Genomic DNA, 115343 nt, shown 5'->3' with positions numbered 1-115343 from the left:
GAACAATCGGGTAGCTGAAGCGTTGGGTTGTCCCCAGGGTTGCACTACATTTTCACCACCTAAATTAGCGTCAGCTAAACCAGCGATAAATGTTTCCTCAGAATAACCCGATAATGTGGTGTCGACACCGGTTAAAAAATTAACATCATTGACATCCATACACGCCCAACTTTCACAATACTGTTCTGAACGAGACGTTGAGGCTGAATCTGAAATTTCACCTGACAGGCTAAAGAAGCCTTTATCACCAAGGGCAAAACCAATGTTACCGGTAACTGTGAATTGCTCACCGTCTCCCTCATAATATTGGCCCAAATCTACTGACAATGACCCCCCTTCATCGTTGTCTTTCAACTGAAAGTTTATTACACCTGCGATAGCATCTGAACCATACTGAGCGGCAGCACCGTCACGAAGCACTTCCACGCCTTTTAATGCAGATGATGGAATAGTCGCGATATCTGGCCCTTGAGTACCCGACCCACCAATTTGAACCAATGCAGAACGGTGACGCCTTTTTGAATTAATCAAAACCAAAGTTTTATCTGTTGGCATACCACGTAAACTTGCGGGTCGTATAAAAGATCCACCATCAGAAATAGGCTGACGGGACAAAGAATAGGACGGCACCAAAGTTTTTAAAATGTCATTAGTATCAGTAAAAGAAACAGACACTAGGTCATCTTCACTAAATACGTCCACAGGCACAGCAGAGTCAGCTACCGACCTTGGTACCCCCCTTGAACCTGTGATAACAATTTGTTCAAAATTGACTTCATCTGTTTGTTCTGAGTCTTGTGCATAAATGCTCGGTGACATCATGACTAATCCAGACGTGGCAGCTAAAACTGGCAGCGTCCTACGAATGGATAGACTAAGTTTATGTAGTTTGAGCATATTTAACCTCTTATAGTGAACAATAGTTTTATTCCTAAACCTGAGTGCTTCAACGCTCTAAATCGGCGATTCATACACAATTTGGAAACGATGTGGACTACGCAAGTGCAATGCACCTTTTTAGGTAACAAGCACAGCAATAAACCCCGCTTCTTACTGATAAAAAGCAACACAAATGCCAATCAATAATGCGAATTTTGTATAGCCCCCCCCTAATTTGCTTATACCCACTGAAGTCCGCCGTACCACTGGCTTATGATCGGCTTAATGGCACGGTACTTGAATTACTTAAATTAAATGTATTACCAATACCGGCTAAATGGATGGGGAAAAATATTTAAATGCGCATTAATGGCTCGATTGCACAATTATGTTGCAAAGTTCGATTGGCAGGTATGAAGTCCATATGAATAGCAAACAATTAAAGTACTTTCTCAAAACGGCTGATAAAGGCAGTATTACAGGTGCAGCAAAAGAACTGGATATCGCTCAACCGGCTATTAGTCAGCAAATTTCTAGTTTGGAGCACGAATTATCAGTGCAATTATTTGAACGGGATTTTAGGGGCGTTAGACTCACAACAAGTGGAGAAAAATTCTATCTAAGAGCTAAATCTATTGTCCATCAAATGGGGATAGCTAAAAGCGAAATTGTCGATGCTGAATCAAATCCCACTGGTCGAATATCCATTGGCATGGCTCAGGCAGTATGTAATGTGTTAGCGATACCACTCACGCAAGCCATTCAGAAAAACTACCCAAATGTTGAACTCACATTACATTACGGCACCACTGATTTTCTAAACCAATGTCTTAGCAATGGGCAAATTGATTTAGCCATTACCTATGAAAACACCATCTTGGATAAGAATTTTTCCAGCACACCTCTGATTAAAGAGAATATTTATCTGGTTGTTGGTACTGAACCAAATACAAAATCATATGAGAAACTTGCCAAACAAGACATTATTGAGTTTAAACAGCTCGCTGAATTTGAAATCATCTTGCCCAACCAAAATGATCCCTTAGTTCAAATGCTCAATCGTTATGAAACGCAGACAGGGGTTAGAATTTGGAATAAACAAAATTTTGGATTACTGATGACCAATTTACGTTATGTGACCGATGGACTAGGCCTGATGATCCTGCCGTCTTCTGCAGTATTTCATTTAGAGAAATCTAGACAAGTCAAAACGATTACTATTACTCAACCTGAGCTTAGCCGAGATGTACTGTTAGTGAATAATTCAAAACGAGTGGCCAGTATTGCCATGCAAGTTGTCAGTAAAACAATATTAGGACTAACAAAAGAAGCCCATTCCTTGGGCAATTGGAGAGGAAAAATACTCTTTTGAGGTATGAGCCTTAAGACAAGGCTAAGGTTTGTTCTAGAGCCCTGGGCAATGCATTTACATACTTTTGCACGTCAGGGATCATGCCCATACTCACACGAGACCAATGATTATAATCTTGATAAATACCTCGAATTAACACATTTTGTTCCGCCATTTTTTGTCGAAAGATTTCTGCATTGCCTTGGGCCAAATCAACAAATACAAAATTAGTCGAAGAAGGCAGTGCCGTTAATTCATTTGCCTTAACGGCATCCAACACCATTTCCCGTCCCTCAACAATTTTTGACTTGGACATGTTTAAAAAGGCTTCATCGTTATAACTCGCAATAGCCGCAGCTAATCCAGCTTGGTTCATGGCATACCCACCTAAACTAAAACGATTAATACTGGCGGTATTTTCTTCAGATGCCATCATATAACCGACACGCATACCTGCTAAGCCATATATTTTAGAGAAAGTTTTAGCCACTATGACGTTATGCCCTTCTCTGACCAAGGACACCATTGAGTTTTTTTCAGGCATATCGGTTACTTCATTATAAGCTTCATCTACTAAGACTAAAGTTTTCTTAGAAGCCTTAATACAAAAATCTCTTAACTTTCCAGCATCCAATAAACGCCCAGTAGGATTATTTGGATTGGTGATATGTACCATAGCGACATCAGCATCAATGGCGGCATACATGGCGTCTAGATCAATACTTAGATCAGTGGTTTTAGCTATGCGTTTGATTTTTGCACCACCGGTTTTTTGTGGCGCCTTAGCAGTGGTATCCCAAAATAAATCGGGTCCAAGTATTAAACCTTTTGTAGAGGCTGCGTTAGCAGCATAAGACAATACGCCACTGGAACCCGCACTCAATGAAATTTGGCTGTTACTTAAGCCATTTTTCTCGGCTATCATATCAACCAGTACTTTGTAGGGCTCAGAAGCATAGTATGCTCCCTTAGTACTAGCTTGCATGATCGCTTTCATTGCACCTGGGCTTGGCCCATAAGGATTTTCATTAGCGTTAAGTTTGGCAATGCCCGCACCTGGACCATAGTTAATAACTGGTGCGAGATGTTGGCCCGCTAGTGCATTACCCGACAAAGAAACCAATCCACCTGCGGCAACTGCAGAAGCTGTTGCTATAGTCCCTCGTAAAAATAATCGTCTACTTAAATTGTCTGTCATGTGGTCACCCTTTAGTTGTCTCTCATTAATTTTAAAATGCTTTGTAATACATAGAAATGGACACCACGACTAAGTAAAGTCCAAACATTCTCTTCAGACTGACCTCGTCCAAACTATGCGCCCATTTAGCACCTATAGGTGCTGTTAAGATTGACCCCGCACTAATGGCAACAAGTGCAGGTAGATTGATGTAGCCAAAGGTACCGTATGGAAGATTATTGACGTTGTGCCCCATCAGCAAGAATCCAATTGCTCCTGGTAAACCAATAATAAAACCGACACCTGCAGCCGTTGCTACTGCTTGGTGAACACTGCGATTACAGATCACCATTGTCATAACAGTAATCGTTCCGCCGCCTATACCAAGTAACGCTGAAAACCCTCCTAAAAAAGAGGCTAACCCGACTTTAAATGGTCCTTGGGGCATACTTAAGGTGCTTGATGAACTTTTAAAAAGCCCAGGAAACAAAAAGTATATTGAATAAAATAAAACCCCCGTTGCAAACACCAGGATCAAACTTTCTGGACTTGTCTTCGAGGCGATATATAAGCCAATCAACACCCCAATAACCAACCAGACTGACCAGTCTTTCAATATTGCAAAATCAACAGCGTTCATTTTTTTATGTGCTTGCACAGAACGCGCACTAGACACAACAATTGATGCTAATGAGGTACCGATAGCGACCTTAATGAGTTCCCCCGATGATTCACTAAAAAAAGGAAAAACCGCCAACAACGCAGGTACCACCACAAATCCACCGCCATTTCCAAACAATCCAGCCGTAATTCCCGCAATTGCACCCGCTACACATAACGTGCCTACAAACAACAACAGTTCAACTTCCATGACGCCCCTTAGCAATATCGTAATAATTGGGAATACAGAAGAAAGTGCTGTACACAAAGCATATAGCAGAATTAATGCCAGCCTTGTTAAGCCTTTATTTATAAGGATCTAGGTTGAAGTCTCAGATAAAGATGCACTAATCTGGAGGTTTATTGCGCAAATATGATGCAAAAGGAAATATGTTATATCTTTAGTAACAAACGACAAATTGATTAAATATATCAATTATGACCAAGGTAAGAGCAGCTTAGAAAAAGAAGTATTAAGTTAGGATAAGGTCACGTAACTCACAGCCGTAATGATAAATGCCAAAAATATATTCAACATCAAACCTTCTCTGGCCATAGTTTTAATACTGAATTTATCCATACCGTAGACGATGGCATTAGGTGCAGTGGCTACAGGTAACATAAAAGCACAACTAGCACTGATGGCCGCTGGCATCATCATTAACGCGGGATCAATCCCAGCGGCAACACCTGCGGCGGCGAGTATTGGCATCAATAAGGTGGCGGTAGCAGTATTTGAAGTGATTTCAGTTAAAAAAGTCACAAACAAACAGATAGATAGAATAAGCAAGGGAACTGGCAAGGCTGATAAGCCTTCTCCCATTAAGGCACTTAACCCTGAGGCAGAAAAGGCCTTTGCAATCATGGAGCATAAATAACCCTAAGGAGTCCATATTGACCTTAAATAGCATACAAAGCGACATCCCTCATCAATATATAGCTTTTGCAAATTTCTCTATGAGTTGGTCAAAACAGTGGCTTTTTCAATTACATATTTAGCTGAATGGTAAATAAAGTTTGCGTAAAATAATTTACCCAGTACTGTTTTAAATTGGATACTAGACTTCAATTCATTTGCGGCTTAATAAATTTTACATGCTTCTCCACTTTGCTCAGGCATGAACTAAACTGTATATGAAAATAAACAGTTTAAGGGAGTTCGAACATGAACACGCCAGAAGCCAGTTTTTTAACGTGGCAACAGCAATTCAGAACGAATAAAGATTGTCTCCAGTATCTGAAGGAAATGAAGTGGCCTAATGGGTTTATGTGTCCTCAATGTGGTCACGACAATGGGATTGACCTTCACTGCCGAGAATTAACCGAATGCAGCCATTGTCATAAGCAAACATCGGTGATGTCAGGTACTTTATTTCATGGTAGTCATCTACCGTTACTCAAATGGTTTTGGGCACTGTATTTTATAGGCTCAGACAAAGGCAGTATTTCAGCGTTAAGGCTAAGCAAGCTTATTGAAGTGAATTGGAAGACTGCTCGGCTTATGTTAACGAAAGTGAGAGCGGCTATGGGACACAGGGATAGCCTCTACCGATTGTCGGGCACAATAGAGTTAGATGATGCCTTTGTTGGCGGTAAGCACAAAGGCAAGCGTGGTCGTGGAGCAGAAGGGAAAACCCCCATTATCATAGCATGTGAAAACAAGCATAAAAAGGCAGGGTTTATCGCAATGAAAGCGGTTAAAAATGTGAATTTTAAAACAGTAAAAGAATTTGTATCACATCACCTTTTAGCTAATCAGCATGTCAGAACGGATGCTTATCCTGCGTTAAATATTATAGATAAAACACAGCAACATGAGCCAAGAGTCACGCCAAGTGAAAAGGTAGACGAATGGTTGCCTTGGGTTCATATCGCGATAGGTAATTTGAAAACGTTTTTGTTGGGCACGTTTCATGGCGTTACGGGTAATTACTTACAAGAATACTTGAATGAGTTTTGTTATCGGTATAATCGCCGTTTTGTGGAAAAACAAATACCTAATCGATTGTTAAACTTGGCAATTATTCATACTCCTTTAAAATCAACCTGAGTTAAATGGAGAAGCATGTAAATTTTAAATGCCTATAACTTAGTTTTAAGTTCAGGTCTAAAATCAGATGGTTTTGAAGCTGTAGATTAAACTTTCAAAATTTAGTTATTTAAGGAAATAATCATGTTGTATAAGTTCAAGTTAATCACCCTATCCGCGTTACTCTATATTATTTCCGCCGTATATTCCCATAGTGCTTACGCCACCCAAGAAATAACAATTGAATGCAATTCCTGCAGCACTCAAACGGATTTTGAAAATACGGCAATATCCTATATGTCGACAGCCCCAGAAGGCCATTGGAATACAATTGTTATAAACACCTCAATAAATACCAAAATCTGGTATATAGAATTGGACGTTGTTCAAGATGCCAATAACTTCGGTGCCGGAACCGCATATTTAATAAGCTCAGTGAGAGAAACGGCTGTAATGGAATCGAATGTTTCTGAGCTTATTCAATCCTTGAAGAAACCCATTAGTGTGCATATACCTGAAAACCATGTTTTGCTAGAAGAATGTGGTTCTGCAACATATGGATTATGTGGGATATTATCAACCTTTTTAAGAGGAACTCCAGAAGGACAAGCTTTCTTTGCGACAAACACTACCTCAATCTTGTTTTATAAAATATTTGGTATTACCAAAACCATAAGGTTTTTGGTTCACTTTCCTGATGGTACTTCAATCCTTTACGAATCCTTGCTAGAAGGGGCTTTTACGCCACCAAAGTCTTTTACCCCTGTTCCTGACTCGATTGTAGGCGCTGATGGAGCTATCAGTAATAATAGCGTTTATGCTTCTGCTCCAACGGGTGGGTCATATTATGCAACCTCAAGTACTGTTAGTGGGGGTACATCTTGCGAAATGTGGATGTGGGTCACAAGAGTTAACGGAGAAATTTCTAGTATCACTTTTTCCTATATTTAGTGACAATTTGACTTAGATGAGGAACAGTAAGTTATGATAAAAGTTAAGTATTTTTTGCTTGGTGTATTGGTAACAGGGTTACTTTCATTTTACCTGTTAGCTTATCAACAGTTCATATTTTACCAAGGGCAAACGAAAGTTAATATTGGGGTTCTTCAAATGATGCAAGTTGGTCAAATGCCCACAGTTGAAGGACAGAAATTGAGCGTATATTATTTATTTGAAATAATGAAAATCTTGGTGGATAAACCATATTTGTTTTGTGACAGTGAAACAGTTGAGCTTGTTAAAATTGGCAAAGAGCTAAAAATTGATAATAAAGTTTTACCTGACTGTGAGTAGCTACATAAAATTCTGAATATCAGTATCTGTATTAAAATAACTATGGTGTTAAAGGTTGGATTTATTTAAATAAGTCCAACCTTTTTTGTTCCCTAACGCCATATTTACCGTTCACGCGGTACTGTTTTACATCAGCAGCACGAATCTGCCATTCGACATCATGAGATTGTAGTTTGGTATTAGATAGCTAATTCAACCACAAGATAATATTGGTTCAAAACTAGCAGTATTACATTAAGACAAAGTCAGGTAACTCACCCCAGTAATAATAAACGCCAAGAAAATATTAAGCATTAAGCCTTCTCTGGCCATGGTTTTAATACTGAATTTATCCATCCCATATACTATGGCATTAGGTGCAGTGGCCACCGGCAACATAAAAGCGCAACTAGCACTGATGGCGGCTGGCATCATCATTAACGCGGGATCAATCCCAGCGGCAACACCTGCGGCGGCGAGAATCGGCATCAATAAGGTGGCAGTCGCCGTATTTGAAGTGATTTCAGTTAAGAAAGTCACAAACAAACAAATACATAAAATTAACAAAGGTACGGGTAAGTCAGATAAACCTGTCAAACCATCCCCCATTAAGGCACTTAACCCTGAAGCAGAAAATGCTTTTGCGATACAAATGCCACCTGCGAATAATAACAACATGCCCCATGGAATGGCGACGGCCGTCTCCCAGTCGAGTAATTTGTCTGATTTGGCTTTTTCGGCCACTTCACCAAATTGACTATCCTTTACTGCAGTGGCTGATTCTTCAATCTTATTCCCATTAGGAATCAAAAACATCAAAACAACGCCGGCCAGAGCAATACTACTGTCGCCAATACTCGGCATATTTAACCATACTGTCCAATAAGGTCTAAACATCCAAGCCAGTGCTACCATCACAAAGGTGATCAACACCCGCTTTTCAGCCGGTTGCCAAGCCCCTGATTTGGGTAAAACATACTCTTGAGTATCTGTTAAGTTGCGAGTTAACCACCAAGCAATAACGGGTATACCAATAACAACTATAGGTACACCCGTTTTCATCCACTCTAGAAAGCTGATTTCTTTGCCTTGGGTTTCAAGGTAAACACTCATAAAAATAATGTTCGGTGGAGTACCTACAGGCGTGCCTACGCCCCCTAGGCTTGCCGCATAGGCGATGCCTAGGAGCATAGCAATAGTTAGCTTAGGATCTTTTACATGTTGTAGTACTGCCAGGGTGATAGGTAATAACATTAAGGTAGTGGCTGAATTAGAAATCCACATACTTAAAATGGCGGCGGTCAACATAAAGCCGAACACCAAACGTTTAGCACTTTTACCGCCCGTGAGATTAACTAAGTAAAAAGCCAATCGACTATGCACATTGGACTTTTCCAATGCCTTTGAAAGCATAAACGCGCCCATCAACAATAAAATAACGTGGCTGCCCAGCGCCGATGCAGACTCTTTATGGGTCAACACCCCCGCCATAGGAAAACCAAAAAAGGGGATAAGCGAGGTCACAGGAATAGGTAACGCTTCAGTGACCCATAACATGGCAGTAAACAGCGTGATAGACGCTGTAGAGGCAATCAGGTGTGGCTGACCAACAGCTATTAGTCCAAAATACAGCACAGATGAACTAATAGCCGAGAGTAAAATTAGCTTGTTATTAGTTTGCATAAAATTGGTCTAATACTTTGCTAGCGACTTGATGCTCAGTAGTCTTTTTCAGATTAGAAAAATCAACACTAGTCTTTTTCCTGAGGCGTTTAATTCTTTCTAGACTATTTTTATGCAGGCTCATACCTGAGGGTAAACCATCAATCACCTTAACTGCCCCCTTTGGATCATTGCATACCAACACCATGTCACAACCGGCTTCTATAGCCAACTCGGCACGCTCTACAATATTCCCCATTTGTACCGCACCTTGCATTGACAAGTCATCAGAAAATACTACCCCATTAAAATCCAGTTCTTGGCGCAAGATCTGTTTAATCCACTGTTGTGAAAAACCTGCGGGTAAATCGTCTACATCTGGATAAATAACATGGGCTGGCATCACCGCATCCAATAACCCTTGTTGATGAATAGACTTAAATATTGCCATATCGAGGGCAAATATTTCCTCACGACTGCGTTTATCAACTGGCATAGCAACATGGGAATCCTCAAGAACATTACCGTGTCCAGGGAAATGTTTACCGGTGGCAGACATGCCAGCTCGGTGCATACCTTTAATAAAATCGCTGGCTAATTGCACAATCACATCGGGTTGCTGGTGAAAACTACGATCACCAATCACTGCTGACACACCATGAATATCCAGTACTGGAGCAAAACTTATATCGATATCAAAAGCCAATAATTCAGCTGCCATCAGCCAACCGAATTGCTCACATAGATAGCCTGATTGTTGAATATTCTCATTCGTTTTAAGGTTAATACTCCCCATTGCAGGAATATCACTAAATCCTTGACGAAAGCGCTGTACCCTACCCCCTTCGTGGTCTGTAGCAATGACAATATCATTACGCGTAACGCTTCTTATATGCCGAACCAAGTCAGATAGTTGTTTTTGGTCGTGGTAGTTACGGCTGAATAAAATAAGCCCGCCAACTAAAGGATGATCGAGGATATCTATCTCTTCGTGTGTCAGTTCAAAGCCTGACACATCTAACATCAATGGCCCCATTTATTAGTGCTCTTCTTATATGTTGTATACTAATTTATTAAGCATACTATATGGAGGATCAAATCTCCCAGTCAATCATTTATACTGATTAGTATTATTCCAAACTAAAAATATGACTTTCAAACTCTCTCATGGTTATACTCTGGCAAATCGTTATTTATGTTGTTTTCAATGAAGTTTAAAACTGTAGGTTTAATTGGCAAACAAGCACATCAAGGTGCAAATTTAAGTCTCAAGGCATTAATAGTCTATTTGACTAAACGTGGTTGTCGGGTACTAGTCGAAACAAACACTGCACAAAAATTAGATACTAATGGTTTTGAATCTGCAGATATAACTGAAATTGGTAAACAAGCTGACTTAGCCATAGTGGTCGGTGGCGATGGTAATATGCTTGGCGCAGCTAGAGTACTGGCGGAATTCAATGTAGCTGTAGTAGGTGTTAACCGTGGTAACTTAGGTTTTTTAACCGACATCAACCCCGATGACTTTGAACCGCAACTTGATAGTATTTTTGACGGCGATTGCCAAATAGAGCAACGTTTTTTGTTAGAAGTGGAAGTCTATCGAGATGGTAAAGTACAAAGCAAAGACTCCGCGGTAAACGAAGTGGTAATTCACCATGGCAAAGTAGCACATATGATGGAATTTGAAGTGTATCTGGATGATAACTTTGTGTTCAGTCAGCGCTCTGATGGCTTAATTGTGGCGACACCAACTGGCTCTACGGCTTATTCGTTATCCGGTGGAGGTCCAATTCTTACTCCTAACTTGGATGCGTTAACCTTAGTACCCATGTTTCCACACACATTAAGTAGTCGCCCCATAGTAGTCGATGCCAAAAGCACAGTAAAATTAAAAGTGTCCCCTGAAAACACAGATAATATGCAAGTCAGTTGTGATAGCCATATTGTGCTAACAGTCTTACCCGGTGACGAAATTGTTATATGTAAAAACCCTGCGAAGTTGTCTCTGATACACCCAAAAGACTATAACTATTTCAATGTGTTACGCACAAAACTTGGCTGGGGCAGTAAACTTTATTAGTCACTTCGAGTATTTTTTTTAAGAGATAACTAGACACTGAGCAAAAGCATGTTTATATTTACAGTTACTGTATATTTAAACATGCTTTTGTATGTCTTTTTTATTGAGAATTAAAAATGCTTACCCATTTATCCATTCGTAATTTCGCCATTGTTAAAACACTCGACGTTGATTTTAGCCAAGGCATGACTGCCATTACCGGTGAAACTGGTGCGGGTAAGTCGATTTCGGTTGACGCATTAGGCTTATGTTTGGGAGACAGAGCAGACAGTAGCATGGTGCGTACCGGCGCCGATAAAGCAGAAGTATGTGCTGGTTTTAATGTCAAGCAGCTACCTGGCGCTCTGAAATGGCTTGAAGAGCATGAATTGACAGACGATGATGAAGTATTGATAAGGCGTGTTATATCCTCTGAGGGGCGTTCTAAAGCCTTTGTGAATGGCACACCAGTACCCTTGCAACAATTAAAACATCTTGGTCAATTTTTATTGAGTATTCATGGGCAACATGCCCATCAACAGATTTTAAAAAGTGACAATCAACGCAACTTACTTGATCAGTACGCAGAGCATGACACCTTATTGAATAAAGTTGCAGATGCTTATCACACACTGCGAACCCAACGACAAGACTATCAAAATTTAGTGGAAGGTCAGCAGCAACGCGAAGATCGCAGTCAGTTATTGTCGTATCAAATCCAGGAACTTGACGAATATGCCTTAGCAGAAAACGAATTTGTTGCACTAGAAACAGAACATAAAAAACTCAGCCATAGCCAAACATTGCTAGAACAAAGTCAAATTAGCTTTCACCAACTTTACGAAGCAGAAGAGTTTAATGCCTTGTCGGCGGTGCAAAACAGTGTTGACCGCTTAACTGAGTTACAACAGCATGATCCTAGCCTTGCACCTATTGTGACTATGTTAGCTGAGGCCTGCATTCAAATAGACGAAGCGGCTAACGAATTAAGAGCTTATAGCGAACAGCTTGAAATCGACCCTATGCGTATGCAAAATGTCGAAGCTCGTTACTCTCAAGCATTAGATTTATCCAGAAAGCATAATGTTCAACCGGAGGCGTTATATGAGTTTCATCAACAACTCACCACTGAATTTAGTGAATTAGTTAAAGACGACTCATTGTTAGAAGAATTAAAAACTCAACTATTCGAGCTAGAACAACAATATTATCAGATCGCCAACAAACTCAGCCTATCCAGACAAAAATCCGCCAAATCATTTGCTAAGCAAGTCGAACAACATATTCACCAAATGAACATGGCTGAAACAGTGTTTAAAATAAATGTTGAACATCAGACTCAAGGCACACCTAACAAACTTGGCTTAGATACGGTGCAGTTTGTCGTCTCAACTAACAGAGGCCAAGCCTTGGACAACCTTGAGAAAGTAGTGTCGGGCGGAGAATTGTCACGGATTGGATTGGCGATTCAAGTGATTAGCTCTAGAAATAACGATATTGCCACCATGATTTTTGATGAAGTTGACAGCGGCATCAGTGGTTCAACCGCATCAGTGGTAGGCCAGTTATTACGTAAGTTAGGTGAAAGTGCACAAGTGATTTGTGTGACTCATCTACCTCAAGTAGCTGCTCGAGCGCACAATCAAATGTTTGTTACAAAGTTCAGTGACAAAAAAACCACAGAAACGCATATGATTTGTTTACAAGAAAATGAACGAATTGAAGAGTTGGCACGTCTACTAGCAGGAGATACTCTTACCGAATCAGCGATAGCGAATGCCAGAGAATTGCTACAAATCAGTAATTCATAGCAATTAAGCATTGATTGCGCTAACGCGGCTGGGTTAGGATGCTTCGCCAAATAAGTGTGAGTTACTCTCACATTTACCGTTTTCGCTTTTTCACATGCTGAGATATTGAGTAACAATGAAGTTTAAGAATTTACTGGTTATATTAACCGCCACTATGATGTTATCAGCCTGTGCTGATTGGATTTTCCGAATTGATGTACCCCAGGGTAACTTTTTGGATGAAAAAGACGTTAAAAAGCTTAGAATTGATATGACCAAAGAACAGGTTGTATTTGTACTGGGTAAACCTGTTTTAGAAGATGCATTCGATCACGATACTTGGTACTACCTTTATCAAATGAAACGCGGCATGAAACAGCGTGGTGAAGACTTTCGCAAAGATCTCACCATTACGTTTGTTGGTGATAAGGTGACTGAAGTCACAGGCGATTTTGAATTGTCAGAAGAATTTAATATCCCCTTAGATCAATAGGTCGTTTCCTAGCTAACCTGAACTCTGGATAAGATGTGCCGCGACCCTAAAAGTAATTATAACTAAAACAGTATGTTAGGTATTTATAATTGTTTTACAAGGCCAATAAATATATCCAGTGCTGCTATTATTGCGTTTATCGAGGCGAGCTTGTGAAGGAATAGCGAGCTATTGAGAGCAAGTTCAACAAAGATAGGCGTGATAATAGCGGTGCTGGACGGTATGGCTTATCCAGAGCTCAGGTTATCTACTATCTTCCGATGAGTTTCATCGGAAGATGTCTCTTATACACTTTTTGATTTTAGCCTCAAATGCACTGTCACTTCCTCTCGGTTGTGATACAGGTGCTTGGCTTGTAATAAATATTTTCCTACTTGGTTAGCTTGCATGACCTCTTCAATAATCCCTAACGCGCCCTGAACCGACTCATAACGTTTCTTCATGGGCAATTTAAGATTAAACATAGCCTCTTTACAACGGCCATCTGCCACCCAATTAGCCATGAGTTTTGCTACCTTTTGCGGTTGCTCAATCATGTCACAGACTAACCAGTAAACATTTTTCTTCTTAGGCTGAAATTTAAACCCATCTTCAGGGCAATAGGTCACCTGCCCAGTTTCCATTAGCGCTGCATCCATAGCACCATTATCAACAGCTTGCACAAACATACCTCGCTGCACAAGTTGATAGGTCCAGCCTCCAGGGCAAGCACCCAAGTCAACGGCATAGAGTCCACCCTGCAGGCGAACGTCATGTTCTTCTTTAGGAATAAAAGTCTGAAAGGCTTCATCAAGTTTTAAGGTGGAACGACTTGGCGCATCATGGGGGAACTTCAAACGTAAAATACCTAACGGCAAAGATGAATTATTGTGTGTAAATGAATAACCAATATAGGCCTTATCAGTTTTTGTGAAAAACACATGTAATACAGGTTTTTTAATATTGTCTTTAGTCGTTAGCTTGTTCTTTTTCCGCAATGCTTGCCTAAAGGGCACACTTATCTTTCTACAAAACTTCGATAGCTCTCTGCCAACGGTTGTGTCGGCATATTCAACCCGTAACTCACCACATAACGGAAATCCTTCACATGCAGCTAAAAGTGGCCCAATACGATCCGCCACGTCCATATCCTCAATCACTTGTTTACAAGCAAACTGTTGGCGGGCAAAAATCAGTTTATTAAACGCTAATTTGTTAGCTAATAGCTCCGCATGCTCTTCTTGATAACAAGTAAATAAAACAAAACCACTGTTAGCTTGGCTTTTTGAATAACCAAACACATCCAATTGACTGGCTTTCTCCTGAACTTCATTCGCCACATCGTTCTCAAATCCACTACGGCAATACAATAATAATCCGGCCATTGTTTAATTCGCTCCTTTTAAGGTCGCTGCTATCAGCAGTGCCCAACCAATAATGAAACAGACGCCTCCTAGGGGGGTCACAGGGCCAAACCATTTTATTTGGGTGAGCGCCAACATATACAAACTGCCGCTAAACAAAAGAATACCCGCGAACATAAAACCTGCGCTGTATACCAGCAATGCTTGAGGCATTTGACGATACAAAATTACTAATAAAATGAGGGCAAGGCTATGATACATCTGATACTGCACACCAGTTTGAAAGGTGTTTAACAATGTTTCAGATAACTTGCTTTTAAGACCATGGGCCGCAAATGCGCCCAATACCACCGACAACATGGCACTGAATGCCGCGCAACTTAATACAATTTTAATCACAATTTTTCTCTCGGTAGAACGAACAGGTTAGCTACTGTCAATAATTCATCTGACAGCAATAGTAACAAAAACCAGCGAGCTAAGTTGGATTAGTCAGCCCTCAATCTTACCTATCCCGAGCACTAATCGCGACCAATTCTAACTGTTACTTTAGTGCAATCCGCTGCCCCCCTCTTCTTCCATTTATACCGCGCTACCTGTTAAACCTGACGAGCGGCAATGAGCGATGGCTGTGTGAAAAGTCGAATTCTTGATGAGCGGTGGGTAATTACATTTATTAAGTTGTCGATTTAGCGGTGCATGTGGGCTTTAGGATAAAATTTTACTTCAAAATATTAGGCTTTTTGGAGAATTAATTCATCAAGTTCTAACTTCTAATAGTTTTAACACAGCCTGGGAACATTTGAGCTGTTTAATATGACACTTTATTACTTGAGTTCTGTTCCAGCTATTGAATTCAGTTCAAACCAGTATGAAACATTATTACTCTCTTACAGTTTACGAACCCTTTTGCCCCATTGACGCCGAATTTTGGAGCGACCATCTGATTATCCTTTTTAATGGATAAAAATGAATATGGATATTTTAATCACTAAAATAACGCCAACTATTGAGGTAATAATCTAATACAACAGGTTTATCAATTTGATTAATTTCAACGTCGATTTCTTGTATATCTTTTTCAAAGACAAACAGAGACGGCATAGTTTCGTGGGTTAAAAACAGGCTGTTTTCTACGGGGCGTTTAGGTATGAAATTTATGGGTTGTAAGGCGCTGAGTACAAACCCCCAATCGCCAAAAGAGGGCACATTTGTGTGATAAGGATAGGTGTAATCAAAACCTGCGGCTTCTATGGTTTTTGCAATACTCCAAAATGCAGGTTTAACAAAAAATGGGCTGGTAGCCTGGGTCACCATTAGTCCATCAGACGTTAAGTTTGCTCTGGCTAATCGGTAATATTGCTTACTGTACAATCGAGAAAGTGCAATGGTATTGGGATCGGGTAAATCGTTAATGATAAGGTCAAAAGCTTGCTTGTTTTGCTCAAGAAAAACAAAAGCATCCGCAATCACAACCTGTACTTTTGGGTTCCCTAAACTTCCTAAATTAATGTCTAGTAAATGGGGATTATTCTTGGCTAATGCCGTCATTCGGGCATCTAAATCGACTAAAACAATTTGTGCGATTTCTGGATACTTGAGAAGTTCTCTTACCGCTAATCCGTCGCCTGCGCCTAACACCAATACCCGTTTAATTGGTTTATCGGCGTAGGTCATAGGCATCATTACTAATGACTCATGGTATCGGTACTCATCCACAGATGAAAACTGTAAAACACCATTTAAGTACAGTCGTAGATCATCTTTGCTTTTGGTCAGGGTTATTTTTTGGTACGGGGTTTGTTCACTATGCACGATACGCCCGTTATAGAGCATTTGATCCCATTCCTTTAGAGTCTGACTGGAAAACACTAACATAACCACAATAACGACACTCATAGCCGCGGCTAAGAATTGAAGTTTTTTGCCGGTTTTGCCGAGTGTTTTTCTGTAAGCATACAAAACGACTGCTGCAATGGACATATTGATAAGCCCAAACAACAAAGATGATTGGTAAATACCCATAACAGGTAAAAGAAAGAACGGAAATGCAATGGTAGCAATTAATGCACCCAAATAATCTAAGGATAAAATATTAGCAATATTGGATTTAAGTACCTGATAATTCTCCATTAACCTGGTTAGAAAAGGGATTTCCAACCCAATGAGGAAACCAATACATAAGGTGAGTACAACATACGTTGGGTAAAATAATGCGGTGGTAGTATAGGTAAAATATAACAGTGGGATACTGATACCACCGATGAGCCCGAGCAGGATCTCGGCGATGACAAATCGTTGTAATAGTTTATCCGTAATGAATTTGGATATATAAGAACCAAAACCCATTGCGGCCATATATAACCCTATGGTGAGTGAGAAAAATTTCACACTGTCGCCCATAAAATAAGACACAGTGGTGGCAATCAGTAGTTCATAAATAATCGAACATAAGCCGGCGATAAATGCGGCATAGATCAAAGTAGCGTATTGTCTCTGTTTAGATTGTTGTTGTGGCAAAGCAGTTTGCGCATCCGACATCTCAAATAACCCCATCTGTTGAGGATAATTGGTTTAATGAAGTGCCTCTGTCAAACTCACGCACGTCAACACTTTTGGGACATAAATATTTCTTAATGGGCGCTATGGCTAGAGCCGGATCGCAGTTGCCACACATAAATATATCTATGGCGGCAAAGTGGCTTTCAGGCCAGGTATGAATGCTTATGTGGGATTCGGCCAGTAACAACATGCCGGTAATGCCTTGTTCTCCTCCAAAACTGTGAAAGTGCTTTTGCAATACTTTAGCGTTACAAGCGTCTGCGGCTTCCAGTAACGCTTTTTCAATGACACGCTTATCACTTAAGTGGTTTGCTTGGTATAGATCGACAAGCAGATGTGTTCCGGGTGTATAACTATTTTCCATAAAAACGTTTGGTTAATTCTGACATTATTTTAGGGTACGTTGTTTTGTTATTCCCCTATTGTCTAATTTCGTTGCCACAGTAGCAAATTTAAAGGGCAAATTAATCAATACCTTTTTAACGCTAGACTGATGTGCACATCACTCTAGCGTTAATTTGAATAACTAACCTGAACTCTGAATAACTAGTAGAAAAAAAAATGAGAAGAAAAACGGTACCTTAACCTACTTTAACATTTGATTATTTCGATTAGACTATTTACGGCCTCGCCTTCCGCGACCTTGTGATTGGCCTCGACGTTGGGGCTTAGTATCTGCCTCAAAGTTACCATACTCGTCATCATCATCCGATGAAACTACAGGCGCTTTTTTACTGGGGGCAAATCCTGGAATGATCTCAAGTTTAAACTTATGGCCGATGAGACGTTCAATAGATTGTAACTGCTTAGACTCATCCTCACTGAACAATGAAATAGCGAGACCAGAGTGGCCAGCACGACCAGTACGACCAATGCGATGCACATAGTCTTCTGGTACATAAGGGAGATCAAAGTTAACCACACAGGGCAATTGACTGACATCGATGCCCCTGGAGGCAATATCAGTGGCAACCAAAACCACAACCTTCCCATTCCTAAAACCATCTAAGGCAAGTGTGCGTGCATGCTGGCTTCTGTTGGCATGGATTGATGCGGCATTAATACCTGCTTTTTCCAGCTGCAATACCAAACTATCCGCACCATGTTTGGTGCGACTAAAAACCAAAACTTGATGCCATTTATTCTTTTTAATCAGGTGAATTAACACCTCACCCTTACGCTCTTTGTCTATTGGGTGTATTTTTTGTTGCACCTTATCGACAGTGCTGTTCGCAGTAGCCACGTCAATCAAAAGTGGATTATTTAACATTCCTTTAGCAAGCAACTTGATTTCGCTAGAAAAGGTCGCAGAAAACATCAAGGTTTGACGTTTGGGCGGCAACAACATTTGGATGTGACGGATATCGTCGATAAATCCCAAATCCAACATCCGATCAGCCTCATCCAATACCAAGATCTCAAGCTCATCAAAGTTAATGGCCTGTTGATTATAGAGATCAATCAAACGACCAGGCGTTGCAACCAGCATATGTAAACCACCTTGCAGTTCGGATATCTGCGGCTCAATCCTCACCCCACCAAACACGACCCCAGAGCGAATATTCAGATGGCGGCTATAGTTTTTAACACTCGAAGCAACCTGAGCCGCAAGCTCACGGGTTGGTGTAATAACTAAGGCACGCACATGTTTAGCTTGGAGACTTGGGCCTCTCTGCATAGCCCCACTGGGAATAGCGTCACCAGACAATAGCTGCAGCATAGGCAATGTAAAACTAGCTGTTTTTCCGGTACCCGTTTGCGCCACTGCCATAACATCACGCTGACTAAGCACCGCTGGGATAGCTTTAATTTGTATTGGTGATGGCGTTGAATAACCTTGTTCTTCAACGGTTTTCAACAGTTCATCACTTAAGCCTAATGAGCCAAATGACATAGATAAACGTTCCTTGGATTGATTAATATGTTCGATATGATGTCTGTTGGGGTGCAGTTTGAAGCTGCCGTAATCTAACGGACACTATTAATAAGCGACAATTTACTGACAATATTCCCTTAATTGTCGTTTAGGAGTATCCAATATGACAGCTAATAGACAACTTATAAAACCTACACCAAAGAATGTAAACGCGACGTGGTCTAGGTTCCGCTATTCTAACAACTTTTCCGGAACTGCTGCTTAGTATTCAAGAAAAGTCATCAAGACGTAGCCGTCTTTTGTTAATTTTTATGGCCTGTTAATTTTTCTGGTTTATAAGGTCCGTTGTATTATGCCCCAAGGAATCGATATCCACCCCCTGCTCTACAAGTAGCTTTTCAAAAAGGGGTAACAAAGGGCCTAAACTTTCTTGCAGAGTATCTCGCACCGTATCCACAATCACTTGAGTACCACGCTCAATTTCAACATTAATGCGATCGCCTACAACCTTAGCTTCAAATACTGTCATTCTTCGCGTCTCTGGGATCAGCCAAACTTCAAACCACTCCTCTTGTTTGTTTACCTCTGAAATAGTCAAACTTGCGCCATTTAAAGCGATATAACCTTTAGGAAAAACATAACGTTTCCATTCTTTTGATAACCCTAAACGAATACAATAATTGTCTTCAATGTGATTAATATTGATAATTGAAACTTTAAAGTCAACGTGGCCAGATAAAGGGTGACCACCAATTTCAGCACCATCTTTGGCTGCTCTTTCTACATTGACTAGAGTACCTTTTTCATACTCACTTAATGTAGTAATCAGAAGACTTTGCAGCATTACATCAAATTTCACTCTAATATCAGACACTAACTGTGTCACAGTCAAGCACACTCCATCCACAGCCACACTGGCCCCGATGTCTAAATCAGTGCAAAACCCTGCTTTGAAATCCATAACAAATGTTCTAATACCATTTTTATCCGTGACATCAGCTATCTTAGCTATAGATTGAACTATTCCTGTAAACATAAATTCTCTTTTTCGATGGGTAAACAAATAAATTTTGTCAACACTCTTTTAAACTGGCACCCAATGTAATTCAATCAAATATTTAGAGTCATTTGAGCATATTTACAATGAGTGTTTGGTTAATATTGGTGACGCAGTAGCTTGTAATATATAGATGATGCAGATGCTATACCTTCTAATCAACCAATTCGTATGAAATTACATACAAGTTTTCTACATTTGGGTAAATATTTTGGATCACCGCTTTGAGCTCTGAAAGTGGCATATTTTCTTGTTTTGCATGAAAATCTATAAGCTGACTAAATGCGATGGCTTGTACATCTTTTATTTTTAAGGCACAAAACCAACGATCATTTTCATAAGTAGAGACTTGCACAAGACTATTTGGATAATAGTCTTTTTCCGATTCATCTCGAATTGTAATCGTCTTTTTACCAGAAAGAATATTTGCTTCAAAGCGTTCAAAAAAAGTTATTTTAGATAGACTCACCATTCTCTCCTTAATATTTAGTGGACGCTCTAACGCCATAATACAAGGGTCTGCACCTGACTAAAAGCTTAACGAAACAGCGAGACATGTATTTTCACTGAAGTCATAAAATAATGTTTTTGAATTTTGTATATCTTTAGCGCTTCGCAACAATGGAGAAAAATCAAGAGAGCCTATAAGTTGAGCATCAATTTTATAAGCATTTTGAACAATAGTAAAAATGTGATGTGCTGCTTCTTCATTCGAGTTATCAAGTTTTTTATCATGCTACGCCTAGTCTTAAAATTTATATTGCTTCCTAACCCTTAACATATGAAGATTTTTGAGCGCGTTTTACCCAAAGAACCTAGACCCCATTACCATTCAATCAAATATGTAGAGTCCTTTTATAACAGTTTCTTGTTAATTGCTTCTTATTAAATATTCTAAACTAAGACCCCCCGCCAATTCTTTTGTCACTGGTTTTTTCAGCCATAAGTGTGACCATATCTAAAGGTAGGCGTCGCTCTTTCTCAGATGCAAATATGGGAGCCTGATCGTCATAGTGCTTTGATGTTGCATCAAGGGTTGCGCTGCCAAAATTATGTATAGTGTGTGATGAAAGGTCACCATCCGGTGCCCATTCAACAAACATAATGTAGCTGTCTCCGGCCGTTGCCTGTTGCTGACCCGCTTCTTCATCAAATACACCATATACGGCTCGCAACACATCGGGTGCACCTGACAGAGCCCAACTCTTGTCACCGCGAACCAGCCGGTTCACATCGCCCCATTTGGGGTCGATTCGACCAAAATGGTTTTGCAGCACAGTCAGCGCATTTTGGAAAACCTCAGTTAAGTCAGGCATTGGCTCTTCTCGCATCGCCGCCATGACAAAGGGACTGCTCGTCATCACACCCAGTGCCGCTATTCTATTTTCAGCGTCGGTGCCTAAATTCCAACGTTGAAGTAGTTGTTGCCCTGCTTGCAGCTCACTATCGGGTTCAAAAGACATGGCTAACAAATCATTTATCACATGGTCGACCACTGACCCTTTAGCATAACGATTATCATACTTGTAGCGGTGCAAATCTTCACGACTGATAGCCTTATCTGACCCGAACAATGCTTCGATACGCAGGGCACGATTAGTCATATTAGTCTGTATGCCCATCGACGACTCATAGTCTTTGGGCTTAGGTTGGCCCTCACCGACCGAAGAGCGGTAAGGGGTGTTGTTGGCATTGTAGACAAAGCCGGATGGAGGATTGACCGTGCGCGGCATGCGTTCAAAGGGGTAGTATCCCTGCCAAATAAGGTCAGATTGGTCTCCGGGTATTAAACCAAGCCAATCTATGGCCGAAAACCTATTGCCTTCTGGTCGCTTGGGCATCATGGCATTATAGTAGTGGGCAATATTACCGTCTTTGTCAGCGTACACATAATTGATGCTCGGCGAGGCGGTCATCGACAGTGCCGCTTCAAACTCAGCTTGGGTGCGCGCTTTGTTCATCGCTAACATCTCTTCAAGGGTGCGCATTTCATCCATACCAGCCCAACGTAGCGCAAAAGCGCCTTTTTCTGTTTTGAAAACAGGGCCGTGAGCAGAGCGATAAATCGCTTCGTGAAACGTCCAGCGGATTGGGCCCCAAAACGTCACGTCAATTGCAGCGTCTTTTACCTCAAAATCCCGCCATACACCGTCTAATAAATATTGGTCCTCGTTGTTGGGGTTAATCGTTAATTGATACACATCCACCAGATCAGGCTTATTTACTGTGCTCGCCCATCCGAGTGTGGGGCCGTGGCCATGGAGAATAACCGGTGAACCTGGAAAAGTACTGCCAGCCATATCCCAACCTTCGTCTGTTTTTATCCGCGCCTCATACCAGGCAACTGGCCCAGTAAGGGGTTGATGAGAATTCACCAGCAGGCGGGTATAACCATCGTCAGAACGAGACGGCGCAACGGCAATGCCTTGACTACCGAGATCAGGCTGAGGTGAATCAGTGACTTGCAAATATGCAAGTTTGTCGAGTCCTGTTCCGTATCGCCCCTCGACGACTGCCGCAACCGCCTGATCAAAACCATAAAATAGAGGTGTTTTAAAAGTGAAACCCGCGATAATATCTTTACCTGTGACGGGGAGTAAACCCGCTGCGATATTGCCTGGGTTTTCAGAGGCATAAAAGTTAACACCATCAGCATAGGCCTGAGCATGATCACGAGTTTGCTGGTCAATGCGGCTCTCATAACCAGCGTCTACCACATCCCACACGCCCATAAACTGAACCAGATAATCGGTTTTAGCGGCGTCAACGCCATGTAGGGTCGCCAATTTGCCCCGTGTGACAAGTAATACATCCTGCATTGTCACAAAATCATCTTCCGCATGAGCATAAGCAAGCCCAAAGGCAGCATCTACATCCCGAGATCCAAAGATATGCGGCACACCATATTTGTCGCGTATAATATGCACCGCATATTTATCAGCAAGAGTGTGATATTGAGTGGGATCAACATAGCTAGGAGCCGTTGCCCAAAAGCCAACATAAATTGACGCTGATAATGCTATGCCAGCAATCAGTATTTTTTTACTCATAATGCCTCTCATAAATCGCGTAAACACCTATCGAAATTCAATCAAATATTTAGAGTCATCTAACGCTATTTACAATGGGAATCTTGTTAAAACATCAGGTATTATTTAACAACATAATGCTGACTATTACTTTACAGGTGAGGCTCTACTTGACTTAAGCAACGGACTATTTCTGTTGCATTTAACGACAACATCACTGAACCACTGCCATTTCTGGATCTAAAGTATCCCTTTAGTATTCCTTTGTGGCTATTTAAGGATAACCTTCCAAAATGTGACTGGAACGCCCCTAAATTCAAATTATCTAGCATCACATTGTTTTTTGCTCTTGCATCCGCATTCAGCAGCAGCTTTCGTAGTTCTTTTAGTTTGTTTTTGTTTAAATTCATCATGACGCTATTCACCATATATTCATCGGCAACATAAAAAGAAGCGAACTTGCCTGCCTCATTTGAATAACCTATCTTTATCACGCCATTTACAGGGCTAAGCTCACACACTTTTACACGGCCTGTACCAGCTTTTTCCAATGCTCTTATTTGCATTTCTATTATTCTTATTTTTTCAGAAATACTATCTGGTGAATTGGCTATAGCCAATTGGTCACACTTTTGTTGGCTAAAAAGCACGGAATGAAATGGTTCAGCGTTCTTATCAAAGTACCTATACTCTACGCTTAATCCAATAGTTCTGGCGGCACTTTCACTTGTTCCGTCCTGACAGAAGTTAACTCCTAAAGTGCCGATTAATTGGTCTTCTATTTGCAATACCTGTTCTTTACTTATTTCTTCTTTAGAGCGGTGATGGACTTGGATCTCTATCACATGAGTATTGCCGTCAATAAATGACTTACGAAGGATATTATTCTCATCTATCTTTATTGGATAATTCTTTGCTTGCTTTGCAATTCGATCTTTGTATTCTTTTTGCAGCATCATATTGTCTTGAGCACCAACATAAAAAGTAAAGGCGATGAGGGTGTAAATTATCAATGATTTTGACACTAATTATTCCTTAGTTAATTTTTCATTTTAGGTTACGAATGTTTTTTTGACTGCGAAAAGTTACTTGGTGATGATGCTAATTCAAGTAAAAACTCTAAAGATAAAAATCACATACTCACCATTATAATTCAATCAGGAATAAAAGGGGCAGAATATAAGAGTCAGCATGACCCGCAGGTTTTGTTAACGTTCGAGGATAAGTGCTGAATAAGCTGGTAACTTATCTTTAATTCCAATTTTCGTCAATCCGACATAGAGCAACTCATGACTTTTGCAAAGGTTAAACCCGTATATAATCAACTAGAATTACATCCTTATCTGACCCAAAAATCTTTGTGAGCGGTGTGTGACAAACACGAAATTTATGTGTATTGCTGGTCCCCTCTTGGCTCCGGCACCTGGAGTGGTGTGCCAACCAGTGCAAAGCCCGTCGCTGATCCTATGATTATTAACATTGCTGAAAAATATGGAGTGAGTGCTGGGCAAGTGATTTTGAAATGGGATCTACAACAAGGTCGTATCGCCATTCCTAAAGCAGAGAGCGAAAAAAACATGAAAGCCAATCTCGACCTAAATTCTTTTGATCTCAGAGCTGAGGACATAATAGCAATCAACCAACTCAATCGTAACCATAGATACGGAGGCGATCCTGATACCGCATATCAAGGCAACATGAAAATGCATGTTTCTGAATAACGAGTATGGAGCAACGTAAGCAGGCAAAAAGCCTGTCTGTCTTTGGAATTTTATAATTGATTAACTAGGGCATTGAATGCATCCAGTGCTGAGATTATTGCGTTTATCGAGGCGAGCTTGTGAAGCAATAGCGCGCTATTGTGAGCAAGTTCAACGAATATAGGCGCGATAATAGCGGTGCTGGACGGAACGGCTTATCCATACATCGAGCTCAGGTTAGTTAGCAAGCACCTTGACATGTGCTACTACACTGCGCGCAAGGGCACTTAAGGCATAGCCGCCTTCTAACACAGAGATTATTTTTCCTTCGCAGTGTTTTTCAGCTAGCGCCTTAATTTGCTCTGTTATCCATGCGTAGTCCTTTTCTACTAAACGCAGTTGGCCGAGTTCATCTTCAGCGTGGGCGTCAAAACCAGCAGATATAAAAATAAGTTGAGGTTTAAATTCGTCTACCGATTTAAACCAATGCTTTACCATTTCACGATACTCGCTGCCCGTTGTGCCAGCAGGAATGGGTACGTTAACAATGCCTTGTCTACAAGGTTCATCGCCTGTGAAGGGGTAAAACGGGTGTTGGAAGGATGAACAAAACAGCACGCGATCATCGTCTTTGACAATGTCTTGGGTACCGTTACCGTGATGAACATCAAAATCGATAATAGCAATACGCTCTAAACCATGCACTTCGAGAGCATGCATGGCACCTACAGCAATATTATTAAAAATGCAAAAGCCAGATGAGCTTGCACGCCCAGCGTGATGACCGGGTGGTCGCACTGAACAAAACGCACTTGTTGATTTATCTGCAATGACCAAATCCACAGCATCAGTGACGGCACCTGCTGCGTGCAAGGCAGCGTTTAAGCTTTTGTCCATCATAATGGTATCATCGTCTAACCAGACCCTGTCCTCACCTTTTTTAGGTGCTCGATCAAATACACTTTGTACAAAAGCTTTGTCATGAGCGCGCGTTAATGACGACAATTTAGCAGGTTTAGCGTCGGCAAAGTGCAGTACATATTCAAGGCCAGAGGCTATAATTTGGTCATTGATTTTGTGCATGCGCGCAGGTTGTTCAGGGTGCTCGTCGCCCATGTTGTGTAAGTTGCAATAAGGGCTACCTATAATAGTCACTGTCATTTCGATTCTCCTTGAGTGGTGTCGGTTTTAATCGATTTTCCATCAGTATTTAAGTATTTTGTTAGTTCAATTTCTTGAAAGTCAGAATGACAAGAACGCACAAAACCGAACTGTTCAAACACTGAAATCATCGCTTTATTATTGCTTTTTACTAACGCGAACATGGTTTCAAGGCCTCGCTTTTCGGCAATATCTATCATGGTTTGCAATAGCCGTGTAGCCATGCCTTGGCCCTGATTAGTTTCTCGTGTAACAAACGCCACTTCACAGGAATTTTGTTGTGAAATGAAATAATAACGTCCTACCGCCTCGATACGCACTTTCGACCCTTCTTGTCGCACAATAGTTAACGCCACATCCTTAGTTTGATCAACGCTAACCAAATCACAGGATTTTTCCCGCGTCATTGGACCAGGTGTATAGTTATAGCGCATTGCAAGCGTTTCTTTGGTATGTGAATAAAAAAACTCTTGCAAACGTCGCTCGTCAGAAGGATTGAGTGGCCGTAAATAAAACAGCTTATTCATGTCTAAACGTAAAAGCTGCATATCACCTAATTCAGGAATATCGGTTGGAGTGTTTTTTTGATAATCGGGAACCCAATATTTCTTTCTAATTTGCTCGAGTAATTCATCTCTGAATTTGGGATGGGCAACACGAATTAATTCAAGAGCTCGCTCGCGCACACTTTTGCCCTGAAGACTTGCTATACCAAACTCGGTTACAACATAGTGCACATTACCCCGGGATGTCACTACGCCAGAACCTTCAGTTAGCGTCGCCACTATCCGCGATACTTCGCCGTTTCTTGCAGTTGAAGGCAGTGCAATAATAGGTTTTCCGTTTTTACTTTTCGAGGCCCCGGTTACAAAATCTACTTGGCCTCCGATCCCACTATAAAAATGATCCCCAATTGAGTCAGATACCACTTGTCCGCTCAAGTCGACTTCTAGTGCGCTATTAATTGCCACCATATTGTCATTTTTCGCAATATTAGCGGGTTTATTGACATAAGAAGAAGGATAAAACTCGATATGCGGATTCATATCAACAAAATCATATAGCTTTTGAGTACCGAAGCAAAAACTGACCACTGTTTTACCTGGGTGAAAGGTTTTGTACCTATTATTCACAATGCCACGCTGAATTAAATCAACCACTCCGTCACTAATCATTTCCGAATGAACACCTAGATTTTTATGATTATGCAGATACCGTGTCACTGCATCGGGAATTTTACCAATGCCTAATTGTAAGGTAGCGCCGTCTTCAACTAACATGGCGACATATTGACCAATTCGGTCGATTATTTTTGTCGCTTCAGGTATAGCGACTTCAGGCAAGATTTGTTGATGTTCAATACACGCACTAAACTCACTTATATGCAGAAATGAATGTCCACACGTTCGCGGCATATGTGGATTCACTTGTGCAATAATATGTTTTGCTGCTCGCGCTGCCGACATCACCACATCTACAGATACCCCTAATGAACAAAATCCTAATTCGTCAGGTGGCGAGACCATAATTAAGGCGGCATCGAGGGGTAATATATCGTCAGTGAACAAACCAGAGACTTCTGATAAGAAACAAGGCGTGTAGTCTGCGCGTCCTTCTTCCACAGCTTTTCGAATAAGCTTGCCGTGAATAAAGAAAGTATTAACTTTGAACCTTGAAGCGTACTCAGGCAAAGCCCATTTGTCGTCTGATAATGTGCTTATATGGGTCACTTCGATATCGTTTAAGCCTTTCCCATCTTCAATAAGGCTATCGATTAGCGCATTAGGTACCGCTGCATTTGAGCCAATAAAAACCCGATTACCTGAATCTAAAAGACTATGCCAATCAATTTTATTACCGAATTGAGACTTTACGAGTTGCATACAAAACAGTCTACTAAGAAAAGGAATTTCCTTTACCTTATCACCATTTCTCATTTATGAACTTGATCTAGATCCTTAGAGTTACCATTTAGCATCGCTTTTATACCATTCCATCTTAATTACTGCCCACCTTTACCCAATCCCTTGGATCTGTATTTAGTATCCTTAGTGGGTCGTTAATATAATCTTTCCAGGCAGATGTACGAACTACAAAGATCTTGTCATTTAATATTTCTTTCCTCTGTGTAGCGCAGCGCTCGGCGCCCGACGCTCTTTGTTCTCTGTGGTGAAAATTTTTGTAGTTGAAAGGCCAAAGAACAAGATATTTGAACCACCGAGAACACCGGGTGCCGCGCACAGAGAGCACAGAGAAAAGCAAAGTCTCCCAGACAACACATATGTCACTCTGTTAGCTGTTTAGCTACCTGTAAACTTCGGCGCTCTTCGCTCTGAAAATGCCTTTATCCCCTCTTGCAAATCATTAGACTGCAAACTGGTCATCATAGTAAACATACCATTCAACAATAAGCTCTGCTCGTCGGTCATGTCTTCAGACTTACGCAAAATAAACTTGGTGCCACGCACTGCCATCGGCGAGTTAGCGGCGATTTCATTGGCGAGGGCCATACCTGCTGCCATGGTAGCTTCGGCCGATTCGTAAACATCGTTAACCAAACCAATTTTTTCGGCGCGATCGGCCTTGATATCTTTACCGGTGTAGGCTAGCTCTGCAACATGACCCGCATTAAGTATTTTAGGTAGGCGCTGCAAGGTGCCCACATCGGCAACCAGCCCCAGTCGTGTTTCACGTACGCTAAATACTGAACATGCACTGGCTATGCGAATATCGCAGGCGGTAATCAGATCAACCCCCGCCCCCAGGCAAAAGCCCTGCACAACCGCTACAACTGGCACCGCACAGTCGGCTATGGCCGTAATCGCACCCTGAAACTTTTGAGTATTGGCTAGCTGTTGAATATTGGCTTCGGCTTTGGAGCGGGCCTTGGCATTTTTATGTGCGCTTAGGCCGTCTTCTACTAGGTCGATACCGGCGCAGAAGTGTTTGCCACGACCGGCGAGGATTATTGCTCCTATCTCGCCGTCTTCGCACAGTGCGTCAAGTGCGTGAGGAATAGCGGACCACAATTCGGTTGAAAGTGCATTGTATTTGGCTTCACGGTCTAACCAAACTATACCGACCTGCCCCTGTTTTTCGATGCTTAATACCTTGGATGAAAAACTCATATTAATTCCTATATTCTTTAACTGACTTTAATTTACTGATCGAATGCATAAATAGATAAACTCGTACATAACACCTTTAAACCATCGTTAATGTCTTCAGTTCTAGCACTCACTACAAAACTCATTTCAAACAATTTTATTTGCTGATCCCCATAATGTGACGCATGAGTTTATTCATGCCGCCAATCCAACGATCGTAGTTAGTTGTTTTGTTGCCCATATATTCCTGCACAATGGCGTGAGGTAGTATCAAAAAACTCTCTTTGCGTAGTTCTTCGACAACACAATTGGCAAGCTCTTCTGGCTCTATCATGCCATTGCTCGCAGCGGCGGCGATGGCATCGTTATCCACTGCGGTCATGGGTGTGCGCACCGCTTGGGGGCACAGCATAGAAACGTTAATTCCCTCATGCTTATGATGAATAGCCAACCACTCACCAAAACCGACTGCAGCGTGTTTGCTGACACCATAAGCAGCGCCACCAATCTGGTTGAGCAAGCCTGCAGCCGATGAGGTATTTAAAAAATAGCCACCGCCCCTAGCGACCATGAGCGGCACTAAGTGACGCGCAGCATAAACATGAGACATGACATTGATATCCCAGCTTGCCTGCCATTCACTATTTGGGGAATCGATGCTTTCACCTATAGCCACACCCGCATTGGAGCAAAACAGGTCGATGGCGCCAACCTTGGCTTCCGTTTCTTCGATCACGCGACAGATATCATCTTCCTTAGCAACATCGGCCATCATGGCAACACCATTCACCATGTCAGCCGTAACTTGGGCGTTACCTAGATTGATATCCACAGCCACAATCTTCTTAGCGCCTGCTGCGTGAAAGCGTACGGCTAAAGCTCGACCAATACCGCTGCCGGCACCAGTGATTACAACAATTTTATCCTGTAGTTCCAAAAGGTCTCTCCCTTATTTTAATTATTTATCTCGGACCTTTATTGAGTACCCATTTAAATCAATACCCACATGTTCTTTGGGAATCAATTTTAGATAGTCCAAAGGTTTGGTTTATAAAAGATTACCCCATTCAGGACGGGATAGCAGTGCGCTGCCTACTGCCACCCAAGCAAATTCAGACTGACCAAAGCGATGTCACAACACATCAAATCTAGCTAAGACATCACGTAACTTAGATATTTATTCAAATATAATCAATTACTTAGAGTTATTTTATAATATTGACAATAGGTGGTTTGTGCATTGTTTTTATCAACCAAGTGCATACCTCATATTTATTGATCATCACTCTAAAAAATATTCTTCAAAGGGATTTCTTTGGTAAATTGAGCAAATACTTTAAAAGGAGAACTAAATGTTTGAAAATCTATTTTCTATGCAAGAAAAAATCTGTGTTATTACCGGTGGTTATCGTGGTTTAGGTGCCTTTATGGCCCAAGGCTTTCTTGAAGCTGGGGCAAAACGTGTTTACATCACAGGTCGTAAAGCACAAGCCTGCATTGCTGCAGCCGAAGAGCTAAGTAAATTTGGTGAGTGTATTCCACTGCCTGGCGATGCGTCGACTAGTGAAGGGTTAAGCCAATTAGTCCAAGAAATTAATAAACGTGAAGATCATATTGATGTCTTGGTAAACAACGCTGGAACAGCTTGGGGAGCACCTTTTGGTCAGTTTCCTGAGAGTGGCTGGGACAAAGTCATGGATATCAATGTTAAGAGCCCATTTTTCTTAACTCAAGCATTAACCCCCCTTCTAGCTAAAAATGCCGATGCAAAAAACACTTCTACTGTGATAAATATAGGTTCCATTGCTGGGATCTTGGGCAATGGCTTGGATACCTTTAGTTACGCCGTATCAAAATCAGCCATTCATCAGGTAACAAGAATATTAGCCACTGAATTGGCAGCGTCCCACATTCGAGTCAATGCCATTGCGCCAGGGCGTTTTTACTCAAAGATGACCGAATTTCTAAGCACAGACCAAGCCGCTTTTGATGAAGAACTACAAACGATTCCCATGAGACGCTGGGGAGAACCAAGCGATATCGCTGGTGTTGCTATTATGTTGGCCAGTCAAGCTGGCGCGTTTATCACTGGACAAATTATTCCAGTAGATGGTGGCACTACGCTGATTAATTAACGACGAGATTAATGAGCCCGTCGTAATCCATTGTAAAATGTTGCGTCATTTGATCATTGTTACAATGGGCGTTTTAATAAAGTTATGGACACCAGTGGTGAACTGGTCAACATCCTCAGCAAATTAAAAAGTTAAGCGCCTTAATACTACAAACACTAACTTTGTCTGGCAGCACTGTATTCGCAATCGCGACTACATGTGACTGCCAGTACTTGCACAATATAGCTATTCGGTTCTACATAAACTCAGGCTTTTTGAACCCGAGGTTTTCTATGACGATCAAGCCCCCATATTTGCATCTGAGAACGAACAGCACCTGCCCTTGGATATGGAGGCGCTGATGGCGGAAAAAACCGCTGGTAAACGAATTGGCGGAGGGGATTGAGTTTTAGGTCCGTGCAAGGGGATGGTCTTCGACCACAGGCATCCAGCTTATTTTTGTCCTGCTTCTGTGGAAACCAGATAGTAATGGAAGAGAGCTCAAAGTATCCACAAAGTTCTTTACTCCGAGCAATTTTTTCTCCATCAGCCTATTCGGCTTTGATGGGATAACAGAAGTCATTCTGGTATTCTTCTGCCTGAGGGCAAAATCAAATGGCTTCAATGACTAAGGGCTCCCCCGCTCTCAATATCCGAAAAAATATAAACCAGGATCAATTTGCTGGGCCATCAGTGAGCACGTGAGTGTTATTGGTGGCACACTTACTGCGGTGTTATCATTAGGGTATTTCCATCATGTAAAGTTGATTATGAGCTCAAAAACCACTCTCTGTGCCCCTACTGCCCCAAAAAAACCACATATCCATGACGTTCATGATCATCAACGAAGTGATGATTATTTTTGGTTGCGGGATGACACACGGGGATCCCCTGAGGTATTGGAATACCTGGAGCAGGAAAATGCTTACACCGAACAGCAAATGGCGCCATTGGCAACACTGCAAAGAGATTTGTATGCTGAGATGGTTGCCCGGCAGGAGCCGCAACTAGAGTCGGTGCCGTATTTTAAAAAGGGTTTTTGGTACCTGTCCCGTTTTGAAGAAGACAAAGATTTTCCTATTTTTACCCGCAGCCCGGATTCAATGGCTGCACCACAGGAACTGCTATTAGATTGCAATGATCGCGCCAGTGGCCAGGCCTATTACCAGTTGGGTGGACTGGCCCTTTCCAGTGACTCCATGTTAATGGCCTATGCGGAAGATATCGTCGGACGTCGGCAATACACTTTGCGGATCAAAAACCTTAGCACCGGTGAAGACTGTGTCGATGTGATTGAAGATGTAGCCAGTGTTGAGTGGGCCAATGACAATCAAACCCTTTTTTACGTCAAGATACATCCGGAAACATTATTACCTTATCGCGTTTATCGGCACACCTTGGGCGATCTGGTTGCCAATGACGTGCTGGTATATGAAGAATTGGACGATACCTTTTATCTCAGCATTTACAAAACACGCTCTGAACAGTACCTGGTTATTGGCATCGAAAGTACGCTTACCTGTGAGAGTTTAGTCTTAGCCGCAGACTCCCCTACTGACAATTTTGTGTCATTTTTACCTCGCCAGCGTGCCCATGAATACAGTATTGAGCACTTTGATGGGCAGTTTTACGTCAACAGTAACAAAAATGCTAAAAACTTCGCCTTGCTGACCACCACAGAGCCAATGAATAAAGATTGTACCGGGTGGACAACCCTAATTCCAGAGCGGCCCGATGTGTTATTGGAAAGCTTTGAGCTGATGCAAGGCTGGTTGATGGTTGAGGAACGCCAGGCCGGTTTGCCCCTGCTGCGGCAAATTAGCCTGACGACCGGGGAGTCCAAAACACTGACCTTTAATGACCCGACTTATTCCGTATTTAGTCATCATAACCCTGAGCCCAATAGCAGCAAGTTTCGTTATCAATACACCTCGTTTACCACACCATCCTCGGTGTATGAGTTAGATCTAAATACCGGGGAAACCGTCTTACTGAAACAAAGCAAAGTGATGGGCACATTTTCCAGTGACGACTACCAAAGCGAACGCCTATGGATAGCAGCAAGAGACGGAGAGCAAGTACCGGTTTCGCTGGTGTATCGAAAGAGCCTATTTAATCACCACAACCCCATTCTTATTTACGCCTACGGCTCTTATGGCCATAGTATGGATATCGGCTTTAGCTCGGCAAATTTGAGCTTATTGGATCGGGGTTTTGTCTATGCAGTGGCCCATGTACGTGGGGGTGAAGACTTAGGTCGGCACTGGTATGAACAAGGCAAATTACTCAACAAAAAAAATACCTTCAATGATTTTATTGATGTGAGCAAGGCCTTAGTGGAAAAGGGCTACGGCGCGAAGGACAAGGTATTTGCCATGGGCGGCAGTGCCGGGGGCTTATTAATGGGCGCGATCATTAACCAGGCACCGCAACTTTATAAGGGCGTCGTGGCTGCTGTGCCGTTTGTTGACATCGTTTCCACCATGTTAGATGAGTCTATTCCCTTAACTACCGGTGAGTATGATGAATGGGGCAATCCCAATGCCGAACAATACTACCGCTATATGCTGTCTTACAGTCCCTATGATCAAGTCCGCGTTCAGGATTATCCCAACATGCTGGTGGTGACGGGCTTGCATGACTCCCAGGTACAATATTGGGAGCCAGCCAAATGGGTGGCGAAATTACGGGCCCTCAAAACCGATGATAATCAATTACTGTTGCATACGGATATGGAAGCCGGACACGGCGGCAAGTCAGGTCGTTTTAAACACCTCGAAGACACCGCCAGAGAGTTCGCATTTTTGCTTGATTTAGCTGATGGCCAAAGGGCGCAGGGCATGGATAGCCCAAAGTAAAGAAGCCGCTATCCGGCATTCCCCCTAATCCTCCCCGTATTGCCAAACAGTGATCGTGAGTACGCGTCCCCCAGCGCGTGACTCACACAAATTGCGCCCCGGCAATTTGACCAGTGATAGTCTGCGTTGATCGGGCAGTGATGAGTCGAGGACCAGTCAAAAACATCGGCTTAGCCGACAAATAATTTTTGATTGCTTCGTTATTAATTATCGTGGATGTCTAGTTTGGTCTCTTTTCTAGTTTGGTCCTTTCTTGGGTGTCTAGTTTGGTCTCTTTCAGCCTGTCGGGTTTGCCAGCTCTGCTGGGCAAACAAAAAAGCGACAAGGTGAATCACCTTGTCGCTTTTTTATCGGTTAACAGTCTGACCTTTACTGTGCCAACTGCCAAGTGTTGTCAGTGGGTCTGAGTACCCCTTTATCTTTGATAGTCAAGCCATCCATCAGGTGTACGATGTTTCTGGTCGTGGTTTCATTGCGCCATAACAGGTCGGCTTTACCATCGCCATCGTAATCGCCCATGTCAACAATTTGCCAGTCAAGACTGCCGACCGTACTCATGAACTCGCTGGTCTTGATTTGACCGTTTTCCATCAAATACGCCCAGTTACGACCATCAACCTGATTACGCAGAATGATGTCATCGGTACCATCCCAGTCCAAATCCCCTGCCCCGGCAATGGTCCAGTCACCATTGATAGCATTAAGCACATAACGGTTAGCTATCTGGCCATTGTCCATTATCCAGATGTAATTCACGCCCGTGACCTGATTACGCCAGATCACATCATCTGTGCCATCGCCGTTGATATCCCCTATCGCCACTATCTTGTAGTTCAGGTCGGTGACCCATAACGAAGGTTGGCTGGTACCAACATTGAGGCCATCCATCATGTAAAACCAGGTATCGCCCCTGTCTACATTACGCCACAGCACATCGCCTTTACCATCGTCATTAAAGTCACCACTACCACGCAGTTCCCACTTGGGGGCGTCTACATAGTTGAGCACTTGACGAGTTTTAATGTTAAGGCCATCCATTAGATAAATAAAGTTCAAACCGGTGAACGTATTGCGCCACAATATATCTGATTTACCGTCAGCGTCGTAATCACCCTGACCGGCCATCAGCCAGCCTTCATCCTGTACTACATTAATAGGTGACGCCTGTTTGGTTTGAACCCCATCCATGGCCCACAGAAAGTTCCAGCCTTTGGCCTCACTGCGCCACAGTAAATCTGATTTGCCGTCGCCGTCTACGTCGTTTTTGACTTTTAGTTGAGTTGAGTTTTGCGATTGAGTCGCGTCAAGGGGAAACGCATCATCCACATCCAGCACGCCATCATTGTCGTCATCATCATCAGTAACGTTTGAGATAAAATCGCCATCGGTATCTAAAGGTAAGTTTTCACTGTTAAGCGGGTTACTTCCAGCTAATACTTCATCAGTATCAGTATAATTATCATCATCAGTATCAGCTTTGGTGGGGTTAGTGCCTAATTGATATTCTTCTAAATTAGTCAAACCATCATGGTCATTGTCATCTTCTGGACCTGATTCAAGGTTATTAAAATATAACATTTCCCACACATCATCTAAGCCATCATCATCAGTGGCTAAATTTCCAATCGAATATTCGCCCTCCATAATAACAACGCTGGGTTTTGATTGAATACTGGGGGAAGGTAGTGGTGAAATAGTTAGATTGGTAAAGTTGGTTTCATTATCAGCCAAAACCAGCTTAAAATATAACAGCTGTTGGCCTTGATTAATATTCAATGAATTAACGGGATCAAACCACCCTGCAATAATGTACATATCTGTTTCGGGGTTATCGTCTAAATCCTCAATATCATTTACAGCACTACTAATGCCTAACGATCCTTGCTCAAAATGATTAATTGTTTCAAAACTCGCAATATCACTCCCTTTATAATGAATACGAAAGGCAAAACCATTTACTGCTTGTAGTTTATTTATACGATAACTCACATTCGCTTCTACTATGCCATTAGATACCGCACTTACATTTGCGGAAGTAATCTCAAAACTTTGTTCATTCGCATTAACCTTGCCGACCATAAGTAAAGTTAGAACAACAATCATTAACCCTATAGAATTATTCATGGTGTTACCTACAATACTGTTTGTTTATTGTTGATCGCCTGTAACAGCTGATACATTTCTTGTTTGGTACGTGTACTGTTGTTCATTTCAGCTTCGGTAGCGATTGACTCAACTGCGTAGCCCATCATAAAACGAGTGAATATTGCGCCATCAGTTAAACCATCGATTATGCCATCACCATTAATATCCAAGTCTAAAGCATAGCCCTCAGTAATAAGAATTGGGGTACTATTAAAACCATAAGCCGTATTATCAGCGGATATTTGCGTGTTAATTGCCGATAAATTAATAACATGCTGAGAATTAGCAGCAACAGAATCTAACAATTTGAATTTAAGCTTAAGCAGTCGAATATTTTCAACTCCCGGCCAAGCGACACTATTGTCTTGCCAAGTAAACGACAAAAAACTATCCGTATTCGGATCGTTATCGGCATTATCAGTGTCTATTTGCACGCCAGAATCAACGATAAAATCGGTAGCAAAAATAGCACTCGTTTCTATATATTCAATCGCAGCAGAGTTGAAATGCAGCCTAAAGGCCAAGCCAGGTAGGGCGGTATTAGCATCCGTAGTGGTATAGTTCAAATAGCTATAAAACTCATTACCCGCTCGCACCATTATGTTTGCTTGTAACGGAATAATATGTTGATGCACTGTTGCATTAGACGAGGCATTATTAAGGTCGGTTGAGGCCAAAAACTCATCTAAATTAGAACTACCATCCCCATCCATATCAAGCAGTGCATCGCTAGCATCTTTTGAATTTAAGCCATGAGAAAATTCAAAATCGTCTGGTATACCATCATCATCATCATCGTTATCAGCAAAATCACCGACACCGTCTTTATCAAAATCTAAATGCTCGCCAGCAATGAGTGGTAGTTCATCTAGGTTATCAGCAAAACCATCATTGTCTGTATCAGCCAAGTTAATATCCGTGCCTAGTGTAAACTCCTCTAAGTTAGTCAAACCATCACCATCAAAATCTTGTGAGGCGTCACTTGCTACCGTTGCCTGCATTCCATGCTCACTTTCCCAAGCATCAGACAAACCATCGTCATCGGTATCCACTGAGTTAAAGTCAGTACCGAGTTGAAATTCTTGTAATAGGGTTAAACCATCGCCGTCATTGTCTGAAGAGGTATTGGTTGCAACGCTAGGATTAGAACCATATAGATTCTCCCAATAGTCAGGTAAACCATCACCGTCGGTGTCCTCACCTTTCCACCATTTAAAGATAACGTTACCACTTACTGTTGCCCCTAAACCTTCAGGATTTTCTGTTAAGTGATAGGGGCCAGTATTTGTTCCCCAGTCTGTTTGGGTCAGGTTTAAAAATCCATTAGTGGCGTAGGCACCTAAATTAGTTTTTGTGTCAATTATAGTTAAAGCATTCAAGCTCACACTTTTTGTTGCTGAACTATATATACCATAGTATTCAGCCCCATCAATTACGCTGTTCTGAATCGACGGCGCGCCTTCTCCGCGTATCCAGAGACCCACTGCCTGTGAGTTATAACTGTAATTATGAGTGATATCGGCACTGCCCTTAACCAGTACATGGTTAAGGGTAGGAGACGATTCGATCATCAGTGACGTCGACGCTAATCCCGCGCGGCAAGACACCCCGAAAGAGTTCGATCCGCTGCTAGTACAGTTATCATCACCGCCGTATTCCACCGTCACGTATTGCAAACTACCTGTACTGCCCGGTGCAAAATGAATATAACCCCAATCTCCCGCTGCTGGGGTGGCGTTATCTGAGGTAAAGGTAATAAGCTCACCTGCCCTCCCTACAGCCTGCAAATCTCCTTTTACAATTAAACGACTTGCCCTGTCGGCACCATAAATGGTCACACCAGGTTTGATAGTGAGCTTAACCCCTGCATTAATGACAACCTGACCAATCAGCTTAATGTCTTGGTCAAATATCGTATCGTGAGCAATACTGCCTTGCACACGCAGGGCATCATTATCACCGTTATCTTCAACTTGGTTATTTGAGAATACGAAATTTCCTGTGCCACTGACATAAGCAGCATAAGCATTATTTTGTAGTTGGCTATTAGTTAACGAAAAGTCACCCGTTGTTGATGGCGCATAGAAACCATAAGACTCTGCATTTTCAATGGTGCTATTAGTAATCGCTGGTGCGGCGGCTCCACGTAACCAAATACCACCCGCTACTGGGTTACGGTAAGAGGCAGATGTTGTTACATCAGCTGCGTTTTTTATCGTAATATTATCTAAAACAGGTGAAGAATCTATAACCAAACTCGCTGAGACAAAGCCAGAGTAGGCACTTTCCTTTCCTAATGAGTTTGTACCAGTGCTCGTGTAATTATCATCACCACCATATTCAATAACAACATTATTTAGGGTCCCTGTACTACCCTCTGCAAAATGGATATAACCCCAATCTCCCGCTGCTGGGGTGTCGTTAATGGATGTAAAATAGACCTGATTACTGGGATGACCCAATACCTTCAGCTCACCTTTCACAATAAGTCGAGAGCCTCTGTCTTTCATATAAACATCAACGCCCTGAAAAATGGTTAACTTAGCACCTTGTGCAATGGTAACAGTACCATCAACCACTCTATCACTTATGCTCCAAGTCACATCACCGGTAATCGTAATATTTGAAATATGTAGTGCATTTATTGTTTTGCTGTAATCACTACTTTGATTGCCTGAAACCGTTGGGGGTGCGCCAATGCCATTATGCCCTAATGAGGTTTCACCATTGGTGCCCTCTAAATAATTTAACTGTGCGGTATATTTATTTGTTGGTACTTCAGCACCAGTACTCGTGGCATATAATGCATACTTGCTAACATTGGTGATATGGGAATTGAAAACCTTGCCTTGGGTAGATTTTCTAAACCAAACACCATTACCTTTGATGTGTCGCATGCTTAATTGTGAAAAGGTCGCGTTACCGTCTAGGTACACTCCTGCCGAGCCATCACCACCATATTCCACCTTTAAGGAATTGAGAGTACCAGAACTGCCTTCAATAAATTGAATACTTCCCCAGTCTCCTGCTGCAGGGTTAGAATTGTCGGAAGTGATAATAATAGGATCAGTACCATTACTTGGTGCATCAGCATACATTGAGCCATAAACAATTAATTTACTGCTTTGACTGAGCATATGCACTGATGTTTTAGGTTCAATTATTAAGGTGTTATTAGCAGCATCATCAAACCAAGTAAACTCATCGTTAGCGGGGATGTTTAATGTGCCTGAAATTCTATAAGGATTAAAACCACTAGCCTCCCAAACAATCGCAGAGGTAAATTCACCATCGGGTATTTGATGATTTTGTGGCGTGCCTTTTAATGTTCCTGAAATATTTGGTCGTGCGGCTACCTGTATTGGTGTAGCCATTTCATAATATGCGGCATTATCGGGGTCGGTTGTCGCTGGCACTAGGTTATAAGGCTGAACCGAGTAATAATAAATTTCACCTTGATTTAAATTTAAGTAATTACTTGAAGTATCGTGAGCAGCCATAACCACTATTGAATCTGTACCACACCCGTCATTAACATTTGGCAATGCAGTATCACCATTAAAATTCGATGATGGTTCTGACAAGCCTTGGCAGATGATCACTCCATCATAGCCACTGGGTAAGCCACTGTTGTAAGTGATACGGACACCATCATTAAGTGATGTCGCTTGTACGCCTGTAACGGTATTTTCAATCAAAACAGTGTCAAAGGTTTGGGTATTTATGATTACCAAACCATCGCTATCGGTTACTTGATAGTCAATCCCGGTATTATCACTGCCCATATTGATAACCGGAAATACCTGACCACTGTCAGGTATGGTATAAGTCCAGGTTTGGGTGTTATTTTGTACTTTCAAGGTTTTTCCAACAGGGTAATTGTCAAACCTAAATCGCAGTTGGCTTCCTTGGGAGGTCGTAATTGCTCCAGAAATGGCTCTATCAACAGTTTCCTTAGGCTCAATCGATGCTTGAAACTGAAGTAAGTTTAGTGAATAAATAGCTAGGCGGTTTTCGTGAAAAAAATCAGGAGCTTTAACATTTGCAGTAGTGAAACTATCTTCCATTTTGGATAAGAACATTTCATCAGTTACCTCCATCCCTTCTGCTTGCCGATCCAAGACATACCCAACAGCAAAGGCCAGTGAATTAACACCTGCATTTACGACATCCAATTTAAGAGGCGAAGCGACCACATTGCTTGCCGCCCAAAGCGAAGACGCAACAAGGTCAACCTCTGGGATGTGAGGGAGCTGTGTTAAACCATAATGAGCACCTAATAATTTAGCAAAGGCCAGTTCTATTGAGTCAATACTATTTTCTAATTCAGAGTAATTAACAGCGATTTCATTCTCTAATTCGAATCCAATACCTAGTAAACTGGAAAACTCACTTGTTTCTCTAAATACTTCAAAATTATTCTGATAGCTTTCAACAATAATTATTGTTCGTGCAGACTTGTCAAACACCTCTGCATTTGAATATGTCGCACTAACATATCCTCCAACACCGGTTCCTCCAGTAATTAAGGCGCCTATAATTACAATTGCACACACAACTGTGGCAGTACAAACAGCAGCTGCGCCAACAGCAATTGCAAGTCCACCAAAAGTCCCAATGAGACCGATACGTTTTGCCCAAGTACCATCATCATCCCTTTCCAGTACTTCTGTTTTATAGCTTTCTAATGCTTGCCTAGAGTCGGTATCAATGCCCTCTACATATTGAGATTTCCGATAAGAGATTAACGTTAGCGATTGCGATGCCTCATATAGTTTTGCTGCCGACTCACGACTTAAATCAACAGTATTAGTGCCATTTTTTTTGATATAAAAATCTTTAAAAGGAACTGATAGCTTTTCGACATTATCGGTTCCTAAGTATTTGTAATAAGGAATTTGGTATTCAACTGAGTCAAAGGTAACCGTCGCTTCTGCAATCAATTGACCTGCGAATACGTTAACTGAAAAAACATCGTCAATAACAGTGTCAAACTTTTCACAGCAACTTTGAATTTTTGAAATTTATTCACTACTTTCATATTCATTCCTATAGAAATAACTTTGTTTTATACCGACTATTCTTTATAAATTTTGTTGTGCAACGGATCACCAACTACCCATACTCCGATGGCATCACCCCATAGTGCGCCTTGAACAAATCAGAGAAATAACTATGGGAACTAAAGCCAACCTGATGCCATACCTGGCTACATTTAATGCCGGTATTTAGCAGTAAGGTTGCCTGGTTTAATCTTACTTTTTGTAATAATTCAGAAGGGGAAATATCGAAGTGTTGTTGGGATTTTCTTCTTAGGGTTCTTTCAGAGTATTGTAAATTTTTTGCTAAATCTAAAACCCTAATTGATGTGGTTTCATGCAATAGTTCGAAAGTATTAAGTAACGCTCTTGCTTCTGCACTATCGACTTTGAGAACTAACGCCGTGTTGTTGATTACTTCATTCATAACTTCCCTTAACCCTATGAATAATTAGTTAGTAAAAAGTAAACGATATGAAGTAAACAGTGTTATCAGAATTCGGACAGTTAGTGTCTATTCTTGGACAAAATGAGTTTTAGAGCTTGTTATCAATATTTTGACTTTACTTTAATATCCATTTAAAATCAAATACTTACTAAGTAATTACTACACTTTCGCAAAATAAACTGTTTAAATAGCATTCAATGTTTTGAATTTTAGGCGTAGATAAATGCATGGACTCTTGCAACAAATTGGCTTAGTTATGCATTCACGATTATTTTCGGTGTGCCTTATTCTTATTGGCTGTATTATTGGGTACCCGAGTCACGCAAATATTTCCCCTAAAGTTATTCAAAGCGTAACCATTGAAAATGGTGGCACTAACACGGTTATTTACGACATTAATCAAGATAAATTCAATCGATTATGGATCGCTAGCACCGAAGGTTTGTTCATATACAATGGTAAAAAAGCGACAAAAATATGGCCAGTTACAGGCAGTGCCAATACCTATTCTATTACTAACGACAATGACAACATGTATGTTGGTGGTATTTTCGGCATGGTTAAATTTAATGCTCGTTCTTTAGCAACTGAGCCTGTTAGTACGTTAGCTAAGTACAAAGTTTATGATTTTGCTATTGCCAATAACGAAATTATTTTTAATCAATTTGATAATGGCTTATATACACTCAATTTAGCGAATGATGAAGTGCGAGAAATTGCCATCAGTGACTATGTCACTAGTAATGACATTAAAGCCATTGAGATAGATAAACAAGGCACAGTATGGGTGGCGGTTCAGGCTAACGATAGCTCAAAAGGTTTGCGAACGGGCGGCTTATTAGAGATAAAAAATGGCAAGGTGGTTGCTATCCACTTACAACAAAAAGATATGATTATTGCTAACCTAACAGTGTTTAAGGATAACTTTGTTGTATCCACTGCAAATAACGGCATTCTTGAATTTGACCCTGTAACTAAAACGATTGTTGCACAGCACTACCCGTCAGCACCTTACCCTGCCATAAACAACTTAGCCATTGATAACAACGGCTGCTTTTGGCTGGCAACTATGTCCCAGGCACAAACCATTTGTGATGAGAAAATAAGTAAAATATCCGGTAACCATCTAAAAAACTTACCGATTACAGATTATCAAACAGTCTTTTTTGACCCCAATAATGAAATAGTATGGTTAGGTGCAATTAATGGCGGCGTTAGAGGAATTCATTCTCCCAAAGAAAATCCGTTTAGCTATTCAATGACAGATAAAAGTGCTAACAGCTTGACAGGGTAAAGTATCTACTCAGTTAACCAAGCAAAAAATGGGGATGTTTGGCTTACTTATAATGGGGAAGGTATAGATATTATCTATGCTGAAACCAACGAGCTTAGCCATATTAATTTAGCAGAGCAAGGCAATAGGGCTAATCATCTATTGTCGTTTGCCTTTGACCCACAAGGCACTGCTTTTGCTGGCTCTTTTGGAGGCGGTGTTTGGCACAAAACTATTAATGAGACAACGTTTAAACCCTTTATTCTGTCAAACAATGAGGCAGTGCAACAGACCATTGTTATGGATTTTGCTTTTGCAGCAGAGCGTGTCTGGGTAGCGACTCTTCGTGAACTTTTTGAGCTGAGCAAAAGCGGCGAAATTGTTCGCACCATAGCCAAAAGTGAATTGATAAATCAAGGTAATATCTACGGTGTTATGACGTTGGACAGCGGCAATATGTTGCTGGCAACATCAAACGGTTTGATTAAACTTGATAAAACGTCCTTGAAACAAACCTTATTAAATCCAGCTGATAAAAATGCGCCTGGCTGTGATGACGGCATGATGGATTTAACCCAAGATGCTAATAATGTTATTTGGTATGTTAGCCAAGCGTTATGTAGCTATGACCCTACTACAGGGATCGTAAAGTCGGTTTCCAGTCACCCTTTATTTGTTGCAGGGATGACCGCTATTATTGCCTTACCCGATGGACGTATTGTTGGCCAAGACGGCAAAATAGCCATTTATGATCCTAAAGACAATTCAGTTAAAACCATTACCGCAGCCAATGGGCATTTTATTGATGACTCTACGCAAAACTTTGGTGCGATGGCGTTAATTGACGATCAGTTAGTGGTGGCATTATCTAAAGGGCTGTTGTGGCTTGATTTGACTAAAGCTATTCCAGAGGAATTATCGCAAAATCCACTATTCATCAAAAAGTTGATGGTAATGAATAAGCCAAGAGCCATTGTAGGATCAAGCTTACAAAGCCCTCTCGTTTTCCCATATGATGAAAAGGTGGCCTTTTTAGACTTTGAACAAGTCGATTTTTTTAATCAACACATTACTCACCAAGTTGAAATGCCTAGCATTATTGATACACCACTGGTGCTTGATAGACTTAATGGTTTCGCTATTCCTACCGCCACTGAAGGTGCTCACCAGATAAAAGTTTTCAGTAGTAAAGACGATAAAATAATCAACAGTTTAGATTTTAACATTGAAGTGAAACCGCCTTATTGGCGCACACCACTTGCTTATGCTCTTTATGTGTTTAGCTTGTTATTAACGATGTTTGTCATTTATTCCCTAAGAGTTAAAGCCATTAAACGTGACAATCGGCGCTTAGAAAGTCTTGTTGGTCAACGAACAAAAGAACTCAATATATCCCTGCAAGACAAACAACGTATGTTTGAAAATATCTCTCATGAATTTAGAACCCCCCTCACCGTTATTATCGGCAATACCGAAGCGCTTTTAAAAGGTGAGCATAACAAACGAGTCGGTGTTGTGCATAACCAGTCAATACGACTATTATCCCTTGTTGAACAACTCCTAAAACTTGCGGAATTAAAGGCAACAAAAAAAGCAGTGCAGACCGTTAATTTACGTGAATTCATTCCTATTCAAGTTAACTCGCTAAGTTCATTGTGTGAGCAATATGGCGTGACATTGCAGCTTACAGATACAACTAAGTTACCAACCGTTGAAATTATTGACGATAGCATTATGTTAATCATCACAAACCTAGTGGGTAACGCCATTAAATATGCAGACCGAGGCACGCAAATAGCGATTAGTGTCGATGTTTGTGACAATAAACTAAGCTTCAAGGTGATCAATCAAGCGGAATCATTTGATACTGAAATTAGCAAAGAAAGATTTGTCAGGTTAGATAAAAGCGAAAATAGAAGCGAAAATATTAACACTAGCGGTAATGGCATAGGTCTGGCGATCATGCAGGAAATTGCTAATCTAAATCATGGTATTTTTGATATCAATGCCAAACAAGGTTTGGTGACGGCTCAAATAGCACTATCGATAAAAGTGGTAGAACAGCCCACCCCAAGTATTCCATTAGAACATTCTAGCGAACTCGACTGCACAAACCTAACCTTAGCGACAGTAATGGTAGTAGAAGATAATCCGGAGTTGCGCGAATTTATCACCGGCATTTTAATTGAGCATTTTGATGTTATTGCTTGTGAGGATGGCGCTGAAGCACTCAAGCAATTACAAACAACAGAGTCGTTACCTGATTTAGTGTTAACCGATGTTGTTATGCCAAACCTTAATGGACTACTACTAACCCAAGCAATAAAAAATAATGATGAACTTCGGGCAATACCTGTCGTGATCCTTTCAGCAAAAGACGACTTACCCACCGTAAAAGAAGGTTATCAGTCATTAGCCGATGACTACATAACAAAACCTTTCAACAGTGACTTATTACTGAGTAAATTGACCAACCTCATCTCAACATTACGAGCGATGAAGGAAAAAACACTCATGTCATTATTGGTAGCCAAAGTTAAACCAAAAACCGAGTTAGAGACGAAAATAGTGGAGGCTCTGGAAGTTAATTATTCACAAGAAGCTTTCTCTGTACATTTATTAGCTGAACACCTTGCTATGTCAGCTAAAACACTCAATCGGCGCTTGCTCAGTATATATGGATTACCGTTTAATCAACTCCTGAGAGACTACCGACTTGAGAAAGCAAAAGACATGTTATGCGCTGATTTATCGGCAAAAGAAGTCACCTTCAATTGTGGCTTTTCTTCACAAGCCTATTTTGGCCAATGTTTTAAAGCCAAATTTGATATCAGCCCCGCATTGTATAAACAGCAACAGTAATTGCCCAACAAATGTTAAATGCTAAACCTAAAAATTACCCAGTTGTTGATGATGCCGGTAAAGTGCTTGGCGTGTTAGCATGGCGACACATTCTGATGATGCTGGATGAAAAATTACAGGAGCTGGTGCACATCTAAAAAAGCGCACCGTTAAAGTGCAAATAAGGCGCTTAAAGTTTATGTATAACTGGATCTACCCCTATTTATCTCAAATTATTAATATAAAAATGGACAACAGTGTTACTCATTTTCATTGCAGTAAGATTTTTTAGTTCTTGTATTCGTTGTTTCCGAGTAGCAAAAACCACTTGATAAGTGTACACTTATCAAACATTTCTGGTTTCCCCCTTCAAAGTGAATGCAAATGCCCAATAAATCCAATGAAGCTTGCCGTGATCATGGCGGTAAACGCAGCGGTTGTGGTCGCAAGCCCGGCGTGAAAACTCAGCCCATTCGCCTGCCTGAATGGTTGCTTGCGCAACTGAGTAGAGAAGGAGACCCAAGACAGCTGATTATCGATGCTTGCCTTGCGCGATATCCATCGATTTATAACGAGGGCTCAGACAGCAATGACTAAATCAAAATTTATAATTCACTATTTAATGTTGAACAAATATTCTTATTTGTTCGCCATTGTGTGTATTTTTGTGGTGAATTATTTGCAAGTGGAAATTCCGCGCTACATCCAGCTTGCTGTTGATTTACTTAACGAATCAACAACCAAGTCGAAAGAGGGTTTGCTTGAAAACGTACAGTGGGTGATTGCGCTGTCGGTGGTCATGGTGGTGATCCGTATTCTGTCTCGAATGTTTTCGTTAAACCCAGGTCGAATTACCGAAGCGGCCTTAAAAAATGATTTGTTTCATCGTTTAAATCGTCTGCCTTCAACCTTTCACGAGCAATATGCGTCCGGAAAATTGATATCCATAATCAATAATGACCTCAATGGCATTCGCCTCTTTTACGGCATTGGTTTTTTACAGCTGTTTAATATTTTGTTTGCACTGTCTTTAACGCCGATTTGGATGTGGAGAATTTCTCCACAACTCACGATGTACTCTGCGATCCCTATCGTGATTGCCTCTGTCATTTTCTGGCTTGGTTTTAGAAAGTTACGAGCCTTACATGCAAAGCGATTAATACGTTTGCAGAATTTGTCCGAACAATTGATGAACTACTTGTCGGGCATCGACTTGATTAAAAATCAGCAAATGAGTGAATGGGTCACCAACGAAGTAAATCGGGTCAATGCCCGTCTCTTTGATTGCACGATGCAAATAGCCAAAATCCAAACCTTCTTTATGCCTATTCTGGATTACGCCAACCATTTTATGAAGGTGCTAATTTTAGGACTCGGCGGTTATTATCTTTTGCAGGCAAAGCTAACAATTGGTCAAATTACCGCTTTTTTGTCCTACTCCGTACTCCTAGCCCTTCCATTGATGCACTTGGGGCGAATTGCCACGGTTTATCAAATGGGCATGATCAGTATTGATAGTGTGCAGAGCATTCTCAATAACGAGGTGCCAAGCAATGATATGTTGAGAATGAGCGACGCTGAAAAATCCTCCTTACAGGGGTCGACCCTCTTGGTACAAAATCTCAGTTACCGCTACCCCAACGCTACAGGTGAAAATAATGAGTGGGTGCTAAAAGATCTGAGTTTCTCAGTTGAATCTGGCGAGAAAGTCGGCGTTTTGGGTAGCATTGGTTCGGGTAAAAGTACCTTAGTGAATTGTTTAAATCACCACTTGTCCCTTGATACGGGGCAAATTTTTTGGGGTGGCAAAGATATTACGCTGATGTCTCGTCAGGATTGGCGCAGTTATGTGCGCACCATTACCCAAGACCCTTTTCTGTTTTCCGATACGATTTCTGAGAATGTTAAATTCGGCGTCAAACAACAAGGCCAAGGCGCTGATGATCTCGACGTAGATCAGGTGCTCGAACTCAGCCAGTTACACGAAGATGTGCAACGTTTTGGCGCCGGTGACCAAACCCTAGTGGGTGAAAAAGGCATCATGCTGTCGGGCGGACAAAAGCAACGTCTGAGTATTGCCCGGGCGCTGCTTACACCCAGCGACCTCATCATTATGGACAATGTGTTGTCGGCAGTGGATTACGAAACCGAACGGACCATTCTTAAAGGGGTATTTAATCGCATTCAGGGGCAGAGTTTGTTGGTGGTGTCTCACCGAGTCAGCGCGCTGGAATACATGGACAAGATTTTGGTCTTGGAACAGGGTGAAATCATCGCTCGTGGTACTCATGCTCAACTACTTGAGTCGTGCAGCTATTACCGCGAGACCTGGGAATTACAGCAACATGAGACGGAGACCGCAGCATGATTAAATCTCCTGATCTCCAATACCTCAAACATTTCTTCCACTACGCTTCACGCTACAAAAAAACCGCCGTAATAGGATTACTGATGATGCCGATATCGGTGGCAGCCAACTTGTTGTTTCCGTGGCTGGTGATTCAAGTGATTGATGAGCACCTCACGCCAGGTAAATACGCTGGGCTGATGGTACTGATTACCTTCATGCTGGTGGTATTAGTAGTCAATTACATTGCCGATGCATTCTACACCTACTGCTTGCGTTTGACCGGGCAGAAAGCTGTATTCGATATGCGTATGGCCTTGTTTGAGCGCATTTTGAAACTGCCCAGAACCTACTATGATAAAACCCCCACAGGTGTCACCTTGTCGCGATTGACCAGCGATCTCGAAGTGATCGGTGAATCTTTTGTGCTAGGCGTGTTGAGTTTGGTGAAAGACTCCATCAATACTTTGGCGGTGCTGATCTTTATGTTTTTTATCAACTGGCAATTGGCCATGTTGATCTTGCTGGTGTTTCCTCCAGTGTTAATGCTGACCCAATATGTGCGTAATCGCCTCCGTGAAATGTATGCCATCACCCGCTCATCTTTGGCTAAAGGCACCGGCTTTTTGCAAGAGTGTTTGTTGGGAGTGAAAACCGTTCAGTTGTATGGCGCCGAGGAAGAGGTGGAATCTAAATATCACGGTTACACCGAAGACTTCCTGCGTGCCCAATTAAAAACCAATAAATACGATGCCACTTTGTTTTCGATTATAACGGGTATCACCAGCATCACTATCGGACTGATTATTTGGTATGGCTCAGGAAAGGTACTGGCGGGTGTCGTCAGCCTTGGCGTCTTGATAGCCTTCATCAATACGTTAGAAAAAGTGTTTGTACCGCTACGGGATTTCACATCGCAGATAGCCTCCATACAGCGCTCTTTTGCGGCCTTTGAGCACATAGAAGAACTTTTTGTGGAAGGCCTCGAAGAGGACGGACGCACCCTTTTACCACCAGAAACACTAAAGGATAAACTGATTAATTTTGAATCCCTCGAATTCAAAAATGTACGTTTCCGTTATGGCGGCAAAGGCCCCTACGTTTTGGATGATGTGTCCTTTAAACTCAATAAGGGTCAGCAATTGGCCTTGGTGGGTACAACCGGATCTGGCAAGTCAACCATCATCCGCATCATGAGCAAAACCTATATGGACTATGAAGGCAGCATTCTTCTGAACGGCATTGAGCTGTCGAGCATACCCAAAGAGACAATGTTGCACTTGTTTTCTCTGATGCAGCAGGACGTGTTTCTGTTTGAGCAGAATATCCATTTTAATATTTCCCTTGGCGTCGACGAAATCAGTGACGAGGCTGTGGTAGACGCCGCAGAATACGTTTATGCACACGACTTTATTTTAGGGCTGCCGAGTCAATACCAATTTGAGTTAAAAAACAGCGGCAGTAACTTGTCGGCAGGTCAAGCTCAGCTTATTTCTTTTGCCCGCTCAGTAGCCCAAGGCGGGCAAGTGATGATGTTGGATGAGGCCACCAGTTCAGTGGACTCCATTACCGAAAGTCTGATCCAGAAGGCTATTGGGCGTTTGTTTGAGGAAAAGACCGTAATCGCGATTGCTCACCGCTTGAGTACCATTCGCCACTCAGATCAAATTTTGGTGCTCAACCAAGGAAAAATTGTAGAGCAAGGCAGCCATCAGGAGTTACTGGCGATGAAGGGCGTTTATTCTGGCTTACTGACGGATGACGCCAATATTGCAGACGACTAAGGATGACGATTGCCCTAGACTGCTTGATTACGCCAAATGAATAAACGAGACATCTTTCTGATGTATTCAAATATGTTGCTTCATTAACCTCTCAGCCAAACCACTGCCCCTAATACATTGCTGCCCTAAACTCAGACTCAAGGCTTTAGGCTCTGCAAACAACATAAAGTACTTTTTCGCTCGAGTAAGCCCTGTATATATCAATTCTCGATTTAGGCCTCTGCCTTGATTATTGGGTGTGATGGGTGGCATACATAAATAAACAGACTCGAATTCTGAGCCTTGGCTTTTGTGAATAGTCATGGCGTATAAGGTTTCTAGACTAGGTAAGCGGCTGGGTAACAATCCTCTTAGGTCGCCTTCTGGTGTGACAAACCATACTTTAGTTAAAGATACATTGTTGGGGTCTGGCATCACTATGCCTATGTCACCGTTAAATAACTTTAGCTGGTGGTCATTTTTTGACAGCATTACGGGTCTGCCAGTATAGAAATCTTTGCTGTTATCAATCAGTCCTTGTTTGTGCAATTCGCTCTCGATCAAAATATTTAGCTGGGTAACACCCCAATATCCGCTTTTTTGGGCGCATAACACTTGTTGTTGCTGTAAATATTTAAACGCCTGGCGTAAATCACCTTGATGTATGGCTTGAATATATTGTTGATAAATCGGCAACAGTTTAGTGATCAGTGTTTTTAGTATTTCGTTGGCCACTGCTTGGGATGAAGTTTGGGTAGGTTGATACCAATTTATATCAGTGAATTGCTCAGCGTTTAATAAGCTAAAACTCTGATTAATCTGCCCTGCTTTAACTTGCTTGGCCAATTGCCCAATACCGCTTTTTTCGTTAAACCTATGACTTTTAACTAACCTCACCACATTGTCTCGAATAACGCTCTGATTTGTCGTTTCAGTAGTCACTATGTCCTGACTGGTAACAGTGGATACACTGAGCAACTTGGTTAAGTGCAACTGCATAGTGTCGCTATAGGCCATATAAGCATTATCGGGGTTGCCACTTTGAAAATGACTGGCGGCGCAGATATCAGATAACACACTGCCCGTTTCGACTGAGGCGAGTTGGTCTTGATCCCCTAACAAAACAACCTGAGCATGCTTTGGCAATGCAGCGAATAGTTTTGCCATTAACGGCAAGTCCACCATTGAGGCTTCATCAAGCACTAATACATCTAAATGTAATGGATGATTGGCATCTGCTCTGAAATACGGGCTTTGTGGCCTAGCACCCAATAATCGATGAATGGTTTGGCATTGTTCGGGCAGGTTCGCTTGTAAAGCAGTAGGTAATTTTAGTTTTGCTGCGCTGATGGACTCTGTCAATCTTGCCGCGGCTTTGCCTGTGGGCGCGACCAATTGTATGTTGAGGGTTTTGCCTTTTTTAGCGGCGAGTCCTTGTAATAACGCCAACAGTTTTGTGACTGTTGTGGTTTTACCTGTGCCCGGGCCACCGGTAATAAAACTCAGTGTTTGGCTTGCGGCAATACATACCGCTACTTTCTGCCAATCTAGTATTTGTGTATCAGCATTATCAAACAATTCGCTTAGTAAATTCTGTGCAGCAGCCACATCCAAGTCTAGTGCTTTAGTCGACTTTTCACTGATGATAGCGGCTAGTTGTGACTCGTATTGCCAATATCGCTGTAAATAGAGTTTGCCACCTTGCAACACTAGCGGCTTTGCGGTGTTTTCATCTAAGCTAATACCCGTTGTAGCCACATTCGCGAAAGTACCTGCATTTTCTATATAACTCAGCAGTATTTTCACTTCTGGAAAATGATATACACCTACAAACGGTTGGCCTAAACGCTCTAAGTCAATACAGCTATGTTGTGCACCCGATTGGGCGCTCACATAGGCAGCCAACATGGTTAAACATTCTCTAGGGGATGTCGCGGTGGTTTCTAAGGCTGATTCTTCACTATAAACAAAATCTGCAAATGCCATATCGATGGCACGAATTTTAGCCATCTTAAGCAACTGCTCAAGACCGTATTGTAACTCTGGGTTGTTTTGAACTTGCATCAACATAAGTGGCTTACCATAAGTCTAACTGTCCTTGTTGTTGCGGTTTTTTATCAGGCTGATGTTCGGCGCTGGGTTGGTGAGTTTTTGCAGGCGGTTTACCCAAAAACAAATCATCTAATGCTTGGATCATCGATAGTTCAGGTAAAACAAAATACACACCATTGCCTGGTGTTGCTTGGCTCATGCCCCGTATAAATAAATAATAAGCACCGCCAATATGCGTTTTATAATCATAATTAGGCAGTTTATGTTTTAACCAGCGATGTAAAGCCAAAGTATACAGAATGGCTTGTAAGTGATAATCATGGCCTGTCATAGCTTCTTCCATGGCTGAATAGTGATAGTGCTCATAACTATCACCTAAATGATTAGATTTATAATCAGCCACATAAAACTTGCCGTCATATTCAAACATTAAGTCGATAAAACCTTTTATCATGCCGTTAAGTTGCTCGAACTGGTAATCACGTGCATATTGTTTTGAATACTGATTGATGATGCGATTGAAGTCGCCTACCTTGACTTCATGCAAAGGCATATGAAACTCCATCTCCACTTTGACTTGTTTAGCAGATAACTGCGCCAAACTGATGACGAGTGTTTGTGTTTGCGTTGGTGTTTGCGTTGGTGTTTGCGTTGGTGTTTCCATAGCGGTTTCTGCTTGCGCACTGAAAGGCGCAAGCAATACCTCTGTTAACCAGTTTTCTAAACAACCATGCCATTCTTCACTTATACCAAACCAAGTCGATTGCTGGGTTATCACCTTAGCTAACTGCTCAGGCTTTTGCAGATCAATATTTTCTAAGACACCATGTAAAAAAGAACCGGCGTTAGCTCCGCGCTCAAAACTAAAGGGGCTTTGCGTCAGCTCAGAATTGAGTGATGATTGCTCAGCAAGTTCTTCACTCTGCACAAGGTGTAACACTTGGTCTTGGCCTTCATCTTGTCCCGGCGCAGGCATATCCAAATGCACTTGCTGGCTACTAATGGCCGAATAACTCGTAAGGCGCCAAGCTCTGCTTACAGGTTTTGTTAGTTGTAAGGCCTTAAGTTGACGTAATTTGGCTTCACTATTTTGTGTTATGCCTCCCTGTGGGGTTGCGCTTTGAACTTGAATAAAAGTGCGATAAGACAAATCGCACTTAGCAGCTAAGGCCTGAATACGTTGCGCTATATGCTGATCGGTAATGGTGAGTTCTGGATCAGTTTCAGGCTCGTCTTTGGACGACATCAACAAACAGCCCAAGGCCGATTGGCCAAAGCCAGATACTTTTTTACTTTTGCCTAAGCTGATATTCCACACACCAATTGAACAATAATAAACAGCACGGGTTACGGCCACATAAAACAAACGGATATCTTCGGCTAAACGCTCAAAGTCCGCTTTTTGTAAGTTTTGCTCTTGTATTAAAAAATCTACCTCAAGCTGCTGATGCTCATTGTGATACAAGGCTTGTTGCGCTGTTTTATAACTGCTGGCAAAAGGAATGAACACTAAGGGGAACTCTAACCCCTTGGATGAATGCAAGGTAATGATTTGCACTAAATTGGCGTCACTTTCTAAGCGTATTTGTTGACCATCGTTATTGTGGTCAGGCTCTAACAAACAACTTTCGAACCAGTGAATAAGCTGTGCTTCACCCACTAACTGCAAGCTTTGTTGTTGCAATAATTCAGTTAAATGGCGCAAATCAGTCACTCGCCTTAAACCGTCAGTTTGATGTTTGATCAAACCTTGTTCCACATCAAAGTGTTGCAACACTTGGTTTATTGCACGTATCAAACCTTGTTTTTGCCAGGTTTGATGCCAGTAAAAACGTTGTTCTAACACTTCTTGCCAGCTGGACTCATCGTTAAACAAATTATCTAACTGCTGAGCATCAAAGGTGAACAACTCACTCATCAACGCCGCTTTTAATAACCGCTCGTCTGTGGGTTGGCTAAGGGCTTTGAGTAACCTAAATAGGTCCACTGCAATGGGTGTAGCGAAGACACTCTTGCGGGCTAAAAATACACTAGCAACATTGACAGCAGACAAAGCATGTTTGATCACTTGTGCTTCGTTACGATTACGCACTAATACACAGCAGTCTGAAGCAGTAATAGCACGGTTTTGTATTTGCGCTTGATCTGTTTGGGCTAGGTGCAACCAGTGTGATATTTGATTGGCCGTAGCAATGGCTAATTGAGTAGAGGCATCACTGGCGGATATAGGCAAGTTTTGTTCGCTGCATAAATGCTGAAAGTCTAAACTGTGAACCGCTTCACCTTCAATAGTTAATCCAGCAAAATCACGCCCAGCTTGTACCGGATAAAAAGGAATGCTTTGTTCAAACAAAAAACCTTTTCGGCTACTTTCAAATAACTGGTTGATAGCCTTGACTAGTTTTGGCGCTGAACGCCAGTTAGTGGCCAGAGTAAAATGCCGCTTATGATCAACCCAGTCTTTGGCTTTAATATAAGTGAAAATGTCTGCGCCCCGAAAGGCATAAATAGCCTGTTTTGGGTCGCCAATCATGATCCAACAGGCTTTTGACAGCCCTGAGCGAACATCAGAATGAGTCTCTGAGCTAATATCAGAACTAGCTCCTGAGCTAATATAAGAACGAGTCTCTGAGCTAATACCTAACATTGGCTCTTCATTAGAAGCGCCGTAAATGCCTTGGAATACTTCAAACTGCACTGGGTCGGTATCTTGAAATTCATCAATCAAAGCGACTGGGTAGTTTTGTCGAATGGTATTAGCCAAAGCGTTAACTTTGTCATCAGAGCCAGCTTGTTGGCTTATAGCGCGTTGTAAACCCAGCAATAAGTCATCGGGCGATAACAAATGTAACATTTGTTTGTGTGATGCAAGATTCGCCGACACCACCGACATAGCGTGTTGACTAAAGGCCAAGATTAAATTTTGTTGGCAACCCAGTAACATGCTTTGTAGGCGTTCAAACTGGCTAAAATCTATGTGGGATAAATCCTCACTGCCCTTCTTTGCGGCCTTGGCCACTTGTTCGGGAGAAAACAACTGCCAGCCAGTCTTATCAAAATCAATTTGTAATAAGTCAGTTTTACAAAATGCCTGCATATCTTGCAGGGTTGGCAATTTGCCCAATTTGGCACGACCATTTAAATTAGCCTTACTGAGTTGTTGGCTGATGTCATTTGATAACCACCACTGTTTAAGCTTGGCAACTTGCTCTGCGTATTGCTTAACACTTTTGATGGCTGAGTCAATATCTGCAGTTTGATAAGGCGTGGCATGCTGACTCAGCAAGCGACTAATACCTTTAAGCATGGCATCAGGTGTAGACCAATGTTTTAACAGTAACTGCAAAGTATGCTGTGGCAGAGTCACCACATGTTTACGCCAATAATCTTCGGCAGCCATTTTTAGCCATTCACTTTCATCTAAAATAAAACTCTGCTCATACATAGCACCACTTTCAAACGCATGTTCGGTGAGCGCTTTGTGGCAAAAGCCGTGAATGGTATACACCGCCGCTTCATCCATTTGTTTACTGGCTAAGGCAAGTCGCTGGCAATCGAGTTCAACATTGTCACTTTGGTCGATAAGCTGTTGAATAAAGTCGTCTTGGCTAGCTTTAGCAAAAAAATCTAAATAAGCTTGTCGCAATCGTTGGCGAATACGTTCTTTTAATTCACCTGTGGCGGCATTGGTAAAAGTCACCACTAATATTTGCTCGACGCCTAAGGGCTCACAGCCATGGCCGAGTAACAGTCGAATATATAAATTGACTATGGTGAAGGTTTTACCGGTGCCAGCGCTGGCTTCAATCAGTGATGCGCCAGACAAAGGGAAAGTGAATGTATTTAGAGGTTGCATAGTCGCCAATTTCACTGGGGTGATTTCATTGAGAGGAATATTGGCATCAGGAATGAAAGTGCGGCTCATTTTGCTTCACCTAATGCGACTAGGGGTAAAAGTAAGACTTCTGCTATTTGACTAAAGTTTTCAAAGTGTTCGGCTAAATCTGGGCAAACCCTTTGAATATGGGCTTCTGTGCCCTCCCCTGCAGCAAAGTCATTGCCTTTAAATGTATTCAATGTTTTGTTTACGTCTTGACTGGTTACCCATTGCCAAGCAGCTTCTGGGTAAAAATGCAGTACCTGATCCGCACCGCGCTGCCAATATTCAAGCCAAACAGCAAGTTGCTGTAAGGCTGCTTCTTTATCAACAACAGGCAATGAATACAATTTTTCGGTGCTGATAAAATGCGCCTGGTTGAGTGTTATTTTAGAGGCTGTTATAGAAGAATCTGCACACAAACAAAGCCATTGTAAATACAAAGCGATACGATCTTTAGCCCTGAGTTTTCCGGTTCGCCAGAGTATTAAGTCTTGCCCATAAAGCTTATCCACACGACCTAACAAAGTAAGGTCATCAATCTGCAATTCAATATCAACACTTTGTGGTGTGTTAATCGATTGACTCAACTGGGATATTTGTTGTGCTAGATCAGTGCTTTGTTTGGTTAATGGCCTTAGTGCCAATTCCCCTATTTTTCCTGGTGGCAATTTGCCTTCGGCTCTTAGTTCATTTAATAAACCCAGGTTAATATTTTGTGGCTTATTTAGGGGTTCTGTTGCTGTGTCTGGTGTTGCGTTGCGTTGCGTATCCAAAGCGTGCTGAACCAATCTTTCGTTGACTTGGTATCTATCAAGTCCATCAAAGGCAAAAGGTTCTTCATCGCTATTTTGTTGGCCTAGTGGGTAAAAACGGGTTTGCCAACGTTGAATAAAAAAGACTTTGGCGGGGTTTTGGTAAAACTGGATCAGGGCATCAAGTTCAAGTTGTGTGGTTTGCTCTAATGATTGACTCAAAGCAGCGTTGTTAAACATCAATGCATGGGAAGCTTGTTGTAATTGTTCGGCAATGGCTTGTTGTTTTTGGTTAAAGCTAATATAAGACTCAGCTTCTCCATTAATCTCGAAATAGGCCTGATGAAAGGGCTGCAATTTATGTTTAACCGTTAAATGGGCAAGCAGGTTTTTCTCGGTGTCTTCCACATCCAAAACCCATTGCCCAGACAAACAAAAACCTTGTTGGCAATATTCCATTAATTCGCTGAGCAAAATGGAAGGGGCCATGGGGCTATTGTCTTTTTGACTAAATCCTTGGTAACTAAAATACAGTTGTTCTCTGGCCGACAACAATGCTTCTAAAAACAAATATCGGTCATCTAACCTGCGGGATCTGTCACCACGTTTTGCGGTCGCCAAACGCATTAAGTCGAATCCCATAGGCACACTTTGCCGTGGATAGTCGCTGTCGTTCATGCCTAACAAACATACCATTTTAAAGGGGATACTGCGCATTGGCATCAAAGTACAAAAATTCACATAACCTGCTAAGAACCGCTGGCCTACACCATTTTCCTGAATATTTTGTTGTAGCTCACTGACAAACACATCTTGATCAATCTCTTGGGTATATTGGTGGCTGTGGACTAACATTTTTTCGAGGGTTTCCCGAAGAATGAGCATGTCGGCTTGTTCAGTTTCATCTGCGTCATATAACTCAGCTAACAACTCAAGGGCTTGTGCAACTTTGTGTTCGATGTTTTGTGACTGTTGGCAAAACGCCAGCACCTTTAACAGTGCAACGGTAAACTGATAACACTTTCCTAAAGCCACTGCTTGCTGGCCTTCGATATCAGCATAAGCCGCAATCAATTCTTGTTTACCTTGATACAACTCGGTGCTTGTCATGGCATAACCGGCTAACAATCGTTGTAAACCAAACACCCAGGTATTTTGCTTTTCAGGGGGCAGATCCCAGCGCTGCTTGTCTTGTTCATCCCAGCCCCAACGCACCCCGGCATCGGTTAACCAATGTTGTAATAATTCAAATTCTTGTGCATCGATTGCAAACTTGCGCTGCACGGCTGGCACTTCAAGCAACGACAACACTTCAGATAAGGTGAGTCGGCTTTGATGCAATTTCATCAGCTGTAAAAAGCTGCTCAACAACGGTGATACCTGACCCACATTACGGTCTGATATGGCATAAGGAATAGCCAACTTGCTATCTACCGCACCAAACACTCCTTCGATAAAAGGTGCGTAAGTGGCAACATCGGGCATCATCACAATCACATCACCAGGATGCCAATCGGGGTTGTCGTTAAAACGTTTTAATAATTGGTCGTGGAGAATTTCTAGCTCACGTACTTTGGAATGACAGGCATGCACTTGCAAAGAGCGATCTGTCGGAGCAATTTCAACTTTTGGATAAGCTTTGCCATTGGACAATAACTCGCTGGCGTCTAGATCATCTGCGGTGGCTCTAAACTGTAAATGGTTCACATCAGATTGAATATGCTGCAGCAAACATTCGGGCTGAATATCCACAAAGTCGTCTTGTTGCTGTAACTCAAAGCCCAGCAACATATCTTGATAATCTCGGCCTAACTTGCCCCAAGAAGCCAGTAATGGATTACCTATATCCAAAAATTCAACACCACCTGATTCAGTATTATCTATGGCTTTTAGTTGGGCTTTTGCCTGGGTTTTTTTGTCGACTATATCGCCCCAATAATGCTGGCTAGGATTAAACCAGAATATCAGCACATCTCGTGTTTCAGCCAAGGCGCTGAGTACTTCTAGTTGTTGCATGGGCATAGCGGAAATACCAAACACCATAAGCGGTTTTACGGTGTTAGCCTGATCATCACGATTGTCTTGAGTATGTAAGGCTTCAAGCAAAGTGTGATGTAAATTGGCTCGATGAAAAGCTGACTCACCTAAAGCCTCGCTATTGGTTACCAAAGCGCGCCATAAAATGGATTGCCAAGGATGAGACTCACAGATACTTTTATTATTAGACTGTTCATCGGGCAAGTCATTATGGCCAGCTTCCCAATGGATGATCCAGTCGGGTCGATACACCAAATATTGGTCGTAGACATCAGCAATTTTACCCGCTAATTGATACAACTTAAGGGGTTGTGAGTCCGACAAATACTGTTCGATAGCGGCAAATTCGGGTTGCTCCAGCATAGTGGGCAATATCGACATGAGTTTCCATGTCATATTGGGTTTAGTGAAGGCAGATTGTTCAGGTAAGTTTGCTACATGTTGTTGATACAACTGCCAAATAAAACTTGATGGCAGCGGAAAATCGATATTTGCCGCAATACCCAAGTTTTCAGCGATTTGAATTTTTAACCACTGGGACATGCCCGGGCTTTGCACCAATATTTGATCTGAATCAAATACCGATATGCCCTGACCTGCGCTTTCTTGCAAACAACTGATTAAACTCTCAGCTAAGCATTCCATTTTGTTTGACTGAATCAGATACAGCATAAATAAAGTATGTTTCTTGAAGCCAATGATTTAAGGTTTTAGTCTATCAAAGTCTTTCATTTTTATAACAGATATTTATCGTTCTCATGAAAAAATCTACATATGAAAAACATTTAATTCAGCTGCAAATTGAACTCGCCAAATTACAAGAATGGGCGAAACAAACAGGGCAAAAAATTGTGGTGCTGTTTGAAGGCAGAGATGCAGCGGGTAAAGGCGGTGCTATCAAAACCATCACTGCCAAGCTGAATCCCAGAGTGGTGCGTATTGTGGCCTTAACTAAACCGACCGAAAGAGAAACCACACAGTGGTATTTTCAAAGGTACGTTGCCCATCTTCCTGCTGCTGGTGAAATCGTTTTGTTTGATCGTAGTTGGTACAACCGTGCTGGTGTGGAAAAAGTCATGGGTTTTTGTACTGAGCAAGAGTGCCAAGAATTTTTAAGTACTTGCCCAGCGTTTGAAGATACCTTGATAAAATCAGGTATCACCCTGATCAAGTATTGGTTTTCAGTCTCTGACGAAGAGCAAGAAAAACGTTTCGCGAAACGATTGACTGACCCAATAAAACGCTGGAAGTTTTCTGATATGGACCTCGCCTCTCGTAGTAAATGGGTTGAATATTCCCAAGCCAAAGACGATATGTTTGAACACACCGATACCGCTGAAAGTCCGTGGTTTGTAGTCGATGCTGACGATAAAAAAGCAGCCAGGCTGAATTGCATTGATCATCTGTTGACTCAAATTAACTATCATTCTGTAAAACATCCAGACATAACCTTACCCGAAATCGATAGAAAAAATTATCAACGGCCACCTCATAAACGCCAAAGACATATTCCGAAGAGATATAGCTAAATGTAGGTTTAGCTATGTAAAAGTTCTTGATACCATAATATGCAATGGCAACATGGGTTGCCGAGCTCTTATATTTCCTTTGGATCCTCACAATGAAAATCGTTTCTTTTAACATCAATGGCATACGCGCTCGTTTACATCAATTACAAGCGTTAATCGACAAACATCATCCAGATATTATTGGCCTGCAGGAAATCAAAGTACATAACGACCAGTTCCCCATTGCCGATGTTGAAGCCATGGGTTATCACGTCTATTTTCATGGGCAAAAAGGCCACTATGGCGTGGCAATGATGTGCAAGAAGCCAGCATTAGACGTGCAATACGGTTTCCCAGGTGATGACGAAGAGGCACAACGTCGAATGATCATGGTGAGTTACCCTATGGACAATGGCGAAACAGTGCGGGTGTTAAACGGTTATTTCCCCCAAGGTGAAAACCAAACTCATGAAACTAAATACCCTGCTAAACGCAAATATTACCAAGATTTGATGAGTTATCTAAACGAATATCATACCCCTGAAGAAAATGTGATTGTGATGGGCGATGTCAATGTGTCACATACCGATTTGGATATCGGCATTGGTGAGCCCAATCGCAAACGCTGGCTACAAACTAAAAAGTGTAGCTTTTTACCTGAAGAGCGTGAATGGTTGAATACACTCATTGACTGGGGTTTTACCGATGGCTTCCGTGATATGTACCCACAAGAGTCACAGAAATACAGCTGGTTTGACTATCGTTCAAAAGGTTTTAACGACAACCGTGGCCTGCGCATAGATTTGATTTTAGCCACCCCAAAGTTACATGCCATGTTAAAAGAAGCCGATGTAGATTATGAGTTAAGAGGTATCGAAAAACCCTCTGATCATGCACCTATTTGGTCTGTCTTTAAATAATACAGGGAAAAAAAAGACATTGAGTAATTAACGATGGAACACACCGCATACTTTACTGATATACAAACAATGGCAGGATTACTCAGCTTAGTCATATGCTTTTTTGTCAGTAAAAAACTAATATTTTCTCAATTAATATCAGACAAAAAATGCCAGCACCTAGTGTTTGGTAGTGCTGCCTGTGTATTTATATTGTGGATGTTTCGAACGGGCATATACGATGGGCTAAATGTGCACTTTTTATGGCTGTCAGCCTTATCTTTATTATTAGGCTTTCGCTGGGCTATTTTTAGCGCCACCTTAGCGCTATTGGGCGTGACAATATTTGGCAAAGAAAGTATCGACATGTTAGGGGTAAACTTTTTGTTGGGGGTACTTGCCCCCATTGCGCTTACATATGGGATTTATAGCCTGACCTTTCATAAATTACCTCGGCATATTTTTATTTATATTTTTCTCTGCGCCTTTATCCCTGGTGCATTATCAATAGTGCTAAAAATGTTGGCATTAAGTGGCTACTTTTATCTTGATGGCATATATAGCTGGCACATTATTGAAGACAATTATTTAGTTCTGAGCACCTTAATGTTATTCCCTGAAGCGATGTTTAATGGCATGACTATCACCTTACTGATTATCTATAAACCAGAGTGGGTGTATACCTTTTACGATAAGTTGTATTTGGATAAGGAATAAAATAGTTTTGGTTCCCATTATGATAACGGCCAGCCTTAACGCTATTTGTTAGCTATTAGTTAAACAGTTAAATACTTAATAATAAGAGACTATTTAGTGGAAATAGAATTCATTATTCAATTGAGTCTACTTGGCATAGTAGTGGGTTTTGCAGCAGGTCTATTAGGTGTTGGAGGCGGGGGTATTTTAGTGCCTATGCTCACCAGTATCTATTTATCTGCGCAAATCGTGCCTAGTCATGCCGTTCATCTAGCCCTTGGCACCTCTATGGCCTCAATTATTACCACCACCTTTTCCAGCGCTTTTAGCCACTATAAAAACCATAATGTTGACTGGCCTCATATTAAAATAATGGTGCCTTTGATTATTGTGGGGGCAATATCAATTTCGTTCTTGGTCCCTATGATCAACACCTCATTTCTAGCCATGTTTTTTTCGCTATTTATGTTTAGCATGTCTATAAAATTATTTATTAACAAACCCTACACTCCTGCAACAAAAACGCGGATACCACCGCAGTTAGCAGGTTTTGGCATAGGCAGTATTTCTACCTTAGTCGCGATTGGCGGCGCAGTGTTGAGCGTACCTTATTTAATGAGTAGAGGATTAGAAATGCGGCGGGCCATTGGTAGTTCAGCTGCTATTGGTTTTCCTATCGCTATATCTGGCACGATAGGATATGCAATTAATGGTCATATAAGCACAGCCGAGTTGGCTAATAATGAGACGATTATCGGCTTTGTGCATATTCCAAGTGTGATTATCATTTCTATTTTTGGATTTATAATGGCACCAGTTGGAGTGAAGTTTTCCACTAAACTCCCAGTTAAAGTACTGAAAAAGATATTTGCCTTATTGTTAGCCTGTTTAAGTATCAAGATGTTGATGAACGTAGTGTTGTAAATATCAGGATTATCCACATAAAAAGCTCTTTAATAGCCTAACAAAGCCATAATCAGCTAAAACACGAGATAATGGCAACCTTGAGAAAACCCAACTAGCCCACCATGATTGGCTAGTAGATTCACTTTTTATAATATTCTTATTACGATTAATATTCTTTAAATGTATCTCTAATCTGTTCAATTCGTTTTTGGTTAGCCCCAAGATCTGAATATCCAATACGTGATGCCGACCTGAAATTTATAATAATGTGTTCGGTGTCTGTTGCTGGAAAATAAAACTCAACATCATCAACAAATTGGAATATTTTAGACGTAAAGGCTACACGGATATAATTTTCCTGAACGACTATTATTTCTGTTCGTTCCAAAGTGTTTAATATTTGTAACAGTCTATCTTGTGCATCTTGCGGTGTTCCAGTGAAATGAATGGGCTGTATATAATGCTCTTTATCTGTTGCTTGACTACTCACACAGTTTGGAGTGCTAGGACATGGTGTTAATTGATCACTCATGACACCCAATTTAGGCAAGGTTCCAGAGCATCCCATCAAAAAAACAAAGCTTAATAGAACAATTGAAATTTGCTTATGCATTGCATCCTTCCTTAACGATTATCATAATTTATTGCTCGCTATATTCAATAAAGAACCAAGCAGAGAGTAATTGTTCCTGTGAAATTTCAAACGAAACAATGTTATTTTTGACTTAGACCTCAAGGCATACAAATAGGGGTATCCACCAGATTTGGCGATAAAAAAGGTACGTCACAACAACGATCTGCTACTCCTGTGCCCTCTTCAATATATTGACTATATAAGCAGCCCCCCTCCACACTAGGCCAGTCCAAAAACAGGATGAAGTCGCGGAACAAGCGCGCGACCTCTCCTTAATTATATACGCGTCTAACACCCATAGAGCAAAACGACTTAACTATAGAAAGCTTCAACGACTCCTTTTAGGGTGATGAGAAGTGGCTGTCCACGACGGTCCAACGCTTTAGGAGAAGGGATTTTTACCCATCCTTCACTGATGCAATATTCCTCGACATTGGTACGCTCTTTGCCATTCAACAAAATACCTATGTTGTGTTCAAAAATTTCTTCCACATGATGTGGGCTTTTGGTATTACTCGAAAGGCGATCCGGTAAGTCTGGTAGCGATTTAGTATCGTTCATGTTGATGACCTGAATTAAAAAAAGTGCGCTATTGTAGACAATATATAATTAGCGCTCAAGATCTGCAGTAGAGTTTATATATGTTGTTTAGAGGCTTGTGACTAAGTGATTACGAGTCACTCATATCCACCATTCATTTACTGATAGTATCTATAGGGAATGGAACATAGTTTGTTTAATTTCTTTCCTGTTTTGATTAAATAAAAAAACAACAATCAAAGGCTCTTAAAGTGCCAGCTACTAACACTCTCAATAATGGGATTTTGTACCTTAAATGAATAGAGAATGATTAGTCGAACAGATAAAATGACAGTCTCAAAAAAGCGATCATATGTTCACGATATTGTTGATATACCTCATCATCAGCCTCCAATCCCATTATTCTCTCAAAAGACATAGAAACTCCACTCTAAATACATAGATAACCAGAGGCTAGAATAATCTTCAACTTAAAATTCAATGTAACAATCAGCCAACATTGCCCTTATAAACCTGTCGCTTCGTTAAATCTAGGTAGGTTTAACCATGAAACAACATAAATATTTTACGTAGCGCACTACAGCTTTTTGGCACTGACCTTTTTCTAAAGCCTCAAACACGGGCGAGCGCTTTTTGTGGGCGATTGTGCTTTACCTTGTTATGTACGACTCTCATTTGACACGTACATTGTTTTTTTTCCTGGGAATTCTTCAAATAACTTTTGGTGCGCTACTTTTGAAAATGTATCATTACGAGATGTATATTGTGAAATCCAATCGATTAGCATATCTAAATTTTCGTCCTGAGCCTCTTTGCTTTTATATTTGTGAGGCTCCCAAGGTCGATTTCTAGCGTTTGCCACACAAGCGGAAACTGGCAAATTTAGGAAAACGACTTTATCAGCTTTAGAAGTAACAATTTCTAGCAAATCGGCATAACAGCCTTCAATAACCCAGTTATTATGTACAATCAAAAAGTCATTTATCGATTTACTTGATTCTAAAATTGTTTGTCGTTCCGGTGTTTTACTAGCTTTCCATGCAATAGTATCTAGGTCTAAATGAGCTAACTGATTTTTCAATGCCAACTCTGTTGCCAGAGTAGATTTACCAGAACCTGAATTTCCGAAAATTACGACTTTACTCAAAACAACTCCTTAGCACCAACACTTGGCTAAACCACCCCTAAATTTAAAACTGAAGCCAATAAACGAGATATGCCCTATCAATCCCTCATCAAATCCTGGCTCGCGGATGATGTTAAAGAAAGCCGCAATGCCTGATGGAGTAACAACGCCCCAATAAACCACCGCAAAGAGCGCAGCGAGTTGAGGTCGGATTAATTGGATTGTTATGTGCCATTACGCTAAACTGTACAAATAAACGTACATGAACACTTTGGAGTCCACTATGGATGCAATAAGCTATACAGCAGCTAGAGCAAATTTAGCAAACACAATGGCGCATGTTTGTAATGATCATGCGCCAGTTATTATAACTCGTAAAAGTGAAGCTCCTGTTGTGATGATGTCTCTAGAAGACTATAACGCAATGCAAGAAACCACATATCTACTCAGATCTCCAGCTAATGCTATAAGCTTGCTTGATTCTATTACCGAACTTGAAGCTGGCAATGGAACCCAAAGAGAGCTTATCGAGTGAAACTCACCTTTTCAACTAAGGCTTGGGAACAATATCTATACTGGCAAACTACAGACAAAAAAATATTCAAACGAATCAATGTACTCATAAAAGATATCCAAAGAACACCAAATGAGGGCATTGGAAAACCTGAGCCTTTAAAGCACGGGCTATCAGGGTATTGGTCTCGTCGAATTAATGATGAACATCGCATCGTATATAAACAGCAAGATGATACAATTTTAATTGCTCAACTGCGCTACCACTATGGCATATAACGAGGCTGTAGATTAACTCGTTTTAAATTGATTTAGTTTATCCACAAACGATATCTGAGTTCATATTTGGGTTCAATGAATTACTTAATTTGATCTTCAATATAAAAATAGAGGGTAAGAATTGTTTTAATAGGTGTTATGGCGACGCTTGTCTTTTTCTGTGTGGTAGGTTTCACTTTCTTTAAACAGGGGATTTCTGCTTCTAAACTGAGTGTCAGCAATATAAGTATCGAAGCCGCTACTGGACATGAAGGCTAAATTATCTTCACTGTTCAAGCCGCTATCGGCAGTAAATCGCGTAGTCATTCCAAGGCTTTTATCATCGTTTATCGCAATCCCGTTGTAGCCTTGGATAGTGCCTTTTGACGTTGTTTTGTCCATGGATGGACTATATGCCTATCATGCAGGAGCAATTGTAGGCCATTTTCGCGCTGTCTGGGTCAGTAATATTACTTTTTACCGGCTTACCTTTACTGCCTGTTTTCTCTTGGTGAGTAGCTAAAAAACTTGTGATTTTATCGGCACTTTTATCCAGCTTTTCTTTTTGTTTTAAATCGTGAACAACCAGCTCATCACCTAAACCATCTTGCGCTTGATGACGCTCAACAATACGTTGACTGGCACGCTCTAATTTGGCCTTTTTACGCGCAAGCTCTTCGAATTTGCCGCTCCATTCTTTACTGGCATTTGACTTTATCTCGTAGCGGGCCGGCCCTCAGCCATCAATGGCAAACATGTGACGTCCAATTAACTGTTCTTCATCACATATCATTAGGACTTGCGTAAAAAGTGGTTCAATTTGTTCGTGCATCTTTGCCACAAATCCCGCGATAGACGTGTAATGTGGCTGTACATCACCCGATATGCACACTCATAAAGTGAATATTGGTTTCGCAGGCTTTGGCAATGCGACGACTACTAATTAAACCATGGGCATAACCGAGTAATATAATCTCTAGCGGAATAACATCTATTAGATCACAGCTAACCTAGGGGTTCAAGGTTAAAAAACAGACAATTGAAAAGTAATAAGAAGAACATGAAAATGTTCTACTTAGGAGAAATTCTACAGCCTCAACGCTTTTAGAAGCGGCGCTGTTTTATCGCGTCCGCTTGCTAAACTTATTAGCTGTAATATCTTGCAAAGTGCCAGATACATATTTATGAAGAACACTAGCTACCAATGTTTGATATGGAATGCCTTCTTCCAAAGCACGACGTTGGATTGCGGATAAATCATGTCCAGACAGGCGAATATTAATACGCTTATCTTTTTTGAAAGTATTCTCTGCAGATGCTTGGATTTCGGACTTGCGGCTTTCTGTTAGCGTAGAAGTAAAGTTACCACTCTCAAAATCATCGAGTAAGTCTCGTTCTTCTTTGTCCAATTTTGCTTTATTCATGGCTTTTCACCTATATATAACTTGGTAGCCTTGCGACTAGGAATAACTGTTTTTAAGAAAATTTCTTCATCAGTTTCAATATATGGAACCAGATATGCGTAGTTCTCAATATTGATGATGAAAATGCGCTGATTAGGATATCTTTCCTGATTTGAGTGTTTCAAATCATCTAATAGGCATCTCATTTGAAGATGGTAAATAACATCTTCAAATGAGATACCGCGCTCTTCAATTAGGAGCTTGTTTTTGTCAGGATTCCAATCGAATATTTTCATGTGTTGAAGTGTAGCATTGTGTGCCGTATGTCATCAAGCACCTAACACCAATTTAGGCGGGGTTTTGGCGTTCTTCCAAAATGTCCGTCTTCAAATTTTTTGTTATATGACATTCAACCACTCCTTTGGATATTCATTGGTTATCGCATAACCTTTGGCCTGAGACATCGTCATTTTGCCGATTACAACCAAGAAAACTGAACAAAGAAATGCGAAGATTTGCATTAATGGCATAGTTATAACTATCATCGACAAGATTCCAAGAGGTATAGCTAAAAAACCTGAGCCATATGGCCATTGATTCAAGGGTTGCTGTGTGATCTCAAATTGAAAAGACAATATCCATAACAACAATCCAACCCAAACTGCTAAACCCGAAAAAAATCCAACCAATCCAACAAATGAATTAAACTGATTCCACTTTGGCTTTAGCTGACTAGTTTGAGAAGCGTTTTTCAGGAGCCTGTTTATATATTTCATTGGTAGACAACTTCCTTTGTAACATCAAAACCACAATCCTCTCCAAATGAAGTGATAACTAAGTGTTTACGAATTAAACCGGCGTCTATTACGAACCAAGTTTTAAATTTATCATCTTCTTCAAAGCTGGCAAGTGGTGCAGCAAATACAGGGTTTTCAAAACTGTCACCAACTAAGTGAAAACCAACAAACGGTTCGGAATTAAGTGTTTTTGGTGCAGAGATCAGTACTGAGTAATTTTGTTCAATTAACCTTACGTCTATTGATATTTCACCCGCATACTTAAAGTTATTTTGTTCTCTCATTTCATCACTAATAGAGCACCCAGCTTGTGCTCCAAACGATAGAAAAATTAGAAGTAATATATAGCCTTTGAGCATAAATTCCTCCTTAAAATATAAAACCTAAATAAGACATATATGGACGCTCCCGTGATGTCAACTTACTACTTGCCCCTTCGCGCTAATTTTTAGCATGAATGACTCTTTTAATCGTGTATTACCGCTAGTCCGTTGTGTTGAAGGCAGTCTAAAAGTGGTTAGTTCTGACATATATTCAGGCTCTTTATTAGCGTTGGTTTTATCAACACTGGCCTCTGATGAACTCCGAACCTTATCGCCTTTAAAACACCCATTCGGATTATTATCCGTGTCCTGGTCTGGCTTTGATGAGGTAGGATAGACCGTTTTCTTCATCATTTTATGACTAGCGGGGTGGGTAAACTAGGTGTTATCCCGTGTCTTGCCTTCCACAACACCCAAACAGGCTTAAAGCCTTTGTCTTGATCGGAATTGAGCTAAACAGGGATAACGTAAAGGGTTTCATATTAAGCACTGACCTCTAAAGAAGCCGGCATTGCGCGATAGTGCTCTTGACGTGTGAGCAATACCCATATCAGCCGGGCAAGGCGGTGGGCCATCGCGACTGCTACTTTATTAAATGGTTTTGTGACGCGAAGTTTCATGGCCCATAGGGCTAACGGGTCGCTACTTTTAGGTGCACGACTGACCAGGGCTCTGGCACCGTGTATCAGTTGCTTACGCAAGTAGCGGTCGCCTCGCTTGGTGATACCGCCCATTTTACTGATGTTGCCTGAGGCGTGTTGCTTGGGCGTGAGCCCTAACCACACCGCAAATTCTTTGGAGCTACTAAACGCCTGGCCTTTGTCAATAGAGGCTAAAAACGCTGAGGCATTAATGACGCCTATGCCGGGAATACTGAGCAATATCCTACCGCTTTCACAGCCGTCGACAAATTCGGTTAACTGTTTTTCAATACGCTTCAAGCGGTTAATTGTGGTTTTATATTCACTCAACATATCAATCACCATATCTTGTAATCGGTGGCTGTATTGAGGGTTATCAATGATACTGGTTAAGCCATGTAAGAATGCTGCGTGGCCACAAGGAAATACCACCCCAAACTCACTTAATAGCCCTCTGGATTGATTACTCAACGCGACTTTGTTTTTACCAAGCCGTTCACGAATACGGTGTAAACAGCAGATTTCTTGCTGGTGCTCGGTTTTAATCGGCACAAAACGGATAAATGGACGTTGACTGGCTTCTGCTATTGCAAACGCATCATTGTGGTCATTCTTGTTGCCCCGTACAAAAGGCGTAACGTGTTGAGCAGGGATAAGCTTTACATCATGGCCTAATTTAGCCATTTCGCGGCCCCAGTAATGGGATGAATAACAGGCCTCCATCACCACCATCGTAAGCGCTTGCTGACGGATAAAGTCAAGCAACTGATCACGCTTTAAGCGCGTATTAAACTGCGGTTTCATACGCTCATTCACGCCACAAGCCTGAAATACAGTCTTTGCTAAATCGATAGTAATTGTTCTAAGCTTCATCTTGGATGTTCCCTATGTAAATAGTCTGGTTGAAACTACTATTTTGGCGCATTGACGCCGTAATAGGGAGCGTCCATCTCATCACCCAAAGTAATAAAGTACCCAATCACAGCCTAATCAACAAGCATAAAGTGATGGGTATGTTCTGACTCTTTGATTTTAAATTTCGAAATCTGAGCTTTTTGGGGATGTGGCGTGTTGAAAGCAGCTAAATCATTCCTCCCTCTCAAATTTCAGGCAACGCCATTGAGCACAGGTTGTGAAGGTAGCTTTGAATGTGTGTGATGCTGAACTGTTCAGGCGTGTTGAAGTAAGACTCTGGCCTTTGCCATACCTCGTATACGTTGATGGTCTGTGTGATGTTTGAATTGTTGTAACATATGCTCACTACCTACAGCGGTACTGAAGTGTTGTTCAAACTCGGTAGTGAGAGTCAACCACTGCTCTGAGTCGAGGCCGAGGCGCGCTAAAATGGGGCTATGGTGTTGCTCTATATAACCTGCTTTATCGTCTCGAATACAGCGGCCTGTGCAATCCACTAATTCACAATAATCAATCAAGCTGTAAGCAATGCCTTTAGGCATGTCTTGTCTATGATTGCCCACAAAACGCATGAGTTTTGTGGGCTGCTCACCTTTGATGAAGGCGTGAATACGTTGTTGAATACTGGTGTGTTTTGATGTTTCTGGCGTGGTTTCCATCTTGGCGCGAATAGGATTTAAATCGACATAGGCCATGCAGGCTAATACCGCACTTTCATCCCTTCTTGCCGTAAAAGCAGGCTTGAGATTTGAATCGGCCTTCCCACTAATTTATCGGGAATAAATTAGAACAGCTTTAGCTGGCCCGTAGGGTGAGCGCTAGGGATGGCAGCGAATAAAACCTGCCAGTGCAGGCATCTTCCTTATTCGCTTCTCTGACTATGTATTCATTGAGGTTACGCATTAGCCAACCAGGGCAATCGCATTAAAATATTTGTAGCAGTTTCAGCAAGTAATCATTATCCCAACCTGCCATTTGCCGCTTAATCTTAATACCTACCTTATTATCATTATCTGACGTTAATAAATTCAAAGATATGTGGCGTAATATTGCCATGTTTTGATCTGCATATCCTTGACGAATTCGACAATGATCTTCGTCAAATGCCATATCTAATCTCCAGTGAAGATTATTCTCTACACCCCAATGAGCACGTACATAGTGAGCAAATTTCTCTGCATCGTTATGCTTAACGCTACTAATAAAGTATCGCGTTTCTTCTGACCATTCGTTCGCAAGAAATCTTCTTGATTTGACGCTAACAATACTGGCAAGGTGTGGGTGAGTATGATGCTCAGTAAGCCAGTCAATTCGGTTGCAGGAAGTCACTGTTCTTTCTTCAATACGGCCATGCCCTGAATCAATACTCTTATAAGTATTTAACGTGCCCTCATAACTTTTAGGGGTATTTTCAAAGAATAAAATCACATCATCATGTAGGGTGCTTTGATTTCCTTTCAGTGCGGTTAAATAATCAGCGCCTTTACTCACGATCAGTTCAGCCGATTTCTTTTGTGTGTTTAATGCATCGGTTGTGATGATACTGCCTGTGATGTCTAAGTTTTTGAGTAGGGAAGGTAAGGCGGTTATTTCATTCGATTTTTCATCAACTTTCACTTGTCCAAGTGCCAGCTGATTATCATGTGACCATGCGCTAACCATATAAATAGCTGATTTATTAGATGACTTATCATGAGTGCGTCGAAGGCATTTACCGTCAATAGCGATCACATCGCCCGTGACATTTTTTACTATCTCTTTGATCCAGCTAGAAAAACAGGTTTGAAATTGCTCAGGATCAATTAAGGAAAAAATACGTCCCAAAGTATCATGAGACGGAATACCATTTTCTAGGGATAAATATTGTTCAAACCAAGTGCGTTTAATGTTGGCAAATTTTTCAATGGCAACCCAGCCATCACAGCCACAGATAACGGCACATAGGGTAATAAAAAAGATGTCATCTAATTTATGTAATTGTTTTCTTAGAAGACGAGGATCTTCAATGTCTTTGAAATGTTCGATAAGTGTGGGCTTGTATTTGGTCATATTACGTCGCGTAAAGCGAAGTAATAGATCAAATTAGGGGATCTGTGTCAAGCCATTTTTAATGCGATTGCCCTGATTAGCCAACTGATGTCGTATAAACGCTGACGGTAAATCGTTACTGTTTCCTCTAGACCAATCATTTCCCCTTTACTAATTGTGCCGCCTTTTTGATACTTTTGACTCAATAACGTGCCTTGGTAAAGCTGATGCCAACGTCTTATAACTTCTTTCATCGACCAGCCTTCAGCCAAGTCTTTATCCACACACAAAACGACATGCGTATAATTACTCATCACAGCATAAGCACAAATGCCAATTGAAAACACTGACGATAGAAACAACAATCGCTCTTCTACCCAACCACGGCGATGCTCGTAACTCTGCCCCATATACTTATCCGTACCGCACAAAAAAGAACGGCGAACACAGCGAGAAACACAATGGTAATAGGGAGTATCAATTAAACTGACTTGAGTTTTACATGACTATGGCATAACAGACCATCCGTGGTTGTTTGAGTAACTTAAAGCTTAGGGCATAACTGGTTTTTTGCTACTTTTAAAAATGGGTGTCTTCTTTAGCCTAAATTTTTTAAATAAAATGAGCTTAGGCCACTTAACGATAGTCTTAAAAAAACGATGGAATGTCGAAGCAAGCTATTGAAAAAAACGCTGGATGATAATTCAGGTTGGCATGATTATTCATACTAAATGGGGGATTGAGCGTCGTTTGACGAATTTAACCGTTCAAGATATATAATATTTAATCTATGCATCAATATATTACATAATAATCTCTAATTGATTGTTTGCTGATAACAAAACATCACGCATATCGTCGTATATAGCATAAAGAACCTGCATTTATTAATAATTAGATTTGGTCTCGTCTATTAATATTGCTCTAAAAAAATACAGCAGTTCTCGCTAATCAATGAATCCCACTAAAACAGTGCCTCAGAACGAACATGAAAAAAATTTTGTCGCGCTGACTTACCCTCCTTTACCCGTTCAGAAATATTATTTATATTTTTTGAACTTTTTACCGCACCTAAGATCAGATCAAAAACAAAACTAATAATATATCTATCTGGCACACATTTGACTACACACACTAAACCCAAGAAACATCTGAGTTTTACCGCATTGAGGAAATCATTTTCCGCTGTGCTCAAAGCAATACCTGAAACAAGAGATAAAAATAAATCTACTTATAGCCAGCACGATATTGTCATGAGTGCCTTTGCTTGTATGTATTTTCAAGACCCTTCCTTTTTGGCTTTTCAGCAACGCTTAGAAAATAAATTAAAAAGCAGTAACCTTAAAACACTCTTTGAAGTGAAAGATATTCCCAAAGATACGCAATTAAGGGACGTTCTCGATAAAATCCCCACTGAAAATTTTAGTGATGTCTTTAGTCATATGTTTGAACAGCTCAGGCGTCATCATCATCTTAAAGAATTTGAAGTCATACCTGGGATATACTTATGCTCAGTTGATGGCAGCCAATACCACAGTTCAAAAAAAGTCAGTTGTGAGCATTGCCTAACTAAGCAACATCAAAATGGGGTGACAAGTTACAGCCATAGCGTATTACAGGGGGCTATCATGCACCCTTCACAACGCCAAGTTATCCCCATGATGCCTGAAATTATAAGAAACGAAGACGGAACAAAAAAACAAGATTGTGAGCTCAATGCAACCAAGCGCTTTCTAAGCCAATTACGAGAACGCCACCCAAAATTAGGATTAATGATTTGTGGTGACGGACTCTTTTCTCATCAACCTATGATAGAAGAAACCCTCAAACAAGCCATGCACTACCTTTATGTCGCAAAGCCCGACGATCACACCTATATGATGGAGTGGATATCAGCCTACAAAGAAATTCCTAGCTATCAATATAAAGATGATAAAGAACGAACACACAATTATCGTTGGCAAAACAAAATACCGCTGAACGGAAAAGAGAATACCGTAGAGGTGAACTGGCTGGAATATCAACTCACGAATAGCCAAGGTAAAATTACCTTTCAAAATAGCTGGGTCACTGACGTTAACGTCACGAGAGATAATATTAAAACATTGGTTAATGCAGGGCGCTGTAGATGGAAGATCGAAAATGAATGCTTTAACACCCTAAAAAATCAAGGTTACCACCTTACTCATAACTATGGTCATGGTAAAGATTATCTCAGCGACAACATGTACATTTTAACTCTGTTAGCCTTTTATTTTCATCAGATATTTGAACTGACGGATAAAAAGTATCAAGCCTGTAGAGTTACTTATGGGTCTAAAAGACAGTTATGAGAAAACTTGCGAGTCACCGTTCGTTTCTTATTATTTGATTCATGGGAAGATTTGCTTGATAACTTATTATCAAACCCTGAGCCTTCGGAGGAATATCGTTATAAGCCTTAAATTGACGATATGCCTTATAATGCGCGCAATCGTAGAATATTACGTGTGTGAAACAGAATAAAAGCTGCTTGAATTAAGTTATGGAGCAGTGAATCACTAAAAAATTGGCTAACAAGCGAATTTATGCACTGATCCTAACACTTACCGAGAATTGCTGAAAAAAATATAGAAGTCTAGACATCTATATGAAATGAATGTATTGTAAATTTTGTAACATTTCATCAAGAGAAAGTCGCCAGACTTCACCAACCTGCATTATTATTTTGTAAGGTGGTTTTACTCAAATAATGAGTAAGATGTGCTCTTGCATTATTGCATGAGAACTTTAAGGCACTTTGTCTTGTTTAATTTTGACCCTGTTTATTAAGGACATCACATGAGCAACGACAACATTATTACCTTTCCAAAGAAGAAACAGAGTGAGTTTTGCCCCTTTTTATTTGTCGAAACGTTTTTTGAGCATAAACGCGAGTCGTTTTTTGTTATGGGGCTATGCGAGAACCAACGACGGTTACGTTTGTTACCTTTCGTGATTAATGCCGATCAAGAGAGACATCGCATGGCTATTGCTGAAAAAATCGTTACTCACTATTCGATGACAGGGGGATCACTACCTATATGGGGAGATATTGCTTGCTATAAGTATTTCACTTCAGCTGATATTGCTGAGGTATTCTCGATTTCTGGTGAGTTTATTAAAATTTCCAATGAGCCAAACCCAGATGCAGCAACGGCATGTTGGAAGGTGCAGGAAGGGCAGGATCAAAAAAAATACGAAATAAGCTGACTAATTTTGTTAGGGGAAGATTAACATGTCTTTCCCCGCTAATTTCATACATTCCATTTAATAATTTTCTTTTATTATCTCTTAGAGTTACATAAGCAAAAATAAAATGTGAGATTATGGATGGTTACTCGTCAATTACAGAGTAGGCTATTTCTTAAAATCATAAAAAAGATACGCAGACCGCTAAAAAATCCTCTCTAATTTTGGGTTTTCTTAAACATAAGGTCGACTTGGCTTGTAGCAAATGAAAATCATTTACAACTAAATTTGGTACTTCGTCCTGATTACTTTCCCCTTCGCGCTCCTTTCCGTTTATGCTTTAAAAAGGGTTCCCATCACCATGGAATTCATGATGCCATTAATATGGTGAAACTATCGTCTCATGCCTTAGGAAAAAAGAATGTGGATCCTTAATTTACCTAGTCTAGGTTGAATGTTGCTTCCAACTCTTCGTGAATATTGGTGACACTGCCAACATTATGACATATAATTCGACATATTACTGGTCACAAATGGCGTCACTATGCTTTCTACATTCTCACAAATGCCTGACGGCTCTGAAATAGAAGACCCGCGCAAATGGGTTGAACAACTGCATACCAATATGGAAACGCTGGCCTTCTCTGCAGGTCTGCCAGAGACATCGCTAAAACGTACCGACCGGTTTCAGTCAATCAAAGTGCAATCTCGTTTGCAAGATATTCACGCCATCATTGAGCGAATATCTCCATGGTTCGACTATTCCAAAGAGCGCAGCTGGCTGTGGTTTCGCAGTACACCCATTCCGGCATTTGATAACAAGTCAGCCTCTGAAGTTCTGCGCGAATTCGGCAGCCAGGGACTGATTGCGATAAACGACTACATCGGCATGAAAGAGGCAGGCGGGTTCGAGTGAGCTTGATTGATGAACTCATAGGTGACTTTGAACACACCCAGGGCGACTCAATTAATCAGACAGTCTATCGCGTACACAGCCTAAAATGGGCTTATGCCCCGTTAAGTGGTGATGGTTCGAAATCGCGAGGAGGTCGCTTTAACCCCAAAGGCCAGGCAGCACTTTACACCTGCATCGACCAGTTCACTGCAATGTATGAAAGTAAGGCCGCTGGCGATGGCATCACCCTTATTGATCCCGTCGTACTTTTGTCCTATACAGCCACCTGTGACAGGGTATTAAATGCCGTTGACCATCCCGACACTCGCGCTTACTTCAGTGGTGGATGGTTACTACCTAATAGTCAACGTCGCGGATGGACATTGTTTGAGCGTGCACGACAATCTAGGGTCAACGCGCTTATCGTGCCAAGTTACACCAAATCAAAGGGTAAAAACGTGGTCTTTCTTAATTGGTCTGCTGATACAGTCAAAGTCCACGATCCTGACGGCAGCTTACGCAACACTTATGGCGATTGTTTTGACCAATTTGACTCAAAACCGCAGTAGAGTTCTCATCCCGACAGTTCATTGCGTTCTTAATCAAGAGGGGTGAAAATGTTTGGTGCTAATGTCGGAATGAGACTTCCGGCGAGTTTTGAATTCCCATCTACTTAGTATCTGTTGAAAGTCGCTTTAGAAAAGTTTGAAGTTCGTAAAGACTAAATTTATCAATGTCACCTTTCGTAAGGCTTCTGGCTTGTGCCGGAGTGACGCCTAATACCTGAACAGTAGTTTTAATCGGCGCATTTCTCAAATCCAACGTTTGGTGAATTTTGATCATTAAATCTGAACATGCCTTATCAAGCGAAGCATGTTGAGGTGATACTGATACCGTATCGAAATTATTGTCGGATTTCAAAACCATTGGAAAATTTAGTTGATATATTATTGGAACGTGATGATAGTTTACATTACAGCAGAAGCCCTATCCATTCAACCTACGGTCAATTCGTAATAACTGACATTATTACGAATTGACAGGGAGTATATTCCAATTAACAAATGAGTCTTAAGTAAGTAAATTTTTAGGCTCGTTTATTCTGTTCAAAGATCTGGTTAAATAATTCATTACGTTCTTTTTGAAGTAATTCAGCACAAGCATTATCTGTCATTTCCATAGCTTGCTCATCTAGTATTTCAAAATGAAAGTCTGCTTTCAAATATGTTTTGGCATTGGGTAAAGATTTTAGTTTTTCATAGGGCGTCATCATACTTTTGTAAGGGTAAGTTTTACGTTGTTTCCCTTTATCATCAGTGGTGACTTCAGGAAAGAAACAAGGTCTATGATAATTGATATACGGGTAAAGATATTTTAAATTAAACGTATTGATTAACGGTGCCCATTTCTGTGGAATATGTGTGTAACCAAACTGTTTTCTTACAATTGATGCATTTTTACTTTCTGCTAAGGCATTATCGTTTGAGTGTCTTGAGCGTGATTTAGTGAGCTCTATTTCAAGTTTGGTGAGTAATTTACACACGTGTTTGTTGATGTATTCAGAGCCATTATCTGAATGAAACCCTTTGATAATAAAAGGAAATGCGGCCATCATTTGCGTTAGTACTGGAATGAGGTAACGCTCACTAATACGTTCAACTGAGCAAACAACCTCAAACTGTGTCACCTCATCAACTGCATTAATATGATACACGCCTTTTTGTTTATCTAGGTCTCCTTGGTGCACGGTATCAATACGAATATAGCCAGGCTCGCCGTTGGGTTGAGGTTTACGCCGTTCGCCAATAGGCACTTGTCTTGATTGTGTTTTTGTGAAGTGTCTGCGTTGTTTTTGGTAGCCTTGAGAGTGCCTCAAGTTATATAAATGTGAAACAGAGATAGTGGCAAGCATTTGGTATTCTGATTGCTCAAACGTATTGTAGGCACGCTCCAACAGCTTTTTAGTGGCATGACCACAGATATCATCATGCCTTGCGTCCATTTCAGCCAGTAGCTTAATATCCTTTGTACTGTAAATGGTTGAAAAGCCGTTAGTTCGGCAAGGTTGCCAGTTAATTCTGCCGACGTCCTTGTATTGTTTTATCAATCGAGTGAGTTGCTGCCGCGAGTAGCCTGTCACCTTTTTAAGGTATTGATTGACGATCCCTTTGTCGGTTTTTTTTAACGTGATATAGCGAAATTTTATCAATGTTTTTTGGTAACTACTCAGCGGGTATAAAGATATTAGGCAGCATGCCATTTAATAATAACGTTAATGCCGTGGACCCACTGATCCCTTGTTTTTTGCAGCTCGACAGATAGCTACGTAATCCAAAAAACATTTTGGCTCCGTTAGCACTTCTAAAACATCCCGATATCTTTTGTTGAACCTTTGCCATCCTCAAATCATTTTCGCCCTGATTATTAGTGAATGGCACTGCCTCATCCGTCATGAATCTAAGTACATCGCTTTCATAGTTTTGTAATCGCTCAAGTAGGTTACGTGATTGAGTTCTTTTAGGCCGTCCTCGCTTACCTTTCACTGGTATCGGCGCAGGACTTTCTTTTTCTCCTGCCTTTAAAATCGCTTGATAGTGACGTCGCAAGGTGTCTTGTCTTTCAACACTGAGTAACCCGCCAGCCTTATCTACCTCTTGATTGAGCTTAACTAAAAACACCCGTATTTCCTCAGCCCAAGCTTGATTATCTTGCTCATACGCTCGAGTTAATTCTCGCAGGTGATGCGCATTGCATAATGAATGTAGGCACTCATAACGATAATAAGGTTTCCAATGGTCATGGCACATCACACCGTTGAACTGGGGTAATATGTCAATCTCATCCATGGCATCATGGCCTCGTTTTTCATGGGCTGATAAATACGTCCAATCCAGAGACGAAGCGTTATGTAGCCATTGTCTTTTTCCGTTGATATTGATGCCAGTTTCATCGGTATGTAATGTCTTTTCTTTTCTCAAGTTCGCTTTGATAATATCTAATGCTTGCGTCTCTTCCAGTTTGGTAAAAGCGGTATTGATAAAGTTGAAAAGACTGCCGCTGCTCAAAGGTATATTAAGCTGGTCAGTGAAATACTCACGAATGCGCTCATAAGGCAGTAATTGATATTGGGACAGGTAAACCGCATGAGCTTTTAACCCAATACCATATTGAATACGGCTATTAACGTCTTGGGGAAATGGGGCAACGAAGCGTTGACCTAACTCATTCTCAAGTATTTGTGCGCGATATTCAGTGACGACACGCTTAAACTCAATATCGACCACTTGCCGCACCTCTTCACCCATATCAGTATAGTTACCGGGCGGTAAAAGTGTGCTATCAACGATTAATTTATGTGTGATGTCAGGGTTGTCATCAAGTGGTAGCGTTGTGCCTTTATGCCCCTTTTGTCCACCTGATTTTTTAGTACTGTTGCCTTTTGAATTTTTCTTTCTATTTTGATCGGACGAGGGCGGTATACTGCTGTTATTACTGTTAAGCCCAAGCCGTTGACAGAGTAACGTGACAATAAGAAGCAATAAATCCATAGCAGTACGCATTGAAGGTGACAATGTATTGTCCGCTTCAATTTGTGCTTTAATGTTATTGATATTCGACTCAATATCAATGCCGCTTACTTTCATTTAGCCACGTAATTATCGAAATAAAACAGTATAATAACGCTTAGAAATGATCAAGCAAGTCGATCATTTTTTAATTTTTGATCGTTAAAAATAAACTAGATTATGTGCTGAGTAGTTACGTTTTTTGAATGAATTGATATCGCTGATTTTTATCACCTAAAACGGTAAAGGCGACGGCTTGGTTACCTTGAATAAAGCGTTCAAGCTCTTCAATAGTGGTGAGGTTTTCTATATTCATGATCGCTTGCATCTTATGATCATGAACAGAATTTAAGTCTTTAGACGCATTTCATTTTGGAAACACGCAATTAGTTAAGACTCATTTCATATTGGACAAGGCTCAGGGTTTATTTACGTCTGTACCCTGCTTCTTATGAAATACCATCCCATCACCGACACCATCAACTTATTGCCTCAGCAACGAGAGTTGTTGAACTCTTCCGAGTTTGCACAGGTTTACCCCTCTTTGGATGAATACCTAAACAAAATGGAAGACAACGGCATTGCTGCACGCAAGGATTTGGGGTTGTTGCTGCATTTTCTGGTCAGCGTAGTGGGCAACTCAAAAGGCACACAGACACGCTTTCGAAATGAGGCGGAACGTTTTACCCTGTTTTGCTGGAACGAAAAGAACAAGTCAATATTAGCATTAGGTACAGAAGACATCCGAGATTACATCGATTGGATTTGGTCACCGCCTAAAGCACTGATTTCTGATACCACCATTGCCAGTCGCTTTAAAGCTAAGGCTGGTACTGATATACGCACTGTGAATAAAACCTGGCGACCATTTGTCCTTCGGCAGTCCAAAGCCAACCGCAAAACCAATGAGCTCATTTCACCAGAACGTTCAGCTTTAGATAAGCCTAAAAACCGCTACAGTCTTAATCAAACATCATTGCAAAATTCTTACGCCTCCTTGAATGTGTTTTTAAAAGAGCTATGGGAATCTGAACACATTGCACGCAATCCCATTAGTCTGATAAAGAAAAGCTGTAAGTACATGGTAAAAGGCAAAATCTATAAACCTCCACATACCTTAGACGATGAAACCTGGCAGCTATTTGTGGATACGCTTACGCAGGCGGCAGATGAAAATCCTGCATACGAAATGCATAGATTTCTGGTTCTTACGTTAAAAGTGTTGTTTTTAAGGATTTCAGAGCTTTCACATCGTGATTATTATACACCGATATTTGGACATTTCAGACAGGACCCCAGCGGTGAAGGCTGGGTGTTGAACATCATTGGTAAAGGCAAAAAAGAACGCCTAGTAACGGTACCCGACGAATTTATCGACAATGTGCTAATTCGCTATCGAGAGTCATTAGGGTTAACCCCCCTACCCCATATCGACGAAAACACGCCCATTATGCCGTCACAAAAAACCGGTCAACCGCTTCATCAAGATAGCTTGAATAATATGGTAGAAGAAGCTTTTGATTTGGTGATCAAGTCGTTAGTTAAAAAGGAAAAAAAGCCACAGGCTCATGCCATTGCTGGCGCCTCTTCCCATTGGTTAAGACATACTGGCGCCACGCAGGCTTTAGGTGAAATCAGCGAAACGATGTTAGCCGAAGAGCTTGGCCATGCGAGTGTTAAGACTACTGTAGAGGTTTATGTGGCACCGGCACATAGGGATCGCATTAAAAAAGGTGTGTCACGAAAGCTTTAACGAAACAACAAAATTCGATTTAGTCCCTCAAGCAACTTCATTTATTCAAGAATGAGAATTGGCAGATATTCGGTGAAGCACTTTTTGAATACTACAGTAGTGACGTTCGAGAAAGTCCAATTGCTCGTAGTAATTATGAGACCGAAGTAGGCATTGGGTTCATTTATATATTCTAACTTCAATATTAATTGTGCCGTTAGTCTTATAAAGTAAAGGGCTGCCATTCAAATTCCAGAGGCATGAATGTTAGCTAATGGCACCAACCAGCGATATTAAAGATATATATGAACTTCCGCTATCGCTCTTATTGCCTCAATACAATAAACTTTTGTTATATGGTGCTTGACCGCCAGAAATCCCTCTCAATTCCTTTTTTCACGACTGGCGGCAAGCTGCCTGTCACCAAACCCTTCTCTATTTCTGCTAATGGCACTCAGGCGACAGACAGCTTCGAGCACAAACTGATATTGGTGGCCATCAAAGCTGCTGCTAAACACTTCAAAACAGCCGCTCATATCCGAATCTTGAATCGTTCACTATGGGTCTTTGCGTCCAGATGAATGAAATTTTCATTCAATTTGAAGCACTTCGGGCTTAAGTAAAGAAAACAAGAAACGCCCTAAAAAATGCCGGTACATTGCCTCTATCTCTTTTTTAGATATAGTCCCACCGCTTATAAGCATCTCTTGCCGCTCAGCAGGCTCCTTTATAATAAATCCAGTAGAATTGAACCCATTTCTTTCATAAAAAGCTTTACGCTTAACTCTCTGATGGTTGTTTTCTTCTTTCTCATCTAGCTCTTCAATATTTAGTACAATTCTTTTGTCTGAATATTTATTCCTCATTGAATCCATGACTATACTTCCGTAACCACTTGAACGGATCGACACTGATATTGCAAAAAACTTTACAAATACAATGTTTTTATATTCTTTAGCGTAGATAAACCCGACCCAATTATTATGTTCATAAAGAACATCAAAACCATCTTTTCCATTTCTCATTCTATATTTAACAATCCATTGTGGTAGGCGTTGAATTTTTGGAAAAGCTTCGAAAAAAAGGTCTATAACTTTTGAATAGTTAATATCATGTTTATTAAGGGGGCGGAAATTGATGGTCATAATAACCTTGCAAGCCAGTCGAAAGTTAAAATAGTGGTAAAAACTTTTAATCCAATCACCCCAAAAAATACTAGAATTAAGAAGGCTTTAGTTTGTTTACTTTTTATATTATTCCAGAATAAAAGTTTTGCTTGAAGTTCACTTTTTAGTTCATCAAAATCCTTGTTCATACAAAACTTTCTTTATTTTGTGTAGTTATTGATTAACTAGAACAAAATATAGTTAGAGGCACAAACAGAGTTTTGTAACCAGAAGTATTAAGGCTCCTTTGGTGGCGAGAAAGGTTGTCTAAACCAGTTTTTTCTAGCAACCTCTATGCCTCATATTGGAACAAACATTTCCGTCAGGTTTAACTCTCGACTGTCCGCTAGGCTCAGAGCAGCCAGTCAGCATGGCTCTTCTCAATTTCGGCAAATGACACAAACTTCACAGTCAGGTTTAACACTCGACTGTCCGGTATTAGGCTCACAGCTGCCTGATTGAATTATCAAATGACTGCTATGCCCAAGATAGCGGACGTAGCTGTTTATTATGGTTTAGTCTGCTTTGAGCGAAAAGCGGACCTTATCTTCCGTCTCGCTTAGGACAAGAATTCCGACATAGCCGACATACGAACGAAGAATTATATTACTGTATTTTGCTGCTAAAACCCCATATTTAGGAACGTTCCCTCTACGTCGCTTCAGTGCCAACACAAGTCATTCAGCTTTTCTAAAAACACCCTAATTTTGCTCCCTTAGCAGTCATTCAGCTATGCTTAAGCCATGCTAGATGCTAAACATGTTTTCACCGAAGTCATTCTCGATACAGCCTACTCATGGCTATGTAAGCAACGGCGTAACTTTCCCGCCAATGCCGATATTTGGCACCTGCGTTTTCACTGGCACACTATCCGTGGTGAACTGCTGCAAACACTCAACAAACAGGATTACACCTTTATGCCGTTGAGCGTTGTCACCAAAGCCGATGGTGAAACCCTTCACTTGTGGTCATCACAAGATGCGCTGGTATTAAAGATGTTAGCCTTGGCCTTACCGGATGCCTTAGCATTATCTTCACTTTGTACTCATATCAAAGGCCATGGTGGATTAAAAACCACCGTGAGTGACCTGCACTATTCGAGGAATTGAACAAGAGTATTGTGAAGCAAGCAACTTGACCCCCTTTTTTTTTTTAGAGTATTGTGAAGCAAGCAACTTGACCCCTTTTGTTCCTTCAATATGGTAGGGCATCGGTCAAATAAAACTTCACGGCAAACTTTTTCAGAACATCAATACTGACAAAGAGTATAGGACCAATTAACGCTATCGACTTGCTTCTATGACAGCTGCATTTGAGGGTGGTTTTGTGTTTACTCATTTATGGTGTTGGAGAAATTAGCGAAATGTTTGTCGTTGAGGTTAGTGAATAAGCTAGCTGTTAATACTGAAATCTTGATAGTGAGATGCTAAGTACCTTGCCTCAGAATATGGAAGATGGAATATTCAAGCATCATCATGTTTCTCTTGTGTCATGCGCCCTCTTAGGTTTCTATTAGGGGTGAATACCCCAAAAAATCGCATATGGTTGAGTCTAGGCTTCCGAGCCCCTAGCCTTTATAAAGAAATACCAAATGAAGAACACATTCATTATCGGATACCCTAAAATTGCGGCCACGTAAGTGATTGCGAAACTCAGTTGAGAATTTATCACAGCGAAAATCAATCCAAGTAAGGTAGCCAGCCCTGTAAAGAGCAAGAAAAACCTCAAAGCGTATAATTTGACCTTCACTACGTTAGCAGAACTGTCTGTCATCATACGAGCAAAAAGTGCCGCGCCCCCCCAGGTTGTGAACATGACGAATTGATTGGCTTCAGTTTCGCCAGGGCGATTACCTACAAAAATCCACTCTATTGTTATCAGCCCCACGAGCCCACAAACGACGTACGCTACCAAGTCTGCTATACGAATTTTGGAAAAGATGGCATCTATCCATTTACCAACAAAAAAGGCGAATGTCAGATAAAGCACTTCCGTAATAACCACGGCTAAGGCAAAGGAAATCAGACTTCCTTTCCAAAGCACAGAAACCCAGAATTCTTGAATGCCAACATATAAAATGCCAAACAACAAAAAATGAATATACCTTCTCTTGGCATTATTAGCATTTCCTGTACTAATTGTTCGAACTTCCACTTTATTTATTGAAATGACAGTATCGCGGGTGCATATTTTGTCTCTACCCCACGCGCGCTGGCGGTTGCGGCAGTGCTGATGTTATGACATGAACTACCGGTTTCAGTTGTTTCAGCGATTTCCCGCATGCGCACGTAGAGGTGAAAAACTTCTCCTGGCAGGAATTCGCGATTTAATTGCGCAATAGTGCTCTGCTCGCTTATAGTTCCTCCCATAACGGGGTGACCCGGCGAAAAGTCATGTATCGCCTGTAGTGTTCCATCTTGATGTTCGTATACTAGAAAAGCGACTGGACCGGCACTAACCGTATCCAATTCTAGTAGTGGCATGCACGAATTGTAAAACACAGCTGTACCGGCAGCAGCGGAGTTAAAATGGACAGAGGTTGAAGTTACCGAATACAGTACTTTTGGCTGTAATCCAGATTCAAAGCTGTAGGTACCAGCGTCATCATTGGCGAGTGGAGTACCACCGTATGAGTCGCCAGCACACTCGGATGGGTCTTCATCAATTTGGCCATCACCATCATCGTCTCCTGGTACATTACCACTGTCCTCACTGATTAGGTTGTCGCCGTCGTTGTCTATTTCGAAACAAGTGTCGGTTTCAATCCAAGCAGATTTCACCTGCAGTTTTTCAAGTGGCCCTTCAGTTTCCACTGAGGCCGGGTAAAGGCCCGGTATGCGATCACTGCGATATACATGGATGCGCGAGTTCTCTTCGGGACTGAATAGGCGAACATCAAAAACCTCCCTCTCTGGATTAGTGGCGTACTCTATGATTCTTGTATGGCGAGTGCCAAATCCAAGATCTTTACTTGCAATACCACCTTCAAAACTGACATCTGATGCAGTAGCAAGTATATTACCAGTGCCTGGCAACCAATCTGCGTCACCACGGGTACCGGAAAACACAGGACTGGATCCACCAATAACAAATTCCCGAACCTTTTCTACGGTCATCAGGGTCTCGTCTATTTTGTATTCGACGGCACGACTAGAAGTTTCACTGTCAGCAAGTGGTAGCTTTCCGTCGAAAGGACTAGTACGGCGATTACCGTTATCAAAAAGAAGCAGTGTACCGTCGGGTGTAGGCATCATTGCATGTTGGTGATATTGCCAATCGAATAGGTCCTCCGTCGGTTGCAGTAAAAATGGATGAAATTCAGGAGACCAGTTTAGATGATTACCGAGGATCCAAATCAGATCACCGCTAGCGCGCGAGTATTTGAATATTGCATCTTGGTGACGAGCAGAAACTAGAATTGAATCATCGCTGGCATCGTAGAAAACCGCATTAGTGTGAAACGAGTCGAATCCAGCAGCGCTCGGACGCAAAGAGTCATACCCTATGCGAGTTGGATCGATAAGATCAACTAATGGCCAAATTGCAACCACGGTTCCGTCCGGATTAAACTCCACCACTGGCTCGTCACGTACGTATGCAGTTTCCTTTGGCGCGGCCAGATCAGTATCACTGGTGGGGAAGTTATCAACGGACGTTTTGATTCGGGTAAGGCTCATAAATGTCCCTTCAGGAGTGCTTATAAGGTCGTGATGAAGTCCAACACCTGGGTCGATCATTTCAGTGCTGCTGATCACATTGCCTAGCAAGTCGCTCACAATCACTGTGTCTTCGTTGTAACTTGCTTCCGCTCTGCTAGCGAGATAGCGTAAATTACCATTTGGCAATCGTTCGATAAAGTTTCTGACATTGCCTTCGTTGGTACCCAATGATGAAAACCAGACAACTTCACCGGAAGAGTTAAGAACCATGGCGCGTCCCTTAATCGGACTTTGGCGGCTTCCGTTGTAGAGGTCTAGTAAGGTGAGGCCTGGCTCCATGTCCTCGGGAATGCTATCGGAAACATCTATTGTTGGGAAATCAAGTGGTAGAGCAGGTGTCGAAAATAAAATTGCTTTAGACATGACACTCTGTAAGTTGGCGCTGGTAGCTTTTACCTGCAAAGAATATTCACGGTCAGATATGACACCAAGTAGCGGCAAAAAATGACTCGTCTTGAACTCAGAGAATTTTACGTAACGAGTACCACTTATATCTATAATAACAAGCGTTATCTTCGTCGGAACGTCAGTAATGAACTCTACCTGGCCTGCAAGTGGTGTGACACCATTAGGGTTCATTGTTAAAGTAGGATGATATACAAACTCCACAGCGTACGAGTTCGCACACAATACAGTGATCCAAAAGGCAAAAATTAATTTAAACATAAGGCTTGATTCCGTCCATTTTTATTAACAAAATTTAAATTTTTACATCTTTTTTGAACAATAAAACAAGGCCCTGTTCTATGCAAGGGGTATTTTTTTAACTCACTGTAAAAAAACATTTTTAACTTTTATTTCAGGCAACGGTCGAGCTAAACAGCTCAGTTCAGCATTTTAAACATTTTCACTCATATTTTTCGGCCTCATTACCTCATAATCATCAGGTCTCAGCATTAAATCCATTTATTGAGTCAAAGCCTCTACAATTATCATTCTTATGCTCGCTCTAAAGTTTCCGATAAATGGGATTTAGATCCAAACGATAAGCGGCGAGCTTGGTATACCCCATAGGTTAATTCAAAAATTTGATGAAAGTAAAAGGCTAGCAACGTTTAGAGCGACGTGGTCAACTTAATACGACCACTTCAGTTAAGCTACTTTTTATAATTCATTTTTGAGTATAGGTAAAATAAAACGTCATTTTTCCTAAAATCAAAATACATGATGCCTCATGTTTTCCATATTGACATCTATTTCATATTCTTAAGGGAGTGAAAGTCGGCTATTTTTCGTCTATTAATCAACTGTTTCCACGTAATTCAGAATTCAAGACAAGCGCCTCCCGCTGTTGTGAAAACCAGTTTTGCTTATGATGATGAACGGCTTTTATTCAAACAGACTTATCTGAGGCGGTGCTCGACTTTGTGGGGGCAATAGCTCGACGACTTCGTTATTTTTTGTATTCAGGTAACTAAGTATCTTTTGGAGCACTAATGGGTCTTCGATGCTCGCTATAACCTTAACCGCACCACCGCATTGCTCACACGTTTCAATGTCGATGTTAAAAACCCGTTTAAGTCTTTGCGCCCAGGTCATCGATTGGTGTTTTTGTGCCCGTGTTTTTTCCTGCCCTGTCTGCAAGGCTTTTTTTGCCTTATTTCGTAAGGCTGGTGTTATTGTCACGCGGTGCCGACTCTTTGGTGGAGGGCCACCCCGCGAGGGCCGCCCCGCACAAACACACCATGGAATCTAGTGAGGTTTAAGCCGGGTTTGGGTACTAAGGCCGCTAAACGAGCAATAAAATCCAGCGGCTCAAATATGGCATGACTGCGCCGGTCACCGGTGGTGCCGTCACGGTAGGGTGTTTTTAGTTGCTAGCGCACCTTACCGTAAGTCGTTATTACCAACCTTTTTTCTGATACCCCAGAGCGGGTAATATAACGGCACAGCCTTTCCAGTTTTCACCTATCCTGCGCGCTGCTCATGACACCTGCATGGAGACTGAAGCCTGCCACATTTGATGCACAACCTGACGCAAGCCCTTGCTCTGCCATAGGTGCAATGGTTTGCAAGGTAAAGACCTTTCGTCCTTGCTGTTTACCTGTAGCGATACGGTAGGTTATTGAATACCCGAGAATTTGCAACATCGGATCGTCTTCCAGCCCATCCAAAGCCAGGTAGTCATTGTCATCATACCTCACTAATAAGCCCTCGCGCTCAAGAAAACCAGCCACACGCTGGCTAAGGCGGTGAGTAAGACTACTCAGTTCACTTTTTGTCGGCGCTTTTATCGGGTGACCAATTCATCGGGAATGAATTAGGACAACCAAAGGTTGCCCGTAGGGTGAGAAATAGGGATGTTTCTCATCTAAACGCGTTTTGCCATAGTTATCTTCGGCATATACACCATCGATGTAGAGCATATGAAAATGGATATTTAAATTCAGTGCTGAGCCAAATCGTTGGATCAGTGTGACCGCCCCCGTTTGTGCGGTCTGTTTGTTGTAGCCTGTTTTTTAGTGATATGTGTGGCAAGTGTGCTATAGACAATACCCAGTACTTTTCCCATGATGCGAGGATAACTGACACACAAAAATCTAAGTTGAAAAGGGAAGCTCAATACCCATTGCCTAATGGGCTCATGTGACAACACATCATCAACCAGCAAGGCGGCGCTTTCTGCCATTCGCCGCGCACCACAGCTGGGTCTGGCAGACCACGACTAAAACCCTCGGCGTTTACAACTGAATGCAACCAGGTGCTCATGGTGACAATCTTCACAACGTACTCGCAAAAACCCATATTCCAAACGACCGCACTTGAGGTACGCTTCAAATTCTGACCGCACATACTTGGGAAAATCTTTATCTTGTTGCCCCATGTGGCTCAGAAACTGCGGGTAATATTTTTCAATAATTTGATAAAGAAGGGTTTGCTCTGGTTTATGACGTTCATACTTTACCGTCCCCTCTCTTCTGGCATCCTTGACAATAGACATATATCACACCTATACTGTATTTTTATACAGTATAGGTGTGTTTTTTATTGTCGGTATGCTGGAACTTTATAGTGCAAAGATATGGGCACTAGTGGTTGAAAAACTAATTAGCTCGCATGATGATTTTTGGCTCAATATAGTCTGATTGTTCGAATTCTCTTACGTCCGCTATAGGTCGATTTAAGCCTTTTCTAGACTAGAACCTTATGTCGGCTTTTGGCACAAAGTTCTCCTTCAGGTTTAACGCTCGACTGTCCGCTTTTAGGCTCATTGTTGACGTTCACATTCTATATTGAACGATATATGTGCCAAAAAACCTAAGTATGGTAATTATATAGTTTATTTATGTTGATGGTTCTGCAGATGGTCACTATACTTGTCAATATCGTGATAAAAGATAAATATAGCATGCAAAGTAATGTTGCTAATAAACGAAGTGCTGTAATATTTCCTAAAAATAAAAAAATATTATCGGCACTTGGTGAGAATATAAAGTTAGCTAGAAAAAGAAGAACGTTAACGCAAACACTAATTTCTGAGCGAACAGGATTATCCCGTCTTACCGTGAGGAACATTGAGAAAGGTGATCCAGGTGTTTCAATGGGACACTACTTAGTGGTGCTCAGTGTCTTAGGATTAGCAGATGATTTACTAAATGTAGCAAAAGATGATGAATTAGGAAGAAAGCTTCAAGATATAAACTTACTAACGATAAAAGAGAGTAAAAAGAAGTGAGCACTCAAGTTTTAGTATTTGCTGATTGGGAAGCGCTTGAAGGGACTACTCGTTTAGGTACTTTGAGAGCTTCAATAATTCGTAATAGGGAAAGTTTCAGCTTCTCTTATGAAAATGATTGGCTCATGTCTGGTATTGCTCAGCAAATTGATCCTGAGTTACAATTATATGCCGGTGAACAATACACGTGTAATGACAGTAATTTTCGTGTATTTCTAGATTCTTGTCCTGATCGCTGGGGGCGAGTTTTAATGCAGCGAAGAGAAGCTGTTTTAGCTAGAGATGAAAAGCGAAGGCCTATACCCTTACGTGAAATAGATTACCTGCTAGGTGTTCATGACATGTATCGCATGGGTGCATTACGTTTCAAAAAGGACAGTGATGGTGACTTTTTAGATAATAATAACGAACTAGCAGCACCACCTATCGCTTCACTTAAAGAATTAGAATATGCAGCACAACAAATTGAGCAAAACATAGACCTAGACAATCCTGAATATCGTAAATGGTTAAATATGCTAATGTCACCAGGTTCCTCTTTAGGTGGTGCTCGCCCTAAATCATGCGTGGTTGATGAAAATAATGAGTTGTGGTTGGCAAAATTTCCTAGTGGAAATGATGATTACGACGTAGGTGCTTGGGAGTATGTTACGCATCGTTTAGCCTTAGATGCTGGGATTAACATGTCCCCATGCCAAATACACAAGTTTAATAGTGATCATCATACCTTCTTGACTAAGCGCTTCGATCGCACAGCCACTGGTCGTTTACACTTTTCTTCTGCAATGACGCAGCTTGAATACTTTGATGGTGAAGAAGGAGCCAGCTACCTAGAATTAGCAGAATTTCTGACAGTGAATGGTTCAAATACACAAGAAGACTTAGCGCAATTATGGCGGCGTATAGTCTTTAATATTGCCGTGTCTAATTGTGATGATCATTTAAGAAATCATGGATTTATTTATAGGGATCAAGGATGGGTACTTTCACCTGCGTATGATATCAACCCTGTTAATACGGCAACTGGTCTTCATCTAAATATCTCTGAATATGATAATAGCTTGGACTTTGATCTTGCAATGGAGGTGATCGGTTATTTTCAATTAGCCGAAGATAAAGCTCTGCAAATAAAGGAAGAAATTATTGATAGTGTTAAGAAATGGAGTCAAGTAGCAAGTTCAATTGGTATAAGCCGACAAGAACAACAATTAATGACGCCCGCATTCAATATTTAATTTTTCATAATGTAAACTGACGTTTGTAAAATAATATTCCAGAGGTTTGATTATATATCCCAGTCAAGCCTCAGTTAGTGATCTTACAATACGACTCGATTTTGGCGAACGGCTGCAAAGACCAACGGTCGTTCAGCTTAAGCAAGCCGTAATTGGGTTTTACTCAGAATGAGCGTTTGAATATCAATAATTACGTATGACCGTTTTGCCCTAACAAGACCTAAGTGACAAAATAAGGAAGCCACTTCATGTAGTGTCTGGTGGAGCTAAATGGATAGCCCTTTTTTATATACAGTTAATTGAAGTGTGATAATCGTGCCAAAATCTCCTTTTATTGAAAGCATAAGAGCTGAACTCCGCGTTCGACGCTATAGTTTGCAAACTGAGAAATCGTATTTGTTTTGGATACGCAACTTTATCTACTTTAATGACAAACGACACCCTAATGACATGTGTAATGCAGAGATAGAGCCGTTCCTTTCCTATCTCGCAAATCAGAGGAAGGTTAGTAGTTCGACTCAAAATCAGGCTTTGTGTGCATTAATTTTTGTTTACAAACACATCCTAAAGCGAGAAATAGTAGGCTTAGCTTATTCATTTACCAAGCAACCAAGACGCATGCCTTGTGTATTAAGTGAGCAGGAAGTACGGCAAGTGTTATTGCATTTGAAAGGTAAGTATTGGCTTATTACTGCTTTGCTGTATGGCTGCGGCTTGCGAATAAATGAAGCACTAAAGTTACGTGTAAAAGATATTAATTTTGACAACCATACTGTATTTATATTCCGAGGTAAGGGTGGCAAAGATAGATATTCGTTGCTGCCAAAAACTCTTGATGACGCCTTGATAAAGCAAATAGAGTACGCGAAACAGATCCACAAGAGCGATGTTGCACAAGGTCATGGATTGACATCATTGCCTGCCTCACTCATCAGAAAATATGGTAATACTGCCAAAGATGTGTCGTGGCAACACGTTTTTCCTTCTTCTGTTCGGTGTGTATACCCCTATGACGAGTATGTCTGTCGTCACCATATTCATGAAACCGCTTATCGAAAGCAGTTAAGACAAGCTGTAATAAAAACAGATATCGCTAAAAGAATAACAGCCCATACATTTAGACATTCATTTGCTACCCAGGTTTTACGAAGTGGCGCTGACATTCGAACGGTTCAAGACTTACTAGGTCATGCCGATGTTAAAACAACAGAAATTTATACACATGTGATTGGGACTAAATTTGGCAATACACAAAGCCCTATGGATAAAATTTAGGTTCAGCTACACAGCTTAAAAATTACCTGAAGAACTGACTTTAGCCCCTAAATGCTGAACTAGTCTTAGATCTGACAATGTCTGCTATTGGGAAATGTGAGTTCCCTGATATTTATATATGTTTATCAAAAGCACATACTTTTAAATCAATATGAGACATTATAAATGTCGGATCACCTGCCATTAGGATACTAACCGATAATTTCGACAAACCTTAAAAAGTGATCAATATATACCGATTGAACTACGACCGCTTTAGGTCGATTTTTACCAATCTGCTAACGACAAAAATTCCGACAAACCTGACCTTAGCCGAACGACTCCTTTGCCCAAGAAAGCAGACGTAGTGATTTATTGTGATTTAGTTTTATTCGAGCAATCAACAGCCGTTCGTTTAATTAATCAAAACACACTAATACGGACGGTCATTTAAGCAAGTAAAATAAACATTAAGAATGAATTTATAAAGTGTTAATCTCAAGTTTAAAGGAAACAAATAATAAGGAAGGTAATGAAAATATACATTTTTATTTTACTAACGATTGTTGTTGGTTGCACGTCTCAACCAAATAAAGAGTATGTACAAGAAAGCGAATTAGAGACAGTAACGGAGGGTAGCCACTCACAAATCTTAAAAAAAATCGTTCCAGTGGGTGTTTGGGAAGGGATTAGCCGTTCAGGTGCAGAATTTAAAGTGTTAAAAATTACGCCAGATAATCAGCATAGCCTCACCTCTTATAAAATTGCATCTGGTATGCAGGTTTATAAGAAAATTACTTTCGCAAACGAAGATATAAGATGTGATAAATTCAATTGTCATCTTTATACTCGAACGGAAGATGAAAGACTTCAATTAAAAATCACGCTGACAGAATTCATAGGTCAGGACTATTTGGTGACGGAAGCAGTGAAACTAGCATCAGGCGAGATATCTAGTTTAAGTTATGAACTAAAAACTACAAAAGAAAAGTCAACGCCTGAGCGATTTATTGCTAAAGAATCTAAAAAAATAACTGCAATAGTCTCAGAAAATAAAAAAGGTAGATTTGGTTACTGGTCTGGAATATTAGAGGTTTCAAATGAAGAACAATTAAAGTTCGCTACGTTGGAGTACCTGCCTGAACAAGCGGCAACTTTCACGGTTTATACCCCCGGTTTTCCTTTCCAAGCAATTATGACTTTTGATCCTGAATGGTTAAAGCAAAGTGACGGCGAATTAACTACAAAGCTGGAAGGTGCTCCTTTTGCGAGCGAGATTACGCTAAGATATCAGATGTGGAATATGATTGATGGAAATTTTGAGCAACGCTTTGAACGTTACCCAGAGCGTCTGATAGCGCATGGTAATTTCAGACTCTACCGTGTTAAGTCTCCTGAAGATTTTAAACCACCTAAGTGGTTAAAATCCATGCTAGAAAAGTTAGAATGAAAAAAAACTGAGAGGCACCGCTAAAAAATGGGTAACTGTCAGATTAAGTCTAAAATAGTATGATTAATGACCACTCATGGCGCAGGCTGTGTAAAAACCATTTCCAACCCATTATTTGAACAAAAATAGATGTAAATATGTGTTTTACATTAAAATCAGACCAAGTTTCATAACTAATGAAACACAAATTTTACGTAGTATTGTGTAATTAATTTGGTCGTTGGAGTTTTTACACTGTCTGGGCACAAACATCTCCGTCAGGTTTAATCCTCGACCGACCGCTTTTAGGCTCATTACAGACAGTCATCATTGACGCGATTTACACTTAAAATATAAGCTTAAGAGCTAACAAATTATCTTTGGGATATCCCTCAACTTTGTTGTGTATTGCGGGTGCATATTAACATCCAACCCGATCACCTAATAACATTGATGCCGATCACCTAATAACATCCATCCCGATCACTCAATAACATCGAAGCCGATCACTTTTTGGTTAAAATGTTATTCAGTGACCGGCTTAATGTTATTGCCCAACTTTTACTCTTTTTTGTCTGTCCAGTAGGTGTTTTTAACCGTTATTCTTTTCATTTTTGATGGTGAGAATAACTATGCCAATGGCACCTATTTCAATGCGTAAGTTAAAAGAGATTTTAAGACTCAAATACGGCTGTTTGCTCAGCCATCGAAAAATAGCCAAAAGCTTATCTGTTTCAGCGTCAATCGTGTCTATTTATGCCATTCGTGCCACCTCTCTTGGGATCACTAGTTGGCCGCTTGATGAAAAATGGAATGATGAGACGCTTCAACGAGCATTCTTCAAAACCAAACCTAAGAGCAAGGGCTACATCATCCCTAATTGGTCTGTCGTCCAGCAAGAGCTGAGGCCGAAAACGATGACATTGCAGTTATTGTGGGAAGAATATGGTGAGCGGTATCCAGAAGGTTTTTACAGCTACAACCACTTCTGTCGTCTATATAAAACATGGCTAACATGTCAAAAACCGTCCATGCGTCAAAACCATAAAGCAGGTGAAAAACTGTTTGTTGATTATTGTGGACCCACTATGAATATTGTGGACTCAACAACGGGTGAATGCCGCACAGCACAGGTTTTTGTGGCAGTCATGGGCGCATCTAACTACACCTTTGCAGAGGCTACGTTTAGCCAAAAACTCGAAGACTGGGTGATGAGTCATGCACGATGCTTTGAATTTCTGGGTGGCGTACCTGAATTGGTCATCCCAGATAACTTAAAAAGTGCCGTGACAAAAGCGTGTCGTTACGAGCCGGATCTGAACCCAACCTACCAACAACTCGCCGCCCATTACGATACCGTTATCGTGCCTGCCAGACCTTATAAACCCAAGGATAAATCGAAAGCTGAGGTGGGTGTTCAAATCGTTGAACGTTGGATAATGGCGCGACTTCGCAAGGAAAGCTTTTTTAGCTTGCGACAGTTAAATCTAAAAATACAGACACTTTTAACCGATTTGAATCAAAGGCAAATGAAAAAGCATCCAGGCTCAAGGCTATCCCAATTTGAAGCGATAGATAAACCCGCACTGAAACCTTTGCCGTCACAACCTTATCGCTACACCTTAGTGAAACAGGTCAAAGTGCATATTGATTATCACATCGAGATTGAAAAACATTACTACTCGGTGCCACACGCCTTGATCAAGAAAAAGCTAGAAGCACATGCTACGGGGCAACTGGTCACACTTTATCATCAAGGGGTACAAGTGGCCGTTCATCCAAGATCATACCGCGTGGGAGGTCACAGCACCCTGGATATCCATATGCCCATCGCCCATCAAAAACAGCAGCAATGGACCCCCGAACGATTTGAAAGTTGGGCCAGAAAATTCGGAAAATCAACCGAGCAATTTGTCATTCAACTCATGCAAACCAAAAAACACCCCGAGCAAAGTTACCGTGCCTGTATGGGCATATTGAGTTTAGGAAAAAAGTTCACAGACAAACGACTTGAAGCCGCCTGCTACCGAGCGTTAGCAACAGGTGTTACGCGAGTAAACCAAGTGAAAGCTATCTTAGAGAAAGGGTTAGATAGCCAACCTCTACCGGAAAAACAGCTGGATCTTTTAAGTGAGATAGACCATCAAAATATCCGTGGCAATCATTATTACCACTAATAAAACCTAAGGAAACAACATGCAATCAGTGACGCAACAAATCAATACTCAATTAGTCATGCTAAAGCTAAGCGGCATACGTGATGCGTTATCACAACAAAGTGAACAACCCAATCTATACGTCGAACAAAGCTTCGAAGAGCGGTTATGTTTATTGCTTGACCATGAAATAACCCAGCGAGATCAACGTAAAATTGACCGACTGACCCGCCAAGCCAAATTTAGAGTGAACGGGACATTAGCACAGTTGGATTATGGTGCGTCGAGGCAGTTAAACAAAACGCAGATCCGCTCATTAGCGCAAGGTGAATGGCTTCGTCTTCACCAAAACATACTGATCACAGGAGCAACAGGTTGCGGTAAAACCTACCTTGCTTGTGCGTTGGGCCATAACCACTGCCAGCAGGGAGAAAACGTTTACTACTTTAGGCTCAAAGAATTGCTTGAAAAGATGTTTATGGCACAAGCGGATGGCAGTTATCGAAAGTTTATTAACAAACTCACATCAGCGAACTTACTGATCTTAGACGATTGGGGATTAGAGCCATTAACGGGGCAACAACGCAGTGATTTACTTGAGTTAATAGATGCGAGGTATGACACAAAATCGACACTGATTGCGAGTCAATTACCGATAGAAAATTGGTACGATATGATCGGGGAATCCACGCATGCAGATGCGATCCTAGATCGGCTTGTTCACGGGGCAATTAAGTTAGAATTAAAAGGCGAATCCATGCGAAAAAAACTAAATTCCTTGACTGAAGCCGATCACACAAGTTAGATTTTACTGAGTTCTACTGGAAGACAAAAAAGTGATCGTCTTCAATGTTATTGACCGATCGGTTTCATGTTATTACGCATTGCGGGGACAAAAAAGCTCGTCGCATAGCAAATTTTTGCTCAAACCCTTTCGCTGCGATATGCACTTTTGAACGACCATACCGGGCGTTTATTGTATCCATGCAAGTCATCAGTATGGTGTTGTCATTCGAGTCAAAACTTGGTTCTATATTCTAACTTCAGCAGAAGAAGATCATACAAGGCGTCACGCCAAAGAAATGCTGAATGATGCATTTGGAAAGTATTATGGCGAGACTCATCACAATAAATAGGCGAAAAGAAAGGCATAGATAAAAAGGGATCTAATCTTATTCAGGTCACGGAAATGGATTACAACCCTTTTAATCTATCCAAATGTTCATTAGCCGCCTCTTGAATAGCAGCACTGGTTCTCTTTTTGGCATGCATGGCTTTACACGCTAAAAAACCCATTTTAAAAGCATCTTCGATTAATGAAAGCATATATTGAAACGTCGAAGCTCTGAACCTGAGCTTCGCTCTTAATAGTTGCCCTTTATCATGTACATCAATGCCTGTAGGCATTTTTAGTTCTGCAACATGCTCTTTTGCTGTTTGTATTTCCCACTCAGGATCCATTAAATATTCCAGGATCAGATCATAGTTTTCATTACCTAGTCTCGCTTTATCCGCTATAGCCTTTAGACGCTGTAGCGTCTCATCCTTAATGGTTAATGTCGTAGTATTATGTTTGGCGCTATATTTATATTTACGAAATCGACCGCTTAATCTTCTGTGAGCATCGGGAGTGAGGGCAGACTTTAACGTCTTCATCGCTTGTTTCGGAAATTGACCACTGTATGGAGGTATTGCGCCACCATCTGACAAGATATCGTCTATTTTAATGTATTTTTCGACTAAGCCGTCAGTGACAAAACGCACCCAATGTTGGTCTGGTTGTGCTTCTTTACTCGTGCTTTTTGCCATCTCTGTGATGCCTGTAACGTTGAGGTAATAATAGTCGATATAAAAATATTACTACATTGTCTATCAAAATACAGTTATTTGTTACCTGTAACATTTATTCACATCACAAAGCGCATCCGTTCCCTTTATAATTTTTGTTACAGGTAACAATATGATAGATCCAAATTCGGGACAAAATACCTAAGGTTGGATAGTTTTATGCATTTATTGTTACCTGTAACAATTTAATTAAATAAAACTCGCATCACACTACCCCACGTATAACATCTGTTACAGGTAACGTTTTTTGTTGACCAACGCACCACCCTTGCTCTATTATCTGTCATTCCGCACCTAAATTTAGAATTGAATTTGGTTATTAATTGACCACTTGATGTGGGTTTGTTAAAAACACCTTGACGCCGATCCCCAGTTTTGATCTATTACTCTCTTTTGAGAGCTATAAATAATGACTTACCCCTCCTCCAAATCCCTCGATCACCTTGGCCTTGTCGCTGGATTTTGTAAAGATATTCAACTTGCACAATACATTGATGATGCATTAGGTGGCTCTAATGAGCGTAAAGTCAGCTTTGGACAATTATTCGTGGCGATGCTACTCAATGGTTTAGGTTTTACCGGTCGCACTTTGCATATGTACAGTGAATATTTTGAAAGCAAACCGCTTGACCGTTTGCTCGGGGAAGGAATATCTGCCGATGATATTAATGACGATGCGCTTGGGCGATGTTTGGATGCACTTTACGACAAGGGCGTATCCTCTCTTTACCAAGGCATAGGCGAGCGGGTGGTCAATCATCTAGGGTTAGATTGCCAAGCGGTGCATCTCGACTCCACTAGTTTCCATTATGATGGCCAAGCCACACCAGTGGGTGAGTTTGGACACATTCGCATTGCCCAAGGCTATTCACGTGACCATCGCCCTGAGCTCAATCAGGTGATATTAAATCTCATTTGCGAAAACCAGTCGGGTATTCCGGTGTACATGAAGCCCGCCAGTGGCAACAACAATGATATGGAAGGCTTTAAACAGATTGTGAAGGCGCATATTGGTAGTTTAAAAGCGGCTCAAGCCAGCCGCTATTTAGTGGCCGATGCGGCGCTTTATGTCAAAGAAACGATTGAGGAATTAGACGCCCAAGGTCAATTATTTATCACGCGGGTGCCGCAAACACTGAGAGAAGCGAAGGCACTGGTTGCACAAGCCCCCACTTTACTGTTTACCCCTATTTCCCAAGGCTATGAAGGCGTCAGTTATGACAGCGAATATGGCGGTGTTAAACAAACATGGTTACTCATTCGCAGTGAGCAGGCTTACAAGCGTGAGCAACACAACTTAAACAAGCGCATGTTAAAAGCCGGCGAGCAAGCGCGAAAAAGCTTCAAACAGTTAAGCCAACAACGCTTTGCCTGCGTCCAAGATGCACAAAGCGCCATTGTAAAATGGCGAAGTAAACAAACCGTGTGTGATGTCAATGCCCGAGCAATTGAAGTGGCGGTATATGCAAACGCAGGACGACCTAAACGAGGCGAATTACCCACGCGCATTGAATATCAAATCACGGGCGAATTATGCACACCTCTGATATCACGCCAAACCGCTTTACAGCAACTCGGACTGTTCATTATTGCCACCAATGATGTCAGTGATGATTTGGATATGGCCAGTTTACTCAGCAGCTACAAAGCCCAGCAAAATGTTGAAAAAGGCTTTCGTTTCTTAAAAAGTCCCGACTTCCTAACCAGTGCCATTTACCTCAAGAAGCCAGAACGTATTGAAGCCTTACTGATGGTCATGACCAGTTGTTTAATGGTGTACGCCAGTCTAGAGCATCAAATCCGCAAAACACTCAAAGACAAGGCGTGTTACTTCCCCGACCAGAAAAAAAAGCCAAGCCAAACACCCACTGCTCGATGGGTTTTCCAATGCTTCGAAAATATTACAGTTCTGTATCAAGCTGAACACATTCCGCTGGTGATGAACTTAAAAGAACGACAACACATCATCATTAATTGCCTTGGTGATGTATACCGGAGAATTTATTCTTAAAGTGGGTGCGGAAGATCGGCTATTATTCCAGATAATTTTAATTATCTAGAATAATTGAAATGGAGATAAAATGACTGACTTGATGAGCGTGAGTGACATTTCTGATGAAACTGTTCGGTCACAAGTGTTAGCTAATCTCGAAGAATTCAAACACGACCTATTGGACGATATGGCCAGTAATACCAAACGGGCCTACTTAAGTGATTTTGAACATTACTTATCTTTTTGTTTAAAACACGGGTTAGTGAGTATGAGTGATGATTGGCGAGTGACGAAAGACACCATCAAAACATACTTTGTTTCACTCATGGCATCAGACCTTAAAAACGCATCAATTAAACGCAAACTCAGTTCAATTAAATTTTTTATCGGTATTGCAGAACTACCGGATCCGTTCAAACACTCCAAGCTATTACGTGATTTTATAACAAACAAACTCAAAAAAAAGCCAGCAGCGCAAACACAGGCAAATCCAGTTACTGCAGAGGTTTTAGTGGCGCTCAATGAAACATTTAACCCCCTCTCACTGTTGGATATACGCAATAAACTGCTGGTTAATCTTGCTTTTGACAGCTTGTTTCGGGCATCGAATTTGGCGGAGATTGAAGTGGCACACATCGATAGAGAGCATGGATCTGTGTTTGCCTCATATTCAAAGACAGACCAGGAAGGACAAGGGAGTTATGGCTACATATCGCCTAAAACCATTATATTGCTTGACGAGTGGTTAAACGCATCGGGGATCACAGAAAGGTTTATTTTTAGAACGCTATCACCGAAACAAACCGTACAACAAAAAACTATGGGTTATCAAGCTATCTACAAGACGTTTAAAAATTTTGGTGGTTCTAGGTATTTAGATAACAAAATAAGTTACAGCTGCCATTCAACAAGGGTTGGTGCAACCGTCAGTATGACAGAACAAAATAGACCGTTAATAAAAATCATCCAAGCGGGTAATTGGAAGTCCGAAAGAATGGCTATTCGGTATGGGCAGCGCACCAATGTTGCCAAAGGAGGAATGGTTGACATTATTTGATAGAGCGCAGCTATTTTCGTTTTAGAATGACAAAGGCTTCTATCGACTGGACCGAACCATAATAGATTCGACGATAACATTTGAAGAAATCCATAAAAATATTATCAAGTGGCGAGAAATTCACGGTAGTTATGAAAATAAGTGAGGATTTAATTGCTCTTATATGGATGGATATTGTCACCCTGCAGCGCCATTTTACAGGTGAAATCTTCAACTGTCCGCTATGGCGATCTCCATACATTAAGAATTGTGGCGGAAGCATCCAAATAAGACTTACATTTAATACTGCATATTCCAGCACACCCTGCGCTGGGTGTTTCAATGCTTCGAAGGAATTAACTTCGTTAAGACTGAAGAAACCTATGAGAAAACACACATTTACTTAGATGGATTGGACAAACTAAGGACAAAAATTATAATTTTATTGGAGGCCATTCTCTGCATTTGCATAATATCCTCGCCTGATTGGTACATACTTTTACCTTTTTAAAATTATGTTTTATGGAGTCTGCATGGGCTTTATCTTAACTCTATAAGTGAATTAACGTTGCATACTGAAGGGCTTAAATGTGCCAATACCCGTCATTCGGAGTCACTACAGTTAAACTGATTTACGCGATAAATTATCAGTCTAGTTCGCAGCCCAAAAGGGGAGGTAACGACCTATAGCGGTCGTAAGAGAATTCGAACTATCAGACTATATTGAGCCAAAAATCATCATACGATTAATCAAATGTGACTGACGGCAATGAGCGAAAAGCAGACAAACAAGTTAATCATCTTAAGGACGGGAATTCCGACAAAGCCGTCATTAGCCGAACGACTCCTTTGCCCAAGATAGCGGTCATTCAAAAAATGAAAATTTAGGCACTTTTCCGTCATTGAGTATTCTTGTTTAAAGTCAAAAAATGCCTGATAGCTGACCTAAGCATTTGTTGATTTTCAGTATTGTTTTTTGACGAGAAAGTGCCCTGGCTGTGTGAAAAACAGCCATTTCAAAGATAGGTGGGTTTTTTAGTTATGTTTTTGATCAAATACTCACCTATTGTGGAGAATCATTCTTAAATTACGGGTAATTATCATGCGAAAGTGCAACGTTATCCTATGCGCCCTTAATTTTTTGGGGTTTTCACACAGCCTGTGCCGAGAGCGGACTTTTAATTACTAGTCGGTTTTCAAGTGTTCTTGACCCCTTGATTCCTCTTGATTCCTGCTTTTGTCATGTCCCCGAATGGCCCCCTACTGTCACCCCTCTTCGAGAACCTCAATTTCAGGCTCGTCTGCGGAATCAACATCAGTACCTTCATGTTCAGTTGGCGGGTCAATGCCAAGAAATGGTTGAGTATAAATCCGCCCGCAATCGATCTCACGCCTACGATCAAACGGTCCGTTAACGTTGTCTGTTTTAACAAGTTTCCAGTTCTCCCAGGGATCGCAACCGAGTGGTGGGCCCACTCTCCAGGGATTGTCCTTAGCATCGATGTTCTTCTGTAACACCATTCCTCCGCCTACCGCCAAACCACCCCCTACGGTTACCAAGAGAGCTGCTTTGGAAACTGCAACGGCAGTTAAAGCTGCGCCGGCGGGGGGAAAGAGAAAGGTGAGTCCGACAACAACCATTGCGAAGCCAGCAACCACCAATATCCCCCCCACACCTATCATGAAACGGGAAGCAATTGCTTTCCGAATTGCCTGAAACTTACACACCCTGATTGACTCGTACGTCTTAATCAATTTCTGAGTGGTTGTTTCTATGTAACAGGGCGAGGGAGCGTCTGCTTTTATCTTTGCGCGTAGATGCATGTAGGTTTCATGCTTCCAAGTACGGGTCTCAGTCTGCTTATATATAAAGCCCGCCGGCCGACTTGGGTCTTGCGCCAAATCCTTGGTTGAGAATGTTCGTTTCGACATTATATTTCCCCGTCTGGAGTCATCACAACCTTTGGGTATAAGTAAAATAAAGCGTCATTTTTCATAAGTTTTAAAATATACTTTAGCTCAAGTTTTCAATTTCACCTCTTTTTCATATCAATGAAAGAGCGATAGTCAGACGCTTCTCGCCTATTACTCAGCTGTTTTCACAGAATTTAAAATGGAAACAAGCGCCTCCCGCTGTTGTGCAAACCAGCTCTGAATATTGCTTTTATTCAAACAGACTAATCTGAGGCGGTGCTCTTTTTTGTGGGGCAATATTTCGACGATTTCGTCATTGTTTATATTCAGATAACTGAGTATCTTTTGGATCACCTATGGATGTTCATTAGACACATCCCTGTGTCTAAACCTACGGGCAGCATGCGCTGTGCAAATCGACTTACCTGCCGATTTGTCGATACTCTCTATAACCTTAACCTCACCCTCGACTGTCCGCAATGGCGGCAAATTTGCCGTACAAAAAATAAAAAAAATGAATTTTGGATGGCCCTTTATGGCACAAAGCAGTCCTTAAAGGCTGCGTTTTTGTTTCTACATTAGGTCAGCAAAGTGGCATCGAGGTTAAATCTAGTAAACACAACATGTAGTGGTTGGTCGGGCTAAGTGGCAGCACAGACGCAAGCAGGTGCGTTAAATGCGCTGAGTTTTTTGTATAAGGTCATTATTCAAAAACCGTTGACGTTGAAACTAAACTTTGTTCGCAGCCAACGCCAACAAAAGTTGCCGGTGGTATTAACCGTTGACGAAGTTAAACATTTGCTTGAACAAATTAACGCCAATTATTATTTGCTTGCAAGTTTGCTATACGGCAGCGGATTAAGATTGATGGAAGCCGTTAGACTCAGGGTAAAAGATATCGGTTTTGACTACCATTGCGTAAGAGTATGGAATGGCAAGGGCGGAAAACATCGAGTTGTTACCCTTGCGAATGAGTTAGAAAATCCTATTCACAGCCAAATTGCTAAGGTAAAGCAATATCTGCAATTAGACTTAAACAATACACAATTTGCTGGTGTTTGGATGCCTCACGCATTGCAATTAAAATTCCCGTCTGCCAATAAAAGTTTGAACTGGCAATACTTATTTCCCTCTTCAAAACTGAGTATTGATCCTGAAAACCAAAAGCTTAGGCGCCACCATATCAATGAAAAACAAATACAACGTAATATTATCTTTGCAACCAGTAAAGCTAATATAGACAAACACGTCACTCCACACACCCTACGCCATAGTTTTATAAAATGCGTCCTTTCATTTTACCCTTCGGGCCATCCTGCGGATGTTCAAATTTAGCTCCAGACAAATTTGTGCCACCCATCTCCTACAATCAGGCGCAGACATCCGTACTGTTCAGGATCAACTAGGCCACGCCGATTTACGTACCACCCAAATCTATACTCACATTTTACAGAGGGGTGGCAATTCAGTGATGAGCCCACTATCTAGACTTTGACGTTTACTTCCCCTCAACCAACATCATTCACCATAATCTAATATATATGGGTATACATGAATAGGTTAAGGTTAAGGTTAAGGTTAAGACTATGGCTAAAAGTACCAGTATCACCTTAGGTGAACACTTTGATCATTTTATAAATCAACAACTTACTTCAGGCCGTTACGGCTCAACAAGTGAAGTCATTAGAGCTAGTTTAATAACACTAGAAGATCAAGAAACAAAATAAAATCAACTCAATTCTTACGGTAAGAGTCTTGCACAAAAGCATGGATATTAGTCGAGCCTTATAAAAATTAAAGGCTCCGACGATACTTTTTATTTTTGACTTACCCTCGAATGTCTAATATTCCCATTTTTAAGGAATGCAAAATCGCCTCTTCCTTAATGTGCATAATGTTTTCCCGTAGTATCAAAAGCCGTAGCGGCTAAATTATCTTCAGGTAAAACTACAGGCCATGTTTTATCACGCTTTTGCCACATAACTTCTGCTTGTTGATACGCCTCTACCCAATCAAGTTTATTCACTAACACCAACATTAAACTCAAAGTCCCCACTACAGCATGATTAGCGTAAGCATCATCAAGCTCTGCGGTCCAAACACTTATTAACTGTTTAGCATCGAGCTCTTGAGGTTTAGTGATAAAAGTTTCGCAAGTGGCTTTTACGTCTTCGCTCGATTGCTGTGCGCTGCGGCTAAGATGCAGAGTCACATCTCGCAATGGATTAAATTCGACTTCTCCGCCTTCGCCTCTAAAACATAATACGTTAGCATCATTTAATAGGGCTGCGGTTTCTCGGTGTTTTTCGTCTATCTTGCGATGGAAAATGCCTTGTAGACTATGTGCAGCGTTAGATGGATTTAACATTCTGGCCAAGGTATTGGCGCACGAGCGCAAACCAAACTGCTCGCGCAATTGAATAATGTCGTCGAGTTGCGGGTTAATGTGCTTTAAATCCATGTAGGCGAAACCGAATGTGTCTAAGGCTTTTTGAGCTTGTTCTGAATTTTGCGCCACATCAAAACCTAATTGGGGTAACACTTCTTTAAGATATAAACGTTTCGAATCTGGCTCGTGGGTACCGTGTAAAAATATCCGTTTACCGCTTTTAGCCAGCAACATAACTGCTAATAAAAACCATGGGAGATGTCTGCGTTTACCTGCGTAACAGCCCATATCTAAATCAACGTTTAAATCAGCCACACTAGTAGCCGTATGCACACGAAATGCCTGACTAAAACCGGCTAGTTCTTCAGGTGTTTCTTCTCTAACCCGCAGTAACATCAAAAACGCACCTTTTTGTTCGGCTGTGGCTTGACCATTGATGATCATAGACATTGCCTGCTCGGCTTCGAGCATGGTTAAGGTGCGCCCTGCCCTTTGGCCACGGCCGATAATGCGAATAAAGTGTTTAAAGTTTGTGGGGCTGTCTGACATTGTTTCGGGCATAACTGGTTAATTCTTATCTACTATGTTTGATATTCTACTCTGAATTTCGTAATTAAATAACCAAACCTATCAGCGTAAAATCATATTAGTTAAGCTGTTGCGGCTAACTCATTTGCTGATTCTGATAACAACGATAAGTTTACTTTGTGGCGTTTATTCACCACCTCCCCCACTATCGTCACTGCAGGTCCTTGAAAGTTTTGTTCGGTTACGCGCTTAGCGATATTTTCTAAAGTGCCTATACACACTTGTTGTTGCGCCGTTGATGCTTGGTCTATGACTGCAACTGGGGTATTTGCGGCTAGACCGTGGGTTTCGAGGCGCTGCATAATAGTTTCAATGCGTTTGAGCCCCATATAAAACACTAAGGTTTCGCCATGAGTGGCAGAATGCGATGCACCTGCACCAGCCACTAGGGCTTGCCAGTTAGGCTCGTCTGTGGCTGATTTTAATTCGCCTGAGGCTGACTTTATTGATTTTATTGATTTTAAATGTGCCGTAATAAAACGTACCGATTGAGCACATTCTCTGTGGGTAAGCGGAATACCTGCATACGCCGACGCGCCTGATGCAGCGGTAATACCCGGCACTATGGCAAAGTCGATGTTGTGTTTGGCTAAAATATCACATTCTTCAGCGGCTCTAGCAAAAATGGCGGGGTCGCCCCCTTTTAGCCGTACTATGTTTTTACCGGTTAGTGCCACTTCTACCATTAACTGACATATATCAGCCTGTTGCATACTATGGCGACCACACTTTTTACCCACAAACACCCGTTCAACATGGCTTGGGTTCATCTTGATAATATCAGGATTCACTAACCAGTCGAACATCACCACATCGGCTTGTTGAATTAAACGGTGGGCTTTTAGGGTTAATAGTTCTGCATCTCCTGGCCCAGCACCAATCAAATAAACATGGCCTTTGTCAGCCCGTTTGCGGCGATGCACAAGCTGATTATTAGTGAAATACTGCTTTAACCAATTGGGTAATTGATTAATAGGATTGGCATTATGACTAGTCAAAAACTGTTGTATTCGCCCTAAGTGCAATCGTCCTAATCCACTTGGCAGTAATGTATTTTCGGTGTTCATGATACGTCCTCCAAAGCAATTAATTGGTGTTGTTCGATAACCAGTTTTTTTGGCTTATGCTGTTTAACCAGCTGGCTCAGTTCAGACTTACATGAGCCACAATTGGTGCCGCATTGTAGTTTGCGTCCTAAACTGTCTACTGAGTCGCAGCCAGTTTTGATGGCGTCAATAATGGTGTTTTCACCCACTTTAAAACAACTACATATCAACTTGCCTTGTTTGAATTGCTCGTCTGGTTGTTTGTTTAGCAAACCATGTAATTGTTCAGACGTGACGTCTTCGCTGTTGAGCAAACTATTGATCCAGCTAGGATCAACTTCAATATTTTTTGATGAGATAAACATGATCAACGACATCTCGCCCTGGCGCATGGCGCAGGTGCTGTTTAAGTCTGGGTCTGCGGCATTAATCCATTCGTCATAAAGCGGCAACTGCAATTGTAAGTGACGTTTAATCGTTGCTGGCTGCTGATCGGTGGCAAAAAATACTAGCTGGCCTTTCTCGACTGGGCTGGTGACAAAATAATCAAAATATTCACCTAGCAATTCGACCTTAAGATCTTGCTTAATAAACAATTGGCCATAATGTTGATAACTGACTTTTTGCAGCTTAATCGCAGCATGTTTAAGTTCAGGCTGGCCTGATATTTTATCGTTAGCGTCAGTATACAGCGCAGTGATATTGGCACTGGATGCATTGCTAGCACTCCAATGAATGGGCGCAAACACTTCACCTTGCCGTTGATTGTTATCAATCACTACAGGCAATAACACTGGGGGCGTTTAGCCCTTAAAATGTGCCGCGTTAAGACTGACCAAATCATCATTAATCAGACCTAAGCTTCCAGCATCTTTTGCATGTATAGCCAAGTACGGGCGGTTGACGTGTGCAGTGAGTTCCGACGTTTTGCCGGTGCGGGTCATGGTATGCCATTGGTCGCGCACCCGACCACTGTTCAACACAAAGGGGTAATCACTGTTGGTGAGTTGTTCCGGCGCAGTAAATTCTGTGACCACAAACTGCGCTTTTCCAGTTGAGGTATAGAATTTTCCGTCGCTGAATAATCGTTTAGTGCCGTCGGGAGACTGTTTGTTTACAGGCCATTGCACGGGTTTTAAACGGTTGTATTGGGTTTCTGTCAAATCACATAATCCAGAGAGGTCTAAATCACGACTGCCTTGGTTATCTACTTGCGTTAAACCTGTGTACTCGGCAAATATCTCACTGGGCGAATCAAAGTTAAAGCCCTTATCAAAACCCATAGCTTTGGCTACTTCACAAATAATCTGCCAATCGTGTTTCGCTTCGCCTGCGGCAGGTAACAAACCGCGCTGGCGGGAAATGCGGCGCTCAGAATTAGTGACTGTACCGTCTTTTTCTGACCAGCCTGTTGCAGGTAATGCTATGTGGGCATAATCGAGGGTATCGTTTTTAGCCACACAATCTGACACCACCACCAGCTCACATTTGTTTAAGGCTTCGGCAATTTTTTGTCTATTGGGCATACTCACCATAGGGTTAGTTGCCATGATCCACACGGCTTTGACTTTGGCATTGTTGATATTTTCAAATAAATCGACGGCTTTTAAGCCGACTTTATCGGCGATTTTCGGTGACTGCCAATAAGTTTGAACTGTTTTACGATGCTCAGGATTGTCGATATCCATATGACAAGCCAACATGTTGGCCAAGCCACCTACTTCACGGCCACCCATGGCATTTGGCTGACCTGTTAATGAAAACGGTCCACAGCCTTCACGGCCAATTTTACCCGTGGCTAAATGACAATTAATAATACTGCTGGCTTTATCTGTACCTGAAGTCGATTGATTAACGCCCATACAATAGGCCGTAACCACTTTGTCGGTCTGACTAAACAATTTGTAAAAACTGATTAAGTCTAATTCTGTTATATCACATTGCTGGGCGACCTTAGCCAGAGTCCAAAACGCACAGTTATTTAATACCTGCGCAACGCCTTGGGTATGGGCTGAGATATAATTGATGTCCAAAACATCTTGGGTAGCTAGGTAGGCCAACAAACCATTAAACAAGGCAACATCGGTGCCGGGTTTAATCGCTAAATGTAAATCTGCTAACTCTGACGTAGCCGTTCTACGGGGATCGATTGTGACCACTTGTATGTCAGGATTAAGCTTTTTGGCACGTTCAATTCGTTGAAATAATACAGGATGTGTCCAAGCGGCGTTGGAGCCAACCAAGATTAACAATTCGGTTTGTTCTAAATCTTCATAACAACAAGGCACAGCATCGGCACCAAATGCACGTTTGTAGGCAGCGACCGCAGACGACATACACAGTCTCGAATTAGTATCGATATTGGCAGTGCCTATGTAGCCTTTCATTAGTTTATTGGCGACGTAATAATCTTCGGTTAATAATTGCCCCGAGACATAAAACGCCACTGAATCGGGACCATGTTCTGCAATAAGCTGATTAAATTTACTGGCAACTTGAGCAATTGCCTCTTCCCAACTGGCTTTATTACCGTCAATCATAGGGCTATGTAAGCGGCCTGATGCTGAGTTGGTTTCCAGTAGTTTGCTACCTTTAACGCATAAACGCCCAAAGTTGGCCGGATGATCGCTGCTACCTTTTAGGTCTGTTAATTTATTATCTGCGCCAACTTGCACTTCCACACCACAACCTACCCCGCAGTATGGACACGTAGTGTTAAGCATAGAAGGCGCGTTACCTTTGCGTTGTTTTTGTGGAGGACGACTAGAAGGCATCAATTAACCAACCAACTGCAACTGCACTTGGTTTTGTTCGATACGCACCGGGTAGACAAGCAACTTAATGGTTTCGTCATCTAGGCACTGCCCGGACTCTAAGCAATAACGCTGCTTGTAAAGTGGTGAAATGATCACCTTGACGTTTTCAACAGAGCCCACTAACCCACGATACAACACATTGGCTTTGCCAATAGGATCCCAGTTACTCACTGCAAAAATCTGTTCACCATTAACGCCTTTAATCTTAAACAAGGCAATTTGTTGTTCGTTCAACAATGCGCAAACCCCAGAGTTAGTGACTAAATCTGTATCGCTGCATACTGTTATCCAATTATTTGATGTATTCATGATGTGTCTCCTTAAACCAGTTCTATGGCAAGTTCAGTGCCTTTCACTTCACTACTTTGCGATTCGCTGCTTTGCGATTGACTGCTTTTTGTTTGGCTAAAGAGTTCTTTTTCTGATTCTGTAGCTGGGCGAATTTGTTCACGCTCTTCAACAAATACAATGTTCAAATCAGATTTATCACTATTAACAAACTGACGGAAACGTTTACGAGATTGTTCGTTCTCAATTGCGGTTTTCCACTCACACTGGTAGGTGTCGACCACATTTTGCATTTGTGCTTCAAGCTCTTCGCCTAAGCCTAACGAGTCTTCAATCACCGCTTGCTGCAAATACGCTAAACCACCTTCAAGGTTTTCCATCCATACCGAAGTACGTTGCAAACGGTCGCCAGTTCTAACGTAAAACATCAGTACGCGGTCAATGTATTTAACTAAAGTTGCAGTGTCTAAATCGGTAGCAAACAAATCGCCATGACGGGGTTTCATGCCGCCATTGCCACATACATATAAGTTCCAGCCGTTTTCGGTGGCGATGATGCCTATATCTTTACTTTGGGCTTCGGCACATTCACGGGTACAACCCGACACACCAAACTTGATTTTGTGGGGTGCCCGTAAACCTTTGTAACGATTTTCTAATTCTATGGCTTGGCCTACTGAGTCTTGCACACCAAAACGACACCAAGTACTGCCTACGCATGACTTCACTGTTCTTAGTGACTTGGCATAGGCATGGCCGGTTTCAAAACCGGCTTCGATAAGGGTTTGCCAAATAGCGGGAAGTTGATCCACACGGGCGCCAAATAAATCGATGCGTTGGCCGCCAGTGATTTTGGTATACAACTTATAATCTTTGGCGACTTGACCTAATACTATGAGTTTTTCTGGGGTGATTTCGCCGCCCGCGATACGGGGCACCACTGAATACGTGCCGTCTTTTTGCATATTACCCAGGTATGTGTCGTTGGTATCTTGCAGGCTGACGTGGTCTGGTTTGAGTACAAAGTCGTTCCAAACTGAAGCAAGAATAGACGCAGTTACCGGTTTACATATTTCACAGCCTAAACCTTTGCCATGTTTATCAATCAAATCGTCAAAGGTTTTGATGCCGCCGACTTTAACTAAGTGAAACATTTCTTGACGTGAATAAGCGAAGTGTTCGCAGATGTCTTTTTTCACTTCAACGCCACGTTTGGTGAGTTCGCTGTCCACTACTGTTTTCAGCAGTGCCGTACAACCGCCGCAACCTGTGCTGGCTTTGGTACAGGATTTAATATCCCCTAAGTTACAACTGCCGGTGACAAAGGCCTCAATGATATCGCCCTTTGATACGTTGTGACATGAACAAATAGTCGCAGTATCGGGAAATGCGTCAACACCTAGTGCCGGGGCCGCGTTAGCTCCCGCGGGTAAAATAAGGCTTTCTGGATGTTCTGGTAATTCAATATCATTTAATGCGTATTGCAGCAAAGTATCGTAGTCACTGGTGTCACCTATGAGCACGGCACCCAGTAGTTTTTTCTGCTCGCCATCGATCACAATCTTTTTGTAGACTTCTAGAGGCTGGTTTTCGTAGGTGTAACATAAAGCTCCAGCAGTTCTAGCATGAGCATCACCAATTGAACCAACTTCTACGCCCATGAGTTTTAGCTTGGTGCTCATATCCGCACCTTGGAACGTCACATCACCACCAATAATATGACTAGCAGCGGCTCTGGCCATAGTGTAACCGGGTGCCACTAATCCAAAGATAAAGTTATTCCATAATGCACATTCACCAATAGCGTAGATATCCGCATCACTGGTTAGGCATTGGTCATTTACCACTATGCCACCGCGCTCACCTATGGCGATATCAAATTCACGGGCTAATGCATCTTGCGGTCGAATACCTGCCGAAAACAAGATCATGTCGGTTTCTAATACTTCTCCATCGGCAAAACACATTTTGTAGCGACAGGTTTCGCCGGCTTCAATGCTTTGTGTGGCTTTTTGAGTATGTACTTGTACGCCAAGGGCTTCGATTTTACTGCGCAGTACACGACCACCGCCGTTATCTACCTGCACAGCCATTAACTGCGGGGCAAATTCAACCACATGGGTTTGTAACCCCGCTTCTTTTAAGGCGTTGGCCGCTTCTAAACCTAATAGACCACCACCCACCACCACGCCCACTTTACTGACGGCAGATGAAGCACTGATATTTTCAAGATCTTCAATGGTACGGTAGACCAAACAATGAGGTTGGTCGTTACCCGGTATGGGCGGAACAAAAGGATAAGAGCCAGTTGATAAAACCAGCTTATCGTATTCAAACACCTCGCCCACTGCGGTTGTGACTGTTTTAGCCAACTTATTGATGTTGATAACCTTGGCATTCAAAGCGAATTTAATATTGTGTGCTTGATAATATTCTGGGGTGGTTAATGCCAGCTCATCAGCTGTTTTGCCAGAAAAATACTCAGATAAATGTACACGGTCATAGGCAAGCCTTGGCTCTGCTGACAACACTACAACATCTAACTGCGTGTTGTTGTCTGCATTATTTTCTTGTATCAATTGGTCGACAAAATGATGACCAACCATGCCATTGCCTACTACTACTATTCGCATGTTATTCCCGTTGTGTACATTGATTAAGTCCGACATAAGTCACCCTGCATTTATCTGGATTTCTTGAGCGCAAAAAAAAACCCACCATTCCAGTTCAGGAATAGGTGGGCTTCTTTGCCGAGTCACCTTGCATACGTTTTTGTATAAAAGATGAAAAATAAATTTAGCAAAAATTTACATTGCTTAGTACGTAGGCTAATACACAAATGATGCCAATTATTAATACCATACAATTCAGTCAGTTAGCTAAAATAGAGAGGTGTAACGCTACAATCATTGCTCATATTCAATGCAGTAGCACCAAGATAGAGCATGAAAAAGAGACTGGGTGATGTTGCGTTAAGCTATACAGCGAGGCTATTCTTGTATCCGGTTTTTTGCATAGATACCTATAGGAAGAAGTAACAAAATGACTTTGATAAAAGCGTTCACACTGAGTACTGTTCTATTATTTACCCTTGATCTTCAAGCTGCATCGGTGTGGAAAGTGACTAACAACCAGCACAGCCTTTATATTGGGGGTACTATCCATGTTCTCACTCCTAAGGATTATCCTTTAGCAAAAGAATATGATTTGGCATACCAAGCATCAGATAAAGTGATTTTTGAAACCGACATGGAGGTGGTGAGCTCACCAGCATTTGGTCAAAAAATGATGGACCAAATGATGTATAGCGACGGCACGACTATTAATACAGTCTTGCAACCCGATACGTATAAAGCGTTAGCGATACATTTATCATCACGAGAAATACCGATGCAGGCATTTGCATCACATAAGCCGAGTTTATTAGCGATTTCACTGACCTTTATTGAACTACAAGCAATGGGTTACACCAGTGTAGGTGTAGATATGTTTTTTGCGAATATGGCAAAGACGCAAGCAAAGGAACAAGGCTGGCTAGAAACACCTGATGAACAACTGGCGTTTATCTCTAAATTGGGCGGTGACGATCCTAATGCCATGATTGAATACACCTTAAAAGACATCAAAAAAATGCCGGAGATGTTTGCTAAGCTACATTCGACTTGGCTTGCAGGTGATATGCAAGGTATGGCCGATGTAGGTATCACACCTTTTAAAGCTGATTATCCGACTATCTATCAAGACTTGCTGGTAACTCGCAACAACAATTGGTTACCTAAAATTGTGAACATGCTCAATGACCCATCCATAGAGTTTATATTGGTTGGCGCTTTACATCTTGCAGGGCCTGATAGTGTATTAGCTAAGCTCAAAGCTAAAGGTTACAAAATCGAAAAACTTTAACCAATAATCAAAACACAGGGATAAATGCCCTGTGTTTTGAAATTTGCACACCCTCTAGCATTTTTTTTGCGATAATCATCTATTGATTTGTAAAGACTGACAATAACGAAACCTATGATCGAAACCTGCGATAGCCCCGGACTTTTACCCATACAATCTGCTATTTACACTATGCTAAAGCAAGTGCACCCCATTTTAGAAAGTGAGCAAATAGAACTGGAAGACTCACTTGGCAGAGTCTTAGCCGTGGATGTGGAGTCCAATATTAATGTACCGCCAAATGATAATTCAGCCATGGATGGTTATGCTATGCGTTGTGAAGATCTTATTGGTAACAACACACTTCAATTAGTGGGTACAGCTTTAGCTGGTGCACCTTTTAGACAGAAAGTGTTGCCCGGCCAATGTATCAGGATCATGACAGGTGCCGTTATCCCCCAAGGGGCTGATTCTGTGGTGATGCAAGAAAACACTGAGACTAAAGACGGTTTTGTTATTTTTAAACAAATACCTGAATTCGGTAACAGCGTACGAAAAGCCGGAGAAGATATTCAGCAAGGCATGGTTGTGGTAACCAAAGGCACTAAGCTAACCCCAGCGTATCTCGCATTAATTGCTTCTGTGGGTATGGCTGAGATATCCGTCATTCGTAATCTCAAAGTAGGTTTAATTGCCACAGGTGATGAATTAACGCCCCCAGGTCAAGCCCTTACCGATGGTGCTATTTACGAGAGTAATCGTTATGCACTTACCGCATTACTCAAAACGTTTCCCGTTGTTGTGTTTGATTTTGGCATAGTCAAAGATAACAAAGATGATCTCAAAGCCGTTTTTGAACAAGCGGGCAGTCATTGTGATTTAGTGTTGTCTTGTGGTGGAGTATCGGTAGGTGATGCCGATTACGTCAAAGAAATATTGGATGACCTAGGATCTATCAATTTTTGGAAAGTGGCGATTAAACCCGGTAAACCTTTTGCTTTTGGACAACTGGGTAAGGCTTGTTTTTGCGGATTACCCGGTAACCCTGTTTCGTCTTATGTCACATTTGAACAGTTGGTTACACCGGTATTACAAAAATTAAGTGGTCAAACATATCGACCTACTCCACATTTTGTCGCCAAAGCAGCCTGTCTTATTAAGAAACGACCTGGACGAGCCGATTATCAAAGGGGCATATTCTACCGTGACGGACAGGGTGAACTGTTGGTTAAGCCCAATGGCAAACAAGGTTCAGGTATCATGAGCTCTATCGCCAATGCCAATTGTTATATGGTTCTGGAGCAGGACACAGGAGATGTTCAAGTGGGTGAAAACGTGAACATCCAGCCTTTTTAAGCCGGTCAAGCGGAGTCTGATTAAATCAATAACAACTATCTGCTTTTCTTTGTGCTCTAGGTGTTGTCTGTGGTGAAAAAAATTTTAGGGGCAGATTAGGTTTGAGCTAGCAGAGCGAACCCTATTCATATATGCGACTTAATAAATTCAGCAGTTTGGCTAACAGCTAAATTAAGATGATCATCAAGCTTAAAACCAGAAGC

Annotated in this window: 87 protein-coding genes, 9 pseudogenes and 1 riboswitch (2 of these 97 running past the window's edge); of the genes and pseudogenes, 41 read left to right on the top strand and 55 right to left on the bottom strand. The window is 41.4% G+C overall.

The genetic code is table 11. The features are described 5' to 3' along the window. Window positions 1–897 carry the start of a TonB-dependent siderophore receptor gene (locus CXF95_RS23715; protein WP_101200982.1) on the bottom strand. 1725 nt of this gene lie to the left of the window's left edge, so only the first 897 of its 2622 coding nucleotides appear in the window; its start codon is at window positions 895–897; the stop codon falls past the left edge of the window. Between the two features lie 406 nt (window positions 898–1303). Between CXF95_RS23715 and CXF95_RS23710 the strand changes: the two genes are divergently transcribed. Next, window positions 1304–2251, top strand: coding sequence for a LysR family transcriptional regulator (locus CXF95_RS23710; protein WP_198556686.1), 948 nt, complete (start codon window positions 1304–1306; stop codon window positions 2249–2251). 10 nt (window positions 2252–2261) lie between these two features. Here the strand turns inward: CXF95_RS23710 and CXF95_RS23705 are convergent, their stop codons facing one another. The 3 genes and pseudogenes from CXF95_RS23705 to CXF95_RS23695 form a co-directional block, all read right to left on the bottom strand. Continuing rightward, complete coding sequence (locus CXF95_RS23705) at window positions 2262–3428, bottom strand: histidinol-phosphate transaminase (RefSeq protein WP_101200980.1); 1167 nt, start codon at window positions 3426–3428, stop codon at window positions 2262–2264. A 31-nt stretch (window positions 3429–3459) separates the two neighbouring features. Next, complete coding sequence (locus CXF95_RS23700; protein ID WP_101200979.1) at window positions 3460–4278, bottom strand: sulfite exporter TauE/SafE family protein; 819 nt, start codon at window positions 4276–4278, stop codon at window positions 3460–3462. Between the two features lie 267 nt (window positions 4279–4545). Beyond that, window positions 4546–4947 (bottom strand): annotated as a pseudogene (locus CXF95_RS23695) (anion permease); the annotation flags it as partial. A gap of 285 nt (window positions 4948–5232) precedes the next feature. Here CXF95_RS23695 and CXF95_RS23690 point away from each other — a divergent pair. The 3 genes from CXF95_RS23690 to CXF95_RS23680 all read left to right on the top strand — a co-directional run bounded on the left by CXF95_RS23690 (window position 5233) and on the right by CXF95_RS23680 (window position 7389). After that, complete coding sequence (locus tag CXF95_RS23690) at window positions 5233–6117, top strand: IS1595 family transposase (protein ID WP_101197018.1); 885 nt, start codon at window positions 5233–5235, stop codon at window positions 6115–6117. Window positions 6118–6240: 123 nt separating this feature from the next. Further along, window positions 6241–7047, top strand: a complete 807-nt coding sequence (locus tag CXF95_RS23685; RefSeq protein ID WP_101200978.1) for a hypothetical protein — start codon at window positions 6241–6243, stop codon at window positions 7045–7047. Between the two features lie 33 nt (window positions 7048–7080). After that, a complete protein-coding gene (locus tag CXF95_RS23680; protein ID WP_101200977.1) occupies window positions 7081–7389 on the top strand; it encodes a hypothetical protein in 309 nt (102 codons plus the stop codon). A gap of 234 nt (window positions 7390–7623) precedes the next feature. Here the strand turns inward: CXF95_RS23680 and CXF95_RS23675 are convergent, their stop codons facing one another. Both CXF95_RS23675 and nagZ read right to left on the bottom strand, forming a co-directional pair. After that, window positions 7624–9051 (bottom strand): SLC13 family permease, encoded by a 1428-nt coding sequence (locus CXF95_RS23675; protein WP_101200976.1) that lies wholly within the window; start codon window positions 9049–9051, stop codon window positions 7624–7626. Continuing rightward, window positions 9041–10066, bottom strand: coding sequence for a beta-N-acetylhexosaminidase (gene nagZ, locus CXF95_RS23670; protein ID WP_101200975.1), 1026 nt, complete (start codon window positions 10064–10066; stop codon window positions 9041–9043). Before nagZ ends, CXF95_RS23675 begins: the two co-directional genes overlap by 11 nt. A 171-nt stretch (window positions 10067–10237) precedes the next feature. Here nagZ and nadK point away from each other — a divergent pair, with 171 nt between their 5' ends. From nadK to CXF95_RS23655, 3 genes are all read left to right on the top strand, one after another. Next, window positions 10238–11113 carry an NAD(+) kinase gene (gene nadK, locus CXF95_RS23665; RefSeq protein WP_101201015.1) on the top strand — a complete coding sequence of 292 codons (876 nt, stop codon included), beginning with the start codon at window positions 10238–10240 and terminating at the stop codon, window positions 11111–11113. Between the two features lie 116 nt (window positions 11114–11229). Continuing rightward, window positions 11230–12903, top strand: a complete 1674-nt coding sequence (gene recN, locus CXF95_RS23660; protein WP_101200974.1) for a DNA repair protein RecN — start codon at window positions 11230–11232, stop codon at window positions 12901–12903. Between the two features lie 115 nt (window positions 12904–13018). Then, entirely contained in the window at window positions 13019–13375 is a 357-nt protein-coding gene (locus CXF95_RS23655) for an outer membrane protein assembly factor BamE (RefSeq protein ID WP_101200973.1), read from the top strand. Between the two features lie 284 nt (window positions 13376–13659). Here CXF95_RS23655 and rlmM read toward each other — a convergent pair whose 3' ends face one another. The 9 genes from rlmM to CXF95_RS23605 all read right to left on the bottom strand — a co-directional run bounded on the left by rlmM (window position 13660) and on the right by CXF95_RS23605 (window position 24267). After that, a complete protein-coding gene (gene rlmM, locus CXF95_RS23650) occupies window positions 13660–14739 on the bottom strand; it encodes a 23S rRNA (cytidine(2498)-2'-O)-methyltransferase RlmM (RefSeq protein ID WP_101200972.1) in 1080 nt (359 codons plus the stop codon). Window positions 14740–14742: 3 nt separating this feature from the next. After that, on the bottom strand, window positions 14743–15114 hold the full coding sequence (locus CXF95_RS23645) for a DUF423 domain-containing protein (protein ID WP_101201014.1): 372 nt from the start codon (window positions 15112–15114) through the stop codon (window positions 14743–14745). A 588-nt stretch (window positions 15115–15702) separates the two neighbouring features. Beyond that, complete coding sequence (locus tag CXF95_RS23640; protein ID WP_232788006.1) at window positions 15703–17259, bottom strand: polyamine aminopropyltransferase; 1557 nt, start codon at window positions 17257–17259, stop codon at window positions 15703–15705. Window position 17260: 1 nt separating this feature from the next. Continuing rightward, a complete protein-coding gene (speD, locus tag CXF95_RS23635) occupies window positions 17261–17644 on the bottom strand; it encodes an adenosylmethionine decarboxylase (protein WP_101200970.1) in 384 nt (127 codons plus the stop codon). A 252-nt stretch (window positions 17645–17896) separates the two neighbouring features. Then, a complete protein-coding gene (locus tag CXF95_RS23630) occupies window positions 17897–19174 on the bottom strand; it encodes a DEAD/DEAH box helicase (RefSeq protein ID WP_101200969.1) in 1278 nt (425 codons plus the stop codon). Window positions 19175–19475: 301 nt separating this feature from the next. Next, a complete protein-coding gene (locus CXF95_RS23625) occupies window positions 19476–20192 on the bottom strand; it encodes a riboflavin synthase subunit alpha (RefSeq protein WP_101200968.1) in 717 nt (238 codons plus the stop codon). A gap of 175 nt (window positions 20193–20367) precedes the next feature. Next, complete coding sequence (gene yqfB / locus CXF95_RS23620; RefSeq protein ID WP_198556685.1) at window positions 20368–20682, bottom strand: N(4)-acetylcytidine aminohydrolase; 315 nt, start codon at window positions 20680–20682, stop codon at window positions 20368–20370. A 430-nt stretch (window positions 20683–21112) separates the two neighbouring features. Next, window positions 21113–23263 carry a penicillin acylase family protein gene (locus CXF95_RS23610; protein WP_101201013.1) on the bottom strand — a complete coding sequence of 717 codons (2151 nt, stop codon included), beginning with the start codon at window positions 23261–23263 and terminating at the stop codon, window positions 21113–21115. Between the two features lie 131 nt (window positions 23264–23394). Further along, window positions 23395–24267: a hypothetical protein gene (locus CXF95_RS23605; protein WP_101200966.1), complete on the bottom strand. Its 873-nt coding sequence runs from the start codon at window positions 24265–24267 to the stop codon at window positions 23395–23397. A gap of 342 nt (window positions 24268–24609) precedes the next feature. On the opposite strand from CXF95_RS23605, the gene CXF95_RS23600 reads away from it, so the two are divergent. After that, window positions 24610–24963, top strand: coding sequence for an aldo/keto reductase (locus CXF95_RS23600; RefSeq protein WP_255418953.1), 354 nt, complete (start codon window positions 24610–24612; stop codon window positions 24961–24963). 216 nt (window positions 24964–25179) lie between these two features. On the opposite strand, the gene CXF95_RS23595 is transcribed toward CXF95_RS23600, so the two are convergent. The 4 genes from CXF95_RS23595 to CXF95_RS23580 form a co-directional block, all read right to left on the bottom strand. Continuing rightward, the gene (locus CXF95_RS23595) at window positions 25180–26103 is read right to left on the bottom strand and encodes a histone deacetylase family protein (RefSeq protein ID WP_101200965.1); all 924 of its coding nucleotides are present in this window, start codon (window positions 26101–26103) and stop codon (window positions 25180–25182) included. Further along, window positions 26100–27986 (bottom strand): bifunctional acetyl-CoA hydrolase/transferase family protein/GNAT family N-acetyltransferase, encoded by a 1887-nt coding sequence (locus CXF95_RS23590; protein WP_101200964.1) that lies wholly within the window; start codon window positions 27984–27986, stop codon window positions 26100–26102. Before CXF95_RS23590 ends, CXF95_RS23595 begins: the two co-directional genes overlap by 4 nt. A gap of 417 nt (window positions 27987–28403) precedes the next feature. Then, window positions 28404–29231: an enoyl-CoA hydratase-related protein gene (locus CXF95_RS23585; RefSeq protein WP_101200963.1), complete on the bottom strand. Its 828-nt coding sequence runs from the start codon at window positions 29229–29231 to the stop codon at window positions 28404–28406. 136 nt (window positions 29232–29367) lie between these two features. After that, the gene (locus CXF95_RS23580) at window positions 29368–30147 is read right to left on the bottom strand and encodes an SDR family oxidoreductase (protein WP_101200962.1); all 780 of its coding nucleotides are present in this window, start codon (window positions 30145–30147) and stop codon (window positions 29368–29370) included. Window positions 30148–30562: 415 nt separating this feature from the next. Here CXF95_RS23580 and CXF95_RS23575 point away from each other — a divergent pair, with 415 nt between their 5' ends. Both CXF95_RS23575 and CXF95_RS23570 read left to right on the top strand, forming a co-directional pair. Then, window positions 30563–31345, top strand: a complete 783-nt coding sequence (locus CXF95_RS23575; protein ID WP_101200961.1) for a RhlG family 3-oxoacyl-ACP reductase — start codon at window positions 30563–30565, stop codon at window positions 31343–31345. 749 nt (window positions 31346–32094) lie between these two features. Then, window positions 32095–34182, top strand: a complete 2088-nt coding sequence (locus CXF95_RS23570) for a S9 family peptidase (protein ID WP_101201012.1) — start codon at window positions 32095–32097, stop codon at window positions 34180–34182. Between the two features lie 369 nt (window positions 34183–34551). Here the strand turns inward: CXF95_RS23570 and CXF95_RS23565 are convergent, their stop codons facing one another. From CXF95_RS23565 to CXF95_RS23555, 3 genes are all read right to left on the bottom strand, one after another. Next, window positions 34552–36306 (bottom strand): VCBS repeat-containing protein, encoded by a 1755-nt coding sequence (locus tag CXF95_RS23565; protein WP_101200960.1) that lies wholly within the window; start codon window positions 36304–36306, stop codon window positions 34552–34554. Window positions 36307–36314: 8 nt separating this feature from the next. Beyond that, window positions 36315–41270 (bottom strand): right-handed parallel beta-helix repeat-containing protein, encoded by a 4956-nt coding sequence (locus CXF95_RS23560; protein WP_101200959.1) that lies wholly within the window; start codon window positions 41268–41270, stop codon window positions 36315–36317. Window positions 41271–41442: 172 nt separating this feature from the next. After that, window positions 41443–41793, bottom strand: coding sequence for a helix-turn-helix transcriptional regulator (locus CXF95_RS23555; protein ID WP_101200958.1), 351 nt, complete (start codon window positions 41791–41793; stop codon window positions 41443–41445). 244 nt (window positions 41794–42037) lie between these two features. Here CXF95_RS23555 and CXF95_RS23550 point away from each other — a divergent pair, with 244 nt between their 5' ends. The 6 genes from CXF95_RS23550 (at window position 42038) to CXF95_RS23530 (ending at window position 50059) form a co-directional block, all read left to right on the top strand. After that, a complete protein-coding gene (locus CXF95_RS23550) occupies window positions 42038–43108 on the top strand; it encodes an SMP-30/gluconolactonase/LRE family protein (protein ID WP_101200957.1) in 1071 nt (356 codons plus the stop codon). A gap of 141 nt (window positions 43109–43249) precedes the next feature. Further along, window positions 43250–45949: a response regulator gene (locus CXF95_RS23545; protein ID WP_101200956.1), complete on the top strand. Its 2700-nt coding sequence runs from the start codon at window positions 43250–43252 to the stop codon at window positions 45947–45949. A gap of 11 nt (window positions 45950–45960) precedes the next feature. Then, the gene (locus CXF95_RS31220) at window positions 45961–46086 is read left to right on the top strand and encodes a hypothetical protein (protein WP_255418952.1); all 126 of its coding nucleotides are present in this window, start codon (window positions 45961–45963) and stop codon (window positions 46084–46086) included. 226 nt (window positions 46087–46312) lie between these two features. Then, on the top strand, window positions 46313–46525 hold the full coding sequence (locus CXF95_RS23540; protein WP_101200955.1) for a hypothetical protein: 213 nt from the start codon (window positions 46313–46315) through the stop codon (window positions 46523–46525). Continuing rightward, window positions 46518–48296 (top strand): ABC transporter ATP-binding protein, encoded by a 1779-nt coding sequence (locus tag CXF95_RS23535; protein ID WP_101200954.1) that lies wholly within the window; start codon window positions 46518–46520, stop codon window positions 48294–48296. Before CXF95_RS23540 ends, CXF95_RS23535 begins: the two co-directional genes overlap by 8 nt. Beyond that, window positions 48293–50059: an ABC transporter ATP-binding protein gene (locus tag CXF95_RS23530; RefSeq protein WP_101200953.1), complete on the top strand. Its 1767-nt coding sequence runs from the start codon at window positions 48293–48295 to the stop codon at window positions 50057–50059. The genes CXF95_RS23535 and CXF95_RS23530 overlap by 4 nt, the downstream gene beginning before the upstream one ends. 66 nt (window positions 50060–50125) lie before the next feature. Here the strand turns inward: CXF95_RS23530 and recD are convergent, their stop codons facing one another. The 3 genes from recD to recC are packed head-to-tail and all read right to left on the bottom strand — an operon-like array spanning window position 50126 to window position 59431. Continuing rightward, window positions 50126–52108 carry an exodeoxyribonuclease V subunit alpha gene (recD, locus tag CXF95_RS23525; RefSeq protein ID WP_101200952.1) on the bottom strand — a complete coding sequence of 661 codons (1983 nt, stop codon included), beginning with the start codon at window positions 52106–52108 and terminating at the stop codon, window positions 50126–50128. Window positions 52109–52115: 7 nt separating this feature from the next. Beyond that, window positions 52116–56015 carry a UvrD-helicase domain-containing protein gene (locus CXF95_RS23520; protein ID WP_232788004.1) on the bottom strand — a complete coding sequence of 1300 codons (3900 nt, stop codon included), beginning with the start codon at window positions 56013–56015 and terminating at the stop codon, window positions 52116–52118. Further along, window positions 56012–59431 carry an exodeoxyribonuclease V subunit gamma gene (gene recC, locus CXF95_RS23515; protein ID WP_101200951.1) on the bottom strand — a complete coding sequence of 1140 codons (3420 nt, stop codon included), beginning with the start codon at window positions 59429–59431 and terminating at the stop codon, window positions 56012–56014. Before recC ends, CXF95_RS23520 begins: the two co-directional genes overlap by 4 nt. An 86-nt stretch (window positions 59432–59517) precedes the next feature. Between recC and ppk2 the strand changes: the two genes are divergently transcribed. The 4 genes from ppk2 to CXF95_RS23495 all read left to right on the top strand — a co-directional run bounded on the left by ppk2 (window position 59518) and on the right by CXF95_RS23495 (window position 62786). Next, window positions 59518–60288: a polyphosphate kinase 2 gene (ppk2, locus tag CXF95_RS23510; RefSeq protein WP_101200950.1), complete on the top strand. Its 771-nt coding sequence runs from the start codon at window positions 59518–59520 to the stop codon at window positions 60286–60288. 92 nt (window positions 60289–60380) lie between these two features. Then, window positions 60381–61187 (top strand): exodeoxyribonuclease III, encoded by an 807-nt coding sequence (xthA, locus tag CXF95_RS23505; protein ID WP_101200949.1) that lies wholly within the window; start codon window positions 60381–60383, stop codon window positions 61185–61187. Window positions 61188–61220: 33 nt separating this feature from the next. Beyond that, complete coding sequence (locus CXF95_RS23500; RefSeq protein WP_101200948.1) at window positions 61221–61883, top strand: energy-coupling factor ABC transporter permease; 663 nt, start codon at window positions 61221–61223, stop codon at window positions 61881–61883. 96 nt (window positions 61884–61979) lie between these two features. After that, window positions 61980–62786, top strand: a complete 807-nt coding sequence (locus tag CXF95_RS23495; RefSeq protein WP_101200947.1) for a sulfite exporter TauE/SafE family protein — start codon at window positions 61980–61982, stop codon at window positions 62784–62786. Between the two features lie 148 nt (window positions 62787–62934). On the opposite strand, the gene CXF95_RS23490 is transcribed toward CXF95_RS23495, so the two are convergent. From CXF95_RS23490 to CXF95_RS23480, 3 genes are all read right to left on the bottom strand, one after another. Next, window positions 62935–63381, bottom strand: a complete 447-nt coding sequence (locus CXF95_RS23490; RefSeq protein WP_101200946.1) for a DUF1499 domain-containing protein — start codon at window positions 63379–63381, stop codon at window positions 62935–62937. Window positions 63382–63714: 333 nt separating this feature from the next. Next, complete coding sequence (locus CXF95_RS23485) at window positions 63715–63963, bottom strand: DUF3297 family protein (RefSeq protein ID WP_101200945.1); 249 nt, start codon at window positions 63961–63963, stop codon at window positions 63715–63717. Window positions 63964–64600: 637 nt separating this feature from the next. Next, window positions 64601–65089 carry a shikimate kinase gene (locus CXF95_RS23480; protein ID WP_101200944.1) on the bottom strand — a complete coding sequence of 163 codons (489 nt, stop codon included), beginning with the start codon at window positions 65087–65089 and terminating at the stop codon, window positions 64601–64603. Between the two features lie 262 nt (window positions 65090–65351). On the opposite strand from CXF95_RS23480, the gene CXF95_RS23475 reads away from it, so the two are divergent. Together CXF95_RS23475 and CXF95_RS23470 are read left to right on the top strand one after the other, a co-directional pair. Beyond that, the gene (locus CXF95_RS23475) at window positions 65352–65603 is read left to right on the top strand and encodes a type II toxin-antitoxin system Phd/YefM family antitoxin (RefSeq protein WP_101200943.1); all 252 of its coding nucleotides are present in this window, start codon (window positions 65352–65354) and stop codon (window positions 65601–65603) included. After that, window positions 65600–65860 (top strand): Txe/YoeB family addiction module toxin, encoded by a 261-nt coding sequence (locus tag CXF95_RS23470; RefSeq protein WP_101200942.1) that lies wholly within the window; start codon window positions 65600–65602, stop codon window positions 65858–65860. Before CXF95_RS23475 ends, CXF95_RS23470 begins: the two co-directional genes overlap by 4 nt. Before the next feature lie 141 nt (window positions 65861–66001). On the opposite strand, the pseudogene CXF95_RS31590 reads toward CXF95_RS23470, so the two are convergent. The 9 genes and pseudogenes from CXF95_RS31590 to CXF95_RS23415 all read right to left on the bottom strand — a co-directional run. Further along, window positions 66002–66825: pseudogene (locus tag CXF95_RS31590) on the bottom strand (transposase); the annotation flags it as partial. Between the two features lie 135 nt (window positions 66826–66960). Further along, the gene (locus CXF95_RS23455; protein ID WP_101200941.1) at window positions 66961–67263 is read right to left on the bottom strand and encodes a hypothetical protein; all 303 of its coding nucleotides are present in this window, start codon (window positions 67261–67263) and stop codon (window positions 66961–66963) included. Further along, the gene (locus CXF95_RS23450) at window positions 67260–67538 is read right to left on the bottom strand and encodes a BrnT family toxin (protein WP_101200940.1); all 279 of its coding nucleotides are present in this window, start codon (window positions 67536–67538) and stop codon (window positions 67260–67262) included. Before CXF95_RS23450 ends, CXF95_RS23455 begins: the two co-directional genes overlap by 4 nt. Window positions 67539–67640: 102 nt before the next feature. Further along, window positions 67641–68018, bottom strand: a complete 378-nt coding sequence (locus CXF95_RS23445) for a hypothetical protein (protein WP_101200939.1) — start codon at window positions 68016–68018, stop codon at window positions 67641–67643. Further along, window positions 68015–68398 (bottom strand): hypothetical protein, encoded by a 384-nt coding sequence (locus tag CXF95_RS23440; protein ID WP_101200938.1) that lies wholly within the window; start codon window positions 68396–68398, stop codon window positions 68015–68017. Before CXF95_RS23440 ends, CXF95_RS23445 begins: the two co-directional genes overlap by 4 nt. A 446-nt stretch (window positions 68399–68844) precedes the next feature. Then, complete coding sequence (locus CXF95_RS23430; RefSeq protein WP_101200936.1) at window positions 68845–69876, bottom strand: IS110 family transposase; 1032 nt, start codon at window positions 69874–69876, stop codon at window positions 68845–68847. A gap of 296 nt (window positions 69877–70172) precedes the next feature. After that, window positions 70173–70827, bottom strand: a pseudogene (locus CXF95_RS23425) (hypothetical protein); the annotation flags it as partial. Between the two features lie 15 nt (window positions 70828–70842). Beyond that, window positions 70843–71967, bottom strand: a complete 1125-nt coding sequence (locus CXF95_RS23420) for an ISAs1 family transposase (protein WP_101197148.1) — start codon at window positions 71965–71967, stop codon at window positions 70843–70845. A gap of 71 nt (window positions 71968–72038) precedes the next feature. Beyond that, window positions 72039–72428, bottom strand: a pseudogene (locus CXF95_RS23415) (transposase); the annotation flags it as partial. A gap of 639 nt (window positions 72429–73067) precedes the next feature. Here CXF95_RS23415 and CXF95_RS23410 point away from each other — a divergent pair. From CXF95_RS23410 to CXF95_RS23395, 4 genes are all read left to right on the top strand, one after another. Next, window positions 73068–74279, top strand: coding sequence for a hypothetical protein (locus CXF95_RS23410; RefSeq protein ID WP_157828228.1), 1212 nt, complete (start codon window positions 73068–73070; stop codon window positions 74277–74279). Window positions 74280–74603: 324 nt separating this feature from the next. Further along, a riboswitch (SAM-I-IV-variant riboswitch) is annotated at window positions 74604–74727 on the top strand. 39 nt (window positions 74728–74766) lie between these two features. Next, entirely contained in the window at window positions 74767–75177 is a 411-nt protein-coding gene (locus CXF95_RS30895) for a hypothetical protein (RefSeq protein WP_232788002.1), read from the top strand. A 523-nt stretch (window positions 75178–75700) separates the two neighbouring features. Next, window positions 75701–76072 (top strand): hypothetical protein, encoded by a 372-nt coding sequence (locus tag CXF95_RS23400; protein WP_101200639.1) that lies wholly within the window; start codon window positions 75701–75703, stop codon window positions 76070–76072. Next, complete coding sequence (locus tag CXF95_RS23395) at window positions 76069–76620, top strand: RES family NAD+ phosphorylase (protein WP_157828201.1); 552 nt, start codon at window positions 76069–76071, stop codon at window positions 76618–76620. The genes CXF95_RS23400 and CXF95_RS23395 overlap by 4 nt, the downstream gene beginning before the upstream one ends. Before the next feature lie 518 nt (window positions 76621–77138). On the opposite strand, the gene CXF95_RS23390 is transcribed toward CXF95_RS23395, so the two are convergent. The 3 genes from CXF95_RS23390 to CXF95_RS31215 all read right to left on the bottom strand — a co-directional run bounded on the left by CXF95_RS23390 (window position 77139) and on the right by CXF95_RS31215 (window position 79945). Beyond that, window positions 77139–78260 carry a transposase family protein gene (locus tag CXF95_RS23390; protein WP_232788001.1) on the bottom strand — a complete coding sequence of 374 codons (1122 nt, stop codon included), beginning with the start codon at window positions 78258–78260 and terminating at the stop codon, window positions 77139–77141. Between the two features lie 13 nt (window positions 78261–78273). Further along, complete coding sequence (locus CXF95_RS23385; RefSeq protein WP_101197251.1) at window positions 78274–79695, bottom strand: IS66 family transposase; 1422 nt, start codon at window positions 79693–79695, stop codon at window positions 78274–78276. A 115-nt stretch (window positions 79696–79810) separates the two neighbouring features. Next, on the bottom strand, window positions 79811–79945 hold the full coding sequence (locus CXF95_RS31215; protein WP_255418951.1) for a hypothetical protein: 135 nt from the start codon (window positions 79943–79945) through the stop codon (window positions 79811–79813). 123 nt (window positions 79946–80068) lie between these two features. Here CXF95_RS31215 and CXF95_RS23380 point away from each other — a divergent pair, with 123 nt between their 5' ends. Continuing rightward, on the top strand, window positions 80069–81370 hold the full coding sequence (locus tag CXF95_RS23380) for a site-specific integrase (RefSeq protein WP_101200669.1): 1302 nt from the start codon (window positions 80069–80071) through the stop codon (window positions 81368–81370). A gap of 62 nt (window positions 81371–81432) precedes the next feature. Further along, window positions 81433–81546: pseudogene (locus CXF95_RS31210) on the top strand (MipA/OmpV family protein); the annotation flags it as partial. A gap of 186 nt (window positions 81547–81732) precedes the next feature. On the opposite strand, the gene CXF95_RS29705 reads toward CXF95_RS31210, so the two are convergent. From CXF95_RS29705 to CXF95_RS30080, 3 genes are read right to left on the bottom strand one after another with little or no spacing between them, the layout of a single operon-like run. Continuing rightward, window positions 81733–81885, bottom strand: a complete 153-nt coding sequence (locus tag CXF95_RS29705; protein ID WP_157828227.1) for a hypothetical protein — start codon at window positions 81883–81885, stop codon at window positions 81733–81735. Window positions 81886–81939: 54 nt separating this feature from the next. Then, window positions 81940–82494: a GNAT family N-acetyltransferase gene (locus CXF95_RS23370; RefSeq protein ID WP_101200932.1), complete on the bottom strand. Its 555-nt coding sequence runs from the start codon at window positions 82492–82494 to the stop codon at window positions 81940–81942. After that, the gene (locus CXF95_RS30080) at window positions 82491–82664 is read right to left on the bottom strand and encodes a hypothetical protein (protein ID WP_198556684.1); all 174 of its coding nucleotides are present in this window, start codon (window positions 82662–82664) and stop codon (window positions 82491–82493) included. Before CXF95_RS30080 ends, CXF95_RS23370 begins: the two co-directional genes overlap by 4 nt. A 594-nt stretch (window positions 82665–83258) precedes the next feature. Between CXF95_RS30080 and CXF95_RS23365 the strand changes: the two genes are divergently transcribed. Continuing rightward, on the top strand, window positions 83259–83624 hold the full coding sequence (locus CXF95_RS23365) for a hypothetical protein (RefSeq protein WP_101200931.1): 366 nt from the start codon (window positions 83259–83261) through the stop codon (window positions 83622–83624). Window positions 83625–84066: 442 nt separating this feature from the next. Here CXF95_RS23365 and CXF95_RS23360 read toward each other — a convergent pair whose 3' ends face one another. The 3 genes and pseudogenes from CXF95_RS23360 to CXF95_RS23350 form a co-directional block, all read right to left on the bottom strand. Further along, window positions 84067–84669: a hypothetical protein gene (locus CXF95_RS23360; RefSeq protein WP_157828226.1), complete on the bottom strand. Its 603-nt coding sequence runs from the start codon at window positions 84667–84669 to the stop codon at window positions 84067–84069. A gap of 5 nt (window positions 84670–84674) precedes the next feature. Beyond that, entirely contained in the window at window positions 84675–86513 is a 1839-nt protein-coding gene (locus CXF95_RS23355) for an aryl-sulfate sulfotransferase (RefSeq protein ID WP_232788011.1), read from the bottom strand. A 1050-nt stretch (window positions 86514–87563) separates the two neighbouring features. Further along, a pseudogene (locus CXF95_RS23350) lies at window positions 87564–89175 on the bottom strand (transposase). Window positions 89176–89583: 408 nt separating this feature from the next. On the opposite strand from CXF95_RS23350, the gene CXF95_RS23345 reads away from it, so the two are divergent. The 6 genes from CXF95_RS23345 to istB all read left to right on the top strand — a co-directional run bounded on the left by CXF95_RS23345 (window position 89584) and on the right by istB (window position 96789). Next, window positions 89584–89910, top strand: coding sequence for a helix-turn-helix domain-containing protein (locus tag CXF95_RS23345; RefSeq protein WP_101201009.1), 327 nt, complete (start codon window positions 89584–89586; stop codon window positions 89908–89910). Next, on the top strand, window positions 89907–91145 hold the full coding sequence (locus CXF95_RS23340) for a type II toxin-antitoxin system HipA family toxin (RefSeq protein WP_101200928.1): 1239 nt from the start codon (window positions 89907–89909) through the stop codon (window positions 91143–91145). The genes CXF95_RS23345 and CXF95_RS23340 overlap by 4 nt, the downstream gene beginning before the upstream one ends. Before the next feature lie 315 nt (window positions 91146–91460). Beyond that, window positions 91461–92420 carry an integron integrase gene (locus tag CXF95_RS23335; protein WP_101200927.1) on the top strand — a complete coding sequence of 320 codons (960 nt, stop codon included), beginning with the start codon at window positions 91461–91463 and terminating at the stop codon, window positions 92418–92420. 511 nt (window positions 92421–92931) lie between these two features. Further along, on the top strand, window positions 92932–93849 hold the full coding sequence (locus tag CXF95_RS23330) for a hypothetical protein (RefSeq protein ID WP_101200926.1): 918 nt from the start codon (window positions 92932–92934) through the stop codon (window positions 93847–93849). A gap of 611 nt (window positions 93850–94460) precedes the next feature. Continuing rightward, window positions 94461–96005 (top strand): IS21 family transposase, encoded by a 1545-nt coding sequence (gene istA / locus CXF95_RS23325; protein WP_101198246.1) that lies wholly within the window; start codon window positions 94461–94463, stop codon window positions 96003–96005. Between the two features lie 19 nt (window positions 96006–96024). Continuing rightward, window positions 96025–96789 carry an IS21-like element helper ATPase IstB gene (gene istB / locus CXF95_RS23320; protein WP_101198245.1) on the top strand — a complete coding sequence of 255 codons (765 nt, stop codon included), beginning with the start codon at window positions 96025–96027 and terminating at the stop codon, window positions 96787–96789. Window positions 96790–96853: 64 nt separating this feature from the next. On the opposite strand, the gene CXF95_RS23315 is transcribed toward istB, so the two are convergent. Together CXF95_RS23315 and CXF95_RS23310 are read right to left on the bottom strand one after the other, a co-directional pair. Continuing rightward, window positions 96854–96970 carry a DUF4113 domain-containing protein gene (locus CXF95_RS23315; protein WP_369809344.1) on the bottom strand — a complete coding sequence of 39 codons (117 nt, stop codon included), beginning with the start codon at window positions 96968–96970 and terminating at the stop codon, window positions 96854–96856. A gap of 208 nt (window positions 96971–97178) precedes the next feature. Further along, window positions 97179–97793: a hypothetical protein gene (locus tag CXF95_RS23310; protein ID WP_101200925.1), complete on the bottom strand. Its 615-nt coding sequence runs from the start codon at window positions 97791–97793 to the stop codon at window positions 97179–97181. 448 nt (window positions 97794–98241) lie between these two features. Between CXF95_RS23310 and CXF95_RS23305 the strand changes: the two genes are divergently transcribed. Together CXF95_RS23305 and CXF95_RS23300 are read left to right on the top strand one after the other, a co-directional pair. Then, window positions 98242–99843, top strand: a complete 1602-nt coding sequence (locus CXF95_RS23305) for an IS1634 family transposase (protein WP_101197774.1) — start codon at window positions 98242–98244, stop codon at window positions 99841–99843. 70 nt (window positions 99844–99913) lie between these two features. After that, window positions 99914–100882, top strand: coding sequence for a tyrosine-type recombinase/integrase (locus CXF95_RS23300; protein ID WP_101200924.1), 969 nt, complete (start codon window positions 99914–99916; stop codon window positions 100880–100882). Window positions 100883–102127: 1245 nt separating this feature from the next. Here the strand turns inward: CXF95_RS23300 and CXF95_RS23295 are convergent. Further along, window positions 102128–102793, bottom strand: a complete 666-nt coding sequence (locus CXF95_RS23295) for a hypothetical protein (RefSeq protein ID WP_101200923.1) — start codon at window positions 102791–102793, stop codon at window positions 102128–102130. A gap of 627 nt (window positions 102794–103420) precedes the next feature. Between CXF95_RS23295 and CXF95_RS23290 the strand changes: the two are divergent. Together CXF95_RS23290 and CXF95_RS23285 are read left to right on the top strand one after the other, a co-directional pair. Beyond that, window positions 103421–104270 (top strand): annotated as a pseudogene (locus CXF95_RS23290) (integron integrase). Between the two features lie 91 nt (window positions 104271–104361). Next, window positions 104362–104499 (top strand): annotated as a pseudogene (locus CXF95_RS23285) (type II toxin-antitoxin system ParD family antitoxin); the annotation flags it as partial. Window positions 104500–104657: 158 nt separating this feature from the next. On the opposite strand, the gene CXF95_RS23280 reads toward CXF95_RS23285, so the two are convergent. From CXF95_RS23280 to nirB, 5 genes and pseudogenes are all read right to left on the bottom strand, one after another. Then, entirely contained in the window at window positions 104658–105725 is a 1068-nt protein-coding gene (locus tag CXF95_RS23280) for a glycosyl transferase family protein (RefSeq protein ID WP_101200921.1), read from the bottom strand. An 89-nt stretch (window positions 105726–105814) separates the two neighbouring features. Beyond that, complete coding sequence (gene cobA / locus CXF95_RS23275) at window positions 105815–106819, bottom strand: uroporphyrinogen-III C-methyltransferase (RefSeq protein WP_101200920.1); 1005 nt, start codon at window positions 106817–106819, stop codon at window positions 105815–105817. Further along, a pseudogene (locus CXF95_RS23270) lies at window positions 106816–109521 on the bottom strand (molybdopterin-dependent oxidoreductase). The gene cobA and the pseudogene CXF95_RS23270 overlap by 4 nt, the downstream one beginning before the upstream one ends. Window positions 109522–109575: 54 nt before the next feature. Continuing rightward, window positions 109576–109923, bottom strand: coding sequence for a nitrite reductase small subunit NirD (gene nirD / locus CXF95_RS23265; protein ID WP_101200919.1), 348 nt, complete (start codon window positions 109921–109923; stop codon window positions 109576–109578). Between the two features lie 11 nt (window positions 109924–109934). After that, the gene (gene nirB, locus CXF95_RS23260; protein ID WP_369809343.1) at window positions 109935–112535 is read right to left on the bottom strand and encodes a nitrite reductase large subunit NirB; all 2601 of its coding nucleotides are present in this window, start codon (window positions 112533–112535) and stop codon (window positions 109935–109937) included. A gap of 409 nt (window positions 112536–112944) precedes the next feature. Here nirB and CXF95_RS23255 point away from each other — a divergent pair, with 409 nt between their 5' ends. Both CXF95_RS23255 and glp read left to right on the top strand, forming a co-directional pair. Then, window positions 112945–113805, top strand: a complete 861-nt coding sequence (locus CXF95_RS23255; RefSeq protein WP_101200917.1) for a TraB/GumN family protein — start codon at window positions 112945–112947, stop codon at window positions 113803–113805. Between the two features lie 114 nt (window positions 113806–113919). Beyond that, a complete protein-coding gene (gene glp / locus CXF95_RS23250; RefSeq protein ID WP_101200916.1) occupies window positions 113920–115140 on the top strand; it encodes a gephyrin-like molybdotransferase Glp in 1221 nt (406 codons plus the stop codon). Between the two features lie 125 nt (window positions 115141–115265). Here the strand turns inward: glp and CXF95_RS23245 are convergent, their stop codons facing one another. Next, window positions 115266–115343 carry the 3' portion of an alpha/beta family hydrolase gene (locus CXF95_RS23245; protein ID WP_101200915.1) on the bottom strand. It continues 549 nt past the right edge of the window, so only the last 78 of its 627 coding nucleotides appear in the window; the start codon falls outside the window, past its right edge; it ends in the stop codon at window positions 115266–115268.

The sequence above is a fragment of the Paraglaciecola sp. MB-3u-78 genome, from assembly GCF_002835935.1.
Lineage (GTDB): Bacteria > Pseudomonadota > Gammaproteobacteria > Enterobacterales > Alteromonadaceae > Paraglaciecola.
Note: the sequence above shows the minus strand (reverse complement) of the source record. Positions and strands in the feature narration are given on the sequence as shown.

Excerpts from the sequence above, each read along its gene's own strand:
- CXF95_RS23710 (WP_198556686.1), top strand. The coding sequence starts at position 1,304 with ATGAATAGCAAACAATTAAAGTACTTTCTCAAAACGGCTGATAAAGGC.
- CXF95_RS23705 (WP_101200980.1), bottom strand. The coding sequence starts at position 3,428 with ATGACAGACAATTTAAGTAGACGATTATTTTTACGAGGGACTATAGCA.
- CXF95_RS23700 (WP_101200979.1), bottom strand. The coding sequence starts at position 4,278 with ATGGAAGTTGAACTGTTGTTGTTTGTAGGCACGTTATGTGTAGCGGGT.
- CXF95_RS23690 (WP_101197018.1), top strand. The coding sequence starts at position 5,233 with ATGAACACGCCAGAAGCCAGTTTTTTAACGTGGCAACAGCAATTCAGA.
- CXF95_RS23685 (WP_101200978.1), top strand. The coding sequence starts at position 6,241 with ATGTTGTATAAGTTCAAGTTAATCACCCTATCCGCGTTACTCTATATT.
- CXF95_RS23680 (WP_101200977.1), top strand. The coding sequence starts at position 7,081 with ATGATAAAAGTTAAGTATTTTTTGCTTGGTGTATTGGTAACAGGGTTA.
- CXF95_RS23675 (WP_101200976.1), bottom strand. The coding sequence starts at position 9,051 with ATGCAAACTAATAACAAGCTAATTTTACTCTCGGCTATTAGTTCATCT.
- nagZ (WP_101200975.1), bottom strand. The coding sequence starts at position 10,066 with ATGGGGCCATTGATGTTAGATGTGTCAGGCTTTGAACTGACACACGAA.
- nadK (WP_101201015.1), top strand. The coding sequence starts at position 10,238 with ATGAAGTTTAAAACTGTAGGTTTAATTGGCAAACAAGCACATCAAGGT.
- recN (WP_101200974.1), top strand. The coding sequence starts at position 11,230 with ATGCTTACCCATTTATCCATTCGTAATTTCGCCATTGTTAAAACACTC.
- CXF95_RS23655 (WP_101200973.1), top strand. The coding sequence starts at position 13,019 with ATGAAGTTTAAGAATTTACTGGTTATATTAACCGCCACTATGATGTTA.
- rlmM (WP_101200972.1), bottom strand. The coding sequence starts at position 14,739 with ATGGCCGGATTATTATTGTATTGCCGTAGTGGATTTGAGAACGATGTG.
- CXF95_RS23640 (WP_232788006.1), bottom strand. The coding sequence starts at position 17,259 with ATGTCGGATGCGCAAACTGCTTTGCCACAACAACAATCTAAACAGAGA.
- speD (WP_101200970.1), bottom strand. The coding sequence starts at position 17,644 with ATGGAAAATAGTTATACACCCGGAACACATCTGCTTGTCGATCTATAC.
- CXF95_RS23630 (WP_101200969.1), bottom strand. The coding sequence starts at position 19,174 with ATGTCATTTGGCTCATTAGGCTTAAGTGATGAACTGTTGAAAACCGTT.
- CXF95_RS23625 (WP_101200968.1), bottom strand. The coding sequence starts at position 20,192 with ATGTTTACAGGAATAGTTCAATCTATAGCTAAGATAGCTGATGTCACG.
- CXF95_RS23610 (WP_101201013.1), bottom strand. The coding sequence starts at position 23,263 with ATGAGTAAAAAAATACTGATTGCTGGCATAGCATTATCAGCGTCAATT.
- CXF95_RS23595 (WP_101200965.1), bottom strand. The coding sequence starts at position 26,103 with ATGACAGTGACTATTATAGGTAGCCCTTATTGCAACTTACACAACATG.
- CXF95_RS23590 (WP_101200964.1), bottom strand. The coding sequence starts at position 27,986 with ATGCAACTCGTAAAGTCTCAATTCGGTAATAAAATTGATTGGCATAGT.
- CXF95_RS23585 (WP_101200963.1), bottom strand. The coding sequence starts at position 29,231 with ATGAGTTTTTCATCCAAGGTATTAAGCATCGAAAAACAGGGGCAGGTC.
- CXF95_RS23575 (WP_101200961.1), top strand. The coding sequence starts at position 30,563 with ATGTTTGAAAATCTATTTTCTATGCAAGAAAAAATCTGTGTTATTACC.
- CXF95_RS23570 (WP_101201012.1), top strand. The coding sequence starts at position 32,095 with ATGAGCTCAAAAACCACTCTCTGTGCCCCTACTGCCCCAAAAAAACCA.
- CXF95_RS23565 (WP_101200960.1), bottom strand. The coding sequence starts at position 36,306 with ATGAATAATTCTATAGGGTTAATGATTGTTGTTCTAACTTTACTTATG.
- CXF95_RS23555 (WP_101200958.1), bottom strand. The coding sequence starts at position 41,793 with ATGAATGAAGTAATCAACAACACGGCGTTAGTTCTCAAAGTCGATAGT.
- CXF95_RS23550 (WP_101200957.1), top strand. The coding sequence starts at position 42,038 with ATGCATGGACTCTTGCAACAAATTGGCTTAGTTATGCATTCACGATTA.
- CXF95_RS31220 (WP_255418952.1), top strand. The coding sequence starts at position 45,961 with ATGTTAAATGCTAAACCTAAAAATTACCCAGTTGTTGATGATGCCGGT.
- CXF95_RS23540 (WP_101200955.1), top strand. The coding sequence starts at position 46,313 with ATGCCCAATAAATCCAATGAAGCTTGCCGTGATCATGGCGGTAAACGC.
- CXF95_RS23535 (WP_101200954.1), top strand. The coding sequence starts at position 46,518 with ATGACTAAATCAAAATTTATAATTCACTATTTAATGTTGAACAAATAT.
- CXF95_RS23530 (WP_101200953.1), top strand. The coding sequence starts at position 48,293 with ATGATTAAATCTCCTGATCTCCAATACCTCAAACATTTCTTCCACTAC.
- recD (WP_101200952.1), bottom strand. The coding sequence starts at position 52,108 with ATGTTGATGCAAGTTCAAAACAACCCAGAGTTACAATACGGTCTTGAG.
- CXF95_RS23520 (WP_232788004.1), bottom strand. The coding sequence starts at position 56,015 with ATGAGCCGCACTTTCATTCCTGATGCCAATATTCCTCTCAATGAAATC.
- recC (WP_101200951.1), bottom strand. The coding sequence starts at position 59,431 with ATGCTGTATCTGATTCAGTCAAACAAAATGGAATGCTTAGCTGAGAGT.
- ppk2 (WP_101200950.1), top strand. The coding sequence starts at position 59,518 with ATGAAAAAATCTACATATGAAAAACATTTAATTCAGCTGCAAATTGAA.
- xthA (WP_101200949.1), top strand. The coding sequence starts at position 60,381 with ATGAAAATCGTTTCTTTTAACATCAATGGCATACGCGCTCGTTTACAT.
- CXF95_RS23500 (WP_101200948.1), top strand. The coding sequence starts at position 61,221 with ATGGAACACACCGCATACTTTACTGATATACAAACAATGGCAGGATTA.
- CXF95_RS23490 (WP_101200946.1), bottom strand. The coding sequence starts at position 63,381 with ATGCATAAGCAAATTTCAATTGTTCTATTAAGCTTTGTTTTTTTGATG.
- CXF95_RS23485 (WP_101200945.1), bottom strand. The coding sequence starts at position 63,963 with ATGAACGATACTAAATCGCTACCAGACTTACCGGATCGCCTTTCGAGT.
- CXF95_RS23475 (WP_101200943.1), top strand. The coding sequence starts at position 65,352 with ATGGATGCAATAAGCTATACAGCAGCTAGAGCAAATTTAGCAAACACA.
- CXF95_RS23455 (WP_101200941.1), bottom strand. The coding sequence starts at position 67,263 with ATGAATAAAGCAAAATTGGACAAAGAAGAACGAGACTTACTCGATGAT.
- CXF95_RS23450 (WP_101200940.1), bottom strand. The coding sequence starts at position 67,538 with ATGAAAATATTCGATTGGAATCCTGACAAAAACAAGCTCCTAATTGAA.
- CXF95_RS23445 (WP_101200939.1), bottom strand. The coding sequence starts at position 68,018 with ATGAAATATATAAACAGGCTCCTGAAAAACGCTTCTCAAACTAGTCAG.
- CXF95_RS23440 (WP_101200938.1), bottom strand. The coding sequence starts at position 68,398 with ATGCTCAAAGGCTATATATTACTTCTAATTTTTCTATCGTTTGGAGCA.
- CXF95_RS23430 (WP_101200936.1), bottom strand. The coding sequence starts at position 69,876 with ATGAAGCTTAGAACAATTACTATCGATTTAGCAAAGACTGTATTTCAG.
- CXF95_RS23420 (WP_101197148.1), bottom strand. The coding sequence starts at position 71,967 with ATGACCAAATACAAGCCCACACTTATCGAACATTTCAAAGACATTGAA.
- CXF95_RS30895 (WP_232788002.1), top strand. The coding sequence starts at position 74,767 with ATGAGCAACGACAACATTATTACCTTTCCAAAGAAGAAACAGAGTGAG.
- CXF95_RS23400 (WP_101200639.1), top strand. The coding sequence starts at position 75,701 with ATGCTTTCTACATTCTCACAAATGCCTGACGGCTCTGAAATAGAAGAC.
- CXF95_RS23385 (WP_101197251.1), bottom strand. The coding sequence starts at position 79,695 with ATGAAAGTAAGCGGCATTGATATTGAGTCGAATATCAATAACATTAAA.
- CXF95_RS31215 (WP_255418951.1), bottom strand. The coding sequence starts at position 79,945 with ATGCAAGCGATCATGAATATAGAAAACCTCACCACTATTGAAGAGCTT.
- CXF95_RS23380 (WP_101200669.1), top strand. The coding sequence starts at position 80,069 with ATGAAATACCATCCCATCACCGACACCATCAACTTATTGCCTCAGCAA.
- CXF95_RS29705 (WP_157828227.1), bottom strand. The coding sequence starts at position 81,885 with ATGAGCGGCTGTTTTGAAGTGTTTAGCAGCAGCTTTGATGGCCACCAA.
- CXF95_RS23370 (WP_101200932.1), bottom strand. The coding sequence starts at position 82,494 with ATGACCATCAATTTCCGCCCCCTTAATAAACATGATATTAACTATTCA.
- CXF95_RS30080 (WP_198556684.1), bottom strand. The coding sequence starts at position 82,664 with ATGAACAAGGATTTTGATGAACTAAAAAGTGAACTTCAAGCAAAACTT.
- CXF95_RS23365 (WP_101200931.1), top strand. The coding sequence starts at position 83,259 with ATGCTAGATGCTAAACATGTTTTCACCGAAGTCATTCTCGATACAGCC.
- CXF95_RS23355 (WP_232788011.1), bottom strand. The coding sequence starts at position 86,513 with ATGGAGCCAGGCCTCACCTTACTAGACCTCTACAACGGAAGCCGCCAA.
- CXF95_RS23345 (WP_101201009.1), top strand. The coding sequence starts at position 89,584 with ATGCAAAGTAATGTTGCTAATAAACGAAGTGCTGTAATATTTCCTAAA.
- CXF95_RS23330 (WP_101200926.1), top strand. The coding sequence starts at position 92,932 with ATGAAAATATACATTTTTATTTTACTAACGATTGTTGTTGGTTGCACG.
- istA (WP_101198246.1), top strand. The coding sequence starts at position 94,461 with ATGCCAATGGCACCTATTTCAATGCGTAAGTTAAAAGAGATTTTAAGA.
- istB (WP_101198245.1), top strand. The coding sequence starts at position 96,025 with ATGCAATCAGTGACGCAACAAATCAATACTCAATTAGTCATGCTAAAG.
- CXF95_RS23315 (WP_369809344.1), bottom strand. The coding sequence starts at position 96,970 with ATGGATACAATAAACGCCCGGTATGGTCGTTCAAAAGTGCATATCGCA.
- CXF95_RS23310 (WP_101200925.1), bottom strand. The coding sequence starts at position 97,793 with ATGGCAAAAAGCACGAGTAAAGAAGCACAACCAGACCAACATTGGGTG.
- CXF95_RS23305 (WP_101197774.1), top strand. The coding sequence starts at position 98,242 with ATGACTTACCCCTCCTCCAAATCCCTCGATCACCTTGGCCTTGTCGCT.
- CXF95_RS23300 (WP_101200924.1), top strand. The coding sequence starts at position 99,914 with ATGACTGACTTGATGAGCGTGAGTGACATTTCTGATGAAACTGTTCGG.
- CXF95_RS23295 (WP_101200923.1), bottom strand. The coding sequence starts at position 102,793 with ATGTCGAAACGAACATTCTCAACCAAGGATTTGGCGCAAGACCCAAGT.
- CXF95_RS23280 (WP_101200921.1), bottom strand. The coding sequence starts at position 105,725 with ATGCCCGAAACAATGTCAGACAGCCCCACAAACTTTAAACACTTTATT.
- cobA (WP_101200920.1), bottom strand. The coding sequence starts at position 106,819 with ATGAACACCGAAAATACATTACTGCCAAGTGGATTAGGACGATTGCAC.
- nirD (WP_101200919.1), bottom strand. The coding sequence starts at position 109,923 with ATGAATACATCAAATAATTGGATAACAGTATGCAGCGATACAGATTTA.
- nirB (WP_369809343.1), bottom strand. The coding sequence starts at position 112,535 with ATGCGAATAGTAGTAGTAGGCAATGGCATGGTTGGTCATCATTTTGTC.
- CXF95_RS23255 (WP_101200917.1), top strand. The coding sequence starts at position 112,945 with ATGACTTTGATAAAAGCGTTCACACTGAGTACTGTTCTATTATTTACC.
- glp (WP_101200916.1), top strand. The coding sequence starts at position 113,920 with ATGATCGAAACCTGCGATAGCCCCGGACTTTTACCCATACAATCTGCT.